This is a genomic window from Pedobacter sp. KH_004 (assembly GCF_057840755.1).
The window spans coordinates 3,920,576-4,035,918 of sequence record NZ_CM174519.1 but is presented as its reverse complement, the minus strand read 5'-3'; the positions used below and the strand labels follow the sequence as shown (position 1 = coordinate 4,035,918).

Here is a 115,343-nt window from a genome sequence, read left to right as displayed (position 1 = left end):
CGATTGGAGCAATTGTAGTGAGCAAAAACCGAATCGTTGGGCGAGGTTATAATTTAACCGAAAAGTTTAATGATGTAACTGCGCATGCAGAAATGCAAGCTTTTACATCAGCGGCTCAAACCCTGGGTGGGAAATACCTTAGGGATTGTACTTTATACGTTACCATCGAGCCTTGCGTAATGTGCGCTGGCGCAAGCTATTGGACCCAAATCAGCAGAATCGTATACGGAGCCAGGGAAGAAAAGCGTGGTTTCATTTCAAAGAATGCAAATTTACTGCATCCTAAAACTGAACTTAAAGGTGGCGTTCTGGCAGATGAGGCAGCAATTTTAATGAGGGATTTCTTTGTTAAAAAACGATAGCTAAAGATTTAGGGTCTAGTAAATTTGATATTCCGGTAACTTTTGCAAAGCTTAAATCCTTCCAATTTCTATCATCATAAATTGAAAGGAAAACGATTTGATGATATTTACATGAACAAATCTTAACCTACTAATGTTATATTTGCTACAGAAACATTTTAAAATCTTAAAACATAAATACTATGGCTTTTGAATTACCTGCGTTACCGTACGCAACCGACGCATTAGAACCGCATATTGATAAAACTACCATGGAAATTCACCATGATAAACATCATCAAGCTTATGTTACCAACTTAAATAAAGCTGTTGAAGGTAAGCCTGAGGCTAGTTTAAGTATTGAAGAAATTGTTAAAAACATTTCAAAATATCCTGCAGCAGTTAGAAACAATGGCGGGGGTCATTATAATCACTCTTTGTTTTGGAAAGTTTTAGGCCCGAATAAAGGTGGAGAGCCAACTGGCGATTTAGCTAAAGCAATCAACGATACATTTGGTTCGTTTGCTGAACTGAAAACTAAATTGCAAGACGCTGGTGCAACTCGTTTCGGTTCTGGTTGGGCTTGGTTATCAGTTGGTGCTGATAAAAAACTTCAAGTTTCCTCTACACCAAATCAAGATAACCCTTTAATGGATGTTGCTGAAGTAAAAGGTACGCCAATTTTCGGTATCGATGTTTGGGAGCACGCTTACTATTTAAAATATCAAAACAAACGCCCAGATTATTTAGCGGCTATTTGGAATGCTGTTAATTGGGATGCTGTTGCTGAACTTTATAAAAAAGCTTTATAAGTTTCCATTTATAATAAATTTTGAAAGTCTCGATTCAATCGGGACTTTCTTGTTTTAAGATAAATAAGTAACTTTGCCACTGTAAAATATTCAAAATGAAGAAGATTATATTTTTATTTCTTTTAGTGATTGGGATGGCAGGTTTAGCAAATGCACAGCAGAATAAGATGCCAACACCAGATGAAATTGCGAAGAAAAATGTGGAGGATTTGGATAAAAGATTGAAGCTGAATGATACTCAAAAGAGTGTGATTTATCGCTTCACCTATAATCAGGCTAAAGAACAGGCAGATTTAATAAAAAGACAACAAGCTGGCAACTCCAGAGATGAGGATGTAGATAAATTCTATAAACTACAAAACGAAACCTCGAAAAATATCCGTAACGTGTTAAAAGGCGAACAACAAACCGAATACGATAAAGTTATCGAAGAGCGCCTGAGCGGCAAAGCGAATAAAGATAAAAAGAAGAAAAAGAAAAAGGGCGAAGAAGAGGTTGAAAGCGATATCAAAGGATTGCTGTCTGCACCACCGCTTGATCCACAGAAGCAATAAAGAAAGCCATGCCTGAAGTTATAGTAGGCACAATTGTACTTGGTTTATTGTTGTCGCCACAACTGCTAGCCGGTTTTTTAGCCAAACGAACTGGGAGAAATTTCTGGTTTTGGTTTTCAATATCTTTCCTCATTCCAATCATTTCCTTAATTATTCTTGTTTTTTTGGAGGATAAGAATCCGAATAGCGCTGGCTATAAGCTGGCAGATCATGTTGGGAAAGATTAAAAGGAGTTCAAGGTTTTAGTGTTCGTTGAATTGATACTCTCGTTCGTTCGGTAATATTGGATCAAGTTGTGCTAAATTTCCTTCTACAAAATATTTCACAATTTGCCGTAGATCCTGAACTACCACTACATCTGCATGTCGAGCTTCCCAAACTTTCTTCTCTGTTTGCCGGTGATTAATTTAGTAAACCGACCTTTTTTCTCAAGACGATACGAAGAAAAGTTTACAAGCAGGTTTAAATTTTCCTCATGCAGTGTCATTAATCTATATACTTGGACCAAACATTAAGGTTTCGCCCATTAACCTCATCGGATATATCCAAATATCAATAATCTAATAATTGATATGCTCATCGCTGCGGTAAGAGTGATAATAATTCTTTTCCTGTTGCCAATAGATGTTTTTGCGAAAGAATTGCAAGTCAAAACTACTACGGTTTAGCAATTCGGTTTTATTGCCTAATGAAGATATAAATTCGATCTTGAACATACGTTATGATACAAGACTTTTATCAGATGCCCTAATGTAAAGAAGAATTTCATTTTTGTTTTCTTTGTATGTTAAGGAGTGAATAGAGCGACATCTTTTTGTTGGTTTTTGACAATTCCTATCTCTGATCGGCAAGGCGTTTGTAAGAGTTAGTAACTTTACCAATAAAAGATTTAGCGCAACGCCCGGCCGAATCCAGCTGATTAATATTGGTTCTGCTTTCAAATTCATCTTCTAATAAGATTGCTACATCGCTACGCTCTTCGCAATGACGATAAGTCATCAAACTTTTTATCATCAACTATTTGATAATAAAAGTTTTCTATCTATCTTTGCAGTCCCAAATTTAATGGGAATAATAAATTGTTTAATAAATTAAATACAAGCAAGTGAATACGTTAAGTTACAAAACTGTCTCTGCCAATGCGAAAACTGTTAACAAACAGTGGATTGTTGTTGATGCACAAGGCGAGATTTTGGGGCGCTTGTCATCGAAGATCGCTATGATCATCCGTGGTAAAAACAAGCCTGAGTACACCCCACACGTAGACTGCGGAGATAATGTTATTGTTATCAATGCAGACAAGGTTAAATTGACAGGAAACAAATTCAGCGAAAAGCAATATGTTTCTTATACTGGTTATCCAGGTGGTCAGCGTTTTATTTCTCCTAAGGAGTTAATGGCGAAACACCCTCAACGTGTAATCGAGAAAGCGGTACGTGGTATGTTACCGAAAACTAAATTGGGTAAAAAACTTTACACCAATCTTTTTGTGTATGCTGGTGAAACTCACCCTCATGCAGCTCAATCTCCAAAAACCATTAAACTTTAAGAAATGTCAGTTACTAACACTTCAGGAAGAAGAAAAACAGCTGTTGCACGTATCTACTTAAAAGATGGTGCTGGAGCAATTACCGTTAACGGTAAAGATCACAAAGTTTATTTCCCAACTTTACCTTTGCAATATATCGTAAACCAAAGTTTAGAAGTTTCTGAACTTACAGGTCGTTATGATATCACTGTAAACGTACAAGGCGGTGGAGTAAAAGGACAAGCAGAAGCTGTTCGTTTAGCTATTGCTAAAGCGATTGTTGAACTAGATGCGGAGAAAAAACCTGCATTACGTGCTAAAGGCCTAATGACGCGTGATATGCGTATGGTTGAGCGTAAAAAACCAGGACGTGCTAAAGCTCGTAAGAAATTCCAATTCAGTAAACGTTAATCACAAGAGGCAAGAACAATGGCAAGAACAACTTATCAAGACTTATTGGATGCAGGTGTACACTTTGGTCACCTTACCCGTAAATGGAATCCGAAAATGGCTCCTTACATTTTCATGGAGCGTAACGGAATTCACATTATAGATTTAAATAAAACTTTAACTAAAACTGAAGAAGCTGCGGCTGCGATTAAACAAATCGTAAAATCAGGACGTAAAGTATTATTTGTTTCAACAAAAAAACAAGCAAAAGGAATCGTAGCTGAGCAAGCTAAAAAAGTGAACATGCCTTTCGTAACCGAGCGTTGGTTAGGTGGTATGTTAACTAACTTCGCTACCGTTCGTAAGTCAATTAAAAAGATGGTTACCATCGATAAAATGACTAAAGACGGTACTTATTCGATTCTTTCTAAAAAAGAGCGTTTGATGATTCAACGTGAGCGTATTAAATTAGAATCACTTTTAGGTGGTATTGCTGATTTAAACCGTTTACCTGCAGCTTTATTCTTAATTGATGTTAAGAAAGAACACATTGCGGTAACTGAAGCATTAAAATTAAACATCCCAACTTTTGCGATGGTTGATACAAACTCTGATCCTTCTAACATCGATTTCCCAATTCCAGCGAATGATGATGCTACGAAATCAATCTCTTTAATCACTGATGTAATTATCAAAGCTATTGAAGAAGGTTTAGATGAGCGCAAACGCGAAAAAGATGATGAAGCTGAGAAAGAAGCAGTAGCAGCGAAAGTTGCAGCTGATGCTCCCGAAGCCAAAGAACCTAGAGCAGCTGGTGAAAAAAGACCAACTACTAAAAAGGTAACGGCTGAAGCAGAAACTGAAGCGCCTTCATCAGAAGAAACTAAAACAGAAGAATAATTAAGTTATAAGTTATAGGTTATAAGTTGTAGGTAAAGCCCGCAACCTGTAACCTGTAACTTTTAACATTTTAAGGAACTTATAAAATTTTTAAACATGTCTACAGTACAAATTACTGCCGCTGATGTAAATAAACTACGCCAACAAACTGGCGCTGGTATGATGGATTGCAAAAAAGCTTTAGTAGAAGCTAATGGCGATTTCGAAGCAGCTGTTGATTTATTGCGTAAAAAAGGTCAAAAAGTATCTGCCGCTCGTTCTGGTAATGCTACATCTGAAGGTCTGGTATCAATCGCTGTTTCAGCAGATGGTACAAATGGTAAATTAGTTGCTTTAGCTTGTGAAACTGAACCAGTTTCTAAAGTTGAAGATTTCCGTAATCTTGCTCAGGCTGTTTTAGCTGCAGCGGTTGCTAACAATCCTGCTACTGCAGAAGAGTTAGAGGCAATTAAATTAGAAGATGGACGTACAGTTGCCGAAACTATTACTGAATTAACTGGTAAAATTGGCGAGAAAATCGTTATTCAAGAGTATGCAAACGTAACTGGCGAGAAAATCGTTTCTTATATTCACTCTAACGGTAAAATGGGTGTTTTGGTAGTATTCCAAGGTGCTAATGGTGTTGATATTACTGACGCTGGTAAAGATGTTGCAATGCAGATTGCTGCAATGAACCCAGTTGCTGTTGATAAAGACGGTGTAGATCCTGCTACTATCGAACGTGAAATTGAAATAGCTAAAGACGTTATTCGTCAAGAAGGTAAACCAGAAGAAATGGTTGAGAAAATCGCTGCCGGTAAATTGAACAAATTCTACAAAGATAGTACTTTATTAAACCAAGAGTTTGTTAAAGACGGTTCAATGGATGTTCGTAAATTCTTAGACAATACGGCTAAAGGATTAACGGTAACCGCTTTCAAACGCGTTCAGTTAGGTGCATAAGCATTTGTAAACAATATTGAGAAGTCCCGATGAAAATCGGGATTTTTTTTGACCATTTTTTTCGAAAATAACAACTTGATGCTCTTGTGTAGCTTTAGCCTTGTCATTGTTTCAATTTTTTGATTTGTTTTTACTTTATAATATTGTCAATACCTACCGCCGCGGTAAGCAGGAACCGCACATGAATCTAGTGGGACCACGAAACAAAAAGTATTTCCACACTATCGCATTTATAAGCAAAGGTGAGTACTCAAAAGGCGAAATTAGGTTTCAAATTAGTAACTTGAGTTCGATAATTAATTGATATAAAAGATGTTAAAGCGATATTTCGTATATTTAAGTATACTTAACGAAATAAAGCATTACATAAAATAACGTTACCGATTTTTCTGCATTGTTCATGAGTTTTGCCAGAACTTTGAAAAAATGATTAAAACATCATTTTAGGCAAGCTTTCACGAGGCCCGTCACGATATCTGATAGCGAGATCGTCAACATTCTTCTTTTATTTCAGATTAGCGACTTTAAATGCTTCAAGCATTATTATATTTTCTACGTCCAGAAGCATAGGTAGGATGGTTTCTCAAAAAAAGTGTCTTATAACCGCTTTGTTGAACGTAACCAAAGTGTAATCATGCCTTTGACAATCTTCTTAAAAACCTGTTGTTCTGGGTTATTGTACAGGAATTTCTTTCGTGGATTCTACACCGATAAGAGTTTGTAAGAAACAACGTATAAAAGCAAACAAGGTTTTCAAAGGCATCGCTGAAGTTGGAAAATCAACCATGGGATGGTTCTATGGGTTCAACTCCAGCTACTTATAAATGATAGAGGAGAAATTCTTAACTTTCTTATCAGTCAAGGAAATAGAGATGATAGAGAGCCTTAAAGAGAGAAGGGGTTCTCAAAAAATATTTGGAAAGCTAATTGGATACAAGGGATATATCTCTAAAAATTTGTTCGAGACCCTCTTTACTGATGGCCTTCAATTGGTGAAAGGGATCCGCAATAAATTGGAAAATAGCCTGATAAGTATAAAGACAAGATCATGCTACGAAAAAGATAAGTAATCCAAACGGTTAACGATGAAGTTAAAAATATTGTCAAATTGAACACTCTAGAGATCGTCCTTTCATTAATTTTATCATTAATATGATGGCAGGATTGGCTGCATATAGCATCTTCCCAAAGAAGCCTTGTATCAAATATGAAACTGTAAAAACTAATCAGTTGTATGCTTTTTAATAATAATCGAACTCAGGTTAGTAACTTAGGCCAGTAAAAAGCAAATCTTATGTTCCATATACCAAATGCTAAATTTTTCGATGATGGTGTTCTGCAAGAAAGGAAAAGCATTAAAATCGATCAAGGTAAAATCATTTCAATTGAAGCATCGGAAGAAGATTCCGAAACAGAATTTCTTGTTCCCGGCTTAATCGACCTTCAAATCTATGGCGCCGGAGGGAAACTGTTTTCAGCAGAGCCCACAGTAGAAGCACTTCGGGTAATGGAAGACGATTTGCTCAAAAAAGGCACCACAGGTTTCTTGGCTTGTATGGCTACCAATACCGCAGAGGTATTTCATGCATGTATCGCGACAGCAAAAGAATATCGTTCATCAGCCAGAAATCTTTTAGGCTTACATTTAGAAGGTCCATTTTTAAATCCAAAGCGTTTGGGCGCACATGTTCCTGAGTTCGTACGGAAAGCTACCTTAGACGAGATTAAAGAATTATTGGATTTTGGAGATGGTGTAATTAAGATGATGACTATCGCGCCAGAATGCAATGACGAAAAGGTAATTAGTTATTTGATTGATAATGGTGTAGTAGTTTCCCTAGGCCATAGCAACGCTACTTTTGAACAAGCTAGCGCCGCGTACAATATGGGCATGCACACTACTACGCACTTATTCAATGCAATGAGCCCTATCCATCATCGTGAACCTGGCATACCAACGGCATTGTTCAACCACAATAGGGCTATGTCTAGCATTATTGTGGATGGGCAGCATGTAGATTTCGAGATCGTAAAATTTGCCAAGACGCTACTTAAAGAAAGATTGTTCTTAATTACTGATGCGGTAACAGAATGTAACACAGGGCCGTATCAGCATATTAAAAGAGGTGAAAAATATGTTATGCCAGATGGAACACTTTCGGGATCATCACTAACCATGTTGCAAGCGTTGAAAAATTGTGTTGAATACTGTGATATTGCCTTAAGCGAGGCGATAAATATGGCTACAGTTTATCCGGCAAAGTTGATTGGAATTGAAAACCTGACTGGCAAAATAGTGAGTGGTGGGGATGCAAATCTGGTTATTATTGACAATGATTTGAACCTGAAGCAAGTATTTTTCCATGGAGAAGAAGTTTCAATCTAAATAATTACATCAATTGTTAGAAACAATAGCTCGGTATTAAAAAATTGTTGATATTTTTGAAGTCATGAAATACAAACGCATCCTACTAAAGCTTAGCGGTGAATCACTAATGGGCGAAAAACAATACGGTATTGATAATGAACGTGTTAAACAATATGCTGAAGATATTAAAGCAGTACACGACAAAGGTCTGGAAATTGCAATCGTTATTGGTGGAGGTAATATTTTTAGAGGATTAAGTGCCGAAAAAAGTGGGATGGACAGAGCTCAGGCGGATTATATGGGCATGCTAGCTACTGTAATTAACTCTATGGCATTACAAGATGCGTTGGAAAAAGTTGGTATAAAAACCCGCTTACTTACGGCCATTAAAATGGAACAAATTTGTGAGCCGTTTATCCGCCGTAGAGCGGTGCGCCACTTAGAGAAAGGCCGAGTTGTTATTTTTGGAGCTGGAACAGGAAATCCATACTTCACTACCGATTCTGCCGCCGCGTTAAGGGCCATTGAAATTAAAGCAGATGCAGTATTGAAGGGAACACGTGTTGATGGTATTTATACTGCAGATCCTGAAAAGGATCCGTTAGCGACTAAATACGATGAAATATCATTTAAAGAAGTATATGCAAAAGGTTTAAACGTAATGGATATGACTGCTTTTACTTTATGTGAAGAAAACCAGGTTCCTATTATTGTGTTTGATATGAATAAACATGGTAATTTCATGAAAATTGCTAATGGCGAACCAATTGGTACTTTGGTGAAATAAAGCTTAAATTATTATTTTTGTAGAAATACACATATTATGAACGAACTCATACAATTGCAATTAATGGATGCCCAATCTTCTATGGATAAGGCTATCGATCATTGCGAATCAGAATTAACTAAAATTAGAGCTGGTAAGGCTTCTGCAGGAATGCTTGATGGTATTTTTGTAGATTACTATGGTGCTTCTACCGCCTTGTCTCAAGTATCTAGCATCAACACGCCGGATGCCAGAACGATTGTAATTCAGCCTTGGGAAAAATCGTTATTAGTGCCAATAGAAAAAGCTATTCAGGTAGCAAACATTGGTATCAACCCTCAAAATGATGGTATTATAATTCGTTTAGTTGTACCGCCATTAACTGAAGAACGCAGAAAAGACTTGGTTAAAAAAGTAAAGGAAGAGGCAGAACGTGGACGCATTACCGTTCGTAACATCCGCAAAGATGCCAATACCAAAATACAAAAGCTAAAAGGAGAAGGTGTATCTGACGATGAAATAAAGACAGGTGAGGCCGAAGTACAAAAATTAACTGATGCTTATATCGTTAAAGTTGATAAGCATGCAGAAGCAAAGGAAAAAGATGTAATGACCGTTTAGGTCATCAATCAAAAAAATAAAAAGGGAATAAGGTATAACTTATTCCCTTTTTTTATGCTGCTTTTTTGGAAGGGTAGATTCTCGTTCGATTAATTTGGTGGATAACACAACTTGCTTGAAAGCTGATTCCTGTTCTTTCGACTCTAGTTTTAAAAGCATTATCTTCATCAGGTTTTCAGCAATTTCCCGTACCGGCTGCGCAACTGCAGTTATAGATGGCGTATAAAATTCGAGTAGCTCAAAATCATCAAAAGATAGCAAAGCAGGTTTTGATGAAGGTGATATTCCCATTTGTTTCAGCGTTCGCAAACCATCGAGGCAAATGTAATTGGCAGAGAAAATTACCGCATCAAGTTGCTTTTCCGAAGAAAAAAATGTTGTCATTTGTTCTATCGAAGTTAAATCAGAACGGTCATATTTGACCTTTTTAATAGTAGTAGGAAGTTGGTGATCCTTCATGGCTTTTTCATAACCCGCTAACCGATCAACCATTTGTTGTAAATCTGTTTCGAGTGTTACAAAGCCTATATTCTGATAACCGTTATTGATTAGGTAGTGTGTGGCGTTAAAGGTTGCCCCCGCATTATCTATCACCACGTAATCGGTTTGAAGTTCAGGTACATATCGATCAAAAAGTACTACCGGTGTATTGGTTTCAATTAGTTTTTTAGTTTCCGCTTCAAATCCTTCTGGCAAAGCCATAATGTACCCATCCACGTGCCGGTCACGAAATATCTGGAGTAATTCGATAGCCTTTTCATGACTATTGTGGGTACTGCTGAAAAGAATTTTGTATCCATTTTCTGAGGCTTTCTGATCTAAATGATGCGCTATACGGGAAAAAAAAGGTTCAGAAATATCGTCTACAAGAAAGCCAATTACATTTGTTTTTCCAGTACGCAGGCTCTTTGCTAGGGTATTGGGCTGGTAACCCCATTTTTCAACCAAATCAAGTACCTTTTTGGTAACTGCCTTGCTTATATTTTTTTCTTGAGCTTTGCCATTTATCACGAAAGAAACGGTAGTGATAGATATATTTAATTCGTTTGCTATATCTTTTATTTGGATTTTCTTTTTCATTAATGTGGTATAACACTTACAATAGATCGAAATATAGGAAATATTTGAATATTAACTCCATATTAATATTGGCACCGACTAAGGATAAAGGCGACTTCGACCTAAACAGTAAAAAAAAAAGAGCAACCTATCCAGGATTGCTCGATTAACTAACTTATTATTCATAAAAAATGCTGTTGGGGAAGGAGTCGAACCTTCAAGGGGTAGTTAGCTACAGTTCAAAAAATTAATTGTGGTCAACCCAATAAACTGCGTTTATCCCATTATTCCCCACCACCGAGACAAGGAGGCGTGTCTGCCAATTTCACCACCCAACATTTAGTCATTAGTCTAAAGTCGAAGTAAGGAGTCTAAAGACTACTGACTAGGGACTTGGACTAAGTCGCTGTAGGGGAAGGAATCGAACCTTCAAGGAGTGGTTAGCCATTGCTGGTTTTCCATGATCTCCGCCACCGAGACAAGGAGGTGTGTCTGCCTGTTTCACCACCCTACATTATGTTCAGCAATTGTGAAAGAACGTTCCCTTTTTGTTAATTGCTTGATACAAATGTAAAAGAACTCTAAATACCTTGCAAATATTTTAAACATTTAATTTTATTTTTATAATATTGATAAATTTTTATAAATTCGCTTATCATAATTCAAAAATATGCTTAAAAAAGACAATTCCAATTTAGAAATTGACAACCTTGATATTGATATATTAAAACAGTTAATGCAAGATGCGACGAAACCTTATACGGAAATTGCGAAGGATTTAATCGTATCTGGCGGTACAATACATGTTAGAATGAAAAAATTACAGGAGATGGGCATTATAAAAGGCTCTCACCTGATTATAGATCCACAGAAGGCAGGCTACGACATTTGTGCTTTTTTAGGAATTTACCTGGAGAAGGGAATACAATACAAAGATGCTGTTGCTCAATTAAGTAAAATTAAGGAGGTGGTAGAGTTACATTATACGACTGGATCTTATAGTATGTTCGCAAAAATTATTTGTAGGGATACAAACCATTTGCGCCATGTGCTTAATGAAGAAATTCAGGCTGTTAATGGAATTCAACGGACAGAAACCCTAATTTCTTTGGAAGAAAGCATTAAAAGACAGATTGAGCTAGGATAAAGGTTTTAAGTTATAGGGGTTGTAGGTTTTAAATGACCGAGGATAAGCAAGCCAAAAGTAACGATTTGCTGATTGTAAGCCACTTGGACCTGATGCAGTGAACACTAATCTTGAATTTCTTCTGCAGAAGTAAAACGTAAAACGGGAACAAATTATAGTATATGCAGAAATTTCCTCTTCTAATCTTAATAATCATATTTATAATGCGGCCTTCGATTTCGGTCAGGTTGGAGATCCGAGAAAAAAATAACCTACTTTAACAGCTGATAAGCAATTAATGCAGCGAAATAGGCCATGACTGTCATATAAACCAGCTGAATGATAGGCCATTTCCAACCCTTGGTTTCGCGGTAAACAATTGCCACGGTACTCATGCATTGCATTGCGAAAGCGTAAAATAACATCAGCGAAACGCCAGTTGCAAACGTATAAACCGGCAAATTGGTTCGTGTATTTTTTGATGCGGCCATGCGTTTTCGGATAGTAGAGGTATCTTCATCTCCACCGTCAACGCTATAAATGGTAGCCATAGTACCTACAAAAGCTTCGCGGGCGGCAAACGATGTAATTAGCCCAATGCCGATTTTCCAATCGTAACCGAGTGGACGAATGGCAGGTTCAATCCAATGCCCAAGAATGCCCACATAAGAATTTTCGAGCTTTTCTGTTGCGATTAATGTTTCAATATGGGTTGTGTTGTTAGTCGTATCTGCAAGTGCTGCTTCATATTTTTTATCAATATTTTCAAAACGATCTCCGGGGCCAAATGTCGCCATTACCCAAAGGATAATAGAAATTGCAATAATCACTTTCCCGGCTTCTATTACAAAGGTTTTCGACTTCTCATACATGGTATAGAAAACGTTTTTCCACCTTGGCATTCGGTAAATGGGCAGTTCCATGATGAAGTAGGACCGCTCTTTCGTTTTAATGATAATTTTCATTACCCAGGCAACCAATACCGCTGCAATGATACCTACCAAATACATGATCATTAGCGCTAAACCCTGCATGTTGAAGATGCCTAACACGTTCTCTGAGGGGATAATTAATGAGATAATTAGAATGTACACTGGTAACCTTGCGGAGCAACTTACCAATGGCGTAACCATAATGGTAATCATTCTGTCTTTCCAGTTTTCGATATTTCGAGCGGCCATAATGGAAGGCACAGCGCAGGCCAAGCCACCTATCATTGGAACTACAGATTTACCATTTAAACCCACTTTGCTCATGATTTTATCCATCATGAAAGTAACACGAGCCATGTAGCCTGTATCTTCTAAAATGGAAATAAAGGCAAATAGAATAGCAATTTGAGGTATGAATACGAATATTCCCCCTAAACCAGCAATAATTCCATCGAGCACTAAATCGGTAAGCATGCCTGCTGGTAGATATTTGTGACCAAGTTCAGTAATGAAACCAAAACCGCTTTCAATCCAATCCATCGGGTAGGCCGACCATGCAAATATGGCGTTAAAAATTACAAAGAGGATCAGTAGAAAAATAGCAAAACCCCAAACTTTGTGTGTTAAAATTGCATCGAGTTTATCGCTAAAAGAGAATTTTTGCGCCCTGCCGCTATCTGTTACTACACCTGATAGAATTTTACTTAAATGTTGGTAGCGAACAACCGTTTCTGCTGCCTGGATTTTCGACGATTCGAAATGGTGCGATTGTTCTATATGTTCAATTTCTTCTTGTTCTTGAGGGCTGAAGAAAGTTAAATATTCGTGTTGATGCAACACCTGTAAGGCATAGTAATCGTTATCAGAATTCAATTTGGATTTTATGGCATCAATTGCGGCAGGCGCTAAACTATTCACATCAACATCCTGAAATTGTGTGGCAATTTTAGTGGTATTGGCGATGGCTTGTTTCAAACGGTCGATACCAATATTATTCCTTGCAGAAATGGATACTACCTGGATGCCTAATTTTTCTGAAAGTTTATTTAGATCAATACTGATGCCTTGTTTTTCGGCAAGATCAATCATGTTCAACGCCAGGACTATTGGAATACCCAAATCGGCCACCTGCGAGTACAAAAGCATGTTGCGTTTTAGGTTTGAGGAGTCAGCGATAAGCACAATAACGTCCGGATGACTACTGTTTTCTCTGTCGGCCAGTACCTGAAAAACGATGCTTTCATCGCTGCTTTTCGGATATAAGCTATAGGTTCCAGGCAAATCGATAATTTCGGCCTGTTTGCCATCAAGCATTTTCATAAATCCTGTTTTTTTATCAACAGTAATGCCTGGGAAGTTTCCGATTTTTTGATTTAACCCCGTTAAACGGTTAAAGAGTGTAGATTTACCTGTATTGGGATTACCAACTAATGCAACTTTAATATCCAAACCAGCTTATTTATTGAATGATAATAACATCAGCTTCGCTTTTGCGCAAACATAACTGATATCCAGCAACTCGAATAGCCATCGGATCGCCGAGCGGAGCAAAACGTTCTACTTCTACCACCTCGCCAGGCAAGCAACCCATTTCCATTAATTTAACAGATAAATCAAGATCTGTAAATGAAATGATGGTGCCCTTTTCGCCTACTTTTAGATTGGAAAGTTTCATTTTATGATCTTTGTTTACTCGTATTTCGTACCTTCTGAGTTCTTGATCTCTATCATCCCTTTACTCTTAGGTTATTCATTTGCTGAATGAGGCGCAAGTTACCCTTTCTTTAGATTTATTCCAAATAACGGCTGTTAACATTGCTGTTAAAAATCTTGTTTTACTAAATAATGATTAATTACGTTGTCGGCCGCCGCCAAAACCTCCTTCATCTCCACGTCTTCGGCCTTCGCCACCCTCATTTCCTCTGATTCGATTTTTGCCGCCCATTCTATTAAGCGAATAAGTAAATGAAAACATGAAATAACGTTTAAGCACATTAAAGCTTACATCTTGTATGGTGTTGTTGTTTGCCGTTCTGCTTATCCCCTGATTTTCATTTAACAGATCGTTTACCGCTGCTTTGAAAGTACCACGGTTTTTAAAAAACTGTTTGCTAATGTAAGAATTTACCAAAGTGAAATGAGTGTCAAAGGCTTCTCCGCGACCGGTATTCTGATTATAATCGGCATCTACAGACCAGCGAATATCGCCAGGGAAAAGATAACTTACACTTACATTTGGACTGAAGGTGTAGAAACGGGTATTGGAATTTGGTTGAACAGAATAAGTAGCACGGTTGATTGAACCATTAACGCCAGCCGTTAAATCAAGCTTATCCAAATTAGAAACCAGGCGGTACCCGTTGGTAATAGACCAGCTGTTTGTGATATTTCTTAATGAATTGGTGAAGTTTACATCGCGATCGTAGTTGCCCGAAACGTTAATGTGGAAGTTAAGTTTATTCTCGCTCATTAAAGGGAGGCTTAATGATGAAGACACGCTACCTGCATAAACGCCGTTTACGTTTACTGGCGTGATGGCCAGCTTGCCTTGATCTGGTCCACTTTGAATTAAACTGCTGCTGTTGGCTATTTTATTTGAAGTTTGGGTAAGGTTGATATTTACAAAAAGCGACCTGTTTTTGCCCACGGTGAAAGTGTTGTAGGCAATTCTCAATGTATTATCAAATTCAGGCCTTAAATGGGGGTTGCCGACCGGAATATTTTGAGTGTTGGTATTGTTAGGAATGGGTTGCAGTTGCTGTATAGTAGGCTGATTGGTTCTGCCACGATAATTGAAAACCAACCTTTTACTGTTGCTAAAGTTATACCTAAACATAGCCGATGGCGTGTAATTAAATACATTCTGCTTTAGGATAAATCCACGGGTAATGTTGTTGTTCGTTCGATCGGTATTTTGAACTGCCATACCGGCATTCCAATTGTATTTTTTTGCTGATTTATTGATACTAAAGCCCGCCGTGTTGGTTAAAATGGTATTTTCGTAAGAATTACTAAAAGTTTGATCGAGCAGATCGTATTGCAGGGTTGCGGGATTGAAATTGTATGTAAACCGATCTGATGTGTTGTGGTTATATCCGTTTTGATAATTCAGCTCGAAACTTAATGTATTGCTCAGTGGTTCGGTGTATACCAAACGTGTATTTTGGTTGATGGATTCACTTTCCTGATCGTTTAACTGGTTGGTGCGTTTTTGAGTGGCTACCGTCCCTTCAATTCTCGTCTCAGGATTATCATTGTAGTTTTCACTGTCGTTGTTGTTAATGTTGGTATTTAAATTCAATGATAATGTTCTGCCGCGACGCATAAATTTTTTTCTTAGCAAAACGTTATTACTAATGGAAGGAGATGTACCGTGATTGATTAATGTTTGCGAGCCATTAATGCGGTAAGTATTGTAATCCCGGGTATATTCACTAAAATTTAAGGATTCGTTATTAGTATAACTGATGTTAGGCTGGATCCTTAATGAAGTAAGTGAGTCGATTTTGGTATCAACCATGAAACCCAAACGGTGGTTCAATCGCTCTGAATTATTTGTTTGATTGTTATTAAATATTGTGGTCACATCACCCAGAAAATTTTGGGTAACACTGTTCCTCAGTATTAGATTTTCAGATTTATTAACGAAGTAGTTAACGCTTACTTCTGTTTGATCGGAATAAGTATCGTTATAATTAAAACCTGCAGCTTTTGTATCGGTTATGCCACCTCTGCCTCCATTATTCCCACCATTTCCACCGCCTAAGCCGCCACCGAAGTTTTGTTTATTTACGTTATTGAATTGAGCAATTACGCTTAGCTTCCTATCCTGATCAAAATGGTTGATATTCGCATTGATATCATATCGATCGTCTGAGCCATAACCAGCTGTGGTATTTCCGAAGTAACCGTTTTTCTTGTCTTTTCGAGTGGTGATGTTAATGATTTTGGTTCGAGTTCCATCATCAATTCCAGTAAATTGAGCCTGATCAGAAAGTTCATCGATAATCTGAATTTTATCAATCATATCGGCGGGTAAGTTTTTGGTGGCCAATAGCGGATCATTGCCAAAAAATTCTTTTCCATCTACCCGTACTTTAGTAATGGTTTCACCTTCAGCTTTTACAGTTCCTGCCTTGTCTACTTCTACACCTGGAAGCTTTTTTAGTAAATCTTCTACTACTGCATTTTCCACCACTTTAAACGAGCTGGCATTAAATTCCAGCGTATCCTTTTTTACCACAATCGGTGGAACCTCCGCTTTAATCTCAACGGTTTGAAGATCAATCGCCCCGCCTTCTAAAATAATATCTCCAACATCAAAATTCGGTTTGTCAGCTGTAATCGCGAAATCTTTTGTCGTGTTTTTCAAGCCCAGAAAGGCTGCATATATCCGGTAGTTGCCGGGTTTAAGACCCTTCAAAATAAATTTTCCATCTTCACTAGTACTCACCGCACCAACCATGCTCGAGTCTGACAGATTTTTAACGGCTAAAGAAGCATAATCGATTGGTTTTTTATCTTTTGATTGAAGTACACGGCCACTTACAGAACCATTGTTTTGGGCGAAGGCATAGCATGAAAATAAAATACAAATTAGGGTAAAGAGTTGTTTCATTCGGTTAGTCTCCTGGTTTAAAAATAGAGACTAACAACTATATTAAAGGTTTATTTGGTGTAAGTAACAATTGAAATACATAACTGTTGATTTAACAGTTATAAATTGTAACTAAAAAAGTCTCGGCTAATAAACCGAGACTTTAATAATTTCTTGACCTTACATTCTCATTCGCTGACCGCCGCCACCACCTTGGTTTGGCATCTGCATATCGCCGCTCATATTTCTTCCGCCGATGCGGGTTAATGAGTAAGTGAACGAAAACATAAAGTATCTTTTTAAAACATTGTAATTTAAATCGGTGATGGTATTGTTGGTAGCTGTTCTGCTAATCCCTTGATTCTGGTTAAAAGCATCATTTACCGCAACTTTAAATGTTCCTCTATTTTTAAAGAACTGACGGCTGATGTAAGAGTTTACCAGCGTAAACTCGGTATTGTATCCTTCACCACGGCCAGTGTTTTTAATATAATCCAAATCAATAGCTAAACGGATATTTCCAGGGAACATATAACTAATATCAAAACTTGGATTTAGCGTATAAAAGTTCGTAGTTTGAGCAGGATTAGCGGAATAAGTGGCCCTGTTGTATGTCCCGGAGATACCTCCGGTTAAATCAAATTTATCAAAATTGGTTACCAAACTGTAGCGATTTGTTAATGCGTAAGTATTGGTGATATTTCTTACTAAATCTGCAGGGTTGTTATTGGCTGTAGTGAAGTTTACGTTTCGGTTGTAATTTGCATTCAACGATGCATTTAAATTTAATTTACGTTCAGGGAGAAGCGGTAAACCTACATTTATGCTTCCACTACCCGAATAAACACCATCAACATTTACATAGGTAGTTCTGATTTTACCAAAATCCACATCACTTTGGTCTGTAACCAATTGACTACTGTTTCCGATGGCGTTGAATGTTTGGCTTAAATTGATGAAAGCGAAAAACATCCTGCTCTTTGCAAAGTCGAAATTATTGTAATTAATGGTTAAATTATTGTTGAAAGCTGGTCTCAATAAAGGGTTACCTACAAACACACTTTGTGTATTAGTATTATCAGGGATTGGCTGAATTTGATTGATACTTGGCTGTTGTGTATTCCCTCTGTATCGAATATTTAATCTTCTGGCATTACTAAAGTTGTACCTGAAGTTAGCTGAAGGCGTTAAATTAATAAAATTTTGACTTCTAACTATACCAGTAGTAACATTCGTGTTTAATCGGTTGGTTTGTTGTGCAGCAATACCAATATTCCAGTTGTACTTTTTCTCGTTTGTGGTGTAACTTACGCCTGCTGCATTTGTTAAAGTCTGGTTTTCGTAAATGTTGGTATAATCTAAATTAACTAAATCATACTGTCCGCTTGCCGAGTTAAAATCCAGAACTTGTCTGCCTTGATTATCATGAGCATAGCCATTTTGGTAATTTAGCTCCAGGCTTGTTGTTTTAGAAAGCGGCTCGGTGTAAACTACTCTTGCCGTGTTATTAATCGAATTACTATTTACTTTATTCAACTGATCAATAAGTGACGGAGTACTAACATTATTCACCGTGTTACTTTCAGATATATAATTGTAAGTATCTGCATCATTGTTATTAATGCTGGTATTTACGTTTAATGATATCGTTCTGCCACGTCTTTTGAATTTCTTACGAATCAATAAATTATTAGCAATGTTTGGCGTGGTTGAATTGCTAATATAACGCTGATCTCCAGTGCTTGAAGTAGCGATTAAATTTCTGTTGTAATTACTTAAGTTCGTTGCATCAGATTCTGTGAAAGAAACATTTGGCTGAATCTTAATTGTTGTTGATGAATCCAGCTTGGTATCAATCATGAAATTAAACCGGTGATTGATTCGATCTGTATTGTTATCTGCGGTATTGTTAACAGTAGTAATCGAATTACCAAGTAAATTTTGGGTAAAACTGGTTTGCTGGTTGGATACATCCGATCGGTTAAAAAAGTAACTTCCTTGAATCTGGGATCCGTCTTTATAGGTATCGGCAAAGTTTAAACCGCCAGCATTGGTATTGGTAATACCTCCGCTACCGGCACCACTACCGCCACCACCAAAGTTGCCACGGCCACCGCCGCCAAAACCATTTCCAACACCGTTACCCTGGCCGAAGCTTTGTTTGTTTACATTGTTAAATTGCCCAATTACGCTGAATTGTTGGTCATTATCGAATTTGTTTACGTTAATATTCGCATCATATCTTTCATTGGTTCCATAGCCGATGCTGCTATTACCAAAATAGCCTTTTTTCATTCCGGCCTTAGTAGTGATGTTCAAGATCTTGCTTCGGGTGCCATCATCAACGCCCGAAAATTGCGACTGTTCAGACATTTCATCAATCACTTGAATTTTATCGACCATATCCGCAGGAAGGTTTTTTGTAGCCAAAAGTGGGTCGCTTCCGAAAAACTCTTTACCATCCACCTTAACCTTGGTAACCGTTTCACCTTGTGCTTTAATACTTCCATCTTTTGCCACTTCCACACCAGGGAGTTTCTTTAGCACATCTTCCACTACAGCATTCTCTCTAACTTTAATTGATTTGGCATCAAATTCTAATGTATCGGTTTTAACAACCACAGGAATATTTGCTGTTACATTTACATCCTTTAAGTCAAGTCCATCATCAGTCATGGCAATTTCGCCCGCATTAACAGTGGTTTTGGCTACTTCAATATCTTTAGTAGCGGTTTTTAAACCTAAAAAGGCTGCGTAAATGCGGTATTTTCCTGGTGCGATGGCTTTAAAGCTAAACGTTCCATCGGGATCGCTTTGGCCAGAAGCCACAACTGCCGAATCTTTTAAACTTCTTATCGCGATGGTTGCGTAATCAACTGGTTTTTTATCTTTAGAACTGATTACTTTGCCAGTAATAGCGCCGGTATTTTGAGCTTGAGCTTGAGCGAGGTAGCCGCAAAAAATAAGAACAATAAAAATTGCTCTTTGAACGTTCTTTTTCATTAGAAAAAATTAGATATTAATACAAAACTAAGCTATCAGACTAAGCGAAGTTTAAAAGGTTTGGTTAAGATGTGTTAAATGCTTGGTAACATTTTAAATACAGCATATGGAATGTAGCTGTAAGAGGTAATGGAGCGATAGGTCTATCTAATTTGAGAAGGATAAGTTTTATGATAAACTTTTGGACAGTTATTAAATACAGCATATGGAATGTAGCTGTAAGAGGTAATGGAGCGATAGGTCTATCTAATTTGAGAAGGATAAGTTTTATGATAAACTTTTGGACAGTTACAACCTTTTTTGAAAACATTGCAGCCACTTAAGCTTAAGCATGCACCAACGATGATTAAACTAAGTATTTTTTTCATCAAGATTTAATTTGTGAAGTAATATGTAACTAAATACGGCCATCAAAGCACCCAACATATCACAGCCAAAATCCCACCATTCTGCCGAGCGATACGTAAAGACTTTCCACTGTAAGATTTCGATGGTACCGCCGATAATGGCATTAATTAAAATGATTTTAAAAACAGTTAACGTTCTAAAACCATAATTATTTTGATATTTTATTTTGCCATAAAATAATAATACAGAAAGTACAAAGAAGAAGCCCAAGTGTGCCATTTTATCAAAACCCTTGAAGAAAAATCCATCTCCTTCTGAATCGGGTAATTTGATATTACAAAGCACCAAGACAACAATTGTCCAGAAGATGGCCCATTTTTGTCGTTTCAGTGCTTCGTACAAAATATGATAAATTAAGCGCCTACTAAAGCTTGGTAAGCTTCTGCAGTTAATAATTCTTCCACTTCAGCTAAATCAGATAATGAAACTTTAACCATCCAACCCTTACCATAAGGGTCGCTATTTACCAACTCGGGATTATCATTTAATTCTGAATTGATTTCTAAAACAGTACCTGTTACTGGCATGTATAAATCTGAAACTGTTTTTACCGCTTCAACCGTACCGAAAACTTCTTCTTTAGTCACTTCAGAGCCTACGCTGTTGATGTCAACATAAACGATATCGCCCAATTCGCGTTGTGCAAAATCAGTAATGCCGATAAAAGCTTCGTTGCCTTCAACCTTAACCCACTCGTGGTCTTTAGTGTATTTTAATTCTGATGGAAAATTCATTATTTTTTAACTTATTGATTATGAGTATTTTGTGTTAGTTCTATATTAGGTGTTGCACACATAATTGCAAACATTTTTTCATTTGCTCATAATTCTAAGTATGTCAACGGCTCAAAAATACAATTTAGTTTAACCATTCGCAACGACTGAAAAATAACTTTTATTTATTCAGATGTCTCCATCCATTTGATCAAATCTGATAGTTTGAAATACAGCTTACCAAGTTTTTTGAAATGTGGGATTTTCTGTCTGAGTGTCATCATTCGAATAGCGCCAGGTGTCATGCTCAAAAATGCTGCGGCATCATCAACTTTAAAGTATTTTGCATTGGCATCATCACCAATTTTCAAAGCCTGCTCTATTCTTTCAAGCCGTTGCTCTATAGCGATCAGTTGCTGATTAATTATTCGAAAGGATTTTCCATTTGATAAATATAAAAGTATGTCAGCATCAGGCGCACGCGTTAAGATAGTGGATAATTCAGCATACTGTTTTCTGCGCATATGTAGTGACCGCCGTTAATTCAAACATGTTAGCTAGCGAAATTTTAGAGGAATTTTTGTTTTAAACTAAATCACCCCATCAATGTTTATATCCTATCAGATCACTTTGGGTAAATGATGAGACTTTTTTAGGAGCGACTTAAAATTCATACAAAGAAAAGATCTATGGTCCGTGATAAGCCTAAAAATGCATACTAATTCCTTAAAGAACTGGCCTAGCGCAAAGCAAAGGTTAAGACCTAATATAAACTAAAGGCAATTCTGGTGATCTGATATTTGATATTCTTTCTGGCAAAAAAAGAACAAAATCCCTTAGATAAAGTGAGCTGGTATGTAGGTATCGACGTTTCCAAGGCAACATTTAATTATTGTATAAGATATGATGGAGAGAAAGTAATTAATGGTAAATCAAGCAATAATGAAACTGCGATTATAGAACTCATCGACTCAATGAAGCTACTACCAGGCTTCAAAATCCCAAAAGCAGTTTTTGGTTTAGAACATACAGGAATTTACACTATAAAGGGATCAAGCAAAAAAGTTGGGGAGTAATCTTAAGCATAAATTTTAGATAACCTGAATAGAAAGAATTTCACATTTCTCACACCTCTGAACTGTGCTCTAAAAGCCTTTATCTTTGCATTGAAAGATTCTGCCGAGGCATTGGTTGATCTGTTATCAAAGTAGTTTAGTATCGTTTCGTAGTTGTTCTGGATTGTTCTTGAAATTGTGTTAAACGATTTAAATCCAGCGGATTCTACTTGATTATACCAAATGGCCAGCTTTTTAAAAGCAATTATCCTGTCCTTGGATGTACTGAGTATAGTGGACAAGCCCTGACTCAGTTTATAGGCCTGTTCAAGATCAGGATACAAACCAAATAAAAGCTCAGCCCGATGTGATTGTGAAGGTGTCCAGTTGACCTCCCGCTTGAATAGCAGATATCTGCTTCTTGCCAGCAATTGTTTTACAGTGTCACCATTTTCCAGCAATTCCGGTACCCAGCGTTTTTTTACAGCCTTGGCCAGCTCCATTTCCTTATTTTCCTGTTCTATGGCCTCCCATCTATGTCTTATCCTTATTTCCTGGACGCCTTCGGTAGCCAATTGCTGTACGTGAAAGCGATCAGAAACCAGTTTGGCCTGAGGGAAGCATCTTTTAACTATACGCGACATTGTTGGAGCAAGATCAAGAGTAACTTCTTTCACTTTTCTGCGCAGGCCCACCTTGATCTGAGAGAGGACTTTGATCACAGATTCGCTTTCGGTTCCTTTAATAATGGCAACAAGGGCACCTTTTTTACCTTTTGCAGCCTTATTGGTCAGAACGGTATACAACTCTCCCTGGGACAGGCTGGTTTCATCTATGGAAAGATATTCTCCCATATTTTCAGGAAATAGAAGCCAGTCTCCAGCATGTTCCAACTGATCCCAAACGGTAAATCCACTCAGATGGCTAGCATACTGCTCCTCAAGACGTTTGCCGTCAACACCAAAGAAATGACCTAGCGTTTTACAGCTTATTGGGCTTGAATCCAAATAGCTTTTCAAAAAAAAATGCAAACTCGGTAGTCATCTTGGTACCATCGGCAACCAGGTTCCAATCCCTGAAAACAATCTGTTTTGTATTGAGATTTTGCCACTTGCGCCGCTTTACCTTCAAAAAACAAGGTTTTCCACGCAAAGGAAAATCACGAACGGTGATTTCATCGAAAAAGCCCTTAGAAATCAACTTTTCACCTGAATACTCTTCGGGATGAATGTTTTTCTCTGAAAGATAAATATGGTAAGAGCCTTCAGAAAGTTCGAACTTATCTAGTTCAAAGTATTCAGTTAACCCTTCTGGTAGTATAAAAGATAATATTGAGCTGTCCAAAATAATAATGTTGAACAAAATTAAATAAACTTCTCAACTCCCCAACTTTTTTGCTTGATCCCTATAAAGCTTTTGAAGCAATTACATAGACTAAAGGCGAATGTTGTATTAGAACCTGCTACTCGTATAAAAAATTCACTCGGACTTTTACGCGGCAAAACCGACAAACTTGACGCAGCTAGAATTGCGAAGTATTTAATTAGAAATCATCCTTATCTAAATTTATGGCATCCCAAAAGGGAAATCATAGAGCATCTAGCGTCTTTAAGCACACTTCGAGAGAGAGTAGTGAAAATGCATAAAGCAATGACTACGCCGCTGAAGGAAGATTTACAGTTTTTTGAAGAAAGAATATCGAAGAAAAATATAACACTTTGTTCGAAATCAATCACATCAATTGATGAAGATTTATTGAATATTGAGGCATTTACCAAAGAGCTGATTGGATCTGATGATAATATTAAGGAATTAATGAATATAATGCTCTCGGTTCCTGGTATTGGGCCTGTTACCGCACTTCAAATCTTAATTCACACCAATGAGTTTAAAGCCATTAATAGCGCCAGGGGATTCGCTGCCTACTGCGGAGTCGCACCTTTTGATCATACCTCTGGCACAAGTGTAAAGAGACGATCGAGAGTATCTCCAATAGCAAACAAAAAAATCAGATCATTGCTCCATAATGGTGTAAGAACTTGTATTGCAAATGACCCAGAGCTGCGGACATATTACAGAAGAAGAGTCGATGTTGACATGAAGAATAAAACGTCAATGATGAACGCTGTAAAGTTTAAAATAATCTGTAGGCTTTTTGCATGTATCAAAGATAAAAGGTTATATCTGAAGGAATATACCCATAAACCATTGATTGAAGACTAACATTTACGAACAACCCGTAGCAGGCAAAACACTATCAAAATAGAGTACACTCAATTTTGAGCACTCTCGATATTCTGGCTTGAATGTCTAGCTTTGTGAGGTTCTTGATGAAGGGCTTAATGTCAAAAAATGTCAACATCAGCAATTGAGTTTCAACATTTCTCAACAATTTGGCTAAAGGCAGCCATTAATGATTATGCCATCAATCTCATCTCTGGTCATTGATCCAATACGCATCTTCCATTTCATTAAGCGCTGGAATTTCTTGGTGGGCAATCCATTATAGTAGCGCTTAAAGTTCTTACTTGCCAGTTGCTCGTCAATATTGTTAGGACCAAACAGGTAGCCTACCAGTCTATCAAAATCCCTAATTTTCTTAGATTGGGTTTGGCACTGATAGTAGCCATCGATTTTTGATTGATGAACAAACGTCTTGCCATTAAAAAACAGCTTTCTGCAAAGCTTCTTAGTTTCGGGGCATTCAAAGAAATAGATAAAAGATTGCTGCGGTAAATTAGATTTTCTGGAAACTATAGGTATTTCATATTTGATATACTCGTCATTGCATTAGTTATTCACTATTCTACTTTTACATAGATTGGCACATCTTCGTAAGGCATGATTTTATCATCCTCAAATAAAGCCGAAATCATGACATGCTTATTCTTGAAATTGGATCTCCCATATGCATACCAGGGCGTAAAATTAATTGAACAGGTTTTACCGCCAAGCGACCACCTTCCTTTACTAACTAATTTTTCACCATTTTTTTTATGATATCTATGTACAAAGGATCCATCCTTATCTATGTCTAATGTGATGTCGAGCATTTCGCTTGTGTACGTTTTCATTTTATAGTGACCAAGAATATTAGCTTCTGAAGGGCATTTATCCGATGCGCAACCTATTAAGATTGTGATTAGTGTCCAAATAATTAACTTAAACATTTTTGCCATTGAATTAAAGGGATAAACAATCATTATGCTTCGCCATAAATCTTTTCTCTTATGCCGTCCTGCAGCCATCCGCTAAGATTTAAATGACTTGGTTTAAACTCAATTCCAGTTAATTCAAGTACTTCCACGGCCTGTTTAAATCTTTCAGAAACGAAATATCCAACACCACCATCTACCTTGTCTAAAACAAATAGATCTACATCGGTGTGAGGCAAAACATTTACCTTTTCAACGGTAATATTCCACCTTTCACCAGGCTCAGTATTTTCTATGAAATCATGAAATTGTTTTAGGCTATCGATTTGCACTACACTTTGAATGGTACCGCCTTCAGGTTTCCTCTTTCGTATTAGTGTTTGTGAACGACTGAAATCAACGAAAGTCCACCCTGTTTCCAAAGGACTAGCTAACCAGTATTCAAAGTTTAGACCTTTTTTTTCGATATCACAGGAAAAGAATTGAAACAGCGAAGGGGCAAATTCTTCGATTAATCCTTTGAAAGCTTTTGATACTAATAATTTTGGCGTAAAACCTACGGGCACAGTACTTAACAAATCTGTTAATTTAGCTTTCTTGTCTAATAAGCCGATAGCTGTTAAAGGTTCTCCGTCAAATTTTCGGAAGGAAATATTTTGTACAAAGTCGGATTTGTTTTCCCATCCTACAGGCGGAATAGAATTTATGATCTGGCCAAATGTGCCAGCAATTTTTTTGTCTAGGCTGTGTTGTATTTTATAGAAATTCATGAAAATTGCTGAAGGTTGTTGTTGAATGTTGTTTTTTGAAAAGATAAGCTGAATGTTAGAGATATGATTACCAGGGTTTTTTCTAAGTAAACTGTTAGGTATTCTCAATATACACGCCGACGTAATAACGCCAAACAGCTTTCCCAACATAAACAAAAATGATGGCTAGGACAAAAAAGATTATTCCCATTTTGTATTTGCTTATTGGTTTGAGTTTGATTAAAGCCAGAGATAAACATGAAATGACCAATGAGCTGAAATAACCAATGGTGCATATCTGGTTAAATAATGCAAGATTTTTTACGTGAATGTTGTTGGGATAATACATTTCGTCAGTAGGTATTACTAAAAAACCGCTTTGTGCTGAAAACATACCGCGTTCCATAAGATTGAATATACCTAACGGCCCACCAAACGGCATTACCAGAAATATAAATAACTGAAATGCACATAGAGAAACGCAGATGATATAAACTATTTTAAGGGTTTTCATTTATAGTGAGAACATTATTTGATAGAATAAAGGTACTCAAATTTTAGCTAACGAGTTGACATCGTTATCTTTAATGTAAAGAAAAATTGTCCCTTCACAATGAAATGATGGGTACTTGAATATTTTTATCGATACAGTTATTCGCTAGTTCCTCACAGGAGGCGCAGGTTCAATCTTGATAATCGCAGTATCAATAGTCTCAATGGATTCGCCATTTTTATATCTGTCTTTTGATAAAAACTTTCCATTCAAAAACCTATAAGTTAGTACATGCTCTTGATCAGCATAGTCATCAAAATCTTGTGGGTTTTCCTTTAAGTTCTGAATATTTATTTTCTCAGATTCCTTGTACACCTCTACTAAATATTGCTTATAATTTTTGGTTTTATAATGTTCTTGAATTAAACTATCAATATACACCTCACAATTTTTCGAGGTACAATAGTTTTCAATTAGGAAAACTGCACTAAAAGTCGGTTCATGTTGTGGTGTCAATCGCCTAGATTTTTCGTTGAAAAAAATTAGTTTTTGGCTGCGAGGTGATGCACAACCAGAACAAAAGATGATGATTAATAATACGATGAATTTGTTCATTATAGTCTAACTATTACCAATTTTCTTGTTGTAACTTTAGTCTTAAAGGGAATGTTGCCTTTTCTATGCTGTAGTACCCACCAAGACTGAAATCCATTGTGATAGAACTTTTTACTTGTAGCATCCAGTTTATCAAGCCCAAAATGATCAAAAGTTGTAACGTTAATTACCATATGAGCCCGATCTCCAGCTTTCTCGTAACTCTCTAACCTTATTTCTGAATATTCCGTATCATTCAATAATATCGTTAATCCATTAAACATATTTTGCTTGAAACCAAAAATTGGTCTTTCTCGACCCATCTCTATGTTTAAGGTACTGATGTTTTCATTAGTTGCACGTAGATGTTCTCTAATTTTATTTGCGATTTTAGCAAAAAATGCAACCATTTCAGGACTGTCCTCTGCAGTTTGATTTAATGTTGGATCTTCCTTTACAAAATCTGTTGATGTATTAATGGAAAATTGATGTATAAATCCATGAGCAACATTTCTCATTGTGTTACTTGACGCTGTGCCCCAATCAATCACATCTGTCATAGACTCCCACAATTGTGCTTCTGTCCGGCCTAAGACAACCGGATCAATACCATCAGTATTATGATCAGTGCCGTAGAGCATATCTTCAACATTGCCTCTATCTTCAGTTGCTCCAATAAGAGGGAAATTTTGCCCCGTAGGTAAGGAAGGAGCATCAAACACCTCTATACCATCAAAAGAAGGCATCGTAAAAGGTTTAAGTCCGTATACTATTGCAAATTCTTCGAAGGTTAACTTTGGATTAGGTTTAGAAAAATATTCTGCGGCTGCTGAGGCTAAGGCTTTCGCTTTTGTACTTAAGTTTTCTAATTCTAAATAATTCTTAAGATAATTCGCAAGCGGCCCTGCTTGAGGTGTGAGAATATACCCTTGAGCATATTCCGAAACATCTAAATATTCTAAGACGAAGATACCATTTGCGTTGATTGGCGCTATATTTGGACCACCAAAGCGAATATTTGCACCCTGATAATTATAACCTGAATATGAAACGTTTGTAGGGCCTCCATAATTGGAAGAAGGTGGGATATAAGTTGAAATAATTGGGCGTCCCGAACTGACAGCCTCGCCTCCACCTCCGCCTGACCCGGTATTTGCCCAACCCGCTTCGCTATCGCTACCACTACTGATGAAACGCCAGTGCCAATGAGATCCCGCATGACTGCTTGTGCTTGGGACTAACTCTGTTGGAAAGCCTAACACATGTCCTACGGCTCCAGCTAAATCGCCAAGCTTATCCCATAGCCATCCAAAAATCAATCCAGTTTGTTTATCCTTTAAAGGGGTTGTGGATTGGATTTTAGACGGGCCAACTCTTTCTATACCACCTCCTGTGTTAGGATAGAATTTCAATATATTCCTACTTATCAAAACACTATTAGAGAAATTATGTACAATAACCGTATCTGCAGATCCGTTCCATTCATACAGTTTACCGGTCCATTGCCCATTTTGGCCAAACCAGATTGAGTATTTTCCGGCACAAAATTCAGTACAAAAGCATATAGTTTACTTTCGTCTTGAGGCTGAACAAAGTAAATTTCTGGCGGATGGCTAGAAAAATAATTAGGGTTTGAAGTTGGTGTAGTTGGAGGAGGAGGAGTTCCGCCACCACCTCCAGGGGGTACAACCATGCGGTTGCTTTGGCTTTCAACTGGCAACCCTAGGCTCGCTTTAGTATGTTGCTTTAAACTATTTTTTAGATATGATGTCGGATCAGTAATGTCGTACAAAGGCACTCTTACAAAGTTCGTCCCCGCGACGGTTCCCTGTCTAGCTTTCTCCCAGTCAATAGGTAGTAATTTTACTTCAGGATTGTTGTCGAGCCATTTATCAATAGCGTCGTTTGAAATTGGATCATTTGGAGTTTCAATTTTCAGTCGATCTTTGCGACAGGCAAATAATACTGAAATAACAAAGATTAAAAGCACACTTAGTATGCGATTCGTGGGAAAGTTTGTTTTCAATTAATTTAGATTTTGGAGAGTGAAGTATTGAAATACAAACTTCGCTCATATTTTTTGTAGCATATTACTTCTAAATTTTAATTTACACGAAAAAGAGTTTTGAATTTGTAAATATTTGATAATCAAAATGTAGATATAGAATTAATTAGATCAACCTAGTTTTTATCTCAAAGTGCATCAAATTTCAAAGTAAGTTTTCCCTATTTTTAATAATATGAGCGTGTTAAAACCTTTAGAACGCTGCTGAAGGTTTATGTTAAAGGTTGTGCTTACATGGCAATGCGAAATGCAAGACCTCTCTGTATAAACTCAAGTATAAATCCTTAAATTTTTACCAGAGAAAAAATAGTTATTTGCCTTAAATTTGTTCTAATATGGCAACTATCACTCCGAATACAGTTTTCCTATACAAATTAAATATAGATCTCAATGAAGTTGATTGGCTGCGGGTTTTGGATCTGTTCAAGGCTGTAGAATGGAAGCATAGGAAGGCTAACGAAATTGAAGGCGCATTCAGAAATAGCACAACAACAATTTTCATCTACCATAATGATATTATAATTGCTTTCGGACGCGTGGTTGGTGATGGCAGATACTATGCAATGTTAGCCGATATTGTAGTGGATCCAGAATACCAGGGGAAAGGGCTTGGAAAGTATTTAGTCAAAGCGCTCAATGATCAGTTGGTGGATTATCATTTTGTAAACCTTACCGCAGCTCCTGGCGCTGACAGATTCTATAAAAGCATTGGCTGGAAAAAGCAAACAACCTCCTACATCTGGCCACAAGGACCTAAGCAGCTGCGGCAACATTGTGAGGTGGAGGGGTAACCGCAGGTAATGCAATATTTATAATTTGCTGGCTAACGCCATTGAATAATAAATTTATTCGATAGTTATCTAAATTTTAATCTAGCTAAGCTCATCGGTAACCATTGGATATTCTGGTGATATTGGTTCTTCGTCACTTTTGGTGAAAGTATACTAAATAATTACACTTTGTATACCAAGCCAGCTTTTTTTTCAAAGGCAATTCCGATTTTCTCCAGCAAATTATAAACTTGCGCTTTCTGATATTCCCGTCCATATTCCGTTTTAATCCATTGTATTAGTAAAGGGCCCGTCCATTTCCCTGATTTAAAACCATGTTTTTCGGGCGTTTCTTTTAGTACCAATGTTTTAATCCTTGCCAGCTGTTCATTTGATAATGCACTACGCCTTCCGCGTCCTTTTTTATCTTTTAAGCCTTCAATCCCGTCTTTTTCGAATCGATGCACCCAGTTGGTTATTTGTTTGAAGCTTATATTATGAAGTTCAGAGAGCTTTCGGCTTGAATGCCCTAGTGCAACCAAGTACACCAGATATAACCTTACACCCACTGTGTAAGCATCATTTGTATTTAATAGTTTTTTTATTTCTCCAGCCTCTGACCGCTGGATTTTTAATACTGGTTTTCCCACTTTATTCTTTAATTGATAATACAAATTTAAGATAAGTATGTGTAATTTTATAATATACTTTATATTATGATACCACAATTTATCCTTCCTTCTAATTTACAGCTAAAAGCTCATACAATCTACCCTGAGCCAGGAGTACTTTGTGTCAATACCTCTGCCTGTCAAAAATATTCAGCTTGTCCGATTTGCGGCAAAAGGAGCAATAGAATTCACAGCAGGTATTTAAGGACTCTTTTAGATCTACCTATTTCCGGGCACCTGGCCAGAGTTAAGCTCAAAGCCAGAAAATATTTTTGTGATAATGCGGTATGTCCTAGAAAAGTATTTACAGAGCGCTTCGAATATGAAATCAGGCCTTATTATCGAAGAATGGTTCGTTCAAATGATCTTCTTGTGCGCATGGCACTCGAACTGGGTGGAAATACTGGTGCGGCAATCAGTCGTTATGTTGGAATACCTGTCAGTCCATCGACTATATTGCGTGTGATCAATAGGGTGAATATTCAACCCAGAACATCGACATCTGGTATAATAGGCGTAGACGACTGGGCATTCAAAAAAGGAAGGACCTACGGAACTGTTATTGTTGATTTAGAAAGAAAAGAAGTGATAGATCTGTTACCAGACCGAGAGGCGGGTACTCTTGCCGAATGGCTCAAAAATCACCCGGAAATAAAAACGGTTTCCAGAGATCGGTATGGGCCATATGCTTTAGGGGTTAAAAAAGGTGCGCCAAATGCTAGCCAGGTCGCAGACCGCTTTCATTTACTGATGAATCTTGGAGAGGCCACCAAAAGGATCTTTCAAGCTAAAGGAAAAGAGTTGAGGGAGATATTTGCGGTTTACAATGATCCCAAAAAGGAGACTTCCACAAAAGTTGAGATTGAGCAGCCTGCCCAAAGTAAACCAGAAACAATAATCCCTGACATTTCGACTGCTAATATCAGTGTGAGTAGACAGCATAAATTCGATAAAGTTAAAGAATTGCAAAGTAACGGTGTGGCTATAAAACGAATTGCCAGGATTACAAGATTGGCCCGTGGTACAGTTAGAAAATACATAACTATGGAACAGCTTGAAAAAAGACAATCCAGAACTACAACCAATCTGGATGCTTTCATTAACTTTCTACTGCAGGAAGATAATAGAGGCAAAACATACCGGGAGCTTCACAAAACTATACTGCAGATGGGGTTTAATGGAAAGTATACACAGTTTTGCTGCAAAATGAATGAGATTTATAACACGCAATCTTTCACTAGAACTACAGTTGTAGCTCCTATAATCTTGAAAACCTGGTCTCCGACCAGACTATCCCTTATGCTTTATATGGAGCCAGAGCAGCTACAGGGAGACCATGATGAAGACTTTTTGAAGTTGCTGTTCGAAAAATTACCGCAAGTGAAACAATTGGAGCAACTGGTAAAGGGGTTTAAAAAGCTATTTCTTGTAAAGGAAGATGGTATGTTGAAAAGCTGGATTGAAGAAGCGGTAAAGTCAGACTGTGGCCTCAAAAATTTCGCTAAAAATCTCCTGAAAGATTATGAAGCAGTAAATAATGCAGTTATAACTACAATAAGCAATGGACAAGTCGAAGGTCAGGTTAACCGGATTAAAAATATCAAAAGAAAAATGTACGGCAGGGCTGGTTTTGAGTTATTGAGAAAAATGGTGCTTGCAAAATCAGCCTAAATTCACCAAAAGTGACGAAAACCACTTTTAGCGAAATCCCCACTCTCACCATGCAAATGCTCACTGTAGTAGTTGAATACTTTTTACCGCCATCTGCTTTGATGCTCTCAGCCCAATCTTGAAACTTCTGCAGTTCATCTGGTGTAACCATGTTGATAGGGTAGGTGGTCTTCTTATGGACAAATTCTGCATAACGAGCAAAGATCCTACTCGCGCTTAGGTAAATATTTGCGTTGGAGAATTTGCCAGCATCCCGCAGCTTAATCGATTCCTCAAAAAGTAGGTTAATCAAATCAAATCGATCTCCTTTCTGATCAAAGCGAGTCTTGAAGGCTTCAAAGGAAAAAATAGGTAAATCATTGATGATGCTATTGGCTTTATCTTCAAGTTCCGCAAGGCTCCGTTTAGCTTTTTGCATGGCAGTATCATTATTCATGTTTTTGCCGGTTATGAGTTTAGCATACTCCTTTTCAGTAAAAGAGAAATTTGTGGCAATGAAAATAGATTTCCTTTGATGGGAAACTCTAAGTCTTACCCGGTAACTACCATCGGATAACTCAAACCTTTTATCAAGAAACTTGGCAACGTTCGCCATACTAAAAGGTAAACACTTGCACACACATTTGCAAACAACTTGCACACATAAGAAAAAAGATAGAAATGAAAAAGCCTTACAAACTGTGTCTACAAGGCTTTTAAGTATTCTAGAAATGCATGCAAATGATTAGAAATATATGCAATTTTCCTTCTGATGGAAAATTCATTTCTTATAAATTAGTTTTGCCAAAGTTAGCTAATATGTTGGAATGTTATTGTAGGAAAGAATTTAACGAGGTTATCAGATGGCATCGGGTAAGGTTTAACTTATATGTTGCTCGGGAAAGATATGCCCTGTAAATGGATAAAAAATAAAATGTTCATAGCCAAAAAAGGCTATTTAGCTATTAAACAAAACTCGATAAGTTTGTAATGTTAATTTATTCGGGACGATAGATTAAATAGTAACGCTTTGCTATACTTATAGCAGAGCGTTTTTTCTAACCAAATATTTAAGCCTTTTCAAAAAGTGGAGATGCTTTTATTATACTTTAAGCAAACCGTATTTGTAAGCAAACGACACTAAAGAAGCACTGTTTTTTGTTTTGGTTTTAACCATCAGGTTTTTTCTTATAGAGTCAATTTTATTCTCATTTAAGTTGAGTTTTTGGCTAATTTCACTATATGTCAAACCTTCTGCTATCAATTCAAGTGCTTTAATTTCCTGTTCATCCAGTCCCATAATTTTAGGGATAGCTATATTATTATTTTCCATTTGAATGAAATGAACAAGAATTTAGCCAGATTGTTTTGCTTCGACTGATTACAACTACAAATTCTAAGACTTATGAGTGCTATGTAAAACGAATTAATCAACTGATATAAAATATAGAAAGGCTCTAAAAACCAATGATAGGGATAAGTTATTGATGTTTATTCCCTTATATCGAAGGTTTGTTTCAAAAAAATTGTACTAATTATTCCTGAAATATCATCGTCTATAACCAGAAAAATCTTTGCTAATTTAATGTAAATCTCAAACTGAAACCAAAATTGCTAAAGGCAGTATTAAATGTTTGCGAAGTATAAGGTTTTGTAATGTTTGAATCGTAAAATAATTTGATGTTGAATTTTTGATTCAATACATAATCAACACTTGGCCTCAAAGTAATATTCTTTGCTCCAGATGAAATTTCAGCATCAGTTACATCGGCACGATAAATGACGGTTTTATTATCACGGATGGCTACATCCAATTTAAAATCCATATTGTTATCCATTTTTAGGCTTTTAAACCATCCAAATGGGAAACGGAATTTATTGGTCCGGTAACCCAAACCTAAAACCATATTGTTTTCAGAAAGCTGAGCTAACTGACTATTAGCCAAACTTAAGCCTAACAACCTCGATCTGTTCAATTCAAAAGTTGCGGTCAGGTTGTTTTTAAATCGGGTATCTACACCAATCAATGGAGAAAAATATTCAGAAATGGTTACCTGAGCAAACTGATATTCTGGCAAGAAATTATTATTCGCATCTCTATTTACAGAGAAACCATTGTTTTCCTGATACCTTAATAATGAATTGAAACCATTGATATTATAGGCTGAACGATAACCATGACGAATATCAACAGAAGAAAATTTATCGGCAATAAAAGGAATCCTGGTTAACCCATTATAGGTTAGTGTCCAGTTTGGCAGCGGAATACGAGGGAAAGCATTGAGCTTCATTTTACTGGGATCTTTTCCTGTATAAGCCGCCATAAAAGCCGAAATAATTACATCCTGACTTTCCTTGCTATAGCCATCTGCAAAACCAGCAGTTTGTGCGCCAGAATTTGGATTTTGTGCTCCCAGTCTTCTGGAAACAATAATCCTGTTTGCCATAAACTCATTAAACAAAGTAGAGATGATGCTCGAATTTTTCTCTTTAAAAGCTGTTCCCAATGCGATGTATGAAATACTATAATCGCCGGTAGTGATTGCACTCAAATTTTCAAATGAACCTACGGCGGCTTCGTACCTAAAGTTGGTAGAAAAATTTCGGGTCTGCGCCTTGTTTGCTCTTAATGTAATTCGCAAATCTTTGAAGGGCTCTATCTGGCCAGTAAACTGCAAATCCTCTCTTAATGTATTTACATATAATTGCGTTTGCAAAGTATCGGTAGTTAACCAGCCGTTGTTTAAGGCCATATCACGAATATCACGTTGACTACCAAAAGCAAATCCTAAACCAGGAGCACCTGTTGCATTATCAATTCCAAAATACTTTGTAGTTGGTAAATAACCTGGCAAAAATATCCCTTTGGTTTGAACGTAATTGGCATTTAAATTTTTAACGCTGGTTAATAAATTTATGAAGAAGTTTTTAACTTTTGATCCATCTTGATTGCTACCTGCATTTCTGATGAAACCAAACTTGTTGTAGAGCGTAACTAAATTTAGGCTTGGGTTAACCTGAAGATTTCTGCTGTTTTGGATGGTGTTTCCTAAGTTGATGTTTGGATCCAAAAGGGTAGATAATGGTTCGGTTTGCCAGTTAAAGTTGGTTCCGTAACGCGTTTTAACCGTTACCCAATTCATGCCAGGAATTTTATCAATTGGCAGGTTGTACGTTACGTTTAGGTTATGGTTATAATCTGTTGTACGACCTAATCTCTTTAGGTTTTGCCAAACCGTATCGCGTTTTAAACCTTCTAATCTTCCATCTGGTTCATCAATTATGGAGTAGTTGGTGGCATTGAAATCAAGCTGTAATGAGCGGGTTAAATTCCAGGCGATGCCATAAATTCTGCTCATTCTGAAATTTTTGTTGAATGTAGTTCCAAATCCATTCTGATAAACCGGGATGGAATTGTTAGGGTCGTTATTCCTTAACGTATTTTCTGAATATAACCGATCAACATCTATTCTAAAATTAATGGCGCTAGGGAAAATGCTGAAATTAAAATCGCGAACCAATGCCAACATATTAGATTTAATAATTTTTTCGAAAGGGGCATACGTTTTCGCTTCTTTAGCATAGCTATATTGGAACGAGCCTCTGTAAGTATTCTGAATACTGCTTTGATTGATGAAATCGCGGTGGTTATATTCGGTAAAAGCATAGCTCAAAGCAAAGTTTTCGATATCCCAAAGGCGAATAGGTTTGCTATTGTTTATGCGCTCCTTGCGTACGTTGGTAAAGTTAATTCCCCTACGAATGGTATAATCCTGCGAGAAGTTTAAGATAGAATCTTTTTGCGCTTTTGTAGATTGATCAAGTGCATTTTTTAATTCGATGTCTGGTGTACGCGGATTAAACTGCGGCGTAGAAACCTGTTTCGAATAGTTTACAAACATCGGAATTTTGACCCCTGATTTTTGCGGCAAAAATTTACCTAATTCAACCGCAGATGATACATCCAACAGCACATTATCTGCCCGGTTACGTTCGCTCACTTTCGAATCAATGGTTCCGAAACCAATGGTCGATTTACTTCCAGAGATATTAACATCGGCAAAATCTGCGAGTTTTAGGTTTAACCTTGCCGTTGCTGCCCAACCACCTCGTTCATCAAATTCCGTTAAACGCATCTCATTAAACCAAATCAAAGCATTTTTATCCAAACCGTCATCAGCTTCTGCATTGGCTAAACCACGTAACGGATTTTTAACACCCAGCATGTAAACCCTTACTTTACTCATGTCTGGCTGGCCTTTAACTACAATGGTTCTGTCGCCATCAGTGTAAGTGAAGGGAACGTTAATTGGCCACGGTTGTCCGCTGCTTTGTTTTGCCACGTTACGGGCAAGTTTGGCATTTTGGAATAAGGTTAAATCAATATCCATCCGGTTGGCTTCGGGCCATATCGCATCTGGATCACTTGTGCCTGGCTGCGTAACTTTCAACGGCATTACATATTCGTAGTAGTTATCCTGATTGTCTGTACCGATTCTTAAAAACGCCGCAACATCTCTATCATTTAAGATTTGATTGTTTACCGCCTCAGCATGGACAAATATTTCTAAACGCTTATACGATCTGAAGTCGCTGTAAGCGGTTTTAAATGCCGAGCGACCGTAACCATCGCGCAGGTTTTTTACCGCTACTGAAAGCGATTGTTCATTTAAACGGGTATCTCCCCTATAGTTGGAGTAATCACGCTCACGCAAAATGCCCGGAGGCGTAACATAAGGGATTGGAGAACGTTTACCATTTTCTTCAATGTTTACGGTAGAAACCTCAATGGTAGAGTTATCTGGGGTTAAAGCAGGTAACGATGGATCAACAATCACTTCATCGGCTTCGTTTTTGGCATTGAATTCCCTCCATTCACCACGGATTAACTGCAATTTGGCGAAACGTAAAATGGTAGTATCAGCAAAGTTTGTCATAAACATTCTGAAAAAACGAATGGATTTGAAATCCTGAATGTTACCCACTTTCTTCTGATATTGGGAAATTGGCACACGGAACTGATACCAGGTTGCGGCCTGCGTATTTCCGTTTGCCAGCTTAACCTGCGAGGTAACTTTATCCGTAACAAAATTCTGGCCTACCACTAAATCGTTCTGGCGCATAGAAACTTTGTATTGAAAGTACTCATCGCTCTGCGTCATGTTGTTGTCGCGATTGATATCTTCACCATCAGGCAATGCTGTTGATGCAGAATTTTCGATGCCTAATTCTTCCTGAGATTGTTGTGAAGTTTTTGAGTTTCCTTCCGGACCATTATATTTCTCGTAACGCTTTAAAATGCCAGCATTAATGGCGTCTAATTGCGGACCTCTGAAATAGGTGTAATTATCTGATGATGGATCGGCATCGATAGCTGCTGCGGCGGTACCATTTAATTGTGCTTTGATTTGATTGATGGCTGTGGCAAACTTTGTTTTTTCATTCGCGTCTGATAAACCATCTAAACCTACATCTTGTGCCCTCCTGGCATCCGGATCGTTATCGAAAGCCTGGATTACCGGTTGTAACTTCGGTACTCGTCCCCATGCAGTCACATCGTATTTAGATGGGTCTTCGCCAGCTGGTAGTCCATTTTCCAATGATTTCCGTCCGTCTTTCAAAATATCTTCGGAAATATTACCAAGATTGAAGAAAAGATCGCCACCGGCGGTATTTGATTTGTTATAAATGAATGGATCAAGCACCCAAAATTCGATGTAACCTACGTTTAAGGCTTCAAAATCATTGGTCTCGATTTTACGTTGGAAACCACCCCATTTTGTTTTTGGAGCAATAAACCTTCCGTCGGGCTGAAAACCAGTAGTAACATAGTTATAAGGACCACGAACGGTTGGATAATAAGCCACATCCAAAGTAGTAATGTTCAATGCCTGCCCAGTTGCGGTTTCTTTGAATGGGAAAACTTCCTGCTCGATTACTTCCCTTACGTAGTGGTTAGAAAGTTCGTTTCTGTTATTCCGAATGTTTGCTGGAGTAGTAGATGCTGCGGAATTATAAAACGTAGGATCGATATTATAAAAAGCGATTCTCGCTCTATTGTATCCATATTCTAAATTATCAACCAGTTGCGATTCAGAGAAATCTTGTGGCGTTCCTGAAAGCTGCCAGGAGATGGCGCTTTTCAAATCTATAATTGATCGTGATGCTTCGAAATCGTCCAGGTAACTTACTCCATTTCTACTACCAGCAAAGTTTAAAGCTCTTGGGTGGCCAGGAATAAGTTGAGCATACTCCCCATAAAAATTAACACTTGATGGTGCTTTAGTAGATAAAAACGGCAGCTTGTCTACTAATTTTGTTAAAAATCTTGATGGCGAACTGTAATTAATATCTGCTCCCCAAATGGTGTTGGAAATAGGTTCTTCACCTAAATTTACCTTTTGCGTAAGCGGCTTTTCGGTCAGGTTCATGATCGTACCGCCCAAATTAAGCTTGTTATTTACACGATAATCTAAACGCGTTCCAAAAAGCGACCGTTGTTGAAGTCCAAATAATTCATTGTTTTCGGTTGTAATTCTTATTGGCTGACCAGAAGTAAGCAAAGCCTGATTAATTATACTTACTCTTCCACCCTGATAGTCAACAGTAAAATCAACTCCTTCAGTTAAAGGCATTGTACCAGCGAAAACCTTTACCGAACCTTCAGGAACATTGATTGCATTTAGGCTGAACTCCGATGAAATTTCTGATTGATAATTACCTTTTAAAACGTAGCGATTTTGATTTTGAAAAAGCTGCTTGGCTATGGTTTGCGTCGAGTCGTAAAGTGCGGTAAACGTATATTTATCAATTAACGCTTGCTCGCTTGGCAAAAAATTCGAAGCTAAATCCTTTCCAAAAGGCTCTATTAACGGAAAAATAATTCTACCATTTGCCGGATCGATGGTGATATAACCGGTATTGGTGTTGTTGGCTAAAGCAACTAAACCTGTGCTCGAAAGGTTTGATCCAAAGGGACTGTTTAGGTTTTGGCTGCTGGATGAAAAGTACGAACCAAATGCATTATTGGCGGCCACAAAATCAAAAATTCCATCAGGTTTTCGTTCGTTCTGTTGATTTAATCTATCGAATTCAGTTAAGGCAATCCACTGTTTGTTGGCTGTATTTTGCCCTTCAGTCATGATTGGTTTTTCTACACCAGTTTCATTGTCAACCCTAAAAATGTCTAGTTTAAAATTTACCGGACTAATCTGATATCCGCCAATGGAATAGATGTTTTTCATCATCAAATCCCAGGTTGGCAAATTGATTTTGTTGATATCGTTCTTTAGCAATTTTGCGTAAAGCAGCTTAGGATTCACTGCATCGAAACTAACATCGGTAGAAAATTCACCCACCTGATATTCTACGCCATTGTAGGTATAACGGTAGGCGACTGCCAAAACTTCATCTCCGTTTAAGGGATTATTTAGCGAGATGTAACCCAATTGAGGCTGGAAAGTAAACTCCCGTTCAGTTAATTTTCTGGCGTAAGTAAGTTTAGCAAAGTTATCGGTAATGCCGGTAGATTGAAAGAATGAAATAACTGCATTGGAATTGGTAAATCTGGCCGCCCCACCCTGAAAAGTATTTAATTGCGCAACTAAGGTATTTGATTGCTGTGGGAAACCTGTAGCGGTAGACCCGGCAGGTAAAGCAGAAGTTCCACCGGTAAGCAAAGTATTGTTATAAGGTTGGTTTTCGCCCAAATCCAATAAACCTAAAACATCTCTCGAATCGGTTGTTGTTCCAGCTTTATTGGTAATCCAAACCTCTATTTTAGTAATTTGAATAGGAGAGGTAATAATAGGTGCATTTGCTAAATGCTTATTGTAGTTATTGCGAAAATACTGCGCTAAAAAGAAGTGTTTATTCGCTTCATAACTATCTGCACTTACCCTAAATTCATTTTGTTGCGCACCATTTGTAATACGAAGCTCTCGCGATTCTGATTTTTGTTGTGTATAAACACTTGTTACGCTTAGTTTACCAAATTGTAGTTGCGTTTTTAGACCAAAAAGTGCCTGCGTACCTGTAATTAATGAGGTATTTAATGGCAAACTCACATTACCAGCTTCAATTTTTTTGATGATATCATCGGCACCGCCCGTATAATCCAGTTTAATCTGGTTTTCGAAATCGAATTGGGCTTCAGTATTGTAATTGCTTCTTATTTTAAGTTTAGTACCAATATTTCCAACCAAATCCATTTGAATTCTTTGATTAAAATCAAAATTGGTTTGTACCCGCTGACGTTCGTTAAAAAGCGGATTTTCGTTTTTATTTATCCGACCGAGGAAAGTTAATTCTGCTTCACCACGGGGTTGAATATCAATTGTGGTCCCACCAAAAAGTTTTTCAAAGGCTTTACTATTCACCTGAATTTTCGGAATAATTCCTGTATTACGGTAATCGCTAACCTCTGCGTTGGAAATACTTCTCCAGTTATCCCTTTTAATTTCGCTATTTATTAAACGTGAGTATTCATCAATCGTTAAGTATTGCGTTTGAGTAACGTATTTGTCGCCAATTAACTCTTTAACAATGTATCTTTTGTTTTTTGCATCGTATTCTACAAGCCTTTTAACATTATTGGGTAATGGATAAAAAGGATTGGTTGATGAACCTAAGCCAAGGAGTTGTTTTTCGCGTAAACCGAAATTGTTTTTAACCGTAGCTGTATCAGCTTTGCTCGGAACAGCTTGAGAGAAGGCGTTTTTAGTAGCAAATAAGAAAAGTGGGATGAGAAATAGGAGTGTAGAAGTTCTCTTCAAAGGCCGTTAGATCTATAAATTTTTTAACGCTTGTTTAATTAGTTGCTCTACCGAAAGTGTTCCTTCTGTCCCTTTTAAAATCTGATCAATAGTTTTTTCGGCTGTTTGTTTGGCAAATCCGAGCATTACCAATGCAGATAACGCTTCATCTTTCACAGTATTGTGTTGAGGCATAGAAATTAATGAATCTGCGCCTTCTTTTTTAAGCTTGTCTTGTAACTCCAATACCAGACGTTGCGCTGTTTTGGCGCCTAAACCCTTAATACGCTGTATAAGTGGGTAATCGGCTTTAACAATTGCCGTTTGAATTTCAATTGGAGTGATGGAAGATAAGATCATTCGCCCTGTGTTGGGGCCAATCCCTGATACGGATATGAGGTGTAGAAATAAACGGCGTTCGCCCTCATCGGCGAAGCCGTATAATGTATGTGCATCTTCTTTTACATGCAGCCAGGTGTATAATTTGCACCTTTCTGCATCGCCCAAAGCGCTATATGTGTTTAAAGAAATGTTAATATGATAGCCTATACCTCCGGCTTCAACCACAACAAATGCCGGGTTTTTGAACGTCAATTTACCATCAATATAGGCGTACATTTCGATTTACAGTTTATGATTTTAGATTTAATAGCATGATCTTGTAGTTTTAGACCAAACCCGTGAGCATCCGAAATCTGTTTATTTTTTGTTTGTTTTTGTAAATATACCTTTTCGTTTTGATGAATCTGCAATTTCTTCTTTAGCCTGAACATCTACTACTGCAATAGTAACCATATTTACGATTTCTCGTACCGAACTTCCTAACTGAACAATATGAACAGGCTTGTTTAATCCCAGTAAAATAGGACCAACAGCTTCTGCACCTCCAAGTTCCTGTAATAGTTTGTAAGCAATGTTACCCGATTCTAAATTAGGGAAAACCAAAGTATTTGCAGGCTCTTTAGCCAATGTGCTAAATGGGAAATTTTCTTTTAATAAATCGTTATTAATAGCAAAGTTTCCTTGCATTTCTCCATCAACTACCACTTCTGGATGGTTTTTGTGAAGTAATCTGGCCGTTTCTCTCACCTTGTTTGGCGTTACTCCATCATTTGAACCAAAGTTGGAATACGATAATAATGCAATACGAGGTTTAATGTTGAACTGTTTTACTGATTTATCCAGCAATAGCGTAATATCTACCAATTCTTCTGCAGTTGGATCTACGTTAACGGTAGTATCGCCGAAAAAGATAGGACCTTTTTTAGTCATCATCATGTACATTCCTGCGACACGTTTAACACTTGGGTCTACACCAATAACACGTAAAGCAGGCTTGATTGTCGATCCGTAATCTTTTGTTAACCCAGAAATCATTGCATCAGCTTCACCAAATTCTACCATTGATGCACCGAAATAATTACGATCTCTCAATAATTTTGTAGCATCATTTAATGAAATTCCTTTACGTTGACGTTTTTTGTATAATGATTCCGCGTATTGTTTGGTTTTTTCAGGATTTTGCATTTGGTCGATGATTTCTACACCTTCCAATTCCAAAGCATGTTCATCAATAATGGCCTGAATTTTTTCTCTATTTCCTAATAAGATAGGAATAGCAATATTATCATCCTTTACAATTTGAGCAGCTTTTAAAATTTTATAGTTGTCTGCCTCAGCAAATACTACCCGTTTAGGGTCCATTTTAGCTTTAGTTGTAATCGAACGCATAATTGCATCGTCCAACCCTAAGCGTTTTCTTAATTCTTCGTTGTAAGCATCCCAATCGGTGATGACTTTACGGGCTACGCCACTTTCAATTGCGGCTTTAGCTACTGCAGTAGAAACCTCCGTAATCAACCTAAAATCTACAGGTTTTGGGATAATATATTCCTTGCCAAATTTAAGGTTACGGGCATTGTAAGCCAAGTTTACGGCCTCAGGAACCGATTTTTTCGCCAATTCGGCAATTGCTTTAACGGCAGCAATTTTCATTGGTTCGTTAATGCTTGTTGCACGAACATCAAGCGCACCGCGGAAAATATATGGAAAACCTAAAACGTTGTTTACCTGGTTAGGATAATCAGAACGGCCAGTAGCCATAATGATATCTTTACGCGTTTTAATCGCCAATTCATAAGCAATTTCTGGATTCGGGTTTGCCATTGCAAACACGATTGGGTTTTTTGTCATCGAGTTTAACATCTCAACAGTTACGCAATCAGCAGAAGATAATCCGATGAAAACATCAGAATCTTTCATGGCTTCGGCCAAAGTGTCGATTTTTCTGTCAGTAGCAAACTCAGCTTTAATCGCATCGAGCTTTTCACGGTCTTTACGGATTACGCCAGAACGATCGCACATGACGATATTCTCTTTTTTAGCACCTAAAGAAACATATAATTTAGTACAAGAAATTGCAGCGGCCCCAGCGCCATTAACCACAATTTTAATCTTGTCCATTTTTTTCTTAATGATTTCGCAGGCGTTTAACAATGCTGCAGCAGAAATAATTGCTGTACCGTGTTGGTCATCATGCATCACCGGAATGTTCATTTCCTCTTTCAAGCGACGCTCGATTTCGAAACATTCTGGCGCTTTAATATCTTCTAAGTTAACACCACCAAATGTTGGCTCTAAAGCTTTAACGATTTTAACAAAATCATCAACATTTTTAGTGTCTAACTCTAAATCAAATACATCAATATCAGCAAAAATTTTAAATAGCAAACCTTTGCCTTCCATTACTGGTTTCCCAGCTTCCGGACCGATATCGCCTAAGCCTAAAACGGCTGTGCCATTACTAATTACCGCAACAAGATTTCCTTTTGCGGTATATTTATAAACATCTTCTGTATTCTCAGCAATTTTTAAACATGGCTCTGCAACGCCTGGAGAATAGGCAAGAGTTAAGTCTCGCTGCGAATTGGTAGGTTTTGTAGGTACTACTTGTATCTTTCCCGGACGGCCTTGCGAGTGATAATCAAGCGCATCTTGCTTTCTAGTGGTTTTACTCATTACGTAACTTATTAGTGACGCCGCAAAGGTACAATTCTTTTACTAGGCAGAAAATAAATATCCGAGCAAATAATTAATTCGAATCAGGCTAAAACTTTCTAACAATTTGGAACATAATGACAAACAGATAATTTGTAAAGCAACGTTACAAGCAAAAATAAATAGTCAGTCCTTCTTTTCGCTTAATCTTTTTGTTCATTTTTCTGCTGAATTTGAATGTTGATGCAACAAAAAGGATATCGCTGCAATAAGGTTTAAAAACAACAGATGGTGCTATAAAATCTGGTTTACGAGTAGCAACCTCGCAGGTTTAAAAAACCGTGAGGTTTAAAATGACTAAACTCTTCCCATCAGCGGATCGGTATAGGTTTCTTTTCCAGTTTCTATTCTTCCTGCAAATCGTTGCGCAAATGAATCAAATGTGTTGCCTGTGATTTCAAAGTCGTACCATCCAAAACTCGATTTTAAATCCCACGCTATTGTTTCTTCACCATTGGCTGCAATAGTTTTCTTAATTGTACCTTTTTTATAAGCAAGGTCTTTCACCTCGCAACTTATCGCCTTTGAACTCTCATTTTTTATTAGAAGCTTAATATTTCCTGTTGGTACTTTGGTAAGGCGATTCAGCTCATGGTTTGCCGAAACGCTTAGAAGTGGATCGTTCGCTGTACCCATAAACTCACGAAAAAATCCATTGGGTCCGTTTAAACGCAAGTGGTATTTTTCATCCTCAAACGCTTCCAATGGCCAATTGTAAGTAAGTTCATCATCAGCCTTAACCGCGAAATTCCAATTTCTGCAAATTTGTTCCTGCTCACCAGCTTTGAATTTCGCTGGCGCATACACCGTAAACGGTGCACCAACAGCAGTTTTGCCAAATAGCTTTGTATTGGCCGACATTTTAATTTGGAAACTTTTTTTATCCGCAAGAAGTGAACCCTCACTGGCCAATTGATAAGGTTAAGCATAAGCCTTGCGGATACCTTTTTCTTGCTGCGACATTATATTGGCAAAATTCGTGTTTGATTCTACATTTTTTAAGTCCCCATCTGTTAAAGCTTTCGAAATTTTAGGTTCTTCCTTAAATTTTGCATTGAATATGGTTTCTACAAAAGCATCGCGTTGTAAAAACGGTAATTTCTCTGAAGCAGAATCGAAGGGTATAAATGCAGAAGTCAGGTTTCCGAAAATCGTTCTTCTCCATTCACTAATATTTTCAATGCGGATCTTCTTGTTGTATTTTCGGTTAACGAATTCTTCTAAAAATTGCAGCGTAGAGGTATGGTCAAAAACCTGCGAATTTACTTTGCCGCCTCTACTCCAAGGCGAAGCAATTAGCATCGGCACTCTAAAGCCCAGACCAATCGGTGCTTCTCTGGCTCCCTTTTCTGGCACACCTTGTTTCAGCTCATTTGCCAAACGCACATGCTCCACTTCGGTATCTATACCTTTGGAAACTTTTCCGGTTTCTGGTTTATTATTATCGGGAATGGAAAACGGAACTACGTGGTCATAGTAGCCATCATTTTCATCATAAGTTACAATGAATATCGTTTTCTTCCATACCTCGGGGTTTTTGGTTAAGATGTCCATCACTTCCGATACTAGCCAGGCACCATACCAAGGCGCACTCGGGTGATCGGAGAAATTTTGTGGTCCGGCCAGCCAGGAAACAGTAGGTAATTTGCCACTGTTTACATCAGCTCTGAACTGATGTAAAACATCTCCTTTTGGAACAGTTACTTCTCTTTCTTTGCCGTTATCGTCATATTTAATTGAAGAGATACTTCTATAATTGGGGTCGTTCTTGTTCACCACAAACGCCCGATAAAAAAGGCTTTTCTGCTCATCTGTTAATTTGGCAAAGTTCTTTTCATTCCATTTTTGTAAATCTGCAGTGGCATCATCCAATGCTTTCATTTTGTTTTTTCAATCACTCTGGATTTTTTTTGCTGCCGCATCACTCGAAGGGCTTTCTTCTTGCAGTTTATTAATCTCCGCAGGTAGCGTATCAACCACTTTTTGAAGGTTTTCTATATACTTATCTTTAAACTTAACATTATAAGCTTTGAAAAACTCCAATAGGTTACAGCCGAAATTGGCCAGCCATGCCCGTTCTTCACCTTTAAAACCGCCGCCGCCACTCGTTTCATTTTGATAAAACTTCCAGGCAATTTTATTCTCCTCCAATAATTCAGGAAAGGTTTTCCAAACATGTTTTCCGTAAGCGAAGTCATCGTTTCTGATGTTTGCTTTTAAAATGACATTCTCCTCATGGGTGATTTTTCCCGTCCAGAAGAAAGACCTGTTTGGCGTAGTGCTTGTCATGCCCGAGCAGAAGTTTTGATCACAAATGGTAAAAGCATCTACCAAAGCGTAATTGAACGGCAAATCTTCGCGTACATGGTGGCCTAAAGTGAGCGGCATATGTGCGTAGTTTTTATTGCCTGGCTTTTTAGCAATTAACCATTTATCGTATTTGCCTTCATTATAGGCATCAACCTGACTGGCCCTGGAATGTGGCAATGAGCCCATCCAGGTTACCTTGGTATCTTTAATTATTTAAACGAAATGGGGCGTAAGTGTTGCCCACAGCATCAGTTTGAAACCAAACGGGCTTTTGGTTGGGTAATGTAACCGCTCTCGGGTCATTAAAACCGCGAACACCTTGTAAACTTCCAAATGTATGATCGAAAGATCTATTTTCCTGCATCAGGATCACCACATGCTCAGCATCTAAAAAGGTAGTTCCCGGAGCCGGATCCATTGCAAATGCTTTTTGAATTGATGAAGGCATAACGGATGCTAATCCTGTTGCGCCTGAAAGCAGTAAAGAGTTACGGAGAAATTCTCTTCTGGTATCCATGATATGTTAAAATAATTTTAAAAATTAAAGTTATTTTAACATTACGTAAATAAATAGAAAGTTAATTATATGTGAATCGATGATAATGTTACAGAGATGCTTCTTTTATTATCTAACTACCCCTTGCTGATCTTCAAAACCATACCAGCCTGTAAACCAGCTTTGCTGAGTTTATTATCACGCCTAATGCTTTGAACGGTTGCTCCATTAAACTTTTCTGCAATCTCTGATAAGGTATCGCCGGTTTTCACCTTGTAACTCGAATAAGAAACAGGTGCTTTAAGCTGAACACGATTTTTGGCAAATACTTTGAGCCTTTGGCCAGGAACGATAATTTTACTTTTCAAACCGTTCCATACTCTTAAGTCCTGCACTTCTACGCCATATTTATTGGCAACTGCTGTAAGCGTCTGACCTGCGGAAACTTTGTGGTATACCACCGTATTTGATGAAAAAGGTTTAACCGCCTTTTTGCGCAAATCTCTTACATCATCCGTACCGGCTTGTACCACTTGCATGTTGATATCTAAATCGGTATTGTACAATACCTCATAAACATTGGCATAATCAATATCCCTAAGCTTAGGCATTATTATGCGCTTGGGCTCCTCTTCCGTACCATTTACAATTTTCTTTTTGTACGATGGGTTTAAGGCAAAAAGTGAGGTTTCATCAACATTTAAAGCTTGTGCCAAGCTGCTTAAGGAAACAAAACGACTCGTTTGAACGGTATCGGTTTTTAAAAACATGTTGCAAGCCTGAGCATTAATTTGGTGATGCTTCGCGTAATTCATCACGTAAACTGCAGCTATAAATGCTGGTACATAATTTCTGGTTTCTTTTGGCAGAAATTGTCTGATTTCCCAAAAATCTCTTGAATTTGCTTTAATCATGGCCCGGGTTACATTCCCCTTGCCGCAATTGTAAGCCGCAATGGCTAAAAGCCAATCGCCAAGTTCTTCGTATGCATCTCTAAAATATTGTGCTGCAGCATAGCTGGCTTGGATGGGGTCTTTTCGCTCATCAACAAAGTTATCCATTTTTAAACCGTATGCTTTTCCGGTACCGAACATAAATTGCCAAATGCCAGTGGCGCCCACTCTTGAAATGGCATGTGGATTCATCTGAGATTCTACAATGGTGAGGTATTTTATCTCCTGCGGAATTTCAAAGTCCTTTAAAGCCTTCTCAAAGATTGGAAAATAGTAGTTTGATAGTCCCATCATTTTGCCAAACATGTCTTTACGTTTAGCGTAAATATCGATGTATTGCTGTACATATTCGTTATAAGGAAGTGGTACGGTTTTAACAATAGAATCCAACCTAAGCTTGTAAATATAGTTTTGCCCCATCAACAATGGGTTTTCGTATATGGAGGGAACAGCTACGGTATCTGTATTGATGAAGATATTGTTTTGCTTCTTAGAGATGCTATCTAATTTTAATATTTGCTGCGCAAATGTTGGGAAGATAAATGCTGGAAGACAAAGAAGAGATGCAAAAAGTAATTTTTTAGTCATGGGCCATTGGTTTATTCAGCATTGATAATAGTTAAAAACCAATGCCTGTTCTAGCGATTTTAAACTGCCCGCCAGAAATTAACAATACCATTGCTTAAATTTAATTACAAGCCTTTCACCTAAACTGTAATTGCAATGATCAATTCTAAATCGAATATTCGACTTCAACTTAATTGGTTAAAAATGCCTTAGAGAAAGCCAGAAGTTTAGCTTCATCAAAATGTTTGGCTATAAATTGAATACTTAACGGCAAACCTGCTTTATTATTGCCTAAAGGTAGAGCAATTGCTGGGTTGCCACTTAACGAAGGCAAAACTGTAAAAATATCGGCCATATACATCACCAGCGCATCTTGTACATGGTCTCCAATTTCGAAGGCTGCGGTTGGGGCAACTGGCGATAAAATTAAATCGTATTCTTCAAAAAGAATATCCAATTTTTCTCTAATTAACCTACGGACTTGCTGCGCTTTTTGATAATAAGCATCATAGTAACCGGCACTTAAAACGAACGTCCCTAATAAAATTCGTTTCTTAACTTCTTCGCCAAAACCTTCAGCTCTAGATAATTTATAAAGTTCGGTTAATGATTTTGCTTCGGTATTGCGGTGACCATAATGAACGCCATCATAACGAGAAAGGTTGGAAGAAGCTTCTGCCGTTGTTAAAATATAATAAGCAGGAACTAGATAATCGAGAAGATCGAATGAAACGTACTCCACCGTATGGCCTTTCGCCTTTAAATCTTCAATTGAACTTAATACTGCCGCTTTAATTTCCGGATCAAGCGCATCGCTCTCAATGGTTTCTTTTAAAACAGCTATTTTTTGTTTTTTACTGGCTGATAAATGAGATGGATAATCGGGTACTTCAAGCGGAGAAACAGTCGAATCGTATTCATCGGTACCCGCTAATACTTCTAATAATAATGCTGTATCTTCAACAGAAGAAGTAATTGGTCCAACCTGATCGAAAGAGGATGCATAAGCAATAACACCATATCTGGAAATTCTACCGTAAGTGGGTTTCAAACCAATTTGGCCACAAAAGGCTGCGGGCTGACGTATAGAACCGCCTGTATCGGTACCTAATGCAGCTAAACACATGTCTGCCTGCACGGCAACAGCCGAACCGCCAGATGAACCTCCTGGAACCAATTCAGGATTGGCAGCGTTTTTCGCGGGTCCGAAATAGGAAGTCTCATTAGATCCGCCCATGGCAAATTCATCACAATTTAAACGCCCTATAATTACGGCGTCTTCCTGTAATAATCTTTGCACAACAGTGGCCGAATAGGGAGATACGAAACCATCGAGCATTTTTGACGATGCAGTAACGATGTGGTCTTTATAACAAATGTTATCTTTTATTCCAATTACCATTCCAGCAAGTTTCCCTGCTGTTCCATTTTCTATCTTCTGTTGTACCGCTTTTGCCTGAACTTCTGCCGAATAAAAAAACACCTCGTTGAATGCATTGAGGTGTTCATTTTCATTAATTTGCTTAAAATAATAAGCCAATAAATCGGTTAAAGTTAATTGCTTCTGCGAAATGAGCGTTTGGATCTCTTTAAGAGAGCTGTATTTCTTCAAAACTTAACTTTTTTCAATTAAATAGTTTTATCACGGTTAGATGGATCTACTTGTTCTCCATCAACGCCATCCTTACCATCTTTAAATTCTTTAACACCTTTACCTAATCCTCTCATCAGTTCAGGAATTTTTTTACCACCAAACAATAACAAAACCACTACCGCGATAATGATAATTTCTGGGGTTCCAAGCATTGCTGCTATTGTTGTATTTAACATAACTTTTTTGTTTAAGCTTTTTGATTGTCAGTTACTGTTTCATCAATGGGATTAACTGAAGGATGATTTTTGGTCAAATTCGGACCTGCCTTTTCCTCTTCAGGAGTTTCATCTGTTGGGTGATGGCGTTGGTTATTATTGTTGGCAACGGTTTCTTCCGCTTCCTCTTTATCCAGGTCCATGGCATTTATATTTCTATGGATTTCACGCTTAACACCATCAGATGCATCTTTAAACTCTCTGATTCCTTTCCCCAATCCTCTTGCCAGTTCGGGTAATTTTTTACCTCCAAATAACAAAAGAACCACCACTAAAATGAGTATGATCTCTGATCCACCCATGTTTAAAAACTCTAATAACGTGCCTTGATACATCACTAATCTATTTTATACAAATATATACAATTTATAACTGTCTTCTTTACTTACTAATCCAGGCCTCTGGATTTAATACACTGTTGCCTCGTCTAACCTGGAATTTCAAAATTGCGTCATCACCGGTATTGGCCACCATTCCAATCGTCTGCTTAGTGTCAACATTATTTCCGGTGCTAACAGATACATTTCTCAAGTTTTGGTAAACAGTAATATATTCACCGTGCATGATAATAACAACGCCTCGACCTTGAATGTACTGAACCAGTAAAACTTTGCCCGCGAAAACTGCCCTAACTGCAGCACCATCGGCAGTAGTAATATCAATCCCATCGTTGGTATAGGATGCCTGATCTACCTTATGTAAACCGAAACGCTCGGTAATGGTACCTGTAGCAACTGGCCAAGGTAATCTTCCTCTATTTCCCTCAAATCCAGCAGATAAACGTGCTGCTTCTGGTGTGGCATTTAATGCTTCACTGGTTGTTTTTTCTTTTACTACAGGTGCTTTTGTCGTTGTCGGTGCAGGCCTATTCTCCGCCCTTGCTTTATCTGCAGCTGCTTTTTCTTCTGCGGCACGTTTTGCAGCTGCTATTCTTGCCTCTTCCGCAGCTTTTCTCCTCGCAGCTTCAATCGCCCTTTGAATGGCAGCTCTAATCGCGGCGTCTATTTGTCTTTGCTGTTTTTGTCGTGAAGCAATATCCTGTTTAAACTGTCTTTCTTGCTTGCTTAATTTTCCAAGTACGGCAGATTGTTGGCTTTTATCTTTACCTAAACGTTCTCTCTCTCTTTCCTGTTCTTTTAGGAGCTCACTTTTTGCTCTTAAAGTTTTATCCAAAACTTTGATCTTTCCATTAAGATCTTGTTGCGTATTTTCGATATATCCAGCTTGTTTTTTACGGTATTGACTGAATTGTTGTAAATATTTAATGCGTTTGTAAGCTTGATTGAAATCTTTGGCTGCAAAAATGAACATCATCTTATCGTAAGAATTTCTGTTCCTTTGCGCAAAACGAATCATGCCTGCATACTCTTTTTTAAGATCGCCTAATTGACCTTGTAAAGTATGTACGGTATTTGTGTTCTGAGAGATTTGATTATCCAGATTTTTAATTTCAGAGTTAATTGTTCCTATTTTCTCCTGACGCAACCGAATTTGCGCATTAATACCATTTATCTGCTGCAACGTAAGCTTTTTACCGCTTGCAGTTTTGTTTAGATTTTTTTGGAGCTGTTCAATTTCACGCTGTATAGCTTCTTTCTTCCTTCTTAATTGACTTTCAGTTTGAGCAAGCGCAGAAAATGCAAAACCGCTTAATAACAGAATAAATACGAGTTTGTGTAGCTTCATTGAGCCAAAAGTATAAAAATTTTATAGGAAAATACATTAAAATTGAGATACTTAAACCATTAAAATGGCGCATTTAACGATCTTCACTTATTCTTCATGGAATTTTGGATCACTCCAAATCCTATTTAATAACTGTGTACCTCTTTGGAACACTAAACGGAAAATCAACTGGAACATTGCCATCAATTTTCACATATTGTAAATCGATGTTGATTTTTTTCGCACCCGATAAGGTATTGATTTGAAGTGCACTTGGGAAAAGAGATTCGTTCAACTTTTGGTAGTCGGTATAATTAACTTTTAGTGCCTGCCCATTTTTCGAATCATTTAAATTCGTTTCAGAAACCTTCAAAAGGGTATTAAAAAGCAACCGATAATCAAGTTCTTGTTTCCTGCCTGAAACTACCCAAACGCCATTTTCTTGTTTAACATCCGATTGCGGCGTCAAAAATTCGCCCATGGCATTTCCTGTTAAAATGCTTTGGAGAGTATTGAAATTAACTTGTTTGTTGGTAAAAGTGTAAATATAGCTGAAAGGCTTTTTAATATACTCACTCTTTAGCCTGTTCATAATTTTGATGCTATCTGGCGTAATTAAGGCCCTTGCAACTTCTGCTAATCCACCTAAAGCAGTAATGCTTACCCAAATAGTTTCCTTGTCTTTCATTTTAAAGTTCATGGTTACATCATTTGCATCGCCAGAGATGTTTAATGTTGCCTTTGCTTTTAATGAAAGTGTATTAAATTTCAGCTGTTTATCGCTGATGGCCGATAAAGCTTCCGCTTTGGTGTTGTCAGCAGGAGTTTCTGCTGGCTTTGTGGGTGCTGTAATAATTTCTTTTTTAGGCTTACAAGCCGTTGCAAAACAAATTGTACTTATTATAAGTGCGCTATTTAAAATATTTCTTTTCATTAATTTTTTTGATTAGAACTTCACTTGCATTTCCGGCATCTTTTGCCTTTTGCCATTGTACTAAAGCCGCATCTTTTTCGCCCTTCATAAACAAGATATCTCCGTAATGCTCCAAGTAAACACTATTCTTATCTGTATTGTTTTGCAGGGCTTTTTCGATCCAGGTTTTTGCCAGATCATACTTTTGCTGCTTAAATAAGATAAAGGCATAGGTATCTGCAACCGATGAATTTGTTGGCATTGCATTAGCGGCAGTTTCTACATACTGCGCCGCTTTTGATAAATCATCATTTTTTAATGCCAGATAATAGGCATAATTATTCATGATGAGGTAATTATCAGGCTCTGTAGCAATCGCTTTTTCAAAAGCTATTTTTGCCTGATTAAAGTTGTTTTGGCTGATGTGGATATCACCCTGAAGCGCATAAGATTGTGCTTGTAAACTCTTGTTATCTGTGTCAAGCTGTAATGCTGTTTTAAGATTGTTCAAAGCAGCTTCGAACTTTCCTGTTTTATACAAGGCATAAGCGATGTAGTAATATAAACTGGCCTGGTTTGGATAAATGGTTAATGCTTCATCACCCACTTTTACTGCTTCAGCATAGTGCCCAATTAAGGATTGAATGTTGATCACCTGTTCCCAAACAGCATAAATTTGTTCATTCAGCTTTAACGCTTCCTGGTATTGAACCAGTGCTTCTCTTAACTTATTTTGTTGATACAGTACATCGCCATATAATGCTAATGCTTTGGCATCTTTTGGGTTTTGTTCAGCAACAATTTTGGTTAAATCTGTCAGGCTTTTCGTTACGATCGGCTCATTTATTTTTTGAAAAAGTGCCGATACAATTTTTACTTTTTCTGTTAAAGGCATATCTGAACTGCCGAAGGCCAGTTTTAGAGATGCAAAAGCAGCTTCGTCATTCTTTTGCTTGCGATAAATATCAGCAAGGGCTAAGTTAACTTCGAAATTTTCAGGAGATAATTGATGTGCTTTCAATAAAACTTTCAATGCTTCCGGATCATTGCCTTTTTGCAGTAAGAGGCCCGCAGCATAGAGGTAGTTTTTCACATCTGCTTGATTACCTTCCAACAGTTTAACAATATCACTTTCTGAAGTATTTCCGTTTGATTGTACTCTTCTTCTGGCAGTGATCAGATCTCTTGATTCTCCAAATTTTGTTTCAATTTGATCGTAAACTTTCTTAGCATCCTCTATTTTATTGGATAAATAGAGTGCATTTGCTTTATCAAAATAATAGGCATCGTTTTCCGGCTCGAGGCGAATCAATTGTGAAAACACCTCAACCAGTTCGGGCATTTTGTTGCTGCGTTTATAAACCTCGCCCAAGGTGCGGTAATACCATGGGTTATTGCCATTCAACTTGATGGCTTGTTTAATATTCTGTTCTGCCTCGGCTAATTTATCCAAACGAATATTGGCATTGGCCAATTCAAAATAGGCAGCATGGTTGTTCGCATCTAAACCAACAAGCTTGTTGAAATTAGTGACAGCGAGCGAATAATTATCCGACATTTTTTCTCGTAAACCGGCAAAAAACAATTGCTTTACAGCATTGCTATCTCTTGCCGCATTAGATACAACAGGCATCTGCCCAAAAGCATTTAAGTTTAAAATGATCGCCGCAAGAAAAAGATATGTTTTATTCATAAAATTGAATTTTGAGTGAATGAATTTTGAATGAGTGAATGTTCAACTAAACTCCTGATTCACTCAATCGATCATCCTCTAATTCTATCATTAGCCTTTGCCAGTATGGCCGTAACCACCTTCGCCTCTCAAGGTTTCGCCTAATTCATTAACTGCCTGCCAATCGATTGTTTCATGCTTGGCAATAACCATTTGTGCTATTCTATCTCCATTAACGATTTTGAATTCAGTATCTGATAAATTAACCAATAAAACTTTTAGCTCTCCACGATAGTCGGCATCAATTGTTCCAGGTGAATTGACAATGCTGATTCCATGTTTATATGCCAAGCCACTTCTTGGACGAATCTGTGCTTCGTAACCAACTGGCAATTCAATATACAAACCTGTCGAAATAAGCTGGCGTTGTAAAGGTTTCAGTATAATATCTTCGGCAATAGATGCTCTCAAATCCATTCCGGCAGCATGAGCTGTTTCGTATTGCGGCAACGGATGTTCGGATTTATTGATAATTTTTATGTTCATATTTATAGGATAAAACTACACCACTATTATATCATTCTTGATGTAATAACTTAAGCTGTCTTTCTTAAAAGCTTTTTTACATTGTCCTTTTCAAAATAGAATATTCCAAGAAGAAATAGCAATAGGATGGTGTTACCAATATAGATGTTACGATTGAATACCCAAAACGATAAGCCCACTGATACAATGGAGACCAGTATATAGATTGCCATCGACTTTAATTTATACGGGATGGGGTAATGTTTTTGGCCCAGCCAGTATGAAATAACCATGATAATAAAATAGGCGAACATAGATACCCATGCAGATCCCATATAGCTATATTTCGGAATGAGAATGATATTCATCACAATGGTGAAAACAGCTCCTACTAATGATATATATAAACCATAGCGAGTTTGATCGGATAGCCTGTACCAAACCGATAAGTTCATGTATATGCCTAAACATACATAACCAAATAACAAAACAGGAACCGCATCTAAACCAGACCAATACCTTGAATTGATGAAGTGTTTTATGATCTCGATATTAGCCGTAAGCCCCAGGAACAAGATTGATAACGCCAATACAAAATAATATAAAATGGTAGCATACGTTTGTTTGGCATTTTCATTTTTAGCGTGACTAAAGAAAAACGGTTCTGCACCCAACCTGAAAGCAGTATTAAAGATGCTAATGAAAACAGCTAGTTTACATACTGCACCATAGATACCTACATCATGATTAGCAATGTTGTTGGGCAAATATTTGCCAAGTAAAATCTTATCGAGATTTTCATTAATGATGAAAGATAAATTAGCCACCAAAACCGGCCAGCTATAGCCAAACATATTGTAGAAAAGTTGTTTGTTAAATTTTAACCGAAGGGCTGCGAATTGTGGTAAGAGCATAAGCAACGTTACAAGGCTCGCAATTAGATTGGCCACAAAAACATAACCTACCCATCTTCCTTTATACCAGCTGTTCAGCCATTCATCGAGTATTCCATTTTTTATCAAAAACGGAATAACAAAAATAAATACCAAGTTAAGACCGATAAAAGTACCAATATTAGTAAATTTAATCACGCTATATCTAAATGGCTTTCCATCAGCCCTTAGTTTTGCGAAAGGAATTACACTTATAGCATCAACAAATAGGATCCATGCAAATAAGTGTATATATGATTTTTGATCTGCAAAGCCTGAGATATTTCCATTTAGCGTATACTTGGCCAAAAAATCAGAGAAAACAAGTGCTGTGATTAAAAACAGCGTAGATAGGAAGGCGATGACGATAAAGCTATTGTTATAAACCTCTTCTTTTTTGTCCTCATGTTTGTTCAAATACCTAAAAAAGGTAGTTTCCATTCCAAAAGCCAGGATTGGATTAATGATGGACACATAACTGAACATTTTGGTAAAAACACCATACACGCCAGGAGCAAAAACGGTAGTGTAAATTGGCGTTAAAATGAAATTAAACAAACGAGAGAGAATGGTACTAATACCATAAACCATGGTTTGTCCAAGAAACTTTTTATATACTGACAATCGCTTTCAGATTTTTGATTTTACATTTTAGATTGAAACTGTTGGTTTTCTAAAAGAAAAATCGATTAATAACTATGCGTAAATTTAGGTGATTTCGGTTTGAAATCGTAATTCGTCAATCCGAAATCGTCAATCTCCTTACCAAAGCAAATTCTTTTTAACCACTTCGAAGTTCTTAAAATTTTTAAGTTCTCCTTCACTTACTTGAACATCATCCACAAGAGATTTATCAGGACCTTCCTTACACCAATCTACAAAAGGTTCGAGGATAAATTGCTCCGCTTCTGCCTCAATATAAACCGAGCCGTCTTTCTCATTCTTAACAAAACCCTTTATTCCCATTTGGTCGGCGACTGCTTTGGTGCTTGCCCTAAAAAATACGCCTTGCACTTTTCCAGTTACCTTTATATTGATGTGTTTCATTTGATGTAAGTGTTCGAGCTGCAAAGTTAACAAAGCTTTTTAATGCTTTATTTGATTATGCAAATCATTTAATTGCTTTAATCCAACTAGAAATTCCTCCCAAATCTCCTCCAAAATCTGTTTGGCGGGTTTGATTTCATTGAGCATCGCTGATATTTGTCCGATTTCGAGCTCTCCTTTTTCCATATCGCCCTCAAACATCCCAAGTTTGGCTCTGGCTTTTCCTAGCAACTCTACCAAAAAATTTCTATCTGCACCCTCAGCCTCTGCCTGTGAAACGGCTTCAGCAAATTCATTTTTTAATAACCTTACCGGAACAAGTTTTTTCATTGCCAGTCTGGTATCGCCCTCTGCTGCAGAGATTATTCTTTGTTTAAATGATGGATGGGCAGATGACTCTTCTGCAAGGGCAAAAGCAGAACCGATTTGAACGGCATCGGAGCCAAGTGCGAAAGCAGCCAACATCGATTTTCCGCTTGCAATGCCACCGGCAGCAATTACAGGAATAGTTACGGCAGCCTTAATCATGGGCACTAAACACATGGTAGTGGTTTCCTCGCGACCGTTATGTCCGCCGGCTTCGAATCCCTCTGCCACAATAGCATCTACGCCAGCCTCCTGGGCTTTCAAGGCAAATTTTGTATTTGAAATAACATGTACAACGGTAATTCCGTTTTCTTTTAGAATGCTTGTCCACGCGAAAGGATTACCAGCTGATGAAAAAATGATTTTCACCTCTTCTTCTATTACAATATCAATAATTTGCTGAATATTTGGGTATAATAAAGGAATGTTAACAGCGAAAGGTTTGTCTGTTGCTAGTTTGCAGTTTCGGATATGCTCCCGTAGTATTTCAGGATACATGGAGCCAGCGCCGATAATACCTAAACCGCCAGCATTTGAAACTGCAGCTGCCAGTTTCCAGCCACTACACCAAACCATTCCGGCTTGGATAATGGGATATTTTACATTGAAAAGTTTGCAGATTGGGTTCATTAGTTAAACGAGTTTAATTACTTGATCACTTTCAATTATAAAATTATTTGACAACTGAATCAGATTAAGACCTGGCTTTTTACCAACCTCGATGCTTCCCAAGTGTTTGTTTAAATTTAGAAATTCGGCTCCATTGAGTGTTGCCCAAAGAAGCAGTTTATCAAAGGCAATATTTTTATGCTGTTGCAAGGTTTTCATCTCCGCTAAAATATTCAACTGATGGTTGCTTGCCAAACTATCGGTACCTAAAGTGATTTTTACATTTTCTGAGATGAGTAGTTCAACATCAGGCAATGAATTTTCGATGTATAAATTAGCCTGCGGACAAAGGCACCAATATAAATCTGGGTGATTTTGTTTCGCAAATTCAATATCTGCTTTGTTTGAAACGGTATTGTGTACGAGAAGTGTTTTTTGCTTTTTAATGTACGGCAGCCAACTTTGCAAAGAAGTTTTTCCGGTTGCTTTGAAAAATTGAATATCTAGACCTAAAAATTTATAGAGTGACAGAAAGCCACCTGTTTTATCTTGAAAAAACGAATTTTCATTTACAGTTTCTTGGTTGTGAATGCTGATTAATGCATTCTCTTTTTCTGCGGTAGCATTAATTAAAGCAAAGAGTTCTGGTGAAACGGAATATGGTGCATGCGGAACAACAGACGCAGGTAAAGGCAAAAATTCGTTTTTTATTGCTGTCGTATAATCCATGATGGCGTTTGCCCTATCTGGATTAAAGCCCATAGCCTCCACAAATGTGTGGTAATAAATTTTGCTGTTTTGTTTTATTTCTTTAGAGGAAATTTGGTTCGAGATATCGCCAACGGCAACAATTCCACTTTCAAGCATTTGTTTATCGGCGTTTTCCATCGCCGTGCTCATTAGTTCGGGCTTTGCTTGCCTGCTTTTAATAATGCACTGCACAAACTCTACCAAGCTGGTATGCTCTGGAATTAGACCCAACATGTGCGAAAGTTCTAAATGGCAATGGGTGTTGATGAACCCTGGAACAATTGCGCCCCTATGTTTTTCAATCTCTACATTAAGATTTTCGACGGCTGCTGCTGTGAAGATTCCCGTTATTTCGCCATCATAATTAACTGCAACTACTCCGTTTTTTATTGGGGGAGTGCTTACAGGGAAAATCCAATCGGCTGAAATGTATTTTAGCATGCAGCGAATTTAAGATTTTTGCGCTACGAATTGATTATTTGTGATGTAGTGATGAGGAAAAATGCTGTGGTGAAAAGTTAGGATTTTGACAAAGTATCATATCGTAACCTACAATTTGAAAATAAAAAGAGCCTCCTATCGGAATCGAACCAATGACCTACTGATTACAAGTCAGTTGCTCTACCAGCTGAGCTAAGGAGGCTTTTTATCGGGGTGCAAGTATAGAAAAAATATTCTTTTGATAAAAAATTTTCTGGAAAAAAATGTTGCTTATAGATTAACCACCCCTTGCCCCTCCTAAATTAGGAGGGGAGCTGGACAGTGATTATTTAGTTTCTTCAAAAATCTTAGTGGCGGTATGTTTCCATTATTTCATAAGCTATTAAACAGCACATCTTGGTGTCGGTATCTCTCAACTAGTTGTTGAACTATTGAACAGCGCTCCCCTCCTTATTTTCAAGGAGGGGCTGGGGGTGGTTTTTCTTTATTATGCACAAACGGTAGTAAAATAAACCCGATATACGCGGGAAGCCACCGATTTAAGCATCTGTATTTATGATTACATTATCTGTGCTTGCAGGTTCGCACAAGATTTTTTCGGTGCTTGAAGCATTAGCTGGGCGAACTTTAAAAAATAGCTTCTGCCCTTGCTTTCCAAATCAAATATCTACATCAATTATATAGTTCCTCTTGATATTTACACCGAATTTGTAGTCATTACCCCCAATGTGTGGAGAAACTCCACAACATTTATTTTATGGCACACATCTAATATTCTGAAAATAAGTGATTTATATATCTGTGCCAGCTTTGGCATTATTATGAAACAATAGCAAGTATTGTTACACATATTAAATTTTAAAAATCATATACTATGAAAAAGTTCATTTTATCAGCTACATTCTTAGCGTTCGCAGGGTTCTCAGCAGTACAAGCAAGTGAAGTAAACTCAATCAAAAACACTGCAATTGTTGCAGTACAAGATAGCGCAGTTAAAACTCCAGTAAAATTGGAAGAGTTACCTGAGCCAGTAACAACCGCTCTAAAATCTGATGCGTATAAAGGTTGGACAGCAACTGAAGCATGGTCGGTTAAAGAAGGTGCAAAAGAGTACTATTTAATTAATGTTAAAAAAGAAGCAGAAACTGGTTCTGTAAAAATTGATAAAGACGGTAAACCAGTTCAATAATATTTGCATTAAATAAGGCATAATCAACAAAAAGCGCAGCCTCTGTGTTGCGCATATTTAAACCAGAACCACGAAATTGCTTTTGCAAGTTCAATACATTAAAATTAAAAAACCATGAAAAAGTTAATATTATCAGCTGCGTTCTTAGCATTTGCAGGATTCTCAGCAGTACAAGCAAGTGAAGTAAATACAATCAAAAATGCTGCAATTGTTGCAGTTCAAGATAGCGCAGTAAAAACTCCAGTTAAATTGGAAGAACTTCCAGAGCCAGTTACTACAGCATTAAAGTCTGATGCTTACAAAGGTTGGACCGCAACAGAAGCTTGGTCGGTTAAAGAAGGCGCAAAAGAATATTACCTAATCAATGTTAAAAAAGAAGCAGAAACAGGTTCTGTGAAAATTGACAAAGATGGTAAACCGGTTCAATAAATCCCAATTATTACATCTACCTAGTACAAGAATGGCCAGACTTTGTCTGGCTTTTCTTATTTTTGTATATGGCGAAAATCCTGATTTTAGAAGATGATACTACATTTGCTCAATTACTTGAAGGTTTTTTAACGAAAAACAATCACGAGGTTACACTCGTAACCCATATTAAACAATCTTTTAAACTGATCGAAAATCAAGCCTTTGATTTGTTTTTAATTGATTATCGGTTGCCCGATGGAATTGGTTTTGAAGTGATTACACACTCCAGAAATTTAGGCTTATCTACTCCAATTGTGGTAATGACGAGTTTTAATGATGTGCGAACCGCTGTAAAATCTATGCAGATGGGCGCTTTCGATTACATCACAAAGCCGGTTAACCCCGATGAACTTTTAATGGTTATCAAAAATTCTTTAACCAAAAAGGATTTAAAAGAGACTAAAATTGAGTCAACGGATTCTGATTTTATAAGAGGCAAAAGCGCAATGGCTGATCGGTTATATGAGCACATTGCTTTGGTTGCACCGACTGATATGTCGGTAATTATTCAAGGTGAAAGCGGAACAGGTAAAGAATTTGCTGCCCGAACATTGCATCAACAAAGCAAGAGAGCCGACAAACCTTTTGTGGCTATTGATTGCGGTGCTTTGTCAAAAGATTTAGCGGCAAGCGAATTATTTGGCCATGTGAAAGGAGCCTTTACTGGTGCCTTAAACGACAAAAAGGGTCAGTTTGAAGCTGCCAATGGGGGCACTTTATTTTTAGATGAGGTTGGAAATTTGAGCTACGAAGTCCAGATTAAGTTACTTCGAGCTTTGCAAGAACGTGTTATTCAACCCTTAGGCAGTACTAAACAAATTGCAGTTGACGTTCGCATAATTACTGCTACAAACGATGATTTATTAAACAGCATTTCCGGAGGCGAATTTAGAGAGGATTTGTATCATCGATTAAATGAGTTTAAGATTCAACTACCTGCTTTAAGAGATCGAGCTGGTGATTTGGAGCTATTCATCAATCATTTTATAAGTTTATCAAATAGAGATTTGGATAGAAATGTGAAAAACGTTTCTACAGAAGCAAAATCTTTATTGCTGAATTACGATTGGCCAGGAAACTTGCGTCAGTTGAGCAATGTAATTAAGCGCATGGTTTTATTAACGCCCGGCGATGTTGCCCAGGTTACTGCTTTGCCAGATGAAATGATGCTGGCGGTTAATCAACAAACCCTACCGGGCAGCTCATCAGATTTGAAAGCAGTAAATGAGCAGAATGAAAAAATGCTTATCTCCGAAACTTTGATCAAGGCAAAACATAATAAAAGTAAGGCAGCAAAAATGCTGAATATCGATAGAAAAACGCTTTATGCTAAAATGGAAAGGTACGGGATTGAGTAGAAGACCTCACCCTATTAAAGGCAGAGGTTTTTGTTTTTCTGTGCGGTCCCTCTCCTTGAAGAGAGAGAAAGTTCGTAGGGTGTTTTGAACCCGGGTTTTTAAAATTTACCTTTCCATTGTTCTTTTAAAATGGAGATTTGATAAGTAGTTTTTGCTACTTGGCCATGCTTTTCCGGATCGTGAGTTAAACCCAGATTTAAGAATTTACTTCTTTACTATTTTTTGATGCCCGCCCCTCTCTTCGAGGAGAGGGGATGAAGGGGTGAGGTCATCCTTCCCCAACCAACTCCATTTCATCCATTGCCTTAATTAATCCATCCAATTTCCTCAACTGATTAAAAACCTCGGCTATAATTTCGGAAGACAATCCTTTTTCGGCGATTTCTAACTCGAGCGTTCTAAAGGCATTCGCTAAGTTTTTTGATCCCATTTGCGCTGTTCTACCCGCAAGGCGATGAACAATTAGCCTGCTTTTATCCTGATCGTTTTCATGTATATAATTTTTGAGTGATTCTGCATCCTCAATACAGTCTTTTTTAAACCGAGTTAATATCTTCTCCAACATCTGCTGATCTCCAAAAGTCATTTTTTCGATGGAGGAAAAATCAAATTCAGCTTTCTCCTCTATAATTTTGATTTTATCAAAAATGGAAAGCAAATCAATGCTGCGGAAAGGTTTCATAATCAAACCATCAAAACCCTCACTCAAAACCATTTCCCGTTCTTCGGGTAAAACCTGAGCAGTAATGGCATAAAACTTAACGGTATGAGGCAGTTTTTTCTTCAAGATATGGCAAAGCTCAATCCCTGTCATCTCGGGCAAACGCATATCAACCAGCACATATTTTAAGTCGTTGGGAGCATTTTCTTGTAAAATATCGGCAACGTGATTAAATCTTTGAAAGGGAATTTCATTTTTTTCAAAAATAAGGCCACATAGATCCAGTATGAGTTGATCATCATCGATAACCCAAACTGTGCCTGGGTTCACAATTTTATAATTTTCTAAATCAACATGGGTTGTACCTTCCGAAGTTTCTAGATAAGTTAAATAAATATTAAAAGTGGTGCCTGTTCCGGGCTTACTTTTTACATGAATTCTACCTCCCTGAGCTTCGATTAATGATTTTACAATTGGTAATCCTAAACCTGTGCCCGTTTGGTTCAGTACATACTGTTCTGGCGATTCGATTTGTTCGAACTCATTGAAAATTCGCGAGATGTCTTTTTCTTCAAATCCAATTCCGGTATCTTTAATCGTGAAATGAAAATGCAAATTATCGAGTTGTTTTTTGCATGATATTAGGAGGCTAATTTCTCCCTTTAGGGTAAACTTTACAGCATTTCCCAATAGGTTAAAGAGGATCTGTTTGAGTCTGAAAGCATCGCCTTTTACAAAATCAACATCGCCTAAATCTAAATCCGTAATTAATTGGAGTGATTTTTTTTCTGCCAGAGGGCGAACCACCGAGGTCACCTCATCTACAATCTGTTTGGCGCTAAAAACCTGATTTTGAAAAGTAAACTCTCCGGAGATAATGCGGTTATAGTCAAGAACTTCGTTTACAATTTGCAGTAGGTGAATAGACGATTGATAAATGGCATCGATATCTTTTTTCTTTGGATGATCTTGCTCGGAAATAAGTTCGGCATAACCTAATATCGATTGCAAAGGCGTTCTAATTTCGTGGCTCATATTTGATAAAAAACGCTGCTTTGCCTTTCCGTGATATTCCGCTTCATCTTTTGCCAGTTCAAGTGCTCGTCGGTACCTATTGCTTTTGGTAATGTCAGTCAAAATGAGATAAAGTAATATTACCGTAAGCAAAAAGAAAGCAATAATAATAGCCGTGATTTGCGTAATCCCGTCGTTAACCACTTCTTTCGCCTGGATTCCGTTTAAATCTATTTGAGCCACTGCCTGGCCTTCAACCTCCCTTAAAATTTGAAGCATTTGGTTGGTTAAAGCGTTGCTTGCATTTGATAGTTCGGCTTCCCGCCTTAAAAACTTCTGACTTTTCTGACGTTGTTCTTGCTCAATATTTTTAAGCGAACCCGTCATACTTTTCATAATACTATCTTCCGCTTTGGCGTTTAAGGTATCACGCCGAACTTTAAATTCTTCATTGATGATTTTATAAACATCTGATTTCTTTTTCCCGAAAAGTTTACTCAAAAAGCCTCTCGATTTTTCTTCTTCCTGCGGTGCAACGGTAGTGGTAGAAGTAGTAGTTTCGGTAGTTAAAACTGCGCTATCAGTTTGCATTGCCCGTGAGGCTACAAGGTCATTCAATTTTTTTACTTCGTTTGAGAACGACTTGGTATTTACCAGCGTTTCGCGAACTTGTAGATAGGATACGAACTGTTTATCGCGTTGGGCAAGTAAGTTTTTGATCGATTTTATCCTGGCCAGCTGGGCCGAATCATTGGCATAAAGTTTACGCAATGTGTCTAAGCTCGACCTTAGTTTTCTGGATTCTCTTAAGAAATTATAGTTACCCTGCTTGTTAAAAGCCTCATCTCGCTGAAGCTGATCAAGTCTGGCGATTTTATGTGATAGATCATTTACAATTCTCAGTCGATCATTCGGAGCCGAAATTTCTTCAACGGTATTCAGCATTCTCGTAAAAGCAAACTTGCTGATGCCCCAGGCCAAAAGCAGTGCAAAGCAGGCGAATAAAAACCCAATAATTACTTTGCTTTTAATTGCCCTGAAAAAACGTTTTTGTATAACGGCTGCCATTAATTTGAACTTTATCTTTTACTTTAACGGAAATTTTTGCTAAAAGACATCATAACTTATTAATACAAATAATATACCAAGGAAGTTTGATGGTAAACGACAGATTTTAAATAATCTGTTTGACCGATCTTTTATCCGCTACAATTTTTTTACTTTTATCCGAGGCCAAAAACAATGAACCGCATCGATCGTCTTTTCGGGATTTTAACTTTACTTCAGTCGAAGAAATACATTTCTGCAGATAAGATTTCTGAACGATTTGGAATTAGTGTGCGTACGGTTTATCGCGATGTCAAGGCATTACAGGAGCAGGGAATTCCGGTTGGTTTTGAACAGCCAAAGGGTTATTTTCTGGTTCAAGGCTACTTTTTACCTCCGGTATCTTTTAATATGGATGAAGCCAATGCATTGCTTTTGGTAGAAAGCCTGGTTAATGGTTTTGCAGATAACTCCATCCGTACGCATTATTCTGCAGCGTTAACAAAGGTTAAAGCCGTTTTAAAATACAATCAGAAAGAGAAACTCGAAGCAATGAATGCGCATATCAAGCTTCAGGTGCCCGAGCGTATGAAATTTAATTATGAATATCTTTCGCTCATTCAAACAGCTATTTCTGAAAAACGAATGGTTGCTTTACAATATACCAATGCAAAAGACGAGAAAAGCAAAAGGGAAGTGGAGCCGATCGGTTTGATTTTTTATGCCTTTAGCTGGCATTTGATTGCGTGGTGCCATGTTAGAAGCCAATATCGTGATTTCAGTGTAACCCGAATTGTGAGTTTAAATATCCTCGATAAATCTTTCTGCAAAACTAACCACATGCCGTTAAACGATTACATGAGCATGCTGCCCGTTAATTATTAATCGTTTTTTATATCCATAAAAATTTAGCTATTTTAAGCCACTATTTGGTTACGCCTTACATGAGAGAAGCTTTATTTGTTAAACAAAATTCGGAAAAGTGGCAGCATTATGAAAGTGTGAGGCAGGCAAACCCTGATGAAGTTGCAAATCAGTTTATCGAAATCACCAACGATTTAGCTTATGCCAAAACCTTTTATCCAAACTCCAAAACTACAGCCTATTTAAATGGGTTAGCTTCTAAGCTGCATCAGGCAGTTTATAAAAACAAAAAAGAAAAATCGAACCGCTTTATTCATTTCTGGAGAACAGAACTTCCGGTTTTATTTTTTGAGCACCGTAAGCAAATCTATTACGCACTTATATTTTTTTTAGTCTCATGCGCTATCGGCGCTTTATCGGCCAAATACGACGATACATTTGTGCGCCTGATTATGGGTGATGATTATGTAAACATGACCAATGAAAACATTGCAAAAGGAGATCCCTTCGGCGTTTACAAGCAATCGAATGAATTTTTAATGTTTACTCAAATTGGGCTTAATAACATTTATGTAGCCTTATATACCTTTGTTTTAGGCATCATATTTTCCTTCGGCTCAATCGTTTCGCTATTTAGAAACGGAGTGATGTTGGGTTCCTTCCAATATTTCTTTTTTAGTAAAGGCCTGGGCTTGCAATCTGTATTGGTGATCTGGATTCATGGCACTTTAGAAATTTCGGCTATTGTTTTAGCCGGTGCTGCAGGCCTGGTATTGGGCAACAGTTTTCTATTCCCGAAAACTTATAACCGAATGGAATCGGTAATTAAAGGCGCAAAAGATGGCTTGAAGATAGTTTTGGGCTTAGTTCCCATCTTTATAGTAGCAGCCTTTTTCGAAAGCTTTGTTACTCGCCACACCGGAATGCCGATCTATTTAAGTGTATTCATTTTAACAATGTCTGCCATATTTATCATTTGGTACGTCTTTATATATCCAGTAAAAATTATTAAGAAGCTTAGTTTGTAATGATAGCGAAAATTGAATTCAAAAAACGGAGAGATTTTGGGCAGGTGATAAATGATACATTCACATTTATGCGCCAAAATTTTAAGCCACTATTAAAAACTTATTTCACCTTTTGTGGATTGTTCGTTTTGGCAAGCATGTCATCAATGCTGGTTTATCAATATAAAATGGTAAACATGATTAATACAGTCGGTAGTGACAAAAGCTCAGGAGGCTTTTCTTTTGGCAATATCTACGGTTTAGAATATTTCCTGTCGCTGCTTTTTTCATTGGCAACTTATGCGAGTATGACCGTGGCCGTCTTATCCTACATCGCCCTATATGTTCAAAAAGGCAATCAAATTCCTACCATGGAAGAAGTTTGGGGCTACTTTAAATATTATTTTTTCCGAATCTTTGGCAGTTCTATCGTATTGATACTGATGGTGTTTATTGGATTTATTTTCTGCCTAATACCAGGTTTTTACTTGTTTCCTTTTGTAGCCATGATGTTTCCCATTATGGTGATTGAAAATGGAACTTTTGGCTATTCTTTTAGCAGAAGTTTTACAATGATTAAGGATAACTTTTGGGTAACTTTTGGAACATTAATCATCGTTTGGATAATCGTTTACGCATGTATGAGCATGGTGGTTTTACCCACTACATTGTTCAATATGATAGGCATGTTTACCAGTAAAAACCCTCAAATGTCTTTGACTTTGAGTATGATCACAACCATTTTGCAGTCGCTTTGCCAGGTATTTACCATTATTCCTATTATTACTATTTCACTATCGTACTTTAGTTTGTTAGAGCAGAAAGAAAACACAGGGTTAATGGAGCGCATTACAAACTTTGGCAGCACAAACAAAACAATCGATACGCGACCAGAAGAATACTAAAATGCCGAAGTCTTTTATGAAATATCTTCTTTTGTTTTTACTGTTTTTGTTCGCTGTAAATTGTGATGCACAAATTGTTGTAAAGCCGAAGCAGGCAAAACCTGTGATGCAATTGGATAGCAGCAAAATTACGCCTGCAAAATTTGATAAAGAGGCAATTAGCAATTACAAAGATCAAAAAGAGTTTCAGTACGATGAACTTCAAGTGAGGCAACTTTCCTTATGGGATAGATTCTGGATGTGGTTTTGGAATATGATTGGCCGATTATTTTCAGGTGCTGCAACAAATCCGCTATCGCGATATTTCTTTATTGGTTTAGGTGTGGCTGTAGTAATATATGTTCTTATAAAAGCGATTGGTACCGAAAATATTTTCAGTAAAAAATCGAAAGAAACTATTTTACCTTACGATGTGATTACCGAAAACATCCATGAGATTGATTTTGATCAGGAATTACAAAGATTAATAGGCGAAAGAAAGTATCGATTAGCCGTACGCTTACTTTATTTAAAAGCCTTAAAAAAACTAAGCGATGCCGAAATTATTCAATGGCAACCCGATAAAACGAATTACAATTACCTGATGGAAATTAGTAAGCCCGAGTTAAAGGAAGATTTTAGGAGGCTTACCCTTCAGTTTGATTATATCTGGTATGGCGATTTCCCTATCGATGAAAATAAATTTGAGCCTATAAACCAATCATTTAACCAGTTCAACGGCAAAATTAAATGAGAAGTTATAAAATTTATTTCGGTATTGGCATTGTATTGATTGTGCTGTATCTGGTCGCCCAATATAATAAACCCACACCCACAAACTGGGCACCAACCTATTTAGCTACAGATAAAATTCCTTATGGTACTTTCATCATTAGAGATCGAATTAAGGATATTATTCCAAAGGCAAAAATTCAAGAATCGAAAAGGCCGGTTTACAATACCTTAAAAAATCAAAACTTTAATAACGCCAGCTACTTTTTGATCGCTCAGAAAATCGATGTATCTAAAACTGATTTCGATCAGATGAAGAAGTTTATGCAAGCGGGAAATAAGGTATTTATCGCCAGTTACGATTTTGGAAAGCTTGAAAAAGAATTGAAAATCGAAACTTCCACTACGATGTCGGCAGATCGGCCTTCGCTTAATTTTACCAATCCCAATTTAAAAACCGATGCCAACTATGGTTTCGAAAGAGGTATTGGAACGCAGTATTTTAGTAAGGTCGATTTCAAAAAAAGTATCGTATTGGGTATAAATAATAACCAGCAACCCAATTTTGTTAAATATAATTATGGCAAAGGTGCGCTTTTCCTAATTTCAGAGCCTGGTTTTTATACCAACTTTAACATGTTGGATAAATACGGTGCAGAATATGCTGCGAAAACTTTAAGTTATATCCAGGCAAGTGATCAGGTTGTTTTTGATGATTACTTTTCGGCGCAAAAGAATGAAACAACGGACGTTTTGAGGGTGTTTTTTAAACATCCAGAACTTAAATGGGCTTACTATCTCACTATTTTTAGTTTGTTTGTTTTTGTACTTTATGAAATTAAGCGACGTCAACGTATTATTCCTATTGCCGATCCTCTAAAAAATGCCTCTGTTGAATATACGCATGTTGTAGGCAGTGTATATTACCACGAACGAAATAACCTTGATATTGCCAAAAAGAAAATTAATTACTTTATGGAATACTTGCGAACCAGGTATTTCATTAAAACCAATGAGATTGGGTCAAATTTTGCCACACTCTTAATGGAAAAAACAGGCATCAACGAGCCATCGGCAAAAACACTTACCCGATATTTTATACAAATACCCCAAATGAGCACTTTAAGTGATCAGGAACTGATCAGTTTAAATCAAAGCATAGAATTTTTTCATCAAAATACCCAAAGCCATGGAGCAGGAACAATTTAACCAACGTACAGATTTAAGCACTTTAACCGAAGCGGTAGCGCAAATTAGAAATGTGCTTGGAAATATTATCGTCGGACAAAAGCAGGTTATCGATTTTTTAATTGTGGGCTTATTTGCCGATGGTCACATATTGATAGAAGGGGTTCCGGGTGTAGCGAAAACATTAAGTGCTAAATTATTAGCAAAATCAATCGATGCCCATTTTTCAAGAGTTCAGTTTACGCCAGATTTAATGCCTTCTGATGTTTTAGGAACTCCGATTTTTAATACCAAAACAGGTGATTTTGAGTTTAGAAAAGGGCCTATTTTTGGCAATATTATTTTAGTTGATGAAATTAACCGTGCTCCAGCCAAAACACAATCTGCCTTATTTGAAGTAATGGAAGAGCGCCAGGTAACCATTGATGGGCAAACTTACATTATGGACGAACCTTTTATGGTGTTGGCTACGCAAAACCCCATTGACCAAGAAGGAACCTATCGTTTGCCAGAGGCTCAACTTGATCGGTTTTTGTTCAAAATAGAAGTGAAATATCCTTCGTTGGAAGAAGAGACCGCAATTTTAATGGCACAACATTCTTTGGTAAATAAAACGCTGGCTAGCGACGTGAAGGCTGTTTTATCGGTTCAGCAAATACAGGCTGCGAGAGGAGTAATTAGAAGCCTCTTTGTAGAGCCAAAGCTTTTGGAATTCATTGCCAAGATTGTAAATGAAACGCGGAACAATCCGTCACTTTATTTAGGTGCCTCACCAAGGGCATCATTAGCTATTGTACATAGCGCAAAGGCTCTTGCTGCTATTAATAACCGCGATTTTGTTACTCCTGAAGATATCATTACCGTTGCCGTTCCTGTATTGGCGCATCGCATTTTGTTATCTCCGGAAAAGGAAATGGAAGGCTTAACTACGAGCGATATCGTGAATCAAATTATTAAAAAAATAGAAGTACCGAGGTAGCATTTAGTCCGGAGTTTAGCGTTTAGAGCCAATAAATTAATCGTTTACAAATTCATAACAATTGAAAAAATTCTTTCAGCAATATTATATCAATCTATTCCTTAATGATCGCTTGTTTGCGGCTTTAGGTTTGTGCGTAGTGCTCTTTTTGCTGAAATTTTTCTTCGCTTGGCTTGGCGATATCCCAGAAATTGTTACTGGAGTAGTACTTATATTATTTTTCGTTGATGTTTTTATTCTTTATAGAATTCAGCATGGGATTGAAGCGCAGAGATTTACTTCCAAACGCCTAAGCAATGGTGACGAAAATCCGGTTCAAATTGAAATTAAAAATCGTTATGGATTTAGTGTAAATGCCAGAGTGATTGATGAAGTGCCCTTTCAATTTCAGCTTCGCGATAAAGATTTTAAGCTCAATCTAAATTCTGCAGAAATAAAATCTATACATTATAACTTACGGCCAACAAAGCGTGGCGAATATGAGTTTGGTTTTATCAGGACTTACATCAGCTCTCCATTGGGTTTGGTTAGTCGACGATATAATTTTGACGGAGCAAAGGTGCTGCCCGTTTATCCTTCGTTTATTAATCTTGGTCAGTATGAACTGATGGCCGTTTCTCGCCATTTAACAGAGATAGGCATCAAAAGAATCCGAAAAATCGGAAATAGCAGCGAATTTGATCAGATAAAAAACTATGTGGGTGGTGATGATATAAGAACCATAAATTGGAAAGCAACAGCCAGAAAAGGTGGCTTAATGGTAAATACCTACACTGATGAAAGGTCACAAAATATATATTGCGTTATCGATAAATCGCGGGTAATGCGTATGCCTTTTGAAGGATTGAGTTTGCTTGATTATGCCATTAATGCAACAGTTGCCCTCTCGAAAGTGGCCATGCTTAAAGAAGATAAGGCAGGTTTGATTACTATTTCAGAGCAGATTGGGTCTATTGTTCCGGCCGATCGGAAATCTGCGCAACTGGGCAACATTATGAATGCGCTCTACAAGGAAAAAACCCGGTATTTAGAAAGCAATTTAGAAGCCTTGTATAGTAGCGTACGTGCTGTGATCAAACAGCGTGGTTTATTGGTGTTTTTTACCAATTTTGAAAGCCTTTCTGCTTTACAACGCCAATTGCCTTACCTTAAAAGAATTTCGAAATATCATTTGTTAGTGGTTGTATTTTTTGAAAATACAGAGCTAAAGTCACTAAGTACCGAGCCAGCAAAAGATGTGGAAGGAATTTACCATAAAACCATCGCAGAGAAGTTTATTTATGAGAAGAAATTGATGGTTAAAGAATTAGGTAAACATGGAATTCTATCTATCCTAACTCCGCCTCAAAAGCTAACCGTAAATGTAATTAATCGCTATTTGGCGTTGAAGGCACAACAGCGGATATAGTTCAGAGTCCTCAGTCGAGAGTCTTGAGTCCAGAGTCTAGAGTTGATGTTTTAGAAAGACGACTCATGATTAAGGACTGCCGACTTCAGACTAAAAAACTTATTCTTCTTCTCTGAAATAAACCTTATAAAAATTCATCGATTTATCATCATCGTAACCTTTCTCAATCATATCCTTGTTGCCATGAATGTAGATATGGAAATTCTTATCCAATTTTAAAACACTTTTGTAAGCACGAGCCTGCTTTTTTACTGCCGATTCTGCAATTTCAAAATTATCGGCAATCGGACTTTCATATTCGTCTTCGTAGTTTTTCTTGTAGTTTTTAAACGATTCTATTCCTTCAGCATTGCCTATTACTTCGTTCCCGAATTCTTCAATATCAAAAGTTTCCTTCTCCTTGAAATACTTCATCGACCGATTTAAGAGATCAATTTTATCTGCTTTGCTGATTTCATAATCATCATCCAGTTTCTGAGTCACAAAGTTTTTGTAAACGCCTAAAACATTGTTTGTTTGGTTATAACTATCATTTCTGATCTTCAACTTCAAAAATTCATCTTTCCAATAAACAGCAGATTCGTTGATGCTTTTTGCCTGATCCAACACCACTACTTTGTAGCCTTCACTTTTATCGGTATTAAAAATCAAACAGCCTTTATCCAGTTTATTAATGCTAATGGCGTCCTGCTCATAGCTCATATTAAAGCCGTCATCTTTTGGAAAAACTTTTAAATAAGTGTCTTTAGTTTCCGATTTGAAAATTCCAAGCACATCCATTTGTTCACCTTCAATTTGTACTTTTTCAAAGTATGCCACGTACAATTCCCCCGATTTTATTTTCGGATGGTTGGCTACATCAAATAGATACTTGGCCAATTGCTGCGAATCCTCATGAAAAAGGGCATTGTTTTCAAAAATTTCGTGTGCAAAATGATAAACCTCATTTAGGTTTAGGTTATCATTCGGATGGTAAAAACGGTAGACTTCATTTACCTTTTCGAAAGGCTTTAAGAAATATTGCATTAACAAATTGCTCAAAATCTCATCATCAATTTTTAATGGCGCATCAGATAGTCTATAATATTCTTCTACCAATTTATTGCCGGTATGGTGGATAGAAAGTTGTTTTAGGTTTGCCTCGAAAAATGAAATCATGGCGGCAAAAGTATTAAATAATTAGTGATGTGCGGTGAAATGTATATATCTTTTGAAAAGTGAACGCTGAAATCTCTAGGTGAAGTCAGCCCTATACTAAAGGTACTCCTATAGAGCTTTCTGCTATAGCTCCGATTGAAAAACCGGAGGCTGTCGCGTCAATTGGTTTATTTAACTTAGGTGCAACTATGAAAACCATGCAAATTGTATAACTTAAATTATAAATTATTAAATATGAAAGCTGCAGTAATCATCATTTTGTTAATAGCGAGCTTAAGCACTTTTGCTCAAAAAGCATTCGAGTTTGAATATTACTATGGCAAAACCAAAAGTTTTGAAATAAAATTATCATTGGCTAATGGCTACATATTGGGTAGTGAGATTATTAAAACTGACATCAAAACAGAAAAGGCAGTAAAATATCTTCCAAATAAAATTCAAGGAGAAAACACTAAGAGTCTAGTGTTTCTTCCAGACATGAATGATAAGACAGTTAAAAGGAGAAAGCGAGATAATATCATCCTGCACAAGATAAAAGATGATTATGAAATGTTGCCCGATGAAATTATTGGGAGTTATGGAATCGATCTCAAGACTTACAGTTTCAAACTTTATAAACTAAAAGCTAATCACTAACTTTTAGTTTGTTTAAAAAATCGACAATCTTTTTATCGGCGTAATTGGCGATTCCCTCATGTCTGAATGATAATCTTCCCTGCTTATCGAAAATTACAGTTGTAGGTAGAGCGCCAGAGAAAATCTGGTCAGGAATTGTGCTTTTTACCTTAAATACTGGCATTTCATATTTTCTGTTCGTCATAAACTTTACCGATTTTTCCAAATCACCATCAGCATCTGCAAAAATAAAAACTACATTTTTATCATCTTTAAACTGTTGGTATAGTTTGTTTATAGAAGGCATTTCTGCTCTGCAAGGTGGGCACCAGGTTGCCCAAAAATTCAAGAAAATAACTTTACCCTTTAATTGGCCCAAATCAATAGCATTTCCTTTTGCATCTTGGAACTTAATTCCACTCAAATCCATTGCCGCTTTTGGAGATTCAGTAATAGAGGGAGAATAGAGTCCGATTCCCATTAATCCTCTAATCAGCAAAGCTTTCGCATCGGGCACAAAAACAATTACTAAAAGCAATGCAATGAAAAGTCCGTTGACGATATTTTTCTTGATAAATTTCATTTTTATTTAACTTTTTATTCTTCGCAGGATTTATTTCTTTAATCCCAATCTAAATTTTCTGACGGTATCTTTTGCAATATCGTAACCAGCATCGGCGTGGCGAATAACGCCCATTGAAGGATCGTTATGTAACACTTTTTTTAATCTCGCCTCGGCTTCAGTTGTTCCATCGGCTACAATAACCATACCTGCATGAATACAATAGCAAATGCCAACACCACCCCCATGATGCAGTGAAACCTAGCTTGCGCCACCAGCAGTATTAATCAATGCATTTAGAACTGGTCCTTGAAAAGCAATCCGCTCTTGCGCCATTTTAATCCAGCGATGTAAACTTTCATTTTCTGGGAATAATTATATATCAATTGACCGGTTTCGTAAATATCTTGCAGATCACCACTTAAAGCAGCCCACCTAAATGGACTTTTACCTTCGCAGAAAAGTGGAAGGATGTAGGCAGGAACAAAGCCTGGAAAAACGAAAGCATTTTCTACGCCAACTTCCAATGCTCTACCGCGTAAATTATTGCCGTAATCGAAAGTAATCGCACCACGTTTTTGTAATTTCAGCATCTGTTAACATGCTTCGCCATGGTAGCATAAGATTGTTTTACATATTCATTGGGATCATTTTTCCTTAAATCTGCGGCTTCGGCAATGGTTAATTCTTCCGGGAAATAACCAGTTAGAGGATCGTGAGCGGATGTTTGATCAGTTAAAGTATCCGGAACAATATCTCTATCGATTAATCGCTGTAATAATTCCACCGCATTACAAACCACGCCGATGGAAATCGCTTTGTTTTCTTTTTTATAAACTAATGCTTTATCAATTGCTTCATCAATATTGTAACTTATTTTATCAGTGTAACGTGTTTCTAAACGCTTTTTAATACGCCATTCTTCAACTTCGGCTGCTAAACAAACACCTTCATTCATGGTAATGGCCAAGGGTTGGGCGCCACCCATGCCACCTAAGCCAGCGGTAACATTTAATTTCCCCTTCAAGCTGTTGCCAAAGTGTTTTTTGCCAAGTCAGAATAGGTTTCATAAGTGCCTTGCACAATGCCTTGCGAGCAATGTAAATCCCCGAACCTGCCGTCATTTGGCCGTACATCATCAAATTTTTATCTTCCAGTTCATCAAGATGCTTTTGTGTTGCCCATTTGGGTACGAGTTGAGAATTAGAAATTAAAACACGATGTGCATCGGCATGAGTGGGTAAAATGGCAACCGGTTTTCCAGATTAGATTAGCAATGTCTCATCATTTTCCATATCACGCAATGCTTTTATAATCACGCTAAGCGATTCCTTATTTCTTGCTGCTTTTCCTCTTCCGCCGTAAACAATTAATATTCTGGCCGCTCTGCAACATCAGGATCAAGATTATTTAAAAGCATACGTAATGCTGCTTCCTTAATCCATCCTTACAACTTAATTCGGTTCCGTTTGGAGTTTGTTTCTGGCTTAAGTTTAAACCATCGGTTATTTTCTGGCTCATAGATAAAAGTAATGTTACTTTCCAAAGATATAGAATTGAACAACATTTGCTACTTTTGGGAAATTGAAAAAGCATAGGCAAAGCGTTAGAGAGTATTTATCGGCATTTATGCTGATGGTTTTTGCTATTGCCCTAACCCCTTGGAGTGTTTTACACCACCATCAGGAAATACCTATTCCCAAAAAGGAAATTAATTGTCACCATGTTAGCCATGTTCAATCTCATGGCGATACTTGTTTGATTTGTAATGCCAGCTTTGAAAAGGATTACGTTCAAACACACCACATTTACAGAATATTTCTTTCAGCAAAATTGTTGAGTTCTACTCAGCCAATTTTGACAAACTCCTATGTAGCGCTGCTCAGTACCGATTTGCGTGGGCCTCCTTTGGCATAATCTTTCCAAAATTTTGAATCCATCAAATGGATTAATCAATTGTTTTTTCGTCAAATAAAGCAAATTATGCGCTGTATTAGTGCTGATTCAGCCTTTTTGACTCATTCCGTTTTATTATAAAAAAAATATGAAAAGATTACAGCTTATAGGCTTAGTAATTCTATATACTTTGTTGAGCAATACAGCTTTTGCACTTGCTTTAAAAGATATTAAAGGTAAAGTTATTGATGCCAGTAACAACCAAACTTTACCCGGCGCAACCATTTACATTCCCGATTTAAAAGTTACTGCTATCACCAACAATGATGGTGAGTTTATGCTTAACAATCTGCCTAACAAGGGGAGTTATTTAGTGGAGGTACATTACATTGGTTACAAAACAGCAACAAAAATTGTAAATTTTGCCAATGCACCAATTTTAGAATTCGCTCTGCAACCTACTGCGATTGAAACAAAAGAAATTGTAATTACAGGTAGCATCATCAGCAGCACAAGCAAACGTAATAGTGCCTCATCGGCAGTGGTGGGAAAAGACCAGCTTTTGGCACCATCTACCAACCTCATTGATGCATTAACAAGAGTGCCTGGAGTTTCACAAATCACTACTGGGCCGTCGATTTCGAAACCTTTGATTCGTGGTTTGGGTTATAACCGTATTGTAACTTTAGATGATGGAATAAAGCAGCAAGGACAACAATGGGGAGATGAGCACGGTATTGAAATTGATCAGTTTAAATCCGACAGAATTGAGATCCTACGTGGTGCGGCTTCGCTCATGTATGGGTCTGATGCATTAGGCGGCGTGATTAATATTTTAGAGCCAAGTACAGCTCCAGAAGGACAAATTAATGGCGAATTAATTACCAATTATTCTACCAACAACGGTTTAACAGCTAATTCATTAATGCTTAATGGTAATGAAAACGGTTTCGTTTGGAGGGCCCGGGGAACGTACAAAAATGCCTATTCATTTAAAACTCCTACCGGATATTTTCCAAATTCTGGCTTTAATGAAACGGATTTAAGCGGGATGATTGGATTAAACAAAAGCTGGGGATATACGCACTTAAACGTTTCGAGTTTCCGCAATAACATTGGCTTTTATGAGCCTTCGCTAGATGATAACGGAAACTTTGTTACAGAAGACGGCGAAGCTTTCATCAATTCCGATTTCAAAAACCGCGAATTGGATTATCCCCGGCAGGATATTCGTCACTTTAAAATTGCTTTAAACAATAACTTTATTCTTGGAAACGGCAATCTGAAGGCTGATTTTGGTTATCAACAAAATCAACGCAGAGAGTTGGAAGATGGTCCGGAGCCAGCATTGTTTTTCGATTTAAAAACGTTTACCGGCGATTTAAAATATTATTTACATGAAACAAACGGATGGCAACCAGTTTTTGGCCTAAGTGCAGATGCTGGCAAGAGCTTGAATAAAGCTGATGATGAGTTTTTAATTCCAGATTACAATACCTACGGAATAGGTGTTTTCGCATTTGCCAAGAAGAATTGGGACAACAACACTTTTAGCATTGGTGCCCGTTACGATTTTCGTAAAAATAATGGTAAGCAGTTGTTTAAGGATGGCGAAGAAATTTTTGCCCCATTCCAAAACAAGTTTTCTAATGTAAGTGGTGCTTTAGGCTTCACCCATCAATTTAACGAGGAATGGAATTTTAAAGCAAATGCTGGTTCTGCATTTCGTGCTCCAAACCCTGCAGAGTTGGCCTCGAATGGAGTGCATGAGGGAACTTTCAGGTATGAAATTGGTAACTCAGCTTTAAGTCCGGAACGCAGTTACCAGGTGGATGCGGCTTTGGAATATGAAGGGAAAATTGTGAGTGCAAGTGCCAGCGTTTATAATAACTATGTTCATAATTTTATTTATGCATCGAATAATGGCGAGATCATCAATGCTGAAGGTGATGATTATCCGGTGTACCGCTATGGCCAGGTGAATGCAAACCTTTATGGTGCAGAAGCAACTTTAACCATTCATCCGGTTCCTTTTATTCATTTCGAAAATACTTTTGGTTATGTGCATGCCCAGAATACTTCATTAAGTAAGCCATTGGCATTTATTCCTGCCGGAACGTTACGTAATGAATTGCGTTTCGAGCCTAAGATAAAAGGTACCAATGATGCTTATTTATCGGTAGGAATTAATTCGGCCTTCAAGCAAACTCGTGTTGATGATGTCTTCGAAACGCCAACCAGTGGATACACGTTGCTAAATGCCGGTTTAGGTGCTACCTTCAATTTAGGGAAACAACCAGTTAAATTATCTGTGTCGGCCAGTAATATTCTAAACCAGAAATATTATGATGCATTAAGCAGATACAAACCCGGGCGCTTAGATTACCAAAATCCAAACTTCGGAATTTATAATGTAGGTAGAAATATCACCTTTGGACTATATTTACCTTTTAGTTTAGCGAAATAATTTTAAGTTCATTGTGATTAAAATAGCCGCAGACCCACAGATTATTTGTTAAGCTGCGGCTATTTTTTTCCGATTTCAACCTTTGCTCAAAGGAGTAGAGAGATGTGCCTTTTTTTATAATCAAAAGATTTCTCGGTTGCCGCCCGAAAGGACGGCTTTGTTACTACTTCTTAACCGTTTCTCTTTTAGCCCTTACATATTGATTTGGCCATTCCGTATCATCACCTAAAACCTGTGCCGCATGGGTTGGGAAATAAGCATCACGAAGTGATTCGCGGGCAATGAAAATCAAATCAGCTCTATCTTCCTGAAGAATATCTTCTGCCTGTTGAGGGTCGACAATAATGCCGACTGCACCTGTATAAATCCCAATTTCATTTCTGATTTTATCAGCAAAAGGAACCTGATAATTTGGCCCTGCAGGTATAAAAGCATCAGGTACGTTCCCTCCAGATGAAGTATCAATTAAATCAACTCCTCTATCTTTTAAAACTGCCGACAATTGAAGCGAGTCATGCTCATTCCAACCATTTTCGGTCCAGTCTGTTGCAGAAATACGCACAAAAATTGGTAGGTTTTCTGGCCATACTGATTGCACAGCTTCTACTACGTCGATCACCAGGCGAATGCGGTTTTCGAAACTGCCGCCATAAACGTCGGTGCGGTTGTTGCTCAACGGACTAAAAAATTGATGTAACAGATAGCCGTGTGCCGCATGGATTTCCAATACTTTATACCCGGCTTCTAAAGCCCGTTTTGCAGCAGCTCTAAAAGCAAAAACGATATTCTGAATTTCAGAAATGCTCAATTCATGAGGTATAACTTGTCCATTTTTGAATGGAAGTGGAGACGGTCCGACAGGTGTCCAACTGTTTTCACCTTCGGCAATTTGTTCTCCGCCATTCCAAGGCAACTCGCAACTTGCTTTTCTGCCTGCATGTGCCAGCTGGATACCGGCAATTGCTCCGTTTGCATGGATAAATGAAACAATCTGCTTCAGTCTTTCAAGATGTTCATCTTTCCAGATACCTAAATCGGCATGGGTAATTCTACCCTCTGGAAGCACAGCAGTTGCTTCCTGGATAATTAAACCAGCACCACCAACAGCACGGCTCCCTAAATGTACCAAATGCCAATCGTTGGCAAAGCCATCCACGGCAGAGTATTGGCACATTGGCGATATTACAATTCTATTTTTTAAGGTTACATCCTTTAAAGTGAAAGCAGAGAATAATTTTGACATGATTATTTAGATTTTACCGCAGACAAATGAAATCATTTTAATTCCATTTTTTTGTGCAGGCTTTGTATTTAAAAACCTGCGTTTTGCAGTTCGTTATTGATGAATTGAATTTCTTCAGTACTCAATTTTACATTGATAGCCTCTGCATTTTGAACAGATTGTTTCTCATTTCTAGCACCAGCCAAGGCAATCGTAATCCCAGGTCTTTCGATTGTCCAACGTAAAACCAGTTGAGACAAGGTTGCATTTTTTTCATCAGCCAAAGGCTTAATTTTTGCCAAAAATGCATTTGTTTTTTGAATACTTTCTGGAGTGAAGAATTTGTTTCCCTTGCGATGATCACCTTCTTCAAATTTATAATCAGAAGTCATTTTGCCTGTGAGCAAACCTCTTTCCATCGGGCTATAAGCCAAAATAGATTTGTTATTTTCTATACAATAAGGAATCGTTTCTACTTCAACGCCACGGTTTACCATACTAAAAGGAATTTGGTTGGAAATAATTTCCAGCGTTTGATCTGCCTCTTTCAGTTGTTCCACATTGTAATTACAAACACCAGCATAACGCACTTTCCCCTGTTCAATTAATCTGCTAACGGCTTCAAAAGTTTCGCTGATTGGAGTAGTTTCATCTGCCCAATGGATTTGGTATAAATCGATGTAATCGGTTCCCAGCCTTTTCAAAGATTGTTCACACTCATAAATTACACTTTCTTTTCCGGCATACTTATAAATATCGATGTTCTTGCCATCGTTATTTTTTGATTGCATGGCTAACTTGCCTTTTTCCAGGTCCCAGCGCATGCCAAACTTGGTAACCAGCTGAATTTTATCTCTGGAGATTTCTTTCACTGCTTCGCCTACAATCTCTTCACTTTCACCCTGTCCGTAAATGGGTGCGGTATCTATTGAGGTTACCCCCAAATCGTACCCCGCATTTATTGCTCTAATCGCATCATTTCTATCAGTACTTCCCCACATCCATCCACCAGCTGCCCAGGCACCAAATGTAATGGCAGAAAGTTCTAAGTCTGAATTTCCTATTTTTCTGTATTCCATAATTATTTTTTTATGATTTTATCTATTGCGTAAGTATTGTATGGTAAATATGCCAGTAACACCACCAAAAATGCGATATGTATTAGTTGGGAAGGTAAGGCTTCCCAGTTTTCGATCAGGGTAGTGCCGAAAATAAGGCTTAGTGAAATTAAGCTTGCAAGTAATAAACCTTGTCGGGTAAACAAGCCCAATATAATTAGTACACCTGCTATAAATTCGGCAATGGGTAGAATGTAGCTGAAAGGAATCAGTAAAGCATCGGGCAAAAATGATTTCGAAAATTGACCAACCATCCAATTGCTAAAACCAGTAAGCTTTGGTAGCCGAACCAACCCGTGGCCGAAAAAACTTAAGCCAATTGCTAAACGACTAAGTAAGTATGCCCAATTTTTATCCATTTTGTAATGCTTTCTCACAAACATACAATCCAAATGTTAAGGAAGTTTTAATGCAACGAGTATTAAACTTAGTTTTTACAAAGGGGTTATAAAAAAAATATCTACCCAATAATTTGGAATCTAAATAATAAGCCATACATTAGTGTATTATTTAACTAATACAGTGTTATGATTCAAATTGATAGTCTTAATTTTAGTTATAGCAAGCATAATTCGTTGTTCAAGAATTTAAGTTTGCAGCTAACGGCGGGCCATATTTATGGTTTGCTTGGTAAAAACGGGGCAGGCAAATCTACCCTGCTTAAGAATTTGGCGGGTCTGGTTTATGCCCAAAGTGGTACACTCAATGTTTTGGGTTATAATCCTAAAGATAGACAGCCAGCACTTTTAGAGCAGATTTGTTTCATTCCAGAAGAGTTTTATCTCCCCGCCGTAAAAATCGATGCTTATATCAAAGCCAATTCGCCGTTTTACAAGAACTTTAATCATTCTTACTTCGGTAATTTGATTAAAGAATTCGATATTCCCATTTCGCAAAAGCTAATTGATATGAGTTATGGACAGAAAAAGAAAGTAATTATAGCTTTCGGTTTGGCTACGCAGGCAAAGCTGGTTATTATGGATGAGCCCACAAATGGATTAGATATCCCATCGAAAGCACAATTCAGAAAAATTATGGCTTCAGCTTTAACCGATGATCGTTGCATTATTATCTCGACCCACCAGGTTAGGGATTTAGATAACCTGATTGACACGGTAATCATGTTAGATGAAAATGATATTGCTTTAAAAGCATCTGTAGACGAAATTACCGAGAAGCTAACTTTCAAAAAGGTGAAGGAAATAGATGCAAGTATAATTTATGCCGAGCAATCGTTATCTGGCTACAATGCCGTTATGCCAAATTATCATCAGGAAGATAGCAAATTAGATATCGAGCTGCTATTCAATGCTATTCTCGCCGAAAAGATCAAATTTAAACCTTTATTTAATTAAGCCATGAACAATACATTTAATATTAATCGATTTGGCTTATTGCTCAAAAGACAATGGTTGGATTTTGGAAAAATCTACCTTATTAGCCTGGTAGTGGTGGTTGGCGCTATTGTTGGTTTTTATCTTTACTACATTCCATCGCCCAGCGAATATAATAATTTCGACTACGATGGGAATTTGGATATGCGTTTTAGATACGGAATTTATTTAATGCTCGGTTTCCTTTTCATCAGTATTGTAGCGAGTAGCTACTTCTCTATTTTGGGTCAAAAATCCAGAGCCATATTAGAACTAATGACGCCGGCATCTACCTTTGAAAAGTTTTTGAGTGGCGTTTTCTACACTACTGTAGTGAGTTTCGCCAGTTATATCCTCATTTATTATTTAATCGATATTGCTTTTGTAAAATATCTGAATCTACACCTGAGCGAATTCAAAAGTTTAAATAATAAAGGTGCGTCGGTTGCAGCGGTAGATAGTATTTTTTCGCAAGTTTTTAACGATGCAAAATATCGGGAATACTGCATGGCTTTTTTTGGCTTCCCATTTCTGATTACTAGCATATTTTTATTGGGTTCCGCTTATTTTACGAGTTTCCATTATATCAAAAGCGCGGTATCAGTAATGCTGTTCCTGGCAGTTGGTTTGTACCTCATTTATAAAGCCGCTGATGTTTTAACTACAGGTAAGTCTAAGATAACGATAGGTGGTGATAAGGAAAATATATTGCTCAGCCTTTGCTTAATTACGTTAATGCTTACTTTAATTTTTTGGCTGATTACCTACGTTCGTTTAAAAGAGAAAGAGGTTTAATTTTAATAGGTATAGATATGGAATTTAGAGATAATAAGGCGATATACCTTCAAATAGCAGATTATGTTTGTGAACATATTTTGCTGGGGAAATGGAAAGCCGAAGAAAAAGTACCTTCAGTAAGAGAGCTTGCAGTAGTAATGGAAGTAAACCCAAATACCGTAATGCGTACCTATGAGTTGCTTCAAAATAAAAATATAATCAATAATAAAAGAGGTATCGGTTTTTTTGTTGATGGAGGTGCAATCGATCAGGTTAAAAATTATCGTAAAGTACAGTTTATAGATGATGAATTACCGGTGGTATTCAGGAACATCTATTTATTAAATATTGGCTTTGATGAATTGAAAGCTAAATATGAAACATTTGTTGAGCAAAATTTTAACGATTAGAACATGAAAACAAGTAATAAATTATTAATAGCGCTAGCATTGTTGCTCATTATTGTACCCATTTTGGTTATTGCGATCAATGTGAAGTTCAACTATTTGCCAGAAGATAAAATAATTAAGAATAGTGAAAGTTTAGATAAGTTTGATGCCGTTACTCCTTATTTTAAACTTCGAAAACTGGATAAAACATTCGAAAAGGTAAATGTAACTGCTTCGAAAAGCACAATCTTAAAAATTACGCTAGTGGAAAGTCCACAAAATGGATTAAAGATTTCTGAAAATGAAAGCGAGAACTTGGTAACTGTTGTTGATGCAAACGGTGTGCTCCAAATTTCAAGCAAAGCTTCAAAAGATAAAAAGATGGATTTTTTAAGCCTGGTTATTTTTGCTCCAGTAATTAAACAACTGTCAGTAACCAAAGCTTTGCAGTTAGAAATCAACGCAAAAACTAAACAGCTTGATTTGAATGTGAATAATCTTCAGAGTATGTTGTTCCATCCCAACACAAAAATTGGAAGGCTAAATGTAAATGGCAATCATGTGCTAAATTTTTCGCAAAGCAATAATTACGTCGATGATCTTAATCTGAATTTAGATAACAGTGAGTTTAGGGCTAGCGGAACCTCATACAAAGTTTTAACCATTGCGATCAAGGGAGATTCTCATATTGCTATTGAGGGTGATAAATCGAACAGAAATAAGTATAAAATTGATAGCCTCTCGATTACTACTCAAGGTAAATCGAGCGTTGTTTTAACCCATATGCTTGTTAACAAAGCGCATGGAGATTTTTCAGATTCGACTGCGCTAAATGCCTCTGCTAAAAACCTAAAACTATTAATGAAAAATTAAAATGAAACCACTAAAAATATTTGTTTTCCTAATGTTTTCTGTAATTCTATCGCATGCGCAAAGTTTGTCACATGGATTAAAAAATGCATTTAGAACCGATGATGTAATGGCATTTAAAAATGCCCTTATGCAGGATAAAATTAATCTGGATTCGTGTTTACTGCTAGAAGATAAGCCGTACTCCTTATTAGCCATAAGTATTAGAACTGGTTCAATTAAGATTTTGCAGGATTTAATTTCAGTTAAAGTAGATGTAGATAAAATTTGCGATGATAAAACTCCGCTGATGTATGCTGCCAAATATGGCCAGCTCGAGGCGGCTAAATTCTTAATAAATGCCGGCGCCAAAATGGACTTGAAAAATAACGAGGGGAAGACAGCGCTTGATTATGCCCACAAGTACAATAAAAAGGAACTAATAGATTTTCTTGCTAAGTAACCCAACAAAGCCTCTGATTTTGGATGCGTTGATGTTCAGTTTTGTCTATCGGTTGGTGTCCTCACCAATGCTATTAACTTAGCGTTATAAGTATTTGATATTCAAATATTTATGACTATATTTGAATATCAAAACAACAGTAATAAGATGAGTATAATTTCTTCAAATCACAAAAGGGAGCAACATAAAGTGGCTCCTAAAAAAAACATTTGATTTCATTCAGGATAAAAATAATTTTTCTCAATATCTTAAAGAGCCAATCTTTTTTACGCGCAAGCGAAGTTTAAGCTTTCCAGTTGTGGTTTCTACAATATTGAATCTTTTTAAAGAATCTGTAGAGTACAACATTTTTACAATTTTGCCCAGTATATCATCAAAAGTGGTTACAGGAGCAGCCTTTTCTAAGGCTCGATATAAAATATCCCTTTCTTTTTTCAAGGATCTCAACGAGATACTGGCAGATCATCACAAATATCATCCATCACAACTTTGGAGGGGATATCAATTGATTGCCGGTGATGGCTCTACAGTTGGGCTACCACCTTCCCGACAGATAAAAGATTTTTTTGGAATATATTCACAAAAAGGTGAAAGTATAAAGAGTTGCCTGGCACAGATTTTTATGTTTTATGATGTTTTTAGTGGCGCAATTCTTTCCAAAAGGATATCAAAGATGGAGAACGTAGAGAAAACACTTTTTAATGCATGCCTTGAAGAACTACCATCCCGTAAATCCGTAGTTATTTTAGACCGGGGATTCGGATATTTTCATATTTTCAAAAAACTTTGCACACTCAAACAGGATTTCTGTATTCGTATAAGCAGTGCGCAGTCCTGTTTTGCAAAACGGATAGTTCAGGAGTGCGAAAATGATTTTATAACAGAGTGGCACCCCAGTCCAAAAGAAATGGAATCCTGCTTAAAGCATGGGTTAGATACTAAAACAATTACGGTCAGGGTTACCAAAATCGAGTTAAATACTGGGGAGATCGAAATTCTCGTATCCTCTTTATTAGACATGAATGATGTATGCACAGTGAATATGAAAGCTCTTTATGGGCAGAGATGGCCAGTAGAAGAAGGTTTTAAGAAATTAAAACCAAAGATGAAATTAGAACAGTTTGGTACTCGGAAACCCGATGGAATATTCCAGGAGTTTGAAGCCCATGTATTCATGATGAATCTGGTTGCATTATTTGGTATCCAGGCACAGCAGAAAATCGATAAGAACAAGAAACGAAAACTAAAATATAAATACAATTGGCAAAATGCTTATAGGTTTGTCAGAAAAGCAATTATTCAAATACTAAATACAGAACACCCGGAAGATATAATTCAATCTCTTATTAAGCTAATAGCATCATCTAAAATACCTATAAAACCGGACAGAAGCTTTCCTAGAATAACATTTAAATAAAGAAAAAACAGAACGCATCAGACATATAAATAGCTTAAGTTAATAGCATTGGTGTCATCACCAACCGAAATCTAATTCTCATTCAAAATTGAACTGTATTCTTGATATCATCAGCTAGAATCCGGTCGGCATTAGTAAAGCTAACCACTTTCCTGTACGCTGAAACCATATTTTCTATCGCCTTTGATGATTTTAATGGCTTACGTAAATCCAACGCCTGGGCGGTTCTAAGCAATTCAATAGCCAAAATATTTTCGAGGTTTTTTGCCACCCGATAACATTTTGTAGCACCATTTGCGCCCATGCTTACATGGTCTTCCTGGCCATTGCTGCTCACAATACTATCTACAGAAGAAGGTGTACAAAGTTGTTTGTTTTCGCTTGCAATGGATGCTGCGGTATACTGGGCAATCATTAAACCGGAGTTCAATCCAGCATCTTCAATTAAAATGTGAGGCAAATTCCGTTGACCTGAAATAAGTTGGAAAAACCCTTCTTTCAGAAATGGAACCCAATTCGGCTAGGGCAATACAAAGGAAATCTAAACTCAGAGCTAACGGCTGGCCATGGAAATTCCCCGCCGATATAATTCGATCTTCATCTGGAAAAACATTTGGATTATCGGTTACCAAATTAATCTCCGTCTCAAAAACCGCCTTTACATAAGCAATTGCATCTTTGGTGGCTCCATGTACCTGTGGTACACAGCTAAAAGAGTAGGGATCTTGCGTTTGTTTTCCCTCGCTTGCGATAAACTCACTCCCATTTAACAAATCTTTAATTTTCTTTGCGGTTTCCTGTTGCCCTTTATGAGGTCTAATCTCATGACTTAAATGATCAAAAGGCTCTATCCGGCAATCAAACGCATCTATCGAAATCGCTGCAATTGTATCTGCCCAATCGCTTAAGCGTTCAGTTTTCAATAAAATATGAACACCATAGGCGCTCACAAACTGAGTTCCATTAATCAATGCCAGGCCTTCTTTTGGTTTCAGCGATAAAGGAAACCAATTCAGTTTTTGATAAAGATCGTTCGTTTTTAGCTCCTGACTTTGTCGCTATTTCTTCAGTCAATTCATAAACAATTGATTCGCTGTTATTTACAAAAAATGCATCACCAATTTGGGTGACGCAAAGCGATTAAGCGCTATATTTATGAATGTTTGTCCGAAAAAAAAGAATCGTTCTGGCACTACCAGCATCGTTGTAGCGGTAAAGATCCAGGGTAAATTTAAGGAAGTTAAGACCATCGGTGTATCCAGGGATGATTTGGAGATTGAACGCTTCTATAATGAAGCTAAGGTTTGGGCAGATAATCAGGTGAAAGGAGAAGATTTATTTAGGCGGCATACTCAGGATACTGAGGAAGCATATCTTACCAATCTGTTCCTCTCAAATATAGAAAATATCCTTCATAATGGTGCTCAGCTCATATTAAATAGAGTCTATGAATCTATCGGCTTTGATACTATAGATGATTATATCTTGAGACAACTGGTTATCTCAAGATTAACTCAACCGATGAGTAAATCCGCAACCATTGAATATCTAAAATCACATTTTGATGAGGATCTTCAGCTCGGTAAAATTTACCGATATATGGACAAGCTCTATAATGCCCAGCAGGAATCTATTCAAAAAATCAGCGTTGAGCATACCAGAAAGATTCTTGGAGGTAAGATCGGTTTAATGTTCTATGACGTAACCACACTATATTTTGAATCAGATTACGGGGATGGTTTCAGGGAACCCGGCTTCTCCAAAGATGGTAAGCATAGTCAACCACAGATAGTTTTAGGGTTGTTAGTTAGTCAGGATGGCTATCCATTATCATATTCGATGTTCAATGGAACGCAATACGAAGGGCATACAATGATTCCGATTGTAGATGATTTTGTAAGGCGTTTCAAACTGGATGATTTTGTATTGGTCGCTGATTCTGGTCTTATAAATAAGAAGAATATAGATTTTCTAAAGGCACATGGATATAAATATATCATAGGTGCCAGGATAAAAAATGCAAATAAGGTTCAAAAAGATTGGATACTTTCACTACAAAAGGTCGAAGGTAATTTTAATGAAACTCCCGTTGGACAAGGTAGATTGATAGTGGGTTATTCGGAAAAGCGTGCAAAAAAAGATGCTTATAATAGGATCAAGGGAATTAGTCGACTGGAAAAAGCTTTTAGGGCAGGCACCATTTCTAAGGAAAATATAAATAAGCGTGGCTATAACAAGTTCCTGGTGATATCAAAAGATGTGCAGGTGAGCATTGACAAAAGCAATGTTGAGGAGGATGCAAAATGGGATGGATTGAAAGGATACATCACCAATACGGACCTTCCTGCAGCAGAGGTATATGATCAGTATAGCAGTTTATGGCAGGTAGAAAGAGCTTTCAGAATTACCAAAGGGACGGTTGAAATGAGACCGATGTTCCATTTCACACCTAAACGAATAGAAGCCCATGTATGCATCTGTTTTGTTGCTTATAAAGTCTACAAAGAACTTGAACGCATATTAAATGAAAATCACTATAAAATAAGTGTGGACAAAGTCTTGGAAATCGCTAAAACCATTACTACGCTAAAAATAAAATTGCCTCAAAGTGGGAGAACCATCAATAAAACAATGATTATTACTGAAAGGCAAAAGGAAATTGAGTTGTTATTTTCAGACGACTTTTGGAAAACTCAATTTGGGTGACGCATTGGCGAAGTCAGGACAAAGGAAATCTAAACTCAGAGCTAACGGCTGGCCATGGAAATTCCCCGCCGATATAATTCGATCTTCATCTGGAAAAACATTTGGATTATCGGTTACCAAATTAATCTCCGTCTCAAAAACCGCCTTTACATAAGCAATTGCATCTTTGGTGGCTCCATGTACCTGTGGTACACAGCTAAAAGAGTAGGGATCTTGCGTTTGTTTTCCCTCGCTTGCGATAAACTCACTCCCATTTAACAAATCTTTAATTTTCTTTGCGGTTTCCTGTTGCCCTTTATGAGGTCTAATCTCATGACTTAAATGATCAAAAGGCTCTATCCGGCAATCAAACGCATCTATCGAAATCGCTGCAATTGTATCTGCCCAATCGCTTAAGCGTTCAGTTTTCAATAAAATATGAACACCATAGGCGCTCACAAACTGAGTTCCATTAATCAATGCCAGGCCTTCTTTTGGTTTCAGCGATAAAGGAAACCAATTCAGTTTTTGATAAAGATCGTTCGTTTTTAGCTTTTTACCTTGATGGTAAACTTCGCCTTCGCCAATTAAAGGCAACGCCAGATGGGCCAATGGAGCTAAATCTCCTGATGCACCCAAAGACCCCTGAGTGTAAACCACTGGAAGAATATCATGATTGTAAAAATCGACTAAACGTTGTACAGTAGATAAGGCAATGGCCGAATAACCATAGCTTAGAGATTGAATCTTTAAAAGCAACATTAACTTTACAATCTCAGCAGGTACCTTATTTCCTGTGCCACAAGCGTGAGAGAGCAATAAGTTGTACTGCAATTTGGTAAGGTTTTCTTCTTCAACTTTAACATTCTGTAAATAGCCAAACCCTGTGTTAATACCATAAATTGGCTCTTGATGCTGCTTTAATTTATCGTCAAGGTAGTTTCTGCACTTATTAATACGAGAAATTGCATCATCACTCAAGGCAATCGACATTTTTTCTGAGGTGATATTTCTTAAACATCCAGACTTAACGGCCTCTCCCTGATTCGAAAAACAGGCATGGTTTTTAATTTATTTGGTTGGTGAAAAGCATAAATAAGTATTAAATTAGGCGCATCCCCTTTTGGTAATCGCCATAAATAATTATGAACATGAAGAAGTTTCTCCTTTTATTTGCCCTTTCACTTTCCACTATCACGTATTCGCAAGCACAAAAAATTGATACGTTGGCCATCACATTAGAGAATGTAAAGTATCCATATGCTGTGAAATTTTTTCCTATATCAACTGAAGGTCAGGATGTAAAAATGGCGTATATGGACATTGCGCCAACCAAGACGGCAAACGGTAAAACCGCGATGCTATTTCACGGAAAAAACTTTGGTGGTTACTATTGGGGCAATGTAATCAAAGCTTTAACTGATATTGGCTATCGGGTTATAGTTCCAGATCAAATTGGGTTCGGCAAATCATCAAAACCGTTTATTCATTATAGTTTCCATCAAATGGCCACATGGAATAAAAAATTGTTGGATACTCTTGGCGTTCAGAAAACGGTGGTATTGGGGCACAGTATGGGGGGCATGTTAGCTACGCGTTTTGCATTGCTTTATCCAGATAGAACCGAAAAATTATTGCTCGAAAATCCAATTGGATTAGAGGATTATAAAACCTTTGTGCCTTATGTAAATACAGCTCAGCAATATCAAACAGAACTAAAAACCACCGCAGAAAGCGTTCGGAAATATTATCAGAGTTCTTATTTTACTTATTGGAAACCTGAATATGAGTATTTGGTTAATGTTGCCGGTGGAGTTACTTTCAGCGCCGACTATCCGCGTTGGGCAAAGGTTGCGGCCATGACTTTCACTATGATTTACGAGCAGCCAGTAGTGTATGAGTTTCAAAATTTAAAAGTGCCAACCGTTTTATTTATTGGCAAGGAAGATAAAACGATCGTAGGTAAAGGGCTTTTAACTCCTGATCAACAGGTTTTGCATGGTCAGTATAAATTTTTGGGAAAGCAAACTGCCGCCAAGATTCCTGGGGCAAAACTGATAGAATTTGAGGCTTGCGGGCATATTCCGCACATTGAAATACCTACTGAATTTTTAGTGGCTTTAACTGGAAGTTTATAGTTGTGAAGTGATTCACGAATAACTTTTAGCGAAGATATTATGGGGTTGATATAGCATTTTTCTGCATTTCTTTACCTATCATTTTATTGATTCCCTGTAGCTCAAAATTGATCTTTTGCCCCATTGCAGACATTATACCCGCTAACTCTATTCGTAAATGGCTCTTCAGAATTAAGCCGGTTTTCATGTCCAGTTCCACATCGCCGTTATTAGTGCCGGTCAAATCACTTTGCATTTTGTTCCCCATCGTTTCAAAATCACCCTTTGAGGTTAAACTGCCAGATATATTTAAATAAGCGACTTCATTTTTAACCTCTTTCAAAGTGTATTTTGTGATGGTTTCAATAGGCATGGTCATTTGCATTTTGGTGTCAACCGTCCAGCTTTCACCAATTTTTACAGGCTTTTCCGGATAAATTTTTAAGGATGATTCCATGGTTTGTTTCATGCCTTCAGAATTAAACTGTTTGGCCAATGAAATTTTTAAACTGCGAATCACCGATGAATCTTTTGACATTCTCGAAGTCATGTTGTTTAACATTGCATCGATTCCCGTTAGTGATTTTATACTGCCATTGGGCGCAATTTCCATTCTGAAAGATGCGCCTTTAATTCCTCTGAAGGGATTGACTTTTGTCGTATCTGGATCATTCGAATCCATCATTATCGTATTTCCCATTCCCGATGATTTCATGAATATGCGACTGTATACCACCTCAATATCCTTACTCATATTATCTCCATTGTGGATATCGAAAATATAGTCGGTACCAATATTTTGATTGAGATTTATTTTTTGCCCTGAAATTTCCTGATTGATGATCTGATCAGAAACCATTGAAAAGGTATACTTTTTACCTATCGGAAAATTTTGTTTCAGTACGTAGGTCTTTTGTGCGAATGCACTTAACGTCAGGCAGAAAAGGATAGAAAATATTTTGAAAGTCTCCATTGGTTACTTGATTTGTTTCTGCTAGATGCGAGGGTTGATAATTAGTTAGCAGGATGTTGTGCAAATATTCTGCTCAATTGCTGATATAAATCTGGGTGCTTTTCTTTCAACAAGTAAGGCTTTTCGAAAAAATATTCTGATACCACGGCGAAAAATTCTGCTTCATTTGTAATGGCATAAGGATTAATATCTGATTTATTATCTTCAATTCGTGCCATTTCCTCGTGCATCATTTTTATCCACGGCAAGGTATACTCATGCGAAATTAAATTTTCGGGTACACCATCTGTTGCACCATCTGATTTATCTAAAAGGTGCACAAACTCATGAATTGCCGTATTTTCTTTACCGGCACTTTTCGAGAAACCTTGTCGCAGTGCCGACCGAGATAAAATCATTTGACCATTCATATAACCACTGCCAACCATGCCCATTATTTGCCGTTCTCCCCCTTCAAACTGGAAATCTTTGTCAAACGTATCAGGATATAACAATACCGTACTTAGGTTTTTATACTGCCAGTCTGCAAAACCAAAAATGGGGATAACTGCACTCGATGCAATTAAAAGCTCATCTAAAGTGGTCATTTCCAGGCCAATCGGTTCAATTTTAACCGCGGCAAAAAATTCGGCTATCTTTTGCTCAAATCTCAGCTTATCTGTCGAATCAAGTTGATGGTAGTAACCTACATAATCGTCTAGTATTTTCTTATCCGTATCAGTGAGTGGATCAATTTTAGGTTTCTTTTTTTTAAGAATCAGGTAAATGGCAATTAAAAATATAGGGATAAGGTAGGCAAATGGCAATGAATTCATATCTTATTAATCGGCGATAATTTAGTGAATATTCGGGTGGTGACTATTATACTAACTTTCTAAAATCTCTAGCTGAGTTAATACATCCTCTCTGGTAACAGGATAATCTTCCTGGTTTGTTAGGGCAAGATATGCGGCTTCAAAAAGAGGTAAATAACTTCCTAATTCTGACGGAATAGTTTCTTCTGTTTTGTTTCCATCAGCGTCAATTGTAGTTAATAATCCCTCTTTTCCTGCTAATTCGATCCCGTAACCTTTATCGGTGAGTTTCATTCCAGCCAAAAGCTGCTCTTCCTGGATGTCGGCTCGTTGTTTTATAAAGCTACCATTTACGCCATGTAAAACGAAAGCCGCCTGCGGATCTATAACCAACATGCTCGAAGTAACAAATACAAAAACACTGTTAGGATAGCTAAGTTGAATGCTGAAATAATCATCAACTGCTGTGCCCAATCTATTTTTACCTAATATTTTATGGTAGCTAATCGGCTTTCCAAATAAGCTAACCACCTGATCTAAAAGATGGGGGCCGAGATCGTAAATTAAGCCGCTTGCTTCTACCGCCTGTTCTTTAAAGGCTTTTGGCCCAATCACATTTCTATAGCGATCGTAACGAAGATGCATTTCGTTTAATTTGCCAAGTTTGCCACTCGCTAATACCTTTTTTACCGAGGTGAAATCGCTATCCCATCGGCGGTTTTGATAAAAAATGATTTGTTTACCAACTTCATCTGCCAATTGAAATAACTCTTTAGCTTGTGCAGATGTAGCTGTAAATGGCTTTTCCACTAAAATGTGCTTTCCTTTTAGAAGTGCTGCTTTAGCATGTTTATAATGAAGGTTATTTGGTGTGTTTACAACAACCAGTTCAATCTCTTCATCGTTCAATAACTCCTCAACACTGTTGTAGCTTATAATATTTGGATAATCGTCTATTGCATTTTTTTTGCTTCGCTCTACAATCGCTTTTAAATTAAATCCGTGGTGAGCATTTAAAAATGGCGCATGAAATACCTTGCCCGACATGCCATAGGCCAATAAACCTGCAGAAATTATTTTATTAGAATCTGTTTTCATAGGTTATAAATGTAATTAAAATAAGTTTTTATGCGGTATTTGTAGCGGTTAGAATTAAAGTTTTACTTTTCATCATCAAAGTTTCACTTTCAGCTTGATTCTTTTAAATCTATCTTTGCAGTTATGAAACCATCGGAGATTAATGCCAAATGGAAAGTTTTACAGGAGCGGATTGCAAAGGAATTTGATTCAGATTTTCCCGATCTAAAAGTGATGCTTTTCTTAATAGGCGTGCAGGAGTTAGGGAAAGGTCCAAAGAAATATAGCAAGCGTCAAAAAGAAGAATTGATGCATATTGCTACTTGCCGCCTTTTAAGTGAGATGGATTTTTATGAATTGGAAGGCGTTGACCAAGACGGTTGGCCACATTGGAAGTTGATAAAAGCCATTCCACCTTATACGATGTTAGAGCAAGAAATGCTCATGAAATCATTGGTGATTGGTTATTTTGATGATATTTATTCGTAACGAATGATAACAAAAAACCCCGATGTTTTAGCATCGGGGTTGGATATATAATGACCTCATAGGTAGAGGGAATATGCAAATATTATCCTTGAGATTTTGCTGTGTTTTTCAATGCATCATTTGCAACGATTACAATTTCAACACGACGGTTAGCTGCACGACCAGCATCAGTTTCATTATCTGCAATTGGTTCTGCAAAACCTTTACCAATGGTTACTAATCTCGAAGCAGGAACACCCTGAGAAACTGCATAAGCTTTAACCGCTGCTGCTCTTCTTTCTGATAATCCCATGTTATATTGTTCTGTACCACGACTATCAGTATGGCCAATTACTTTAATATCAGTATCAGGATATTGATTTAAAGAAGCTGCTAAACTTTGAACATTTGTTTTTGCTGCATCTTTCAAGGCTGTTTTATCAAAATCAAATAAAATACCGCTGTCAAACTTTACAATAATACCTTCACCTTCGCGAATTACTTCGGCGTTTGGAATTGCTTTTTGAATCTCAGCAGCCTGTCTGTCCATCCTGCGACCAATAAAAGCACCAGCTGTACCACCAATAGCACCACCGATTAATGCACCAACAGCTGTATTACCAGCTTTTTTACCAATTAACGCACCTACTACACCACCTGCAGCAGCACCTATACCAGCACCTTTTTGTGTTTTAGTTAAACTATCACAACTTTGGAATGCCATCGAACCCACTGCTAACCCTATACTTAATGTTGCTATTTTTACTTTTGAAATACTCATAATAATCTAGATTTATAATTCTACAACTCGTATTCAAACACGATGCCAAAAAATAACCCAATCTTATTTTAATTGAATTTTAATGTTTTAGCACCTGTTAAAATATTATCATGTATAAAAAAAGAGCTATGTTTAATCATAGCCCTTCTTATCTGTATCATTCTTAGTACAAAATCTAAGCGGAGAAGTAACTCTCCAATTCTTTTAGGGTGTTTTCATCTGTTTTAAAATCTTTGATCACTTTACCTTTTTCTACCAAAATAATCCGACTACACACATCTGTAACATGGTTTAAATCATGACTAGAAATAAAGGTAGTCATGTTGCCCGGGTAAGTTTTCAAAAGCTGTTTCAACCTAATTTGAGTTGTAGGATCGAGGTTAGCGAAAGGTTCATCCAATATCAGCAGTTCAGGTTTCTGCATCAATGCAGCTGCTATACCTACTTTATTTTGGTTTCCTTTACTAAAATCGCGGATATACTTGCCACTATTCAAAATTTCTCCATTAAAAAAATCTGCGTATTGGGTTAAATAGGCTCCAACATCTGCTACACTTAAGTTATTTAAGCTTCCAATAAAGGTGAAATATTCTTCAGGGGTTAAATAATCTATTAAAAAACCCTCATCTAAAAATGATGCGGTATAATTTTTCCAATCATCACCGTCCGCCACGTTTTTATCTTTCGATAACACTTCACCTTCCGTTGGGCGAATTAAATCTAAAATCATTCGGAAGAATGTCGTTTTACCAGCACCGTTATTGCCGACTAAACCAATGGTTTCGCCAGCTCTAATTTGTACATGTTCAATGTTTACAACTGTTTTATCGCCATAAACTTTCTTTAATTTTTTTACCTCTAGTATCATAATTATTCTCTAAAGCCTTCGGCTATTTTATAACGTTGTTTTTCAAATTTTGCAGTAATCAGGTTAACCCAGAAACCCCTCATCAAAAGCATCAATACTCCGAAGGCGCCTATCGTAAATAATCCCCAATAGGGAAGATCTAATAAGCTAAAGGGTAAATACATCAACATGGGTGTTAGCGCATACGGAAACATGAGTAACCATTGTGTGGCTCCTGTACCTTGATAATTAAAGCTTGCAGCTTTGGTAATGTCTATTCGTTTATAATTGAATGTGGCTAAATAAAGTACTATTACGGTACCAAAACCGATGTTATACAGGTAACAAACTAAATGCATCACGACCAGTTTCCAGCTCATGAAGCCATAAAATGTAGAGAGTAAGCTGATGATGGTAGAGCCGATAGTGAATAGCAAAAACTTTGCTTTTATAAAATTTTTAAAATTTATTTTGTTGCTCAACAATCCATCAAAATGTGAACTTTGCCAGGCAAACATAAATTGCCCGTAAATAATGATGGATACACCCGTCATGAAAATTCCTGCAAACATCATCTTACCAAACGAATCGGTGTCAATTAGCTTTTGTCTATAGAAAAAGAATCCATAGAGCAGAAAAAATAAGCCAAGGATCACCGATGAACGTGAGCGTTTGTGGCGCAAAATAAGTTTTAATTCCAGGGCCGCTAACTCTCCTACTTTGCCGAAACGATTTAAGAAGGCATAGTCAGTACTTACTTTTCTCTCTTGCTTGGTTCCTAATTCTTCGACGTATAAGTTCTTTAATAAGAAGTCAGAATTAAGTTTAAAAACCGCGAAAGCAAGTATGGTGAATGCGAAACCCAAGTATGGGCGTTCGCCAATTGCCCTGAAAACCGTATCGGAAACACTAATTAGTGAGATGATTTTGAAATACTCTAAAGCACCGAAAATAGCAATCAATATAAAGCCGCCCAAAGTGTAAAGCACATTGGTAATTGATTTTCTTTTGATATAGAGAATTAAATAGTTGTTGAAAACGGTAATTGAAAGTATGGCTACTGCATACATTACGGCAGCAAAAGCTCCATATTCATCAATTATTTCTGTAAAGATGAAAGGGAAAAATAGAAAAATCGGCCAGAGATTAAAAGCTGAAAAAAGTGCTTTAATATTCAAAAAACCAATTATTTTATACTTCGTGACTTTTAAATGCAAATAAGGAATAATGCTTAAGGTAGGGAGTTCTTGTAGCTGCAAACGCATTACGAAGTCAAAAGCGAAATAATACAGGATTATTCCATTAAAACTGGTCAGGATATCTACGCCTTTAAAAACTTTAGGCAGGAAGATATTCATTCCAAAACCAATTCCAACGGCAACAGCCAGGAAATACAGCATGAAAAATCCCAGTAAAATTTGAGTGGCGATACTACCGCCACGATTTCTGGATCGCCAAAAGGATTTCCTTTGATGGCTCAAAAAAGTACTCAGCATATATAAGTTTAGTATTAGTTTCTATCTATTAGTTGACATTTTCCTTCAAATGTTACACTAATAATTGTATTTGTCTTTCCAGTTTTGTTTCAGCTTTTCCCGAAGCTTTTCTTCTGCCGGGTTTTTCCCTGGGTCGTAAAGTTTTGTTCCGCTTAATTCGTCCGGAAAATATTCTTGTGGCTCAAAATTCCCTTCATAACCATGCGAATATTTATAGTCTTTTCCATAACCAATGTTCTTCATCAGCTTGGTTGGTGCATTGCGAATGTGTAGCGGAACAGGCAGGTTTCCGGTTTGCTTTACGAGTGCTTGTGCATGGTTTATGGCTTCATAAGATGCATTGCTTTTAGCCGAACTGGCCAAATAGGTTACGCATTGCGATAAGATAATTCTGGCTTCGGGATAGCCGATTACGTTTACCGCGGTAAAGCAATTATTGGCCAGGAGCAGAGCATTTGGATTGGCATTTCCAATATCTTCTGAAGAAAGAATTAACAATCTTCTGGCAATAAAGAGCGGATCTTCACCACCCTCAATCATTCTCGCCAGCCAGTAAACTGCTGCATTTGGATCGCTACCACGAATAGATTTGATAAACGCTGAAATGATATCATAGTGTTGTTCACCTGCCTTATCATACAAAGCTAAATTCTGCTGTGCATGCGCCAAAACATTTTCATTTGTTAAGGTTATTTTATCGCCGCCGATACCGTTAATGGCAATTTCCAAAACATTTAAAAGCTTTCTGGCGTCGCCACCACTTAAGCGAATTAAGGCTTCGTGCTCTTTAATAGCAATTTTCTTTTCACTAAGAATGCTATCTTTTTTAATGGCCGTTTGCAATAAACCAGCAAGCTCTTCTTCAGTTAAGGATTTTAAAATATAGACTTGGCAACGGGAAAGCAAAGCGGAAATCACTTCAAATGATGGGTTTTCTGTGGTGGCGCCGATTAGCGTTACCAAACCGCGTTCTACAGCGCCCAGCAGACTATCTTGCTGCGATTTGCTAAACCGATGGATTTCATCTATGAATAAAATGGGCAAACCCAAAAAACTGTCTTTTAAGGCTGCGGCTTTATCAATCACCTCTCTTATGTCTTTAACGCCACTATTAATAGCACTGAGGTTAAAAAACGGTCGATCTAAAGCTTGAGAAATGATATAAGCTAAAGTGGTTTTGCCGACTCCGGGAGGTCCCCAAAAAATCATCGATGGCAATTGACTGCTTTCAATCGCTTTGCGCAAAACCGCACCTGTACCCACCAAATGTTTTTGCCCTACATATTCATCGAGGTTTTGAGGGCGCATTCTTTCGGCTAAAGGGGCTTGATTCTGCATAATTGTAAATATATAAAATTTGATTATTTTCGAAACGGATTCTTACTAACAACTGGTTGGCATTTAGCCGAAAGCGAACTAACCTTGATATTTATTTCCGCAATATAATTAATGAACTATCTAGATGGCTACGGGTGAAAATATTTGTTTAATCGCGAAATTCTGCCATTAGCTTACTCCTCTATTTTTGAATGATGCTTGGTATCTTTCATGGTTGTATACAAAATCAATGAAATTAAAATACAACCCGTAACATACCAATAGAAGTAATTTTCGTGGCCGATATTTTTAAACCAAAGTGCAAAATACTCGGCTGTACCGCCAAAGATGGCTACCGTTAAAGCATATGGAAGTCCCACGCCCAAAGCTCTAATCTCTGCCGGGAATAGTTCAGCCTTTACCACCGCATTTATACTGGTATATCCACTCACAATGATCAAAGCAGCAATCATTAATAAAAAGATAATGGTTGTGTTGGTTTCGCTGGCTAAACCAGTTAAAATAGGAACAGTACAAAGAGAACCTAAAACGCCAAAACCAATTAATAAAGGTTTCCTGCCAATTGTATCAGATAATAAGCCAAACAATGGTTGCAATATAGCAAACACCAAAAGCGAAATAAATGATAGCGTTGTGGAAGTTTCTTTGCTTAAATGAACAGTATTAACTAAGAATTTTTGCATGTATGTACTGAAAGTATAAAAGGCAATTGTTCCACCCAGGGTTAAACCAACAACCGTAAATAGTTCTTTCGGATATTTCATCAGCACAGCAATTCCACCTTTTTTTTCTTCTTTATCTTTGCTTTTAAAAGCTGAAGTTTCGGCAATATGTCGTCTTAAATAAAGTGCGATAAAGGAAAGTATAGCACCAATGAAAAATGGTATTCGCCAGCCCCAATTATGGAGTTGTTGTGGAGTAAGCAACCAGTTTTGCAAAATTAATTGGATACCCAAAGCCAGTAACTGACCGCCAATAAGGGTTACATATTGAAAGCTCGAATAAAAACCACGGTGTTTTTTTGAAGCCATTTCACTTAAGTATGTAGCAGAGGTTCCGTATTCTCCGCCCGTACTTAAACCTTGAATTAGTCTTGCAAAAACCAACAGCAATGGTGCTAAAATTCCAATTTGCTTATAGCCCGGTGTCAAACCAATAATTAAGGAGCCAATTGCCATGATGAAAACCGATAATGCCATAGAGGTTTTTCGGCCTTTTTTATCGGCAATGCTACCAAATAACCACCCACCGATTGGTCGCATTAAAAAGCCTACTGCAAAAATTCCAGCTGTATTTAGGAGTTGAGCAGTAGGATTGCTGTTTGGGAAAAATACGGGAGAAAAATATAACGCAAATGCAGAATAAGTATACCAGTCGTACCACTCTACTAAATTGCCTACGGAGCCACCGAAGATAGATTTTAACCTGTATTTAACGTCATTCATCTCTTCTGAAGGAAAACCATTTCTGGATTTATTCATAATCTTAAAGTGAAAAAATGATTGTTTTTTGAACAAACGGGTTAAACACTAATTGGTAAGTTTTGTTTAATTTGTAAGATAGTTTTAGAATAATTCATTTGCAAGAAAGTATTCAAAAATTAAGTCACAAATTTCTAGCACACACTTATTAAATTAAGCATGAAAGATAACTTTTCTACACAGTCTGCTGAGTATGCCATCTATCGACCAACATATCCACAAGAGCTATATGATTACCTTTTCAATTTGGTGGACAACAAAGATGCCGCATGGGATTGCGCAACAGGAAATGGACAGGTTGCCAGGGTTTTAGCACAACATTTTAAGTCAGTATATGCGACTGATATTAGTGAGCAACAGCTGCATCAGGCGCTTAAAATGCCAAATATTGTGTACGATGTAGCGCCTGCTGAGAAAATAAATGTTCCTGATCAAAGTTTTGACCTCATAACGGTAGCGCAGGCAATCCATTGGTTTAATTTTGAAGCATTTTATTCTGAAGTAAAACGAACACTTAAGTCCAATGGCTTACTGGCCGTAATTGGTTACGGGATCATGTTTATCGATAAAAAAGTTGATAAAGCCATCCATAAGCTTTACGAAGATATTTTAGGGAAATATTGGGATAGTGAACGGAAATATATTGAGGAAGGATATAAAACCATTCCATTTCCTTTTGAAGAAATTATTGCACCGCATTTTCAAATTAAAACCAAATGGACTTTCAATCAGATGATTGGCTATTTGAATACCTGGTCATCTCTTCAACATTACAAGAAGGCAAATGATAGAAATCCTTTAGAATATATGTTTACGGAACTAAAAGAGGCTTGGGGAGACGATGCCACCAAAGACGTGCATTTCCCGATATTATTGAGGGTAGGGAGATGAGCATCAAGCTAAAATCGATTGCAAAAAAAAATCCCCCAAAAGTAATTTGGAGGATTTTATATTTTTAGTCTTCGGCTACGCTCAGACTGACATTTTTAAATTATTTTGTAGCGTACATTACTTCTTTAACCGCTTTAACAACTCTATCTGCATTTGGTAAGCTAGCGGCAATTAAAGTTGGCGAGTATGGAAGTGGAACATCAGCGCAAGTAATACGTAAAACTGGCGCATCTAAATAATCGAAAGCTTTTTTCTGAACCATGAAAGCAATTTCACCTGAAAGTGATGCCAATGGCCAAGCTTCTTCTACCACTACTAAACGGTTGGTTTTCTTAACAGATTCGATAATCGTGTCGTAATCGATTGGGCGAACAGTACGTAAATCAATTACTTCTACATTGATTCCCTCTTTGGTTAATTCCTCTACTGCTGGATTAACTACACGGGTTAACATTTTACCGAAAGTTACGATAGTTACATCTGTACCTTGTTTAGTTACATTTGCTTTACCGAATTCGATATAATATTCTTCTGCAGGAACGTCACCTTTATCACCATACATTACTTCCGATTCCATGAAAATAACTGGATCCGGATCGATGATTGCTTGTTTTAATAAACCTTTTGCATCATAAGGAGTTGATGGAACAACAACTTTTAAACCTGGAGTATTTGCAAACCAGTTTTCGAAGTTTTGAGAGTGTTGTGCACCTAATTGACCTGCGTTACCTGTTGGACCGCGGAAGACCATTGGGCATGAGAACTGACCACCACTCATTGATAAAATTTTAGCAGCACCGTTGATAATTTGATCGATAGCTACTAATGAGAAGTTGAAAGTCATGAACTCCACAATTGGAATGAGGCCTGCTGTTGCAGCACCAGTTGCAATACCTGCGAAACCAAGTTCGGCAATCGGGGTATCGATAATACGTTTTGCACCAAATTCATCAAGCATTCCCTGACTTACTTTGTACGCTCCGTTATATTCTGCTACTTCTTCACCTAATAAAAAAACGCGGTCATCTTTGCGCATTTCTTCTTGCATGGCTTCACGTAGTGCTTCTCTAAATTGGATTTCTCTCATTGTAAATTTTAATAACGGTGGCAAATATAATTATTAATCGTTACCAAACCAAAGGGAATTAAACCTGTATTTTGTAATAATTATGGTTGATAATGATGATTTTTAAGGCTTTTTAAATAGGGTTTATACGTATGTTTACTTGTAGCTAAAATATTATTTTGTAATGCTTCAACGAAGCTTGTGTTTGTATCAGGATTTTGGTTTTTCTCGAAACTTCTCTATATGCTTCTGTAATTTCGTTGTATTGATAAAGTTTTGTGATTCGGATTTAGCAATCCGTAAATCTCACTATCTAAAAACTGGCCTCTGAAATAAAAATCTTGTTTGAAGTGAGCCTCTTTAACGAAACCATGCTTGATAAGCATTTGCCTGGAAGCATCGTTTTCTACATTGATATTTGCTTTAATTGTGTGCAAATTGATGTCTTCAAAGCCAAAATCAATTGTTCTTTTTAGCGCTTCGGATATTATTCCTTTTCTCCAGTAGTTGGGGTGCAGCATATAACCGATTTCTGCCCTGTGGTTGGCAAAATCAGTTCTCCAATATCCAATAGAGCCAATCATTTGGTCAGGATTTTCTTTTAATGCAATTACCCAAGCCAAATTATCACCATTTTCGAAAGCTTGATTTAATGTGGTGATGAATGTTTGAATGTCTAATAAATCTTGAGGTCTTTCTCGGTCGATGTATTTCATTACCGTTTCATTGGTCCGCATGGCGAATAAAGTTTCCGCGTCAGATAACGAATGTTCGCGAAGAATTAATCGTTCGGTTTCGAGTATTGGAAATTTGGTGAAGGTGAGGGTAAGCATTTTTAAATTTAAGCGTTAAACTACAAAGGATGCAAAATATTTAAAAAAATGATCGTCATTGCGAGGTACTAAGCAATCCTAATGCTGTGGGTTTATTAGCGAACGTTTGAAGATTGCTTCGTACCTCTCAATGACGATGAGGCTATGGATTTTTGCTTTAGACTTTCTTCTTTAGTCTTTAAACTTTTCTTTTACCTCCCAAAAAGTGTTGTATAAATAGAATAAACATAGTTTCCCGAATTCTGACTCGCCCTGAAAGGAATACTATAATCGAATAATTCTTTCAGCTTCGTCCTCAATGCATTTAAAAAGGCTTGTTTTTCTGATGCAAGAAATTCGTTTCGTAACAGGCCGCCTTTGCCAGTAAAATGGATTCCATCTTTACTCATACTTTTCACTACATAAAGGTTAGGTTCCACATTTTCATTCTTCGATATTTGCTCGTACACATGAGTATAAAAGAGCGTTTGAATAAGCGCTTTGTTAATGTTGCCACAATCCGTATCGAAACATTCTTCTATGGAAGAATACTTTAGTTTATCACCTCCCGTTTTATAATCCACAATTCTATAGCCGCCATTTTTCAAATCAACGCGATCGATAATGCCGTAAAGCTTAATGTGTTGGTTTTTGCCATTCGCTTCAAAGCTAAATTCGACGTTGCCCTTTTGCTCTAAGCCAATTAAAGTAAATGGTGCATCTTCGGTATCCTGTTTTAAAATAATATTGATATACTCGTTTACAATAGCGAAAACAATTTTCTCCATCCCATTTAATTTAATCGTTTTGGCTAGTCGTTTTACATGGGTCAAGCGGATCTCTTTTGGTTCTTTTTTATCGCCGTATAAAGAATCGGCAAAGCCTTCAATAATTAGTTCGGGAATATCTTTTCGCTTATCTTTAATTCTTTCTACAGTAATTTCTGGCGATATTATGCGCAGCTGTTCATAAAATTGCTCCATGGCATAATGCAGAATTAAACCAACTTTATAGGCTTCTACCGTTTCTTCAACTTCCTTTGGCTCTTCAATTCCTGCTACGTATTTATAAAAGAAATCGATTGGATTGGAGATATAGGTGGTTAAGGCTGATGCTGACAGGTATTTTTGTCCCGAAAGGTATTTATTTAAAACTTCCTGAACCTTTTCCGATTTTAAAACAACCTCCTCACGTTTAAGTTCCGTTTTAACTGCAAGCTGAAGTTCCTGGTGATTGAAATTAAATCCGCTTTCATACTCCAGCTGCTTAATAAATCTGGAAGGTTCACCGCTATTACTTTCATCAGTTAAACTGTTATAAACAAAATCTAAATTTTGCGCCCGTTGAATTAAACGATAAAACATGTAAGCGGAAATGGCGTCTTGATTTTCAAGCACTGGTAAACCATAAACCCTTCTTAAGCTATCAGGAATAAAGGTTGTCGAGGTAGAAGCTTGCGGAACAATCCCCTCATTTAAGCCTAATATGATTACCCGATCGAAATTTAGGTTTCTACTTTCCAGTAAGCCCATAATTTGAATTCCACTCAGGGGATCTCCCTCCAAGGGAACTGCAATTTCTGCCAACGATTTTTGGATCAGAGAAAGCACAAAACTAAGCTCTATTTCCTTGTTGTACTTATCGATATGGTGCTGTAAAGTATCCTGCAAACGGTTGAGTTCCTGAATGGTTTTTCCAAACAATTCGGCATCAATCTTCTTCAAACTTTTGCTTGCAAGCTCACGATGTAAAACATAATCCAGTAGCTCATTTAATATAGTTACTGTGTTAGCTGTAGAATCTATAGGTTCGAAAAACTTCGCTAACAAACCGCCTTGTCTCGTTAGGCGCTGATATGGAATTTCTGCAAGTTGCTCCTTAATTAATGCATCGATAATTTTCGGACGCATAATTTCACTAATTCCAGTTAACGGATGAGATAAAAAAGCCTCAGCAGTTTGATATTTAATCGTTTTTTTTGCACTCAACTCAGATTGAACCGTTAACCATAAATCGGTCAGACCATACAATGAAGAATTCGCCAGGCCAAAACCCATGGTGATATTTACATCTACTTTTTTATCCTCAATAGTTGATGGAATGGTTTGCATTAAGGGAATTAGCAAGCTCTCGTCTGCCAAAATAATCGCTGTAGAAGTTATGGCTTGATTATTTAAAATCAGTTCTTTTTCTTTGGCCAGCAATTCTGTTACAATTTTTGCCTGTGCCGTTTGCCCTTGCACTTTAAACACATTTACCGCTCTTGTAGATGTTTTGATGAAGCCGGTTTCATTTGATAATTGGTTGATCAGGCCTATCTGCTTTAAGTTTCGTCTTAAAAACAATCCCGATTCCTGCATCTCATCTTCCAGGTAATAACTATCAGTATCGAAATAAAAGATCGCTTTATCCTCATCCTGCCAGCGTTTAAATGCCTTAGCTTCGGCTTTGCTTAGTGCATTGAACCCAATAAACACTAGCTTTTTTCCAGTGTATTTAGCAGTAAAATCGATTTCGTTTGTACCCTCGCCGATGTTTTTATACAAGCGGGCCATGGTAATAAAATCTTTGGTTTTCAGCTGTTGATGGAATTCATTGTACAATAGAGGCATTCGATGCCACATCCGGATAAATAGCTCTTGCTGTTTTTTAAATTTTCCTTCGGAGTAAGATTGCCAGAACTGCGATAAAAAGGCTTTTTGCTCTGCCGTTAAGAAATCGAACTGCTGGTTAATTACCGCAATATCTTCCAGTTCTGTAAACAGCCTGTTCGCATCAACTAAATCATTATCAATCTGACTAAAATCGCCTAAAATAATTCGGGCAATGTTATGAAATTTTGCAATAGAGGGCAGTTTTTCAATTCCTTCATTCTTTAAAAGCTGAATGTAGCAGTCGTAGAGGGTGAAAAACTGAGTATAATGATCGGCGATTTTTAGAGGTGTTGCTTCGGCAAAAAATTCAGAAACAGTATAAAATGACGGACTCCAAAACGGTTTCTGATAAATGTCGGCAAGGTGCTTTTGTAAATAAGCTGTTGGGCGCTTATTGTTAAATACAATGGCACAATTTTGCAAATTTTCACCAAACTTAGCTACTAAATCTTTGGCTACATCTTGTAAAAATGGGTTCATATTTTAAACAGCTTTTAGTTTGCCCAAGCTGGCGTAAAACAAATACGGTTTAACATCCTGGTAGCCCATAGCCTCTATTAAGTTTTTGTAATTGGTGATTTGAGCAATATGACTTTGGCTTTCCTCAGCTGTAAATTTATAGTCGATAATACAAACTTTTTCTCCATTTAACACCAGCTTATCTGGCCGATAGGTTTTACCGTCAATGCCAATTATTGATTTTTCATTGATTTGATTGGCGTTTTGGCTTAGCAATGCGCTCAACTCTGGATGGGCCAACACCGACGATGTCTGTTTAATATAATCATCCTTCTCCTCTTCGAGTATCAATCCCACCAGAATCAATTTCTCAACGATGTCTACAATTTCATCAGCTTTATTTACTTCAGCCAGAATTAAGTGCAGGTTGCTCCCTTTCTTGCCAGATTTGGTAATATTATCTATGTATCGTTGTGGCCGGTTCTCGCTTTCTTCGTATACATCTTCCAATCTATCGGTAGTAGGATAGGCGGTTAAATTCAGCGCTTTTAAACTCTCCATACCATCGCCCTTGGTTGAAAAGGTGCCAATTGCGATTTCATCAGTATGTTCAAAATCTTCTTCGTAAGCGCTAAAAACAGCATCGCCAATGTGGCTTAGTGAAGGTTTCTTCTTGCCTGAAAAAGAAATGTATAGATAATCTTTAGCCCTTGTAGTAGCCACATAAAGGCTATTTAAGGCATCCATATAATTCATCAAAAGTTCTTCCAAATAGTATTTAGCTACGGATGAACCTTTTAAGCTACTCGTAAATTGAAGCGGAACACTTTGCAAATCGACGTAAGGCGTTCCCTCCATCGGTACCCAAAAAGCGTTGTTAGTTTTTCCACCTAACGGCCACTCGCAGAAAGGAATAAATACCGCTCTAAAAGCCAAGCCTTTCGATTTATGGATGGTCATCACCTGGATGGCGTTTGCAGTTTCGGGCGAGGGTAGGTTTTTGTTGTGCCCTTCTTCTTCCCACCAATTTAAAAATGAGGAGATGCCTTTTTCGCCCTGTCGGGATGCTTTATTGGTTAAATCCCTAAATGCTAACAGATAAGGTAAAAAGGGGTTTATTCCGTTTTTTTGATAGGTGTCTAACTGGAAAGCCTTGATTATTTTCTCTATTAGTTCCGAAACGGGAAGTGCCATCCAGCTTTTATAATTCAGACAAAAATCGGCAGGCAAAACATGTTGCAGGTTTTCCATCGAGGTATCCTTCAGTCCAAAATAATGATCGCCATTTATGGGTTTTTCATGCAGTTGGGCATATAAGGCAATACAATTTGCTTTATACAAAGCAGAATTAGCCGGACTAACAACTAATAATTTCAGCAAGTTAATGATGAGTTTGATCGCCGTACTATTTGCAATTTTTAAGGCTTCTCCAGATATCACATCCAGGCCAGCGTCCATCAGTGCGTTTACCACTTCTGTTGCTTCTGCATTTGACCGCACCAAAATCCCTATTTCGCGTTGCTGATAACCTTTTTCGTTCAATAAAACTTTAACTTCATTAAGCATTTCTGCCAATGAGGCTTGCTTTTTATTTTCTGGTTCTACATCGGTAACAATGGTTTCTACAATTCCATCAGGGTTGGCTTTTGGTTTATCGAATTCAATTTTTTTGATTTTGATAACGCCGCCTTTGGTAGTTTTAGGATGCGTATTCTGCTCAACGCCCTTATAAATATTAGTGATAATTTGATTGTATTGATTAGATGGGTGGTTCCAGAAACCGTTTAGCAAATCATCCTCAGGCGGAATTTCACCATTGATTTTACCTTGTAAGAGCACCGCCAGTTTTTGGTAAAGCTGGTTGTTAAAGTTGATAATTTCTTCGGTACTGCGGTAATTTTCTAAAAGTTTATCTTCGAAAACGTTATGGTCTTGCAAATTTGACTTGGCTTTTTGATGCAACAATTTATAGTCGCCATCTCGCCAGCGATAGATAGATTGCTTCGCATCTCCCACAATTAAATGGTCATGGAGTTTTCCGTTGTGGGTAGAAACAGCATTATCAACAAGCGGGAAAAAACTATCCCATTGGTTACTGGAAGTATCCTGAAACTCGTCGAAGAGAAAATTTCGGTACCGGTTTCCCATTTTCTCCCAAATAAAGGATGGGTTTTCGCCAGCATCCTGCGCTATTCCATTTAGCAACTTTTGCGCATCGCTGATCAAAAGGGTTTCATTTTCTTCCCGATATTGGGTAAGTAAAACAGCTATTTCTTGCATTAAGCGTAAAAAATATCCATTTCTGATAAATGCCTTAGCTAAAGTATAGTCGCCAATTCCTGTACCGTAGATGTTTGCAATTTGATGTAAAATTGGGTTGACATCACTGTAAAGTTCGTTTGATTTTCCTTTCGGAAACCAATTTTCTTCATCATCTGTTAGCTTTAGCACTTTCTCCACATCAGCAAAGTTGCCCGTCATAATGCTTCGAAACTTTAATAAGGGTGAACGACTTTTGCCCTTAAAATCATCAGCTGAAAAACCGCTGACTTCAATAATTCCGAGCGCAGTTTCAGCAAGATCTACTAAATCAGTTTCAAATTTTTTAATCAGATTTTTAGAGAAATCGATGTATTTTTTAAAAACAATATGGGTGTTCTCAGTGCCAAAACTATTTACAGCCACTTCAAAAGATGAAAACTTATCTTTAAAAACTTCGCTTACCAGATTTAATAGCTCTGCATTATAATTCCATGATTTGTTGTTACTTATCCTGTCTAATGCCAATTCTACTACCCACTGCAATAAATTATCTTTCTCATCAAGCAATTTTTCCAGTTTTGCAGTCAGTTCTTTTTTTACCTTTTCGGTGTTCATTTCCAAACTGTAGCCACTTTCCAGGCCCAATTCAAAAGCGAAACCACGAATTACTTTTTGTACAAAACCATCAATTGTACTCACCGAAAAACGACTGTAATCATGGAGGATTTTTCTATAAATAGCGTCGGCTTTCAACTTTAAGCTTTCTGTGTTCAGATCTGGATGCGATGCCAGAACTAGCACACGGTAGTCTTCGATCTTTCTTGATGTATCGCCTTTGGCAAAACCCAGCAATACCTCTAAAATACGCGTTTTCATTTCTTCAGTAGCCTTATTAGTAAAGGTTACAGCTAAAATTTCGCGGTATTTATTGTGGCCAGAAAAAAGTAAAGTAAGATAATGTGCGGTTAAACTGAACGTTTTACCTGAACCTGCGGCAGCTTGAAGAATTTTTACGGGTTGTGGCATGAAGTGATCTTGTTTCGGAATTTTAAACTTACAACAATTTAAAATTTTCCAGAAATGAGAATATCAACAATCACATCAAAACCTATTGTCTGTTCTACATTAGAAAACAGATCTAAGAAATTTTCTTTTTCTTTTTGGCCAAAACTTTACGACTAATCCTTGCTGGCCGCTCCGCCATTTCTATTGAAAGCCCTAGTAAATCTCTAATCACTACCGATGCACAAGCACCGCCAAATGCAGCAGGAAGATAGGAAACGGTGCCATAAGCAGAACGCTTAAAATTACTTCCATCGGTCATAATCATTGAATTTTTGTCCATTTCTTCGGTAGAAAAAACGGCCTTAATTTTCTCTGCGCCAACCAATTTGTTTAATCTTTTACGAACGTAACTGGCAAAAACACATTGGTAAGTGTCAGGAAGCATCGTAATGCTCAATTTAGTGGGGTCCATTTTGCCGCCAGCACCCATTGAACTTACAATGGGAATATTTTTTTCCAACGCAGTAGAAAGCAAGGTGATTTTCGGCATCACGCTATCAATGCAATCCATGATGTAATCAAATTTCGACTCTAAAATTTCACGACATTTTTCCGGAGTGAGAAATGTATTTATAACATGTAATTTCAACTCGGGATTGATTGCCAATAAACGCTCTTGCATAATTGCCGCCTTACTCACGCCATGATTGGTGGCCAGAGCAGGCAACTGCCGATTACGATTGGTAGGGTCAACCACGTCGCCGTCAACAATCGTCATTTCGCCAATACCAGAGCGGCAAATGAATTCTGCTGCAAAAGAACCAACGCCTCCCAGGCCAATTACTAATACGTGTTTCGATTGTAATTTATCGATTCCATCATTGCCAAGTAAAAGGGCAGAGCGAGAAAGCCAGCTTGTATCAGACATTTTGCTTAATTTTTTACCACAGATAAAAAGGATGAACACAGATATTAAATTTTTAATCTGTATTGCAAATCTGCAATTAATTTATTTTTTTATTGCCACGGAAACACTGTTTAACACGGAATTTTTTCTGTGAGTTTGTGCTTCCGTGGATGATTATTTTTAAACACTTTAAAAAAAGAACACTATAATCAGTGTTTATCTGTGTCCATCCGTGGTTAATTAAAACAAGTTCAACTTTTTCCAGTCCACAAAAATACGTGCTTTCAATTCATCAACAGAACATTTTTTCAAATTTGCTACTGCTTCATAAATTACTTCAATTGGAGTTTCGGCATCATCAGTTTCCAAAAAAAAGTTGTCCGTTTCTTGAATCAGCTTTTGTACACCCGAATTTTTCTGTAAAATCGCTGAGCCAAAAGAGAGGAGAAATCCTTTAGAGATTAGCTGTTTCCCCACCTCGGCCTTCTTGTTAAAACCATGAATAATCATTGGAATTTTCACATTCAAGCGGTTTTTAATTGCGATCAATTCTGAAAAGGCTTTTACGCAGTGCAAAATAAGTGGTTTATTTAGTGCCTCTGCAAGAGCTATCTGACTTTCTAAAATAATAATTTGATCCGCCAGGGTTTCACCCTTCAATTTATCTAAACCGCATTCGCCGATTAATTTCACGTTTTTCTGCCTGGCCAAAACACTTAAATATTTCATTTGGATTTCGAGCTTTTCTAACGTTGCATACCATGGGTGCAAGCCAATAGAAATCGGCTTAGTTTTAGGCATCGCCAGGAAAATATCGCTAGTAAGTGAAAGACTTTGAATGCTGGTTACACCTTTAGTCTGCGATGCTTTGTGCGTATGTAAGTCTAAAAAATCCATTATTTTAACAAAGATATACAATTGAAAAATGTATTCCTTCTGTAAAGAATCTGCTGGTAATCTATTAATCTGGTCGACTTTATTATTTTTGCATTATTATAATGACATCATGAAAAAATTACTAATCATATTAACTGCTGTATTTATTTCGAGTGTGGCATTTAGTCAGGCGAAAAAAGAAGGCGTTCATATTTACAACCCTGAGGCAAATGCTTTGGCCGACCTAAAAGCTGCCACTGAAAAGGCTGCAAAAGCAAATAAACATGTTTTGGTACAGGTTGGCGGAAATTGGTGCAGCTGGTGTATCGCTTTTCATAACCTGGTTGATACAACTGCAGTTTTAAAACAAACCATCAACGACAATTATGAATATGTTTTAGTAAACTGGGATAAAGATCACCATAACGATGAGGCGATGAAATACTTGGGATTTCCCAATCGATTCGGTTATCCTGTTTTTGTGGTTTTGGATGGCAAAGGAAAAGTGCTTCATATTGAAAACTCATCATACCTGGAAACCGACGAAATTGGTGTTAATGGAAAGAAAAAAGTAGGACATGATGTAAAGAAAATCACCTCCTTTTTAAAGGGATGGACGGTTGCTGCGGTTAATCCAGAAACCTATAAACCGAAAGCAAAATAAAGTAGAAGATAAGCCGGGGAGTAGAACTCACGTTAAAATAAAAAGCCGCAGATTTGCAGAATTGAATCTGAAAATCTGCGGCTTTCTTTTTAGTCATCCAAGTCATCTTCATCCGTTAAGTCATCTACGTTTAATTCGTATGATGATCTTGAGGCTTCATCTGCTTGTTCCAATAGGTCTTTGTCGTGTTCTATATTGGAATCGTCGCCATCTAATTCATTGATGTTTTCTGTATCGTCCTCTCTGCGTAAAGCATCGTTCGGATCGTTCGAATAATCTTCGTCTTCTGGGTCTATCATAATTTTTGAGTTTTATAAATAGATAATGATCTGGACTAGAAAATTGTTTTAACTTTTTAAGTTTCGAAAATATTATTACTTATTTAAGTAAATCTAAGATACTCAGCACTGTCAGTTTTTTCTGCTCACCGCTTTGCATGTCCTTTAGTGTCAACTCGCCGCTTGCAATTTCATCGCCACCAATTAAAATTACATAGGGAATATTTTTGGCATCAGCATAGGCCATTTGCTTTTTAAGCTTTGCTGATGTAGGATAAAGTTCGGTTGCAATTCCTGCATTTCGGAACTGTTGTAAAATTGGCAAGGCAAACTTTTCTGCTTCAGCATCGAAATTACTGATTAAGACCTTTGTTCCAATTTCTGCTGATGCAGGGAAAAGATTCAGTTCTTCCAAAACATCGTAAATTCTGTCTGCACCGAAAGAAACGCCAACTCCAGTTAAATCTTTCAGCCCGAACATGCCAGTTAAATCATCGTATCTCCCACCACCGCCGATGCTGCCCATGGCAACTTCGTTGGTTTTTACTTCGAAAATACAACCAGTGTAGTAGTTTAATCCACGAGCCAAAGTGATATCTAACTCAAGTTTCGCGGTAAGTGGTAAAGCATAAGAAATTAAGCTTTCTACATAATCAAAAACTTGTTCGATTTCTGCAATACCTTTCAAGCCAGTTTCTGATGTTGCTAAAACTTCTTTTAGACTTGATAATTTCTCTTCGTTAGTGCCTTCTAACAAGATAACCGGACGAAGTTTTTCCAAATCATCCTCTGTAAAACCACGTTCTAGTAACTCTTTACTTACACCATCTAAACCAATTTTATCCAGTTTATCAATGGCGACAGTCATATCAATAATCAAATCAGGTTTACCTATAATCTCTGCGATGCCTGATAGAATTTTTCTATTATTAATTTTTATGGTAAAATCTTTCAATCCTAGTTTAGCCAGAGCTTCATTGTAAATCAGGATGAATTCTGCCTCGTTTAATAAGCTTTCTGAACCCACAACGTCTACATCGCATTGGTAAAATTCGCGATATCTTCCCTTTTGCGGTCTGTCGGCTCTCCATACGGGTTGCACCTGGAAACGTTTGAAGGGTAACGTAAGCTCGTGTTGGTGCATCACTACATAACGAGCGAATGGAACGGTTAAGTCGTAGCGGAGCGCTTTTTCGGAGATTAATGGTATCAATTGATTACTGTTGTCATCCTGAGCAAAGTCGAATGATTTCTTCTTTGCATCTTTTAAATATTCTCCGCTATTCAGAATTTTAAAGATCAATTTGTCACCTTCATCGCCATATTTTCCGGTTAAGGTAGATAAGTTTTCAAAACTTGGTGTTTGAATTTCTGCGTAACCATATTTCCTGAAAACCGATTTTATGGTATCGTAAATAAAGTTGCGTTTCACCATTTCAACAGGCGTAAAATCGCGAGTGCCTTTTGCTAATGAGGGTTTAATAACTGACATAGCCGCAAAAGTACAAAAATGTAAGGTGTAAACCTCGCAGGTTTTCAAAACCTGCGAGGTTCGTTAAAAGGCAACTTGATTCCCGGTATGTTTTATTGGCAAGAACTAGAGTATTCGTCATTGCGAAGCACGGTTTATGCCGATTTTTTGGGGAAACAATCTTAATACACTAGCTATGATTTAATTTTTATTACAGAGATTGCTCCGCTTCGGTCGAAATGACGGCAGTGGTTTTAGCGGAAAGATGCAAAAAATTATCCTTTAACTGTTGTTCTTGTTTACAAGATAAACGATTAACCAAACGATTAATCCTATTGGTACCATTAATAAAATGCAAACGACAAGAAGTATAATGATTTCTGAAGTTCCCAACATTGCTGCATAAGCAAAGTTTATTAAGCAAACTAAACTGAAAGTTAGATAGAGCGATTTTAGCGTTTTCATACTTTAAATATAATGAAAATTTCGCTATCGGCTGATGTCCTCACCTCCCGAAATATAATTTGCGCTAGCTTATTTCCCTAAAATAGCTTTTACGATTTCTCTGTTCGGTTTCGAAACCGGAATTTTATCGCCGTTGTTCATCAATAAAGTTCCACCATCTTCTTTCAGCCAGCTTTTTACAAATTTAGGGTTGACTAAATGGCTTTGGTGCGACCTCACAAAACCTTGTGGTTTTAATAAATCAGAATATTCTTTTAGTGGTTTTGAGATTAAAATTTTCTCACTACTTGATAAATGAAAAAAAGTGTAGGTATTATCTGCAACGCAACGTACAATATCATCAACAGAAACATAACGGATTTCGTGCTGTTGTGGTAATGCAATTTTAGGAACAGCAGGTTCGCTACGTTTAATTTGATTGAGCAAAAAATTGAGTTGCTCTCCACTCATTTTATTTGCAATTCGGTTTTCTGCTTTTGAAACCGCAGCCACTAATTCATCAGGGTCTACCGGCTTGAGCAGATAATCCAGGGCGGCAAATTTTACCGCCTGAATCCCATAATTATCATAAGCCGTAACAAAAATGACTTCAAAGGTTTTATCACCAAGCTGGTTTAACAAATCAAAACCGGTGGTTTTACCCATTTGGATATCGAGAAAAAGTAAATCAGGGCGATGAAGATTAATTTTTTCAAAAGCGTCATCGATATTATTAGCAGTGGCCACAACCTTAACATCGGGACAATTCTTACTCAGCAAAACCTGTAGGTTCTCTAAATTTGCCAGTTCATCATCTACTAAAATCGCCCTCATTTTATAACCATTGTGATAAAGTAATTGTAATCATCGTTCCGTTTGTGTCAGATTGAATGTTTAAAATGAAAGGGGTGTCTTTGTAAACTGTGTTCAGTAAAGATATCCGATTTTTGCTTAAAGCCAAGCCTAAGCCATCATATGTTTGAGCGGTATCAAAACCGCTGCCATTGTCTGTTATTTTAAGAACTAAATTTGAAACTTGCTTCTCAAAACTAATGGCAATTTCACCATCATTTCCCTTTTCGGCAATACCATGTTTAACTGTATTTTCTACAAATGGTTGTAATAACATTGCTGGTATTTCGATATTCTCGGTGTCTAAATCTGCTGAAGCATTAATCTTATACCGAAACCCGAATCGCAAC

Annotated in this window: 109 protein-coding genes, 3 tRNA genes and 2 pseudogenes (2 of these 114 running past the window's edge); 41 read left to right on the top strand and 73 right to left on the bottom strand. The window is 37.3% G+C overall.

Translation table 11 applies throughout. From position 1 onward, the window contains the following. The 4 genes from AC3ITD_RS17400 to AC3ITD_RS17385 all read left to right on the top strand — a co-directional run. A protein-coding gene (locus AC3ITD_RS17400; protein ID WP_489361612.1) for a nucleoside deaminase crosses the window boundary here: on the top strand, positions 1 to 362 show its 3' portion. The gene continues 106 nt to the left of window position 1, outside the view; 362 of the gene's 468 nt are visible here — the last part of the coding sequence; its start codon lies off the left edge, out of view; it ends in the stop codon at positions 360 to 362. 182 nt (positions 363 to 544) lie between these two features. Further along, on the top strand, positions 545 to 1,153 hold the full coding sequence (locus tag AC3ITD_RS17395; RefSeq protein ID WP_489361610.1) for a superoxide dismutase: 609 nt from the start codon (positions 545 to 547) through the stop codon (positions 1,151 to 1,153). 95 nt (positions 1,154 to 1,248) lie between these two features. Further along, complete coding sequence (locus tag AC3ITD_RS17390; RefSeq protein WP_265799673.1) at positions 1,249 to 1,707, top strand: hypothetical protein; 459 nt, start codon at positions 1,249 to 1,251, stop codon at positions 1,705 to 1,707. Between the two features lie 8 nt (positions 1,708 to 1,715). After that, complete coding sequence (locus AC3ITD_RS17385) at positions 1,716 to 1,934, top strand: hypothetical protein (protein ID WP_489361607.1); 219 nt, start codon at positions 1,716 to 1,718, stop codon at positions 1,932 to 1,934. A 607-nt stretch (positions 1,935 to 2,541) separates the two neighbouring features. Here the strand turns inward: AC3ITD_RS17385 and AC3ITD_RS17380 are convergent. Further along, complete coding sequence (locus AC3ITD_RS17380; protein ID WP_489361605.1) at positions 2,542 to 2,721, bottom strand: hypothetical protein; 180 nt, start codon at positions 2,719 to 2,721, stop codon at positions 2,542 to 2,544. Between the two features lie 91 nt (positions 2,722 to 2,812). On the opposite strand from AC3ITD_RS17380, the gene rplM reads away from it, so the two are divergent. The 8 genes and pseudogenes from rplM to frr all read left to right on the top strand — a co-directional run bounded on the left by rplM (position 2,813) and on the right by frr (position 9,222). After that, positions 2,813 to 3,256 (top strand): 50S ribosomal protein L13, encoded by a 444-nt coding sequence (gene rplM / locus AC3ITD_RS17375; protein WP_010602007.1) that lies wholly within the window; start codon positions 2,813 to 2,815, stop codon positions 3,254 to 3,256. 3 nt (positions 3,257 to 3,259) lie between these two features. Continuing rightward, positions 3,260 to 3,646 (top strand): 30S ribosomal protein S9, encoded by a 387-nt coding sequence (gene rpsI, locus AC3ITD_RS17370; protein ID WP_055913282.1) that lies wholly within the window; start codon positions 3,260 to 3,262, stop codon positions 3,644 to 3,646. A gap of 18 nt (positions 3,647 to 3,664) precedes the next feature. Continuing rightward, a complete protein-coding gene (gene rpsB / locus AC3ITD_RS17365) occupies positions 3,665 to 4,525 on the top strand; it encodes a 30S ribosomal protein S2 (protein ID WP_056848141.1) in 861 nt (286 codons plus the stop codon). Between the two features lie 96 nt (positions 4,526 to 4,621). Next, the gene (gene tsf, locus AC3ITD_RS17360) at positions 4,622 to 5,467 is read left to right on the top strand and encodes a translation elongation factor Ts (protein WP_265799676.1); all 846 of its coding nucleotides are present in this window, start codon (positions 4,622 to 4,624) and stop codon (positions 5,465 to 5,467) included. A gap of 695 nt (positions 5,468 to 6,162) precedes the next feature. Beyond that, positions 6,163 to 6,537: pseudogene (locus AC3ITD_RS17355) on the top strand (transposase). A gap of 224 nt (positions 6,538 to 6,761) precedes the next feature. Continuing rightward, the gene (nagA, locus tag AC3ITD_RS17350; protein ID WP_489361601.1) at positions 6,762 to 7,853 is read left to right on the top strand and encodes an N-acetylglucosamine-6-phosphate deacetylase; all 1,092 of its coding nucleotides are present in this window, start codon (positions 6,762 to 6,764) and stop codon (positions 7,851 to 7,853) included. A gap of 64 nt (positions 7,854 to 7,917) precedes the next feature. Continuing rightward, the gene (gene pyrH, locus AC3ITD_RS17345; RefSeq protein ID WP_265799678.1) at positions 7,918 to 8,622 is read left to right on the top strand and encodes a UMP kinase; all 705 of its coding nucleotides are present in this window, start codon (positions 7,918 to 7,920) and stop codon (positions 8,620 to 8,622) included. Positions 8,623 to 8,658: 36 nt separating this feature from the next. Further along, positions 8,659 to 9,222, top strand: coding sequence for a ribosome recycling factor (gene frr / locus AC3ITD_RS17340; RefSeq protein ID WP_489361599.1), 564 nt, complete (start codon positions 8,659 to 8,661; stop codon positions 9,220 to 9,222). Positions 9,223 to 9,261: 39 nt separating this feature from the next. Here frr and AC3ITD_RS17335 read toward each other — a convergent pair whose 3' ends face one another. The 3 genes from AC3ITD_RS17335 to AC3ITD_RS17325 form a co-directional block, all read right to left on the bottom strand. Continuing rightward, positions 9,262 to 10,302 (bottom strand): LacI family DNA-binding transcriptional regulator, encoded by a 1,041-nt coding sequence (locus AC3ITD_RS17335; protein ID WP_489361597.1) that lies wholly within the window; start codon positions 10,300 to 10,302, stop codon positions 9,262 to 9,264. A gap of 173 nt (positions 10,303 to 10,475) precedes the next feature. Next, positions 10,476 to 10,619: transfer RNA gene (locus AC3ITD_RS17330), tRNA-Asp, on the bottom strand. Positions 10,620 to 10,687: 68 nt separating this feature from the next. Further along, positions 10,688 to 10,795: transfer RNA gene (locus AC3ITD_RS17325), tRNA-Asp, on the bottom strand. A 156-nt stretch (positions 10,796 to 10,951) separates the two neighbouring features. Between AC3ITD_RS17325 and AC3ITD_RS17320 the strand changes: the two genes are divergently transcribed. After that, on the top strand, positions 10,952 to 11,428 hold the full coding sequence (locus AC3ITD_RS17320) for an Lrp/AsnC ligand binding domain-containing protein (RefSeq protein WP_056848148.1): 477 nt from the start codon (positions 10,952 to 10,954) through the stop codon (positions 11,426 to 11,428). 251 nt (positions 11,429 to 11,679) lie between these two features. On the opposite strand, the gene feoB is transcribed toward AC3ITD_RS17320, so the two are convergent. From feoB to AC3ITD_RS17285, 7 genes are all read right to left on the bottom strand, one after another. Next, positions 11,680 to 13,788: a ferrous iron transport protein B gene (gene feoB, locus AC3ITD_RS17315; protein WP_489361594.1), complete on the bottom strand. Its 2,109-nt coding sequence runs from the start codon at positions 13,786 to 13,788 to the stop codon at positions 11,680 to 11,682. Positions 13,789 to 13,798: 10 nt separating this feature from the next. Further along, on the bottom strand, positions 13,799 to 14,014 hold the full coding sequence (locus tag AC3ITD_RS17310; RefSeq protein ID WP_010600239.1) for a FeoA family protein: 216 nt from the start codon (positions 14,012 to 14,014) through the stop codon (positions 13,799 to 13,801). Positions 14,015 to 14,188: 174 nt separating this feature from the next. Further along, the gene (locus AC3ITD_RS17305) at positions 14,189 to 16,957 is read right to left on the bottom strand and encodes an outer membrane beta-barrel family protein (protein ID WP_489361592.1); all 2,769 of its coding nucleotides are present in this window, start codon (positions 16,955 to 16,957) and stop codon (positions 14,189 to 14,191) included. A gap of 159 nt (positions 16,958 to 17,116) precedes the next feature. Further along, the gene (locus AC3ITD_RS17300; protein ID WP_489361590.1) at positions 17,117 to 19,939 is read right to left on the bottom strand and encodes an outer membrane beta-barrel protein; all 2,823 of its coding nucleotides are present in this window, start codon (positions 19,937 to 19,939) and stop codon (positions 17,117 to 17,119) included. A 351-nt stretch (positions 19,940 to 20,290) separates the two neighbouring features. After that, the gene (locus tag AC3ITD_RS17295; RefSeq protein ID WP_265799684.1) at positions 20,291 to 20,689 is read right to left on the bottom strand and encodes a VanZ family protein; all 399 of its coding nucleotides are present in this window, start codon (positions 20,687 to 20,689) and stop codon (positions 20,291 to 20,293) included. A gap of 11 nt (positions 20,690 to 20,700) precedes the next feature. Then, a complete protein-coding gene (gcvH, locus tag AC3ITD_RS17290; RefSeq protein ID WP_463484808.1) occupies positions 20,701 to 21,081 on the bottom strand; it encodes a glycine cleavage system protein GcvH in 381 nt (126 codons plus the stop codon). Positions 21,082 to 21,245: 164 nt separating this feature from the next. After that, the gene (locus tag AC3ITD_RS17285) at positions 21,246 to 21,584 is read right to left on the bottom strand and encodes a helix-turn-helix domain-containing protein (RefSeq protein ID WP_489361587.1); all 339 of its coding nucleotides are present in this window, start codon (positions 21,582 to 21,584) and stop codon (positions 21,246 to 21,248) included. Positions 21,585 to 21,860: 276 nt separating this feature from the next. On the opposite strand from AC3ITD_RS17285, the gene AC3ITD_RS17280 reads away from it, so the two are divergent. Next, on the top strand, positions 21,861 to 22,136 hold the full coding sequence (locus AC3ITD_RS17280) for a hypothetical protein (RefSeq protein WP_489361585.1): 276 nt from the start codon (positions 21,861 to 21,863) through the stop codon (positions 22,134 to 22,136). Between the two features lie 2 nt (positions 22,137 to 22,138). Here the strand turns inward: AC3ITD_RS17280 and AC3ITD_RS17275 are convergent, their stop codons facing one another. Together AC3ITD_RS17275 and AC3ITD_RS17270 are read right to left on the bottom strand one after the other, a co-directional pair. Continuing rightward, positions 22,139 to 23,122 carry an ISAon1 family transposase gene (locus tag AC3ITD_RS17275; RefSeq protein WP_322975152.1) on the bottom strand — a complete coding sequence of 328 codons (984 nt, stop codon included), beginning with the start codon at positions 23,120 to 23,122 and terminating at the stop codon, positions 22,139 to 22,141. Continuing rightward, complete coding sequence (locus tag AC3ITD_RS17270; RefSeq protein ID WP_489361582.1) at positions 23,097 to 23,459, bottom strand: ISAon1 family transposase N-terminal region protein; 363 nt, start codon at positions 23,457 to 23,459, stop codon at positions 23,097 to 23,099. Before AC3ITD_RS17270 ends, AC3ITD_RS17275 begins: the two co-directional genes overlap by 26 nt. Before the next feature lie 72 nt (positions 23,460 to 23,531). Here AC3ITD_RS17270 and AC3ITD_RS17265 point away from each other — a divergent pair, with 72 nt between their 5' ends. After that, entirely contained in the window at positions 23,532 to 24,338 is an 807-nt protein-coding gene (locus AC3ITD_RS17265; RefSeq protein ID WP_489361580.1) for an IS110 family transposase, read from the top strand. 578 nt (positions 24,339 to 24,916) lie between these two features. Here AC3ITD_RS17265 and AC3ITD_RS17260 read toward each other — a convergent pair. From AC3ITD_RS17260 to AC3ITD_RS17235, 6 genes are all read right to left on the bottom strand, one after another. Next, positions 24,917 to 25,189: a hypothetical protein gene (locus AC3ITD_RS17260; RefSeq protein WP_489361578.1), complete on the bottom strand. Its 273-nt coding sequence runs from the start codon at positions 25,187 to 25,189 to the stop codon at positions 24,917 to 24,919. 128 nt (positions 25,190 to 25,317) lie between these two features. Beyond that, a complete protein-coding gene (locus AC3ITD_RS17255; RefSeq protein WP_489361576.1) occupies positions 25,318 to 26,040 on the bottom strand; it encodes an imm11 family protein in 723 nt (240 codons plus the stop codon). Between the two features lie 94 nt (positions 26,041 to 26,134). Then, positions 26,135 to 26,533 carry a hypothetical protein gene (locus tag AC3ITD_RS17250; RefSeq protein ID WP_489361574.1) on the bottom strand — a complete coding sequence of 133 codons (399 nt, stop codon included), beginning with the start codon at positions 26,531 to 26,533 and terminating at the stop codon, positions 26,135 to 26,137. A 144-nt stretch (positions 26,534 to 26,677) separates the two neighbouring features. Continuing rightward, positions 26,678 to 27,028, bottom strand: a complete 351-nt coding sequence (locus AC3ITD_RS17245; protein ID WP_489361572.1) for a hypothetical protein — start codon at positions 27,026 to 27,028, stop codon at positions 26,678 to 26,680. Positions 27,029 to 27,126: 98 nt separating this feature from the next. Continuing rightward, positions 27,127 to 28,518, bottom strand: coding sequence for a DUF3289 family protein (locus AC3ITD_RS17240; protein WP_489361570.1), 1,392 nt, complete (start codon positions 28,516 to 28,518; stop codon positions 27,127 to 27,129). A gap of 14 nt (positions 28,519 to 28,532) precedes the next feature. Continuing rightward, positions 28,533 to 29,096 (bottom strand): hypothetical protein, encoded by a 564-nt coding sequence (locus AC3ITD_RS17235; RefSeq protein ID WP_489361568.1) that lies wholly within the window; start codon positions 29,094 to 29,096, stop codon positions 28,533 to 28,535. 410 nt (positions 29,097 to 29,506) lie between these two features. On the opposite strand from AC3ITD_RS17235, the gene AC3ITD_RS17230 reads away from it, so the two are divergent. Beyond that, entirely contained in the window at positions 29,507 to 29,962 is a 456-nt protein-coding gene (locus AC3ITD_RS17230) for a GNAT family N-acetyltransferase (RefSeq protein WP_489361566.1), read from the top strand. A gap of 161 nt (positions 29,963 to 30,123) precedes the next feature. On the opposite strand, the gene AC3ITD_RS17225 is transcribed toward AC3ITD_RS17230, so the two are convergent. Then, complete coding sequence (locus AC3ITD_RS17225; protein ID WP_489361564.1) at positions 30,124 to 30,591, bottom strand: helix-turn-helix domain-containing protein; 468 nt, start codon at positions 30,589 to 30,591, stop codon at positions 30,124 to 30,126. Between the two features lie 66 nt (positions 30,592 to 30,657). Here AC3ITD_RS17225 and AC3ITD_RS17220 point away from each other — a divergent pair, with 66 nt between their 5' ends. After that, on the top strand, positions 30,658 to 32,283 hold the full coding sequence (locus AC3ITD_RS17220; protein ID WP_489361562.1) for an ISL3 family transposase: 1,626 nt from the start codon (positions 30,658 to 30,660) through the stop codon (positions 32,281 to 32,283). On the opposite strand, the gene AC3ITD_RS17215 is transcribed toward AC3ITD_RS17220, so the two are convergent. The 22 genes from AC3ITD_RS17215 to AC3ITD_RS17110 all read right to left on the bottom strand — a co-directional run bounded on the left by AC3ITD_RS17215 (position 32,213) and on the right by AC3ITD_RS17110 (position 59,389). Beyond that, positions 32,213 to 32,878: a hypothetical protein gene (locus AC3ITD_RS17215; protein ID WP_489361560.1), complete on the bottom strand. Its 666-nt coding sequence runs from the start codon at positions 32,876 to 32,878 to the stop codon at positions 32,213 to 32,215. The two genes, AC3ITD_RS17220 and AC3ITD_RS17215, sit on opposite strands and share 71 nt — an antisense overlap. Before the next feature lie 486 nt (positions 32,879 to 33,364). Further along, positions 33,365 to 33,595 carry a helix-turn-helix transcriptional regulator gene (locus AC3ITD_RS17210; protein ID WP_265799686.1) on the bottom strand — a complete coding sequence of 77 codons (231 nt, stop codon included), beginning with the start codon at positions 33,593 to 33,595 and terminating at the stop codon, positions 33,365 to 33,367. A 244-nt stretch (positions 33,596 to 33,839) separates the two neighbouring features. After that, positions 33,840 to 41,036, bottom strand: coding sequence for a T9SS outer membrane translocon Sov/SprA (sov, locus tag AC3ITD_RS17205; RefSeq protein ID WP_489361558.1), 7,197 nt, complete (start codon positions 41,034 to 41,036; stop codon positions 33,840 to 33,842). Between the two features lie 12 nt (positions 41,037 to 41,048). Beyond that, positions 41,049 to 41,633 carry a Holliday junction branch migration protein RuvA gene (ruvA, locus tag AC3ITD_RS17200; RefSeq protein WP_463484811.1) on the bottom strand — a complete coding sequence of 195 codons (585 nt, stop codon included), beginning with the start codon at positions 41,631 to 41,633 and terminating at the stop codon, positions 41,049 to 41,051. Between the two features lie 81 nt (positions 41,634 to 41,714). Next, positions 41,715 to 44,033, bottom strand: a complete 2,319-nt coding sequence (locus AC3ITD_RS17195; protein WP_489361555.1) for an NADP-dependent malic enzyme — start codon at positions 44,031 to 44,033, stop codon at positions 41,715 to 41,717. 336 nt (positions 44,034 to 44,369) lie between these two features. Beyond that, positions 44,370 to 44,933 (bottom strand): phospholipase domain-containing protein, encoded by a 564-nt coding sequence (locus AC3ITD_RS17190; RefSeq protein ID WP_323670577.1) that lies wholly within the window; start codon positions 44,931 to 44,933, stop codon positions 44,370 to 44,372. Positions 44,934 to 44,993: 60 nt separating this feature from the next. Then, positions 44,994 to 45,953 carry an alkaline phosphatase family protein gene (locus tag AC3ITD_RS17185; RefSeq protein ID WP_489361552.1) on the bottom strand — a complete coding sequence of 320 codons (960 nt, stop codon included), beginning with the start codon at positions 45,951 to 45,953 and terminating at the stop codon, positions 44,994 to 44,996. Between the two features lie 9 nt (positions 45,954 to 45,962). Continuing rightward, the gene (locus tag AC3ITD_RS17180; protein WP_489361550.1) at positions 45,963 to 46,568 is read right to left on the bottom strand and encodes an alkaline phosphatase family protein; all 606 of its coding nucleotides are present in this window, start codon (positions 46,566 to 46,568) and stop codon (positions 45,963 to 45,965) included. A 19-nt stretch (positions 46,569 to 46,587) separates the two neighbouring features. After that, a complete protein-coding gene (locus AC3ITD_RS17175; protein ID WP_489361548.1) occupies positions 46,588 to 46,899 on the bottom strand; it encodes an alkaline phosphatase family protein in 312 nt (103 codons plus the stop codon). A gap of 116 nt (positions 46,900 to 47,015) precedes the next feature. Then, complete coding sequence (locus AC3ITD_RS17170) at positions 47,016 to 48,419, bottom strand: lytic transglycosylase domain-containing protein (RefSeq protein WP_489361546.1); 1,404 nt, start codon at positions 48,417 to 48,419, stop codon at positions 47,016 to 47,018. A 169-nt stretch (positions 48,420 to 48,588) separates the two neighbouring features. After that, a complete protein-coding gene (gene gatA / locus AC3ITD_RS17165) occupies positions 48,589 to 50,010 on the bottom strand; it encodes an Asp-tRNA(Asn)/Glu-tRNA(Gln) amidotransferase subunit GatA (protein ID WP_489361544.1) in 1,422 nt (473 codons plus the stop codon). A gap of 17 nt (positions 50,011 to 50,027) precedes the next feature. Next, positions 50,028 to 50,228, bottom strand: coding sequence for a Sec-independent protein translocase subunit TatA/TatB (locus AC3ITD_RS17160; protein WP_200926302.1), 201 nt, complete (start codon positions 50,226 to 50,228; stop codon positions 50,028 to 50,030). Between the two features lie 11 nt (positions 50,229 to 50,239). Then, positions 50,240 to 50,602, bottom strand: coding sequence for a Sec-independent protein translocase subunit TatA/TatB (locus tag AC3ITD_RS17155; protein WP_056848161.1), 363 nt, complete (start codon positions 50,600 to 50,602; stop codon positions 50,240 to 50,242). Positions 50,603 to 50,648: 46 nt separating this feature from the next. Continuing rightward, the gene (locus AC3ITD_RS17150) at positions 50,649 to 51,953 is read right to left on the bottom strand and encodes a murein hydrolase activator EnvC family protein (RefSeq protein WP_265799692.1); all 1,305 of its coding nucleotides are present in this window, start codon (positions 51,951 to 51,953) and stop codon (positions 50,649 to 50,651) included. A gap of 121 nt (positions 51,954 to 52,074) precedes the next feature. Then, entirely contained in the window at positions 52,075 to 52,866 is a 792-nt protein-coding gene (gene lolB1, locus AC3ITD_RS17145; RefSeq protein ID WP_489361541.1) for a lipoprotein insertase outer membrane protein LolB1, read from the bottom strand. Continuing rightward, entirely contained in the window at positions 52,844 to 54,538 is a 1,695-nt protein-coding gene (locus AC3ITD_RS17140; protein ID WP_265799694.1) for a tetratricopeptide repeat protein, read from the bottom strand. The genes lolB1 and AC3ITD_RS17140 overlap by 23 nt, the downstream gene beginning before the upstream one ends. Positions 54,539 to 54,628: 90 nt before the next feature. Beyond that, positions 54,629 to 55,063: a dUTP diphosphatase gene (gene dut / locus AC3ITD_RS17135; protein WP_489361539.1), complete on the bottom strand. Its 435-nt coding sequence runs from the start codon at positions 55,061 to 55,063 to the stop codon at positions 54,629 to 54,631. A 50-nt stretch (positions 55,064 to 55,113) separates the two neighbouring features. After that, complete coding sequence (locus AC3ITD_RS17130) at positions 55,114 to 56,598, bottom strand: lipopolysaccharide biosynthesis protein (RefSeq protein ID WP_265799696.1); 1,485 nt, start codon at positions 56,596 to 56,598, stop codon at positions 55,114 to 55,116. 138 nt (positions 56,599 to 56,736) lie between these two features. Continuing rightward, a complete protein-coding gene (locus AC3ITD_RS17125; protein ID WP_489361536.1) occupies positions 56,737 to 57,021 on the bottom strand; it encodes an acylphosphatase in 285 nt (94 codons plus the stop codon). Positions 57,022 to 57,060: 39 nt separating this feature from the next. Further along, positions 57,061 to 58,017, bottom strand: coding sequence for an NAD(P)H-dependent flavin oxidoreductase (locus tag AC3ITD_RS17120; RefSeq protein WP_489361534.1), 957 nt, complete (start codon positions 58,015 to 58,017; stop codon positions 57,061 to 57,063). A 3-nt stretch (positions 58,018 to 58,020) separates the two neighbouring features. Continuing rightward, positions 58,021 to 59,187 carry an amidohydrolase family protein gene (locus AC3ITD_RS17115; protein WP_489361532.1) on the bottom strand — a complete coding sequence of 389 codons (1,167 nt, stop codon included), beginning with the start codon at positions 59,185 to 59,187 and terminating at the stop codon, positions 58,021 to 58,023. Between the two features lie 129 nt (positions 59,188 to 59,316). Then, a tRNA-Thr gene (locus tag AC3ITD_RS17110) sits at positions 59,317 to 59,389 on the bottom strand. Between the two features lie 672 nt (positions 59,390 to 60,061). Here AC3ITD_RS17110 and AC3ITD_RS17105 point away from each other — a divergent pair. The 3 genes from AC3ITD_RS17105 (at position 60,062) to AC3ITD_RS17095 (ending at position 62,205) form a co-directional block, all read left to right on the top strand. Further along, on the top strand, positions 60,062 to 60,376 hold the full coding sequence (locus AC3ITD_RS17105) for a hypothetical protein (protein ID WP_056087216.1): 315 nt from the start codon (positions 60,062 to 60,064) through the stop codon (positions 60,374 to 60,376). A gap of 114 nt (positions 60,377 to 60,490) precedes the next feature. After that, on the top strand, positions 60,491 to 60,805 hold the full coding sequence (locus AC3ITD_RS17100; protein ID WP_265799702.1) for a hypothetical protein: 315 nt from the start codon (positions 60,491 to 60,493) through the stop codon (positions 60,803 to 60,805). 68 nt (positions 60,806 to 60,873) lie between these two features. Next, on the top strand, positions 60,874 to 62,205 hold the full coding sequence (locus tag AC3ITD_RS17095) for a sigma-54-dependent transcriptional regulator (RefSeq protein ID WP_489361529.1): 1,332 nt from the start codon (positions 60,874 to 60,876) through the stop codon (positions 62,203 to 62,205). A 268-nt stretch (positions 62,206 to 62,473) separates the two neighbouring features. Here AC3ITD_RS17095 and AC3ITD_RS17090 read toward each other — a convergent pair whose 3' ends face one another. Next, positions 62,474 to 64,948 (bottom strand): hybrid sensor histidine kinase/response regulator, encoded by a 2,475-nt coding sequence (locus tag AC3ITD_RS17090; RefSeq protein ID WP_489361526.1) that lies wholly within the window; start codon positions 64,946 to 64,948, stop codon positions 62,474 to 62,476. A gap of 174 nt (positions 64,949 to 65,122) precedes the next feature. On the opposite strand from AC3ITD_RS17090, the gene AC3ITD_RS17085 reads away from it, so the two are divergent. The 7 genes from AC3ITD_RS17085 to AC3ITD_RS17055 all read left to right on the top strand — a co-directional run bounded on the left by AC3ITD_RS17085 (position 65,123) and on the right by AC3ITD_RS17055 (position 71,989). Next, positions 65,123 to 65,812 carry a helix-turn-helix transcriptional regulator gene (locus AC3ITD_RS17085; RefSeq protein WP_489361524.1) on the top strand — a complete coding sequence of 230 codons (690 nt, stop codon included), beginning with the start codon at positions 65,123 to 65,125 and terminating at the stop codon, positions 65,810 to 65,812. Between the two features lie 59 nt (positions 65,813 to 65,871). After that, entirely contained in the window at positions 65,872 to 66,819 is a 948-nt protein-coding gene (locus AC3ITD_RS17080) for a stage II sporulation protein M (protein WP_265799709.1), read from the top strand. Further along, positions 66,819 to 67,703 (top strand): hypothetical protein, encoded by an 885-nt coding sequence (locus AC3ITD_RS17075; protein ID WP_489361522.1) that lies wholly within the window; start codon positions 66,819 to 66,821, stop codon positions 67,701 to 67,703. Before AC3ITD_RS17080 ends, AC3ITD_RS17075 begins: the two co-directional genes overlap by 1 nt. Before the next feature lie 16 nt (positions 67,704 to 67,719). Further along, positions 67,720 to 68,436: a DUF4129 domain-containing protein gene (locus AC3ITD_RS17070; protein ID WP_489361520.1), complete on the top strand. Its 717-nt coding sequence runs from the start codon at positions 67,720 to 67,722 to the stop codon at positions 68,434 to 68,436. Beyond that, the gene (locus AC3ITD_RS17065) at positions 68,433 to 69,623 is read left to right on the top strand and encodes a DUF4350 domain-containing protein (RefSeq protein WP_489361518.1); all 1,191 of its coding nucleotides are present in this window, start codon (positions 68,433 to 68,435) and stop codon (positions 69,621 to 69,623) included. Before AC3ITD_RS17070 ends, AC3ITD_RS17065 begins: the two co-directional genes overlap by 4 nt. After that, positions 69,604 to 70,581, top strand: coding sequence for an AAA family ATPase (locus tag AC3ITD_RS17060; RefSeq protein ID WP_489361516.1), 978 nt, complete (start codon positions 69,604 to 69,606; stop codon positions 70,579 to 70,581). The genes AC3ITD_RS17065 and AC3ITD_RS17060 overlap by 20 nt, the downstream gene beginning before the upstream one ends. 61 nt (positions 70,582 to 70,642) lie before the next feature. Further along, positions 70,643 to 71,989 carry a DUF58 domain-containing protein gene (locus AC3ITD_RS17055; protein WP_489361514.1) on the top strand — a complete coding sequence of 449 codons (1,347 nt, stop codon included), beginning with the start codon at positions 70,643 to 70,645 and terminating at the stop codon, positions 71,987 to 71,989. Positions 71,990 to 72,088: 99 nt separating this feature from the next. Here AC3ITD_RS17055 and AC3ITD_RS17050 read toward each other — a convergent pair whose 3' ends face one another. Continuing rightward, complete coding sequence (locus AC3ITD_RS17050) at positions 72,089 to 73,147, bottom strand: nucleoid-associated protein (RefSeq protein ID WP_265799716.1); 1,059 nt, start codon at positions 73,145 to 73,147, stop codon at positions 72,089 to 72,091. Positions 73,148 to 73,381: 234 nt separating this feature from the next. On the opposite strand from AC3ITD_RS17050, the gene AC3ITD_RS17045 reads away from it, so the two are divergent. Then, entirely contained in the window at positions 73,382 to 73,783 is a 402-nt protein-coding gene (locus tag AC3ITD_RS17045; protein ID WP_265799717.1) for a hypothetical protein, read from the top strand. Here AC3ITD_RS17045 and AC3ITD_RS17040 read toward each other — a convergent pair. From AC3ITD_RS17040 to AC3ITD_RS17020, 5 genes and pseudogenes are all read right to left on the bottom strand, one after another. Next, positions 73,773 to 74,345, bottom strand: coding sequence for a TlpA family protein disulfide reductase (locus tag AC3ITD_RS17040; protein ID WP_265799719.1), 573 nt, complete (start codon positions 74,343 to 74,345; stop codon positions 73,773 to 73,775). The two genes, AC3ITD_RS17045 and AC3ITD_RS17040, sit on opposite strands and share 11 nt — an antisense overlap. Positions 74,346 to 74,375: 30 nt before the next feature. Next, the gene (locus tag AC3ITD_RS17035; RefSeq protein WP_489366702.1) at positions 74,376 to 74,579 is read right to left on the bottom strand and encodes a hypothetical protein; all 204 of its coding nucleotides are present in this window, start codon (positions 74,577 to 74,579) and stop codon (positions 74,376 to 74,378) included. A 41-nt stretch (positions 74,580 to 74,620) separates the two neighbouring features. Beyond that, positions 74,621 to 74,917, bottom strand: coding sequence for a hypothetical protein (locus AC3ITD_RS17030; protein ID WP_489361511.1), 297 nt, complete (start codon positions 74,915 to 74,917; stop codon positions 74,621 to 74,623). Next, on the bottom strand, positions 74,911 to 75,351 hold the full coding sequence (locus AC3ITD_RS17025; protein WP_489361509.1) for a hypothetical protein: 441 nt from the start codon (positions 75,349 to 75,351) through the stop codon (positions 74,911 to 74,913). The genes AC3ITD_RS17030 and AC3ITD_RS17025 overlap by 7 nt, the downstream gene beginning before the upstream one ends. Next, a pseudogene (locus tag AC3ITD_RS17020) lies at positions 75,275 to 75,744 on the bottom strand (hypothetical protein). Before AC3ITD_RS17020 ends, AC3ITD_RS17025 begins: the two are co-directional and overlap by 77 nt. 164 nt (positions 75,745 to 75,908) lie before the next feature. On the opposite strand from AC3ITD_RS17020, the gene AC3ITD_RS17015 reads away from it, so the two are divergent. Continuing rightward, a complete protein-coding gene (locus AC3ITD_RS17015; protein WP_265799725.1) occupies positions 75,909 to 76,241 on the top strand; it encodes a hypothetical protein in 333 nt (110 codons plus the stop codon). A gap of 127 nt (positions 76,242 to 76,368) precedes the next feature. Next, positions 76,369 to 78,687 carry a TonB-dependent receptor gene (locus tag AC3ITD_RS17010; protein WP_489361507.1) on the top strand — a complete coding sequence of 773 codons (2,319 nt, stop codon included), beginning with the start codon at positions 76,369 to 76,371 and terminating at the stop codon, positions 78,685 to 78,687. Between the two features lie 163 nt (positions 78,688 to 78,850). On the opposite strand, the gene AC3ITD_RS17005 is transcribed toward AC3ITD_RS17010, so the two are convergent. The 3 genes from AC3ITD_RS17005 to AC3ITD_RS16995 form a co-directional block, all read right to left on the bottom strand. Further along, a complete protein-coding gene (locus AC3ITD_RS17005; RefSeq protein WP_489361505.1) occupies positions 78,851 to 79,930 on the bottom strand; it encodes an NADH:flavin oxidoreductase/NADH oxidase in 1,080 nt (359 codons plus the stop codon). A gap of 68 nt (positions 79,931 to 79,998) precedes the next feature. Then, positions 79,999 to 80,988, bottom strand: a complete 990-nt coding sequence (locus tag AC3ITD_RS17000; RefSeq protein WP_489361503.1) for an aldo/keto reductase — start codon at positions 80,986 to 80,988, stop codon at positions 79,999 to 80,001. 2 nt (positions 80,989 to 80,990) lie between these two features. Then, on the bottom strand, positions 80,991 to 81,386 hold the full coding sequence (locus AC3ITD_RS16995) for a DoxX family protein (RefSeq protein WP_489361501.1): 396 nt from the start codon (positions 81,384 to 81,386) through the stop codon (positions 80,991 to 80,993). 168 nt (positions 81,387 to 81,554) lie between these two features. On the opposite strand from AC3ITD_RS16995, the gene AC3ITD_RS16990 reads away from it, so the two are divergent. The 6 genes from AC3ITD_RS16990 to AC3ITD_RS16965 all read left to right on the top strand — a co-directional run bounded on the left by AC3ITD_RS16990 (position 81,555) and on the right by AC3ITD_RS16965 (position 86,295). Further along, entirely contained in the window at positions 81,555 to 82,382 is an 828-nt protein-coding gene (locus AC3ITD_RS16990; protein ID WP_489361499.1) for an ABC transporter ATP-binding protein, read from the top strand. Between the two features lie 3 nt (positions 82,383 to 82,385). Continuing rightward, the gene (locus AC3ITD_RS16985) at positions 82,386 to 83,195 is read left to right on the top strand and encodes a hypothetical protein (protein WP_489361497.1); all 810 of its coding nucleotides are present in this window, start codon (positions 82,386 to 82,388) and stop codon (positions 83,193 to 83,195) included. A gap of 17 nt (positions 83,196 to 83,212) precedes the next feature. Beyond that, positions 83,213 to 83,587, top strand: a complete 375-nt coding sequence (locus AC3ITD_RS16980; RefSeq protein ID WP_265799735.1) for a GntR family transcriptional regulator — start codon at positions 83,213 to 83,215, stop codon at positions 83,585 to 83,587. A gap of 3 nt (positions 83,588 to 83,590) precedes the next feature. Continuing rightward, positions 83,591 to 84,439 (top strand): hypothetical protein, encoded by an 849-nt coding sequence (locus tag AC3ITD_RS16975; protein ID WP_489361495.1) that lies wholly within the window; start codon positions 83,591 to 83,593, stop codon positions 84,437 to 84,439. A 1-nt stretch (position 84,440) separates the two neighbouring features. Then, the gene (locus tag AC3ITD_RS16970; RefSeq protein WP_489361493.1) at positions 84,441 to 84,878 is read left to right on the top strand and encodes an ankyrin repeat domain-containing protein; all 438 of its coding nucleotides are present in this window, start codon (positions 84,441 to 84,443) and stop codon (positions 84,876 to 84,878) included. Between the two features lie 166 nt (positions 84,879 to 85,044). Then, entirely contained in the window at positions 85,045 to 86,295 is a 1,251-nt protein-coding gene (locus tag AC3ITD_RS16965) for an IS4 family transposase (protein ID WP_489366700.1), read from the top strand. An 82-nt stretch (positions 86,296 to 86,377) separates the two neighbouring features. Here AC3ITD_RS16965 and AC3ITD_RS16960 read toward each other — a convergent pair whose 3' ends face one another. Both AC3ITD_RS16960 and AC3ITD_RS16955 read right to left on the bottom strand, forming a co-directional pair. Continuing rightward, positions 86,378 to 86,755: an aromatic amino acid lyase gene (locus AC3ITD_RS16960; RefSeq protein WP_489361491.1), complete on the bottom strand. Its 378-nt coding sequence runs from the start codon at positions 86,753 to 86,755 to the stop codon at positions 86,378 to 86,380. Next, the gene (locus tag AC3ITD_RS16955) at positions 86,736 to 87,290 is read right to left on the bottom strand and encodes an aromatic amino acid lyase (RefSeq protein ID WP_489366698.1); all 555 of its coding nucleotides are present in this window, start codon (positions 87,288 to 87,290) and stop codon (positions 86,736 to 86,738) included. Before AC3ITD_RS16955 ends, AC3ITD_RS16960 begins: the two co-directional genes overlap by 20 nt. Before the next feature lie 160 nt (positions 87,291 to 87,450). Between AC3ITD_RS16955 and AC3ITD_RS16950 the strand changes: the two genes are divergently transcribed. After that, on the top strand, positions 87,451 to 89,001 hold the full coding sequence (locus tag AC3ITD_RS16950) for an IS1634 family transposase (protein WP_489361489.1): 1,551 nt from the start codon (positions 87,451 to 87,453) through the stop codon (positions 88,999 to 89,001). Here the strand turns inward: AC3ITD_RS16950 and AC3ITD_RS16945 are convergent. After that, positions 88,969 to 89,973: an HAL/PAL/TAL family ammonia-lyase gene (locus AC3ITD_RS16945; RefSeq protein ID WP_489361487.1), complete on the bottom strand. Its 1,005-nt coding sequence runs from the start codon at positions 89,971 to 89,973 to the stop codon at positions 88,969 to 88,971. The genes AC3ITD_RS16950 and AC3ITD_RS16945 overlap by 33 nt on opposite strands. Before the next feature lie 158 nt (positions 89,974 to 90,131). Between AC3ITD_RS16945 and AC3ITD_RS16940 the strand changes: the two genes are divergently transcribed. Further along, positions 90,132 to 91,118, top strand: coding sequence for an alpha/beta fold hydrolase (locus AC3ITD_RS16940; protein ID WP_489361485.1), 987 nt, complete (start codon positions 90,132 to 90,134; stop codon positions 91,116 to 91,118). Between the two features lie 37 nt (positions 91,119 to 91,155). On the opposite strand, the gene AC3ITD_RS16935 is transcribed toward AC3ITD_RS16940, so the two are convergent. Genes AC3ITD_RS16935 through AC3ITD_RS16925 form a run of 3 tightly spaced genes read right to left on the bottom strand, consistent with a single transcriptional unit; the run spans position 91,156 to position 93,962 of the window. Next, positions 91,156 to 92,070 carry a DUF6263 family protein gene (locus AC3ITD_RS16935; RefSeq protein WP_489361483.1) on the bottom strand — a complete coding sequence of 305 codons (915 nt, stop codon included), beginning with the start codon at positions 92,068 to 92,070 and terminating at the stop codon, positions 91,156 to 91,158. Between the two features lie 41 nt (positions 92,071 to 92,111). Continuing rightward, complete coding sequence (locus AC3ITD_RS16930) at positions 92,112 to 92,885, bottom strand: M90 family metallopeptidase (protein WP_489361481.1); 774 nt, start codon at positions 92,883 to 92,885, stop codon at positions 92,112 to 92,114. A 51-nt stretch (positions 92,886 to 92,936) separates the two neighbouring features. After that, positions 92,937 to 93,962: a Gfo/Idh/MocA family oxidoreductase gene (locus AC3ITD_RS16925; protein WP_489361479.1), complete on the bottom strand. Its 1,026-nt coding sequence runs from the start codon at positions 93,960 to 93,962 to the stop codon at positions 92,937 to 92,939. 123 nt (positions 93,963 to 94,085) lie between these two features. On the opposite strand from AC3ITD_RS16925, the gene AC3ITD_RS16920 reads away from it, so the two are divergent. Then, positions 94,086 to 94,430 carry a hypothetical protein gene (locus AC3ITD_RS16920; protein WP_489361477.1) on the top strand — a complete coding sequence of 115 codons (345 nt, stop codon included), beginning with the start codon at positions 94,086 to 94,088 and terminating at the stop codon, positions 94,428 to 94,430. An 82-nt stretch (positions 94,431 to 94,512) separates the two neighbouring features. Here the strand turns inward: AC3ITD_RS16920 and AC3ITD_RS16915 are convergent, their stop codons facing one another. The 5 genes from AC3ITD_RS16915 to AC3ITD_RS16895 all read right to left on the bottom strand — a co-directional run bounded on the left by AC3ITD_RS16915 (position 94,513) and on the right by AC3ITD_RS16895 (position 100,352). Then, positions 94,513 to 95,190: a YiaD family glycine zipper/OmpA-like lipoprotein gene (locus AC3ITD_RS16915; RefSeq protein WP_200926304.1), complete on the bottom strand. Its 678-nt coding sequence runs from the start codon at positions 95,188 to 95,190 to the stop codon at positions 94,513 to 94,515. A gap of 175 nt (positions 95,191 to 95,365) precedes the next feature. Next, a complete protein-coding gene (locus AC3ITD_RS16910; RefSeq protein ID WP_489361474.1) occupies positions 95,366 to 96,058 on the bottom strand; it encodes an ABC transporter ATP-binding protein in 693 nt (230 codons plus the stop codon). Between the two features lie 2 nt (positions 96,059 to 96,060). After that, complete coding sequence (locus AC3ITD_RS16905; RefSeq protein ID WP_489361472.1) at positions 96,061 to 97,533, bottom strand: DUF5687 family protein; 1,473 nt, start codon at positions 97,531 to 97,533, stop codon at positions 96,061 to 96,063. 57 nt (positions 97,534 to 97,590) lie between these two features. Beyond that, positions 97,591 to 98,871 carry a replication-associated recombination protein A gene (locus AC3ITD_RS16900; protein WP_265801983.1) on the bottom strand — a complete coding sequence of 427 codons (1,281 nt, stop codon included), beginning with the start codon at positions 98,869 to 98,871 and terminating at the stop codon, positions 97,591 to 97,593. A gap of 173 nt (positions 98,872 to 99,044) precedes the next feature. Continuing rightward, positions 99,045 to 100,352, bottom strand: a complete 1,308-nt coding sequence (locus AC3ITD_RS16895; protein ID WP_489361470.1) for an MFS transporter — start codon at positions 100,350 to 100,352, stop codon at positions 99,045 to 99,047. A 159-nt stretch (positions 100,353 to 100,511) separates the two neighbouring features. Between AC3ITD_RS16895 and AC3ITD_RS16890 the strand changes: the two genes are divergently transcribed. Further along, complete coding sequence (locus tag AC3ITD_RS16890; protein WP_489361468.1) at positions 100,512 to 101,243, top strand: class I SAM-dependent methyltransferase; 732 nt, start codon at positions 100,512 to 100,514, stop codon at positions 101,241 to 101,243. Between the two features lie 100 nt (positions 101,244 to 101,343). On the opposite strand, the gene AC3ITD_RS16885 is transcribed toward AC3ITD_RS16890, so the two are convergent. The 6 genes from AC3ITD_RS16885 to AC3ITD_RS16860 all read right to left on the bottom strand — a co-directional run bounded on the left by AC3ITD_RS16885 (position 101,344) and on the right by AC3ITD_RS16860 (position 111,305). Next, entirely contained in the window at positions 101,344 to 102,330 is a 987-nt protein-coding gene (locus AC3ITD_RS16885) for a pyruvate dehydrogenase complex E1 component subunit beta (RefSeq protein ID WP_056848203.1), read from the bottom strand. 218 nt (positions 102,331 to 102,548) lie between these two features. After that, positions 102,549 to 103,142 (bottom strand): GNAT family N-acetyltransferase, encoded by a 594-nt coding sequence (locus tag AC3ITD_RS16880; RefSeq protein WP_489361465.1) that lies wholly within the window; start codon positions 103,140 to 103,142, stop codon positions 102,549 to 102,551. 191 nt (positions 103,143 to 103,333) lie between these two features. Further along, positions 103,334 to 106,255 carry a PD-(D/E)XK nuclease family protein gene (locus AC3ITD_RS16875; protein ID WP_489361463.1) on the bottom strand — a complete coding sequence of 974 codons (2,922 nt, stop codon included), beginning with the start codon at positions 106,253 to 106,255 and terminating at the stop codon, positions 103,334 to 103,336. A gap of 3 nt (positions 106,256 to 106,258) precedes the next feature. After that, the gene (locus AC3ITD_RS16870) at positions 106,259 to 109,522 is read right to left on the bottom strand and encodes a UvrD-helicase domain-containing protein (protein ID WP_489361461.1); all 3,264 of its coding nucleotides are present in this window, start codon (positions 109,520 to 109,522) and stop codon (positions 106,259 to 106,261) included. 112 nt (positions 109,523 to 109,634) lie between these two features. Beyond that, positions 109,635 to 110,429: a tRNA threonylcarbamoyladenosine dehydratase gene (locus tag AC3ITD_RS16865; protein ID WP_489361459.1), complete on the bottom strand. Its 795-nt coding sequence runs from the start codon at positions 110,427 to 110,429 to the stop codon at positions 109,635 to 109,637. Between the two features lie 219 nt (positions 110,430 to 110,648). Beyond that, positions 110,649 to 111,305, bottom strand: a complete 657-nt coding sequence (locus tag AC3ITD_RS16860; RefSeq protein ID WP_489361457.1) for a TatD family hydrolase — start codon at positions 111,303 to 111,305, stop codon at positions 110,649 to 110,651. A gap of 109 nt (positions 111,306 to 111,414) precedes the next feature. On the opposite strand from AC3ITD_RS16860, the gene AC3ITD_RS16855 reads away from it, so the two are divergent. Beyond that, entirely contained in the window at positions 111,415 to 111,948 is a 534-nt protein-coding gene (locus AC3ITD_RS16855) for a thioredoxin family protein (protein WP_489361455.1), read from the top strand. Positions 111,949 to 112,037: 89 nt separating this feature from the next. Here the strand turns inward: AC3ITD_RS16855 and AC3ITD_RS16850 are convergent, their stop codons facing one another. The 4 genes from AC3ITD_RS16850 to AC3ITD_RS16835 all read right to left on the bottom strand — a co-directional run. Beyond that, complete coding sequence (locus tag AC3ITD_RS16850; RefSeq protein ID WP_463486616.1) at positions 112,038 to 112,247, bottom strand: hypothetical protein; 210 nt, start codon at positions 112,245 to 112,247, stop codon at positions 112,038 to 112,040. 79 nt (positions 112,248 to 112,326) lie between these two features. Further along, a complete protein-coding gene (hisS, locus tag AC3ITD_RS16845; protein WP_489361452.1) occupies positions 112,327 to 113,718 on the bottom strand; it encodes a histidine--tRNA ligase in 1,392 nt (463 codons plus the stop codon). Between the two features lie 513 nt (positions 113,719 to 114,231). Continuing rightward, the gene (locus tag AC3ITD_RS16840) at positions 114,232 to 114,975 is read right to left on the bottom strand and encodes a LytR/AlgR family response regulator transcription factor (RefSeq protein ID WP_265798627.1); all 744 of its coding nucleotides are present in this window, start codon (positions 114,973 to 114,975) and stop codon (positions 114,232 to 114,234) included. Between the two features lies 1 nt (position 114,976). Beyond that, positions 114,977 to 115,343, bottom strand: partial view of a sensor histidine kinase gene (locus AC3ITD_RS16835; protein WP_489361450.1) — the 3' end only. The gene runs 1,232 nt beyond the window's last position; the window shows 367 of its 1,599 coding nt (coding positions 1,233-1,599); the start codon falls outside the window, past its right edge — the gene reads right to left on this strand; its stop codon occupies positions 114,977 to 114,979.

Coding starts and splice junctions, on each gene's coding strand:
- AC3ITD_RS17395 (WP_489361610.1), top strand. CDS start 545: ATGGCTTTTGAATTACCTGCGTTACCGTACGCAACCGACGCATTAGAA.
- AC3ITD_RS17390 (WP_265799673.1), top strand. CDS start 1,249: ATGAAGAAGATTATATTTTTATTTCTTTTAGTGATTGGGATGGCAGGT.
- AC3ITD_RS17385 (WP_489361607.1), top strand. CDS start 1,716: ATGCCTGAAGTTATAGTAGGCACAATTGTACTTGGTTTATTGTTGTCG.
- AC3ITD_RS17380 (WP_489361605.1), bottom strand. CDS start 2,721: ATGATAAAAAGTTTGATGACTTATCGTCATTGCGAAGAGCGTAGCGAT.
- rpsI (WP_055913282.1), top strand. CDS start 3,260: ATGTCAGTTACTAACACTTCAGGAAGAAGAAAAACAGCTGTTGCACGT.
- rpsB (WP_056848141.1), top strand. CDS start 3,665: ATGGCAAGAACAACTTATCAAGACTTATTGGATGCAGGTGTACACTTT.
- tsf (WP_265799676.1), top strand. CDS start 4,622: ATGTCTACAGTACAAATTACTGCCGCTGATGTAAATAAACTACGCCAA.
- nagA (WP_489361601.1), top strand. CDS start 6,762: ATGTTCCATATACCAAATGCTAAATTTTTCGATGATGGTGTTCTGCAA.
- pyrH (WP_265799678.1), top strand. CDS start 7,918: ATGAAATACAAACGCATCCTACTAAAGCTTAGCGGTGAATCACTAATG.
- frr (WP_489361599.1), top strand. CDS start 8,659: ATGAACGAACTCATACAATTGCAATTAATGGATGCCCAATCTTCTATG.
- AC3ITD_RS17335 (WP_489361597.1), bottom strand. CDS start 10,302: ATGAAAAAGAAAATCCAAATAAAAGATATAGCAAACGAATTAAATATA.
- AC3ITD_RS17320 (WP_056848148.1), top strand. CDS start 10,952: ATGCTTAAAAAAGACAATTCCAATTTAGAAATTGACAACCTTGATATT.
- AC3ITD_RS17310 (WP_010600239.1), bottom strand. CDS start 14,014: ATGAAACTTTCCAATCTAAAAGTAGGCGAAAAGGGCACCATCATTTCA.
- AC3ITD_RS17305 (WP_489361592.1), bottom strand. CDS start 16,957: ATGAAACAACTCTTTACCCTAATTTGTATTTTATTTTCATGCTATGCC.
- AC3ITD_RS17300 (WP_489361590.1), bottom strand. CDS start 19,939: ATGAAAAAGAACGTTCAAAGAGCAATTTTTATTGTTCTTATTTTTTGC.
- gcvH (WP_463484808.1), bottom strand. CDS start 21,081: ATGAATTTTCCATCAGAATTAAAATACACTAAAGACCACGAGTGGGTT.
- AC3ITD_RS17285 (WP_489361587.1), bottom strand. CDS start 21,584: ATGCGCAGAAAACAGTATGCTGAATTATCCACTATCTTAACGCGTGCG.
- AC3ITD_RS17260 (WP_489361578.1), bottom strand. CDS start 25,189: ATGAAAACGTACACAAGCGAAATGCTCGACATCACATTAGACATAGAT.
- AC3ITD_RS17255 (WP_489361576.1), bottom strand. CDS start 26,040: ATGAATTTCTATAAAATACAACACAGCCTAGACAAAAAAATTGCTGGC.
- AC3ITD_RS17250 (WP_489361574.1), bottom strand. CDS start 26,533: ATGAAAACCCTTAAAATAGTTTATATCATCTGCGTTTCTCTATGTGCA.
- AC3ITD_RS17230 (WP_489361566.1), top strand. CDS start 29,507: ATGGCAACTATCACTCCGAATACAGTTTTCCTATACAAATTAAATATA.
- AC3ITD_RS17220 (WP_489361562.1), top strand. CDS start 30,658: ATGATACCACAATTTATCCTTCCTTCTAATTTACAGCTAAAAGCTCAT.
- AC3ITD_RS17215 (WP_489361560.1), bottom strand. CDS start 32,878: ATGGCGAACGTTGCCAAGTTTCTTGATAAAAGGTTTGAGTTATCCGAT.
- AC3ITD_RS17210 (WP_265799686.1), bottom strand. CDS start 33,595: ATGGAAAATAATAATATAGCTATCCCTAAAATTATGGGACTGGATGAA.
- ruvA (WP_463484811.1), bottom strand. CDS start 41,633: ATGTACGCCTATATTGATGGTAAATTGACGTTCAAAAACCCGGCATTT.
- AC3ITD_RS17195 (WP_489361555.1), bottom strand. CDS start 44,033: ATGAGTAAAACCACTAGAAAGCAAGATGCGCTTGATTATCACTCGCAA.
- AC3ITD_RS17190 (WP_323670577.1), bottom strand. CDS start 44,933: ATGTCGGCCAATACAAAGCTATTTGGCAAAACTGCTGTTGGTGCACCG.
- AC3ITD_RS17185 (WP_489361552.1), bottom strand. CDS start 45,953: ATGAAAGCATTGGATGATGCCACTGCAGATTTACAAAAATGGAATGAA.
- AC3ITD_RS17180 (WP_489361550.1), bottom strand. CDS start 46,568: ATGGGCTCATTGCCACATTCCAGGGCCAGTCAGGTTGATGCCTATAAT.
- AC3ITD_RS17175 (WP_489361548.1), bottom strand. CDS start 46,899: ATGGATACCAGAAGAGAATTTCTCCGTAACTCTTTACTGCTTTCAGGC.
- AC3ITD_RS17170 (WP_489361546.1), bottom strand. CDS start 48,419: ATGACTAAAAAATTACTTTTTGCATCTCTTCTTTGTCTTCCAGCATTT.
- AC3ITD_RS17160 (WP_200926302.1), bottom strand. CDS start 50,228: ATGTTAAATACAACAATAGCAGCAATGCTTGGAACCCCAGAAATTATC.
- AC3ITD_RS17155 (WP_056848161.1), bottom strand. CDS start 50,602: ATGTATCAAGGCACGTTATTAGAGTTTTTAAACATGGGTGGATCAGAG.
- AC3ITD_RS17150 (WP_265799692.1), bottom strand. CDS start 51,953: ATGAAGCTACACAAACTCGTATTTATTCTGTTATTAAGCGGTTTTGCA.
- lolB1 (WP_489361541.1), bottom strand. CDS start 52,866: ATGAAAAGAAATATTTTAAATAGCGCACTTATAATAAGTACAATTTGT.
- AC3ITD_RS17140 (WP_265799694.1), bottom strand. CDS start 54,538: ATGAATAAAACATATCTTTTTCTTGCGGCGATCATTTTAAACTTAAAT.
- dut (WP_489361539.1), bottom strand. CDS start 55,063: ATGAACATAAAAATTATCAATAAATCCGAACATCCGTTGCCGCAATAC.
- AC3ITD_RS17125 (WP_489361536.1), bottom strand. CDS start 57,021: ATGAAACACATCAATATAAAGGTAACTGGAAAAGTGCAAGGCGTATTT.
- AC3ITD_RS17120 (WP_489361534.1), bottom strand. CDS start 58,017: ATGAACCCAATCTGCAAACTTTTCAATGTAAAATATCCCATTATCCAA.
- AC3ITD_RS17115 (WP_489361532.1), bottom strand. CDS start 59,187: ATGCTAAAATACATTTCAGCCGATTGGATTTTCCCTGTAAGCACTCCC.
- AC3ITD_RS17105 (WP_056087216.1), top strand. CDS start 60,062: ATGAAAAAGTTCATTTTATCAGCTACATTCTTAGCGTTCGCAGGGTTC.
- AC3ITD_RS17100 (WP_265799702.1), top strand. CDS start 60,491: ATGAAAAAGTTAATATTATCAGCTGCGTTCTTAGCATTTGCAGGATTC.
- AC3ITD_RS17095 (WP_489361529.1), top strand. CDS start 60,874: ATGGCGAAAATCCTGATTTTAGAAGATGATACTACATTTGCTCAATTA.
- AC3ITD_RS17090 (WP_489361526.1), bottom strand. CDS start 64,948: ATGGCAGCCGTTATACAAAAACGTTTTTTCAGGGCAATTAAAAGCAAA.
- AC3ITD_RS17085 (WP_489361524.1), top strand. CDS start 65,123: ATGAACCGCATCGATCGTCTTTTCGGGATTTTAACTTTACTTCAGTCG.
- AC3ITD_RS17080 (WP_265799709.1), top strand. CDS start 65,872: ATGAGAGAAGCTTTATTTGTTAAACAAAATTCGGAAAAGTGGCAGCAT.
- AC3ITD_RS17075 (WP_489361522.1), top strand. CDS start 66,819: ATGATAGCGAAAATTGAATTCAAAAAACGGAGAGATTTTGGGCAGGTG.
- AC3ITD_RS17070 (WP_489361520.1), top strand. CDS start 67,720: ATGAAATATCTTCTTTTGTTTTTACTGTTTTTGTTCGCTGTAAATTGT.
- AC3ITD_RS17065 (WP_489361518.1), top strand. CDS start 68,433: ATGAGAAGTTATAAAATTTATTTCGGTATTGGCATTGTATTGATTGTG.
- AC3ITD_RS17060 (WP_489361516.1), top strand. CDS start 69,604: ATGGAGCAGGAACAATTTAACCAACGTACAGATTTAAGCACTTTAACC.
- AC3ITD_RS17050 (WP_265799716.1), bottom strand. CDS start 73,147: ATGATTTCATTTTTCGAGGCAAACCTAAAACAACTTTCTATCCACCAT.
- AC3ITD_RS17045 (WP_265799717.1), top strand. CDS start 73,382: ATGAAAGCTGCAGTAATCATCATTTTGTTAATAGCGAGCTTAAGCACT.
- AC3ITD_RS17040 (WP_265799719.1), bottom strand. CDS start 74,345: ATGAAATTTATCAAGAAAAATATCGTCAACGGACTTTTCATTGCATTG.
- AC3ITD_RS17030 (WP_489361511.1), bottom strand. CDS start 74,917: ATGCTGAAATTACAAAAACGTGGTGCGATTACTTTCGATTACGGCAAT.
- AC3ITD_RS17010 (WP_489361507.1), top strand. CDS start 76,369: ATGAAAAGATTACAGCTTATAGGCTTAGTAATTCTATATACTTTGTTG.
- AC3ITD_RS17005 (WP_489361505.1), bottom strand. CDS start 79,930: ATGTCAAAATTATTCTCTGCTTTCACTTTAAAGGATGTAACCTTAAAA.
- AC3ITD_RS17000 (WP_489361503.1), bottom strand. CDS start 80,988: ATGGAATACAGAAAAATAGGAAATTCAGACTTAGAACTTTCTGCCATT.
- AC3ITD_RS16995 (WP_489361501.1), bottom strand. CDS start 81,386: ATGGATAAAAATTGGGCATACTTACTTAGTCGTTTAGCAATTGGCTTA.
- AC3ITD_RS16990 (WP_489361499.1), top strand. CDS start 81,555: ATGATTCAAATTGATAGTCTTAATTTTAGTTATAGCAAGCATAATTCG.
- AC3ITD_RS16985 (WP_489361497.1), top strand. CDS start 82,386: ATGAACAATACATTTAATATTAATCGATTTGGCTTATTGCTCAAAAGA.
- AC3ITD_RS16980 (WP_265799735.1), top strand. CDS start 83,213: ATGGAATTTAGAGATAATAAGGCGATATACCTTCAAATAGCAGATTAT.
- AC3ITD_RS16975 (WP_489361495.1), top strand. CDS start 83,591: ATGAAAACAAGTAATAAATTATTAATAGCGCTAGCATTGTTGCTCATT.
- AC3ITD_RS16970 (WP_489361493.1), top strand. CDS start 84,441: ATGAAACCACTAAAAATATTTGTTTTCCTAATGTTTTCTGTAATTCTA.
- AC3ITD_RS16950 (WP_489361489.1), top strand. CDS start 87,451: ATGAATGTTTGTCCGAAAAAAAAGAATCGTTCTGGCACTACCAGCATC.
- AC3ITD_RS16945 (WP_489361487.1), bottom strand. CDS start 89,973: ATGTCGATTGCCTTGAGTGATGATGCAATTTCTCGTATTAATAAGTGC.
- AC3ITD_RS16940 (WP_489361485.1), top strand. CDS start 90,132: ATGAAGAAGTTTCTCCTTTTATTTGCCCTTTCACTTTCCACTATCACG.
- AC3ITD_RS16935 (WP_489361483.1), bottom strand. CDS start 92,070: ATGGAGACTTTCAAAATATTTTCTATCCTTTTCTGCCTGACGTTAAGT.
- AC3ITD_RS16930 (WP_489361481.1), bottom strand. CDS start 92,885: ATGAATTCATTGCCATTTGCCTACCTTATCCCTATATTTTTAATTGCC.
- AC3ITD_RS16925 (WP_489361479.1), bottom strand. CDS start 93,962: ATGAAAACAGATTCTAATAAAATAATTTCTGCAGGTTTATTGGCCTAT.
- AC3ITD_RS16920 (WP_489361477.1), top strand. CDS start 94,086: ATGAAACCATCGGAGATTAATGCCAAATGGAAAGTTTTACAGGAGCGG.
- AC3ITD_RS16915 (WP_200926304.1), bottom strand. CDS start 95,190: ATGAGTATTTCAAAAGTAAAAATAGCAACATTAAGTATAGGGTTAGCA.
- AC3ITD_RS16910 (WP_489361474.1), bottom strand. CDS start 96,058: ATGATACTAGAGGTAAAAAAATTAAAGAAAGTTTATGGCGATAAAACA.
- AC3ITD_RS16905 (WP_489361472.1), bottom strand. CDS start 97,533: ATGCTGAGTACTTTTTTGAGCCATCAAAGGAAATCCTTTTGGCGATCC.
- AC3ITD_RS16900 (WP_265801983.1), bottom strand. CDS start 98,871: ATGCAGAATCAAGCCCCTTTAGCCGAAAGAATGCGCCCTCAAAACCTC.
- AC3ITD_RS16895 (WP_489361470.1), bottom strand. CDS start 100,352: ATGAATAAATCCAGAAATGGTTTTCCTTCAGAAGAGATGAATGACGTT.
- AC3ITD_RS16890 (WP_489361468.1), top strand. CDS start 100,512: ATGAAAGATAACTTTTCTACACAGTCTGCTGAGTATGCCATCTATCGA.
- AC3ITD_RS16885 (WP_056848203.1), bottom strand. CDS start 102,330: ATGAGAGAAATCCAATTTAGAGAAGCACTACGTGAAGCCATGCAAGAA.
- AC3ITD_RS16880 (WP_489361465.1), bottom strand. CDS start 103,142: ATGCTTACCCTCACCTTCACCAAATTTCCAATACTCGAAACCGAACGA.
- AC3ITD_RS16875 (WP_489361463.1), bottom strand. CDS start 106,255: ATGAACCCATTTTTACAAGATGTAGCCAAAGATTTAGTAGCTAAGTTT.
- AC3ITD_RS16870 (WP_489361461.1), bottom strand. CDS start 109,522: ATGCCACAACCCGTAAAAATTCTTCAAGCTGCCGCAGGTTCAGGTAAA.
- AC3ITD_RS16865 (WP_489361459.1), bottom strand. CDS start 110,429: ATGTCTGATACAAGCTGGCTTTCTCGCTCTGCCCTTTTACTTGGCAAT.
- AC3ITD_RS16860 (WP_489361457.1), bottom strand. CDS start 111,305: ATGGATTTTTTAGACTTACATACGCACAAAGCATCGCAGACTAAAGGT.
- AC3ITD_RS16855 (WP_489361455.1), top strand. CDS start 111,415: ATGAAAAAATTACTAATCATATTAACTGCTGTATTTATTTCGAGTGTG.
- AC3ITD_RS16850 (WP_463486616.1), bottom strand. CDS start 112,247: ATGATAGACCCAGAAGACGAAGATTATTCGAACGATCCGAACGATGCT.
- hisS (WP_489361452.1), bottom strand. CDS start 113,718: ATGTCAGTTATTAAACCCTCATTAGCAAAAGGCACTCGCGATTTTACG.
- AC3ITD_RS16840 (WP_265798627.1), bottom strand. CDS start 114,975: ATGAGGGCGATTTTAGTAGATGATGAACTGGCAAATTTAGAGAACCTA.